Annotated in this window: 94 protein-coding genes, 3 tRNA genes and 2 pseudogenes (1 of these 99 only partly in view); 48 read left to right on the top strand and 51 right to left on the bottom strand. The window is 65.0% G+C overall.

The features are described from left to right. Positions 1 to 273: pseudogene (locus XH87_RS06355) on the top strand (IS481 family transposase); the annotation flags it as partial. A 261-nt stretch (positions 274 to 534) separates the two neighbouring features. Here XH87_RS06355 and XH87_RS06350 read toward each other — a convergent pair. Next, positions 535 to 620: transfer RNA gene (locus XH87_RS06350), tRNA-Tyr, on the bottom strand. 207 nt (positions 621 to 827) lie between these two features. On the opposite strand from XH87_RS06350, the gene rlmB reads away from it, so the two are divergent. Beyond that, positions 828 to 1661 (top strand): 23S rRNA (guanosine(2251)-2'-O)-methyltransferase RlmB, encoded by an 834-nt coding sequence (gene rlmB, locus XH87_RS06345; protein ID WP_271586556.1) that lies wholly within the window; start codon positions 828 to 830, stop codon positions 1659 to 1661. A 60-nt stretch (positions 1662 to 1721) separates the two neighbouring features. Here the strand turns inward: rlmB and XH87_RS06340 are convergent, their stop codons facing one another. Beyond that, on the bottom strand, positions 1722 to 2228 hold the full coding sequence (locus XH87_RS06340) for a hypothetical protein (protein ID WP_271586555.1): 507 nt from the start codon (positions 2226 to 2228) through the stop codon (positions 1722 to 1724). Between the two features lie 43 nt (positions 2229 to 2271). After that, entirely contained in the window at positions 2272 to 2754 is a 483-nt protein-coding gene (locus tag XH87_RS06335) for a hypothetical protein (protein ID WP_271586554.1), read from the bottom strand. A gap of 281 nt (positions 2755 to 3035) precedes the next feature. Here XH87_RS06335 and XH87_RS06330 point away from each other — a divergent pair, with 281 nt between their 5' ends. From XH87_RS06330 to XH87_RS06320, 3 genes are all read left to right on the top strand, one after another. Then, positions 3036 to 3509 carry a hypothetical protein gene (locus tag XH87_RS06330; protein WP_271586553.1) on the top strand — a complete coding sequence of 158 codons (474 nt, stop codon included), beginning with the start codon at positions 3036 to 3038 and terminating at the stop codon, positions 3507 to 3509. Between the two features lie 162 nt (positions 3510 to 3671). Continuing rightward, positions 3672 to 3746 (top strand) — tRNA-Thr (locus XH87_RS06325). A gap of 272 nt (positions 3747 to 4018) precedes the next feature. After that, the gene (locus XH87_RS06320; protein ID WP_271586552.1) at positions 4019 to 4402 is read left to right on the top strand and encodes a hypothetical protein; all 384 of its coding nucleotides are present in this window, start codon (positions 4019 to 4021) and stop codon (positions 4400 to 4402) included. A 223-nt stretch (positions 4403 to 4625) separates the two neighbouring features. On the opposite strand, the gene XH87_RS06315 is transcribed toward XH87_RS06320, so the two are convergent. Continuing rightward, the gene (locus tag XH87_RS06315; protein ID WP_271586551.1) at positions 4626 to 6458 is read right to left on the bottom strand and encodes an outer membrane protein assembly factor BamB family protein; all 1833 of its coding nucleotides are present in this window, start codon (positions 6456 to 6458) and stop codon (positions 4626 to 4628) included. A 96-nt stretch (positions 6459 to 6554) separates the two neighbouring features. Further along, positions 6555 to 7267: pseudogene (locus tag XH87_RS06310) on the bottom strand (class I SAM-dependent methyltransferase). A gap of 254 nt (positions 7268 to 7521) precedes the next feature. On the opposite strand from XH87_RS06310, the gene XH87_RS06305 reads away from it, so the two are divergent. Continuing rightward, positions 7522 to 7737: a hypothetical protein gene (locus XH87_RS06305; RefSeq protein WP_271586550.1), complete on the top strand. Its 216-nt coding sequence runs from the start codon at positions 7522 to 7524 to the stop codon at positions 7735 to 7737. Between the two features lie 3 nt (positions 7738 to 7740). On the opposite strand, the gene XH87_RS06300 is transcribed toward XH87_RS06305, so the two are convergent. Further along, positions 7741 to 7905: a hypothetical protein gene (locus XH87_RS06300; RefSeq protein WP_271586549.1), complete on the bottom strand. Its 165-nt coding sequence runs from the start codon at positions 7903 to 7905 to the stop codon at positions 7741 to 7743. Positions 7906 to 8006: 101 nt separating this feature from the next. Between XH87_RS06300 and XH87_RS06295 the strand changes: the two genes are divergently transcribed. Both XH87_RS06295 and XH87_RS06290 read left to right on the top strand, forming a co-directional pair. Further along, complete coding sequence (locus XH87_RS06295) at positions 8007 to 8381, top strand: hypothetical protein (RefSeq protein ID WP_271586548.1); 375 nt, start codon at positions 8007 to 8009, stop codon at positions 8379 to 8381. A gap of 302 nt (positions 8382 to 8683) precedes the next feature. Beyond that, the gene (locus XH87_RS06290) at positions 8684 to 8938 is read left to right on the top strand and encodes a hypothetical protein (RefSeq protein WP_035701784.1); all 255 of its coding nucleotides are present in this window, start codon (positions 8684 to 8686) and stop codon (positions 8936 to 8938) included. Positions 8939 to 8962: 24 nt separating this feature from the next. Here the strand turns inward: XH87_RS06290 and XH87_RS36595 are convergent, their stop codons facing one another. The 4 genes from XH87_RS36595 to XH87_RS06270 form a co-directional block, all read right to left on the bottom strand. Beyond that, entirely contained in the window at positions 8963 to 9205 is a 243-nt protein-coding gene (locus XH87_RS36595) for a DUF6719 family protein (RefSeq protein ID WP_035701738.1), read from the bottom strand. 249 nt (positions 9206 to 9454) lie between these two features. Continuing rightward, positions 9455 to 10162 (bottom strand): outer membrane protein, encoded by a 708-nt coding sequence (locus XH87_RS06280; protein ID WP_271586547.1) that lies wholly within the window; start codon positions 10160 to 10162, stop codon positions 9455 to 9457. Positions 10163 to 10440: 278 nt separating this feature from the next. Then, positions 10441 to 10836, bottom strand: coding sequence for a hypothetical protein (locus XH87_RS06275; protein ID WP_035701788.1), 396 nt, complete (start codon positions 10834 to 10836; stop codon positions 10441 to 10443). Between the two features lie 232 nt (positions 10837 to 11068). Continuing rightward, complete coding sequence (locus tag XH87_RS06270) at positions 11069 to 11437, bottom strand: His-rich protein BRANT (RefSeq protein ID WP_271586546.1); 369 nt, start codon at positions 11435 to 11437, stop codon at positions 11069 to 11071. Positions 11438 to 11687: 250 nt separating this feature from the next. Here XH87_RS06270 and XH87_RS06265 point away from each other — a divergent pair, with 250 nt between their 5' ends. Together XH87_RS06265 and XH87_RS06260 are read left to right on the top strand one after the other, a co-directional pair. Further along, positions 11688 to 12230 (top strand): tetratricopeptide repeat protein, encoded by a 543-nt coding sequence (locus tag XH87_RS06265; RefSeq protein WP_271586545.1) that lies wholly within the window; start codon positions 11688 to 11690, stop codon positions 12228 to 12230. 107 nt (positions 12231 to 12337) lie between these two features. Further along, positions 12338 to 13720 carry a serine hydrolase domain-containing protein gene (locus tag XH87_RS06260; RefSeq protein WP_271586544.1) on the top strand — a complete coding sequence of 461 codons (1383 nt, stop codon included), beginning with the start codon at positions 12338 to 12340 and terminating at the stop codon, positions 13718 to 13720. Between the two features lie 52 nt (positions 13721 to 13772). Here the strand turns inward: XH87_RS06260 and XH87_RS06255 are convergent, their stop codons facing one another. After that, positions 13773 to 15341: a S10 family peptidase gene (locus XH87_RS06255; protein WP_271586543.1), complete on the bottom strand. Its 1569-nt coding sequence runs from the start codon at positions 15339 to 15341 to the stop codon at positions 13773 to 13775. A 240-nt stretch (positions 15342 to 15581) separates the two neighbouring features. Between XH87_RS06255 and XH87_RS06250 the strand changes: the two genes are divergently transcribed. The 3 genes from XH87_RS06250 to XH87_RS06240 all read left to right on the top strand — a co-directional run bounded on the left by XH87_RS06250 (position 15582) and on the right by XH87_RS06240 (position 17613). Beyond that, positions 15582 to 16361: an NAD kinase gene (locus XH87_RS06250; RefSeq protein ID WP_035701753.1), complete on the top strand. Its 780-nt coding sequence runs from the start codon at positions 15582 to 15584 to the stop codon at positions 16359 to 16361. A gap of 100 nt (positions 16362 to 16461) precedes the next feature. Continuing rightward, complete coding sequence (locus XH87_RS06245) at positions 16462 to 17007, top strand: response regulator (protein ID WP_008549760.1); 546 nt, start codon at positions 16462 to 16464, stop codon at positions 17005 to 17007. 27 nt (positions 17008 to 17034) lie between these two features. Then, positions 17035 to 17613, top strand: coding sequence for an Hpt domain-containing protein (locus XH87_RS06240; RefSeq protein ID WP_271586542.1), 579 nt, complete (start codon positions 17035 to 17037; stop codon positions 17611 to 17613). 134 nt (positions 17614 to 17747) lie between these two features. On the opposite strand, the gene XH87_RS06235 is transcribed toward XH87_RS06240, so the two are convergent. From XH87_RS06235 to folE, 4 genes are all read right to left on the bottom strand, one after another. After that, positions 17748 to 18923, bottom strand: coding sequence for a DUF2336 domain-containing protein (locus XH87_RS06235; RefSeq protein WP_271586541.1), 1176 nt, complete (start codon positions 18921 to 18923; stop codon positions 17748 to 17750). Between the two features lie 287 nt (positions 18924 to 19210). Then, positions 19211 to 20278: a lytic transglycosylase domain-containing protein gene (locus tag XH87_RS06230; RefSeq protein WP_271586540.1), complete on the bottom strand. Its 1068-nt coding sequence runs from the start codon at positions 20276 to 20278 to the stop codon at positions 19211 to 19213. Between the two features lie 82 nt (positions 20279 to 20360). Continuing rightward, positions 20361 to 20783 (bottom strand): phosphoribosyl-AMP cyclohydrolase, encoded by a 423-nt coding sequence (hisI, locus tag XH87_RS06225; RefSeq protein ID WP_158670615.1) that lies wholly within the window; start codon positions 20781 to 20783, stop codon positions 20361 to 20363. Positions 20784 to 20866: 83 nt separating this feature from the next. Beyond that, on the bottom strand, positions 20867 to 21559 hold the full coding sequence (folE, locus tag XH87_RS06220; RefSeq protein ID WP_035701764.1) for a GTP cyclohydrolase I FolE: 693 nt from the start codon (positions 21557 to 21559) through the stop codon (positions 20867 to 20869). Between the two features lie 238 nt (positions 21560 to 21797). Here folE and XH87_RS06215 point away from each other — a divergent pair, with 238 nt between their 5' ends. Continuing rightward, a complete protein-coding gene (locus XH87_RS06215) occupies positions 21798 to 22265 on the top strand; it encodes an iron-sulfur cluster assembly scaffold protein (protein WP_035701767.1) in 468 nt (155 codons plus the stop codon). A 140-nt stretch (positions 22266 to 22405) separates the two neighbouring features. Here the strand turns inward: XH87_RS06215 and XH87_RS06210 are convergent, their stop codons facing one another. Continuing rightward, positions 22406 to 23305, bottom strand: coding sequence for a hypothetical protein (locus XH87_RS06210; RefSeq protein ID WP_035701770.1), 900 nt, complete (start codon positions 23303 to 23305; stop codon positions 22406 to 22408). A gap of 248 nt (positions 23306 to 23553) precedes the next feature. Between XH87_RS06210 and yidD the strand changes: the two genes are divergently transcribed. Both yidD and XH87_RS06200 read left to right on the top strand, forming a co-directional pair. Next, positions 23554 to 23892 carry a membrane protein insertion efficiency factor YidD gene (gene yidD / locus XH87_RS06205; RefSeq protein ID WP_158670613.1) on the top strand — a complete coding sequence of 113 codons (339 nt, stop codon included), beginning with the start codon at positions 23554 to 23556 and terminating at the stop codon, positions 23890 to 23892. A 92-nt stretch (positions 23893 to 23984) separates the two neighbouring features. Next, positions 23985 to 24191 carry a hypothetical protein gene (locus tag XH87_RS06200; RefSeq protein WP_035701777.1) on the top strand — a complete coding sequence of 69 codons (207 nt, stop codon included), beginning with the start codon at positions 23985 to 23987 and terminating at the stop codon, positions 24189 to 24191. Position 24192: 1 nt separating this feature from the next. On the opposite strand, the gene XH87_RS06195 is transcribed toward XH87_RS06200, so the two are convergent. From XH87_RS06195 to XH87_RS06185, 3 genes are read right to left on the bottom strand one after another with little or no spacing between them, the layout of a single operon-like run. Beyond that, positions 24193 to 25149, bottom strand: coding sequence for a PDR/VanB family oxidoreductase (locus XH87_RS06195; protein ID WP_271586539.1), 957 nt, complete (start codon positions 25147 to 25149; stop codon positions 24193 to 24195). Beyond that, a complete protein-coding gene (locus tag XH87_RS06190) occupies positions 25146 to 25667 on the bottom strand; it encodes an MOSC domain-containing protein (protein ID WP_271586538.1) in 522 nt (173 codons plus the stop codon). Before XH87_RS06190 ends, XH87_RS06195 begins: the two co-directional genes overlap by 4 nt. A 50-nt stretch (positions 25668 to 25717) precedes the next feature. Beyond that, positions 25718 to 27031 (bottom strand): MFS transporter, encoded by a 1314-nt coding sequence (locus tag XH87_RS06185; RefSeq protein WP_271586537.1) that lies wholly within the window; start codon positions 27029 to 27031, stop codon positions 25718 to 25720. Between the two features lie 354 nt (positions 27032 to 27385). On the opposite strand from XH87_RS06185, the gene XH87_RS06180 reads away from it, so the two are divergent. Beyond that, positions 27386 to 27943, top strand: coding sequence for a helix-turn-helix domain-containing protein (locus tag XH87_RS06180; RefSeq protein WP_271586536.1), 558 nt, complete (start codon positions 27386 to 27388; stop codon positions 27941 to 27943). 21 nt (positions 27944 to 27964) lie between these two features. On the opposite strand, the gene XH87_RS06175 is transcribed toward XH87_RS06180, so the two are convergent. Both XH87_RS06175 and XH87_RS06170 read right to left on the bottom strand, forming a co-directional pair. Then, positions 27965 to 29179 carry a hypothetical protein gene (locus tag XH87_RS06175; protein ID WP_271586535.1) on the bottom strand — a complete coding sequence of 405 codons (1215 nt, stop codon included), beginning with the start codon at positions 29177 to 29179 and terminating at the stop codon, positions 27965 to 27967. Between the two features lie 2 nt (positions 29180 to 29181). Then, the gene (locus XH87_RS06170; RefSeq protein WP_271586534.1) at positions 29182 to 30549 is read right to left on the bottom strand and encodes an APC family permease; all 1368 of its coding nucleotides are present in this window, start codon (positions 30547 to 30549) and stop codon (positions 29182 to 29184) included. 329 nt (positions 30550 to 30878) lie between these two features. On the opposite strand from XH87_RS06170, the gene XH87_RS06165 reads away from it, so the two are divergent. Continuing rightward, positions 30879 to 32204 carry an alpha/beta hydrolase gene (locus XH87_RS06165; protein WP_271586533.1) on the top strand — a complete coding sequence of 442 codons (1326 nt, stop codon included), beginning with the start codon at positions 30879 to 30881 and terminating at the stop codon, positions 32202 to 32204. Between the two features lie 43 nt (positions 32205 to 32247). On the opposite strand, the gene XH87_RS06160 is transcribed toward XH87_RS06165, so the two are convergent. Next, entirely contained in the window at positions 32248 to 32625 is a 378-nt protein-coding gene (locus XH87_RS06160; protein WP_271586532.1) for a hypothetical protein, read from the bottom strand. 89 nt (positions 32626 to 32714) lie between these two features. Beyond that, complete coding sequence (locus XH87_RS06155; protein ID WP_271586531.1) at positions 32715 to 33887, bottom strand: MFS transporter; 1173 nt, start codon at positions 33885 to 33887, stop codon at positions 32715 to 32717. A 186-nt stretch (positions 33888 to 34073) separates the two neighbouring features. On the opposite strand from XH87_RS06155, the gene thrS reads away from it, so the two are divergent. The 3 genes from thrS to XH87_RS06140 all read left to right on the top strand — a co-directional run bounded on the left by thrS (position 34074) and on the right by XH87_RS06140 (position 38105). Beyond that, positions 34074 to 36116 carry a threonine--tRNA ligase gene (gene thrS / locus XH87_RS06150; RefSeq protein WP_271586530.1) on the top strand — a complete coding sequence of 681 codons (2043 nt, stop codon included), beginning with the start codon at positions 34074 to 34076 and terminating at the stop codon, positions 36114 to 36116. A gap of 93 nt (positions 36117 to 36209) precedes the next feature. Further along, on the top strand, positions 36210 to 36773 hold the full coding sequence (locus XH87_RS06145) for a nitroreductase family protein (protein ID WP_271586529.1): 564 nt from the start codon (positions 36210 to 36212) through the stop codon (positions 36771 to 36773). Between the two features lie 63 nt (positions 36774 to 36836). Beyond that, the gene (locus XH87_RS06140) at positions 36837 to 38105 is read left to right on the top strand and encodes a serine hydrolase domain-containing protein (RefSeq protein ID WP_271586528.1); all 1269 of its coding nucleotides are present in this window, start codon (positions 36837 to 36839) and stop codon (positions 38103 to 38105) included. Here the strand turns inward: XH87_RS06140 and XH87_RS06135 are convergent. Together XH87_RS06135 and XH87_RS06130 are read right to left on the bottom strand one after the other, a co-directional pair. Beyond that, positions 38091 to 40553: a putative bifunctional diguanylate cyclase/phosphodiesterase gene (locus tag XH87_RS06135; RefSeq protein ID WP_271586527.1), complete on the bottom strand. Its 2463-nt coding sequence runs from the start codon at positions 40551 to 40553 to the stop codon at positions 38091 to 38093. The two genes, XH87_RS06140 and XH87_RS06135, sit on opposite strands and share 15 nt — an antisense overlap. 1185 nt (positions 40554 to 41738) lie before the next feature. Next, positions 41739 to 42599: a LysR family transcriptional regulator gene (locus tag XH87_RS06130; RefSeq protein WP_271586526.1), complete on the bottom strand. Its 861-nt coding sequence runs from the start codon at positions 42597 to 42599 to the stop codon at positions 41739 to 41741. Between the two features lie 99 nt (positions 42600 to 42698). Here XH87_RS06130 and XH87_RS06125 point away from each other — a divergent pair, with 99 nt between their 5' ends. Next, the gene (locus tag XH87_RS06125; protein WP_271586525.1) at positions 42699 to 43691 is read left to right on the top strand and encodes a zinc-dependent alcohol dehydrogenase family protein; all 993 of its coding nucleotides are present in this window, start codon (positions 42699 to 42701) and stop codon (positions 43689 to 43691) included. 16 nt (positions 43692 to 43707) lie between these two features. Here XH87_RS06125 and XH87_RS06120 read toward each other — a convergent pair whose 3' ends face one another. Next, on the bottom strand, positions 43708 to 44040 hold the full coding sequence (locus XH87_RS06120) for a hypothetical protein (protein WP_244429550.1): 333 nt from the start codon (positions 44038 to 44040) through the stop codon (positions 43708 to 43710). Positions 44041 to 44244: 204 nt separating this feature from the next. Beyond that, positions 44245 to 45318 (bottom strand): hypothetical protein, encoded by a 1074-nt coding sequence (locus tag XH87_RS06115; RefSeq protein ID WP_271586524.1) that lies wholly within the window; start codon positions 45316 to 45318, stop codon positions 44245 to 44247. A gap of 239 nt (positions 45319 to 45557) precedes the next feature. Here XH87_RS06115 and XH87_RS06110 point away from each other — a divergent pair, with 239 nt between their 5' ends. Further along, positions 45558 to 46586, top strand: a complete 1029-nt coding sequence (locus XH87_RS06110; protein WP_035701850.1) for a patatin-like phospholipase family protein — start codon at positions 45558 to 45560, stop codon at positions 46584 to 46586. Between the two features lie 18 nt (positions 46587 to 46604). Here the strand turns inward: XH87_RS06110 and XH87_RS06105 are convergent, their stop codons facing one another. Continuing rightward, positions 46605 to 47033 carry a CBS domain-containing protein gene (locus XH87_RS06105; RefSeq protein ID WP_035701853.1) on the bottom strand — a complete coding sequence of 143 codons (429 nt, stop codon included), beginning with the start codon at positions 47031 to 47033 and terminating at the stop codon, positions 46605 to 46607. Between the two features lie 191 nt (positions 47034 to 47224). Then, entirely contained in the window at positions 47225 to 48046 is an 822-nt protein-coding gene (locus XH87_RS06100) for a rhomboid family intramembrane serine protease (protein WP_035701856.1), read from the bottom strand. Positions 48047 to 48613: 567 nt separating this feature from the next. Between XH87_RS06100 and XH87_RS06095 the strand changes: the two genes are divergently transcribed. Continuing rightward, on the top strand, positions 48614 to 49168 hold the full coding sequence (locus XH87_RS06095; RefSeq protein ID WP_271586523.1) for a PAS domain-containing protein: 555 nt from the start codon (positions 48614 to 48616) through the stop codon (positions 49166 to 49168). 164 nt (positions 49169 to 49332) lie between these two features. Further along, positions 49333 to 50466, top strand: coding sequence for a DJ-1/PfpI family protein (locus XH87_RS06090; RefSeq protein WP_271586522.1), 1134 nt, complete (start codon positions 49333 to 49335; stop codon positions 50464 to 50466). Positions 50467 to 50532: 66 nt separating this feature from the next. Here XH87_RS06090 and XH87_RS06085 read toward each other — a convergent pair whose 3' ends face one another. Next, a complete protein-coding gene (locus XH87_RS06085; protein WP_271586521.1) occupies positions 50533 to 50919 on the bottom strand; it encodes a COG4315 family predicted lipoprotein in 387 nt (128 codons plus the stop codon). 147 nt (positions 50920 to 51066) lie between these two features. On the opposite strand from XH87_RS06085, the gene XH87_RS06080 reads away from it, so the two are divergent. Together XH87_RS06080 and XH87_RS06075 are read left to right on the top strand one after the other, a co-directional pair. Beyond that, positions 51067 to 51573, top strand: a complete 507-nt coding sequence (locus tag XH87_RS06080) for a GNAT family N-acetyltransferase (protein WP_271586520.1) — start codon at positions 51067 to 51069, stop codon at positions 51571 to 51573. A 127-nt stretch (positions 51574 to 51700) separates the two neighbouring features. Beyond that, positions 51701 to 51988 (top strand): hypothetical protein, encoded by a 288-nt coding sequence (locus XH87_RS06075; protein ID WP_271586519.1) that lies wholly within the window; start codon positions 51701 to 51703, stop codon positions 51986 to 51988. Positions 51989 to 52066: 78 nt separating this feature from the next. Here the strand turns inward: XH87_RS06075 and XH87_RS06070 are convergent, their stop codons facing one another. The 5 genes from XH87_RS06070 to XH87_RS06050 form a co-directional block, all read right to left on the bottom strand. Beyond that, positions 52067 to 54010 (bottom strand): DEAD/DEAH box helicase, encoded by a 1944-nt coding sequence (locus XH87_RS06070; protein ID WP_271586518.1) that lies wholly within the window; start codon positions 54008 to 54010, stop codon positions 52067 to 52069. Positions 54011 to 54432: 422 nt separating this feature from the next. Then, positions 54433 to 54816, bottom strand: coding sequence for a VOC family protein (locus XH87_RS06065; RefSeq protein WP_271586517.1), 384 nt, complete (start codon positions 54814 to 54816; stop codon positions 54433 to 54435). 13 nt (positions 54817 to 54829) lie between these two features. Continuing rightward, positions 54830 to 56569 carry a serine hydrolase gene (locus XH87_RS06060; protein WP_271586516.1) on the bottom strand — a complete coding sequence of 580 codons (1740 nt, stop codon included), beginning with the start codon at positions 56567 to 56569 and terminating at the stop codon, positions 54830 to 54832. 105 nt (positions 56570 to 56674) lie between these two features. After that, the gene (locus XH87_RS06055) at positions 56675 to 57157 is read right to left on the bottom strand and encodes a DUF5680 domain-containing protein (RefSeq protein ID WP_271586515.1); all 483 of its coding nucleotides are present in this window, start codon (positions 57155 to 57157) and stop codon (positions 56675 to 56677) included. 3 nt (positions 57158 to 57160) lie between these two features. Further along, positions 57161 to 58312, bottom strand: coding sequence for a zinc-binding dehydrogenase (locus XH87_RS06050; RefSeq protein WP_271586514.1), 1152 nt, complete (start codon positions 58310 to 58312; stop codon positions 57161 to 57163). A gap of 115 nt (positions 58313 to 58427) precedes the next feature. Between XH87_RS06050 and XH87_RS06045 the strand changes: the two genes are divergently transcribed. From XH87_RS06045 to XH87_RS06030, 4 genes are all read left to right on the top strand, one after another. Further along, positions 58428 to 58907, top strand: coding sequence for a GNAT family N-acetyltransferase (locus XH87_RS06045; protein ID WP_271586513.1), 480 nt, complete (start codon positions 58428 to 58430; stop codon positions 58905 to 58907). Between the two features lie 176 nt (positions 58908 to 59083). Beyond that, positions 59084 to 60325 (top strand): MFS transporter, encoded by a 1242-nt coding sequence (locus XH87_RS06040; RefSeq protein WP_271586512.1) that lies wholly within the window; start codon positions 59084 to 59086, stop codon positions 60323 to 60325. A gap of 135 nt (positions 60326 to 60460) precedes the next feature. Then, positions 60461 to 61072 carry a PilZ domain-containing protein gene (locus tag XH87_RS06035; protein WP_035701898.1) on the top strand — a complete coding sequence of 204 codons (612 nt, stop codon included), beginning with the start codon at positions 60461 to 60463 and terminating at the stop codon, positions 61070 to 61072. A gap of 331 nt (positions 61073 to 61403) precedes the next feature. Further along, complete coding sequence (locus XH87_RS06030; protein WP_035701900.1) at positions 61404 to 62030, top strand: transglutaminase-like cysteine peptidase; 627 nt, start codon at positions 61404 to 61406, stop codon at positions 62028 to 62030. A gap of 624 nt (positions 62031 to 62654) precedes the next feature. On the opposite strand, the gene XH87_RS06025 is transcribed toward XH87_RS06030, so the two are convergent. The 3 genes from XH87_RS06025 to XH87_RS06015 all read right to left on the bottom strand — a co-directional run bounded on the left by XH87_RS06025 (position 62655) and on the right by XH87_RS06015 (position 66427). Next, positions 62655 to 64418, bottom strand: coding sequence for a CYTH and CHAD domain-containing protein (locus XH87_RS06025; protein ID WP_271586511.1), 1764 nt, complete (start codon positions 64416 to 64418; stop codon positions 62655 to 62657). Between the two features lie 338 nt (positions 64419 to 64756). Beyond that, positions 64757 to 66097 carry a metal-dependent hydrolase family protein gene (locus tag XH87_RS06020; protein ID WP_271586510.1) on the bottom strand — a complete coding sequence of 447 codons (1341 nt, stop codon included), beginning with the start codon at positions 66095 to 66097 and terminating at the stop codon, positions 64757 to 64759. Positions 66098 to 66175: 78 nt separating this feature from the next. Next, the gene (locus XH87_RS06015) at positions 66176 to 66427 is read right to left on the bottom strand and encodes a hypothetical protein (protein ID WP_271586509.1); all 252 of its coding nucleotides are present in this window, start codon (positions 66425 to 66427) and stop codon (positions 66176 to 66178) included. A 360-nt stretch (positions 66428 to 66787) separates the two neighbouring features. Here XH87_RS06015 and XH87_RS06010 point away from each other — a divergent pair, with 360 nt between their 5' ends. After that, complete coding sequence (locus XH87_RS06010; RefSeq protein WP_199762899.1) at positions 66788 to 66997, top strand: hypothetical protein; 210 nt, start codon at positions 66788 to 66790, stop codon at positions 66995 to 66997. Positions 66998 to 67014: 17 nt separating this feature from the next. Here the strand turns inward: XH87_RS06010 and XH87_RS06005 are convergent, their stop codons facing one another. Further along, a complete protein-coding gene (locus XH87_RS06005; protein WP_271586508.1) occupies positions 67015 to 67722 on the bottom strand; it encodes a GntR family transcriptional regulator in 708 nt (235 codons plus the stop codon). Between the two features lie 258 nt (positions 67723 to 67980). Between XH87_RS06005 and XH87_RS06000 the strand changes: the two genes are divergently transcribed. The 6 genes from XH87_RS06000 (at position 67981) to XH87_RS05975 (ending at position 73586) form a co-directional block, all read left to right on the top strand. Next, the gene (locus XH87_RS06000; RefSeq protein WP_035701912.1) at positions 67981 to 68967 is read left to right on the top strand and encodes an ABC transporter ATP-binding protein; all 987 of its coding nucleotides are present in this window, start codon (positions 67981 to 67983) and stop codon (positions 68965 to 68967) included. Between the two features lie 44 nt (positions 68968 to 69011). Further along, positions 69012 to 70301, top strand: a complete 1290-nt coding sequence (locus tag XH87_RS05995) for an ABC transporter substrate-binding protein (protein ID WP_271586507.1) — start codon at positions 69012 to 69014, stop codon at positions 70299 to 70301. Continuing rightward, a complete protein-coding gene (locus XH87_RS05990) occupies positions 70301 to 71260 on the top strand; it encodes an ABC transporter permease (protein ID WP_271586590.1) in 960 nt (319 codons plus the stop codon). The genes XH87_RS05995 and XH87_RS05990 overlap by 1 nt, the downstream gene beginning before the upstream one ends. A 3-nt stretch (positions 71261 to 71263) precedes the next feature. Then, positions 71264 to 72142 (top strand): ABC transporter permease, encoded by an 879-nt coding sequence (locus tag XH87_RS05985; RefSeq protein WP_035701920.1) that lies wholly within the window; start codon positions 71264 to 71266, stop codon positions 72140 to 72142. 36 nt (positions 72143 to 72178) lie between these two features. Beyond that, positions 72179 to 72910, top strand: coding sequence for an aspartate/glutamate racemase family protein (locus XH87_RS05980; protein WP_271586589.1), 732 nt, complete (start codon positions 72179 to 72181; stop codon positions 72908 to 72910). Positions 72911 to 73088: 178 nt separating this feature from the next. Then, a complete protein-coding gene (locus XH87_RS05975; RefSeq protein WP_271586506.1) occupies positions 73089 to 73586 on the top strand; it encodes a hypothetical protein in 498 nt (165 codons plus the stop codon). A 181-nt stretch (positions 73587 to 73767) separates the two neighbouring features. On the opposite strand, the gene XH87_RS05970 is transcribed toward XH87_RS05975, so the two are convergent. Both XH87_RS05970 and XH87_RS05965 read right to left on the bottom strand, forming a co-directional pair. Then, on the bottom strand, positions 73768 to 74157 hold the full coding sequence (locus XH87_RS05970; RefSeq protein ID WP_271586505.1) for a hypothetical protein: 390 nt from the start codon (positions 74155 to 74157) through the stop codon (positions 73768 to 73770). 103 nt (positions 74158 to 74260) lie between these two features. Next, on the bottom strand, positions 74261 to 74578 hold the full coding sequence (locus XH87_RS05965) for a hypothetical protein (protein WP_271586504.1): 318 nt from the start codon (positions 74576 to 74578) through the stop codon (positions 74261 to 74263). A 96-nt stretch (positions 74579 to 74674) separates the two neighbouring features. Here XH87_RS05965 and XH87_RS05960 point away from each other — a divergent pair, with 96 nt between their 5' ends. Then, positions 74675 to 74839 (top strand): hypothetical protein, encoded by a 165-nt coding sequence (locus XH87_RS05960; RefSeq protein ID WP_271586503.1) that lies wholly within the window; start codon positions 74675 to 74677, stop codon positions 74837 to 74839. A 2-nt stretch (positions 74840 to 74841) separates the two neighbouring features. Here XH87_RS05960 and XH87_RS05955 read toward each other — a convergent pair whose 3' ends face one another. Next, positions 74842 to 75372 (bottom strand): gamma carbonic anhydrase family protein, encoded by a 531-nt coding sequence (locus XH87_RS05955; protein WP_158668332.1) that lies wholly within the window; start codon positions 75370 to 75372, stop codon positions 74842 to 74844. Between the two features lie 87 nt (positions 75373 to 75459). Beyond that, positions 75460 to 75789: a DUF6949 family protein gene (locus tag XH87_RS05950; RefSeq protein ID WP_271586502.1), complete on the bottom strand. Its 330-nt coding sequence runs from the start codon at positions 75787 to 75789 to the stop codon at positions 75460 to 75462. Positions 75790 to 76011: 222 nt separating this feature from the next. On the opposite strand from XH87_RS05950, the gene XH87_RS05945 reads away from it, so the two are divergent. Continuing rightward, positions 76012 to 76719 carry a hypothetical protein gene (locus XH87_RS05945; protein ID WP_271586588.1) on the top strand — a complete coding sequence of 236 codons (708 nt, stop codon included), beginning with the start codon at positions 76012 to 76014 and terminating at the stop codon, positions 76717 to 76719. Positions 76720 to 76763: 44 nt separating this feature from the next. On the opposite strand, the gene XH87_RS05940 is transcribed toward XH87_RS05945, so the two are convergent. From XH87_RS05940 to cysE, 3 genes are all read right to left on the bottom strand, one after another. After that, entirely contained in the window at positions 76764 to 78008 is a 1245-nt protein-coding gene (locus XH87_RS05940; protein WP_271586501.1) for an FAD-binding domain, read from the bottom strand. A 95-nt stretch (positions 78009 to 78103) separates the two neighbouring features. Then, entirely contained in the window at positions 78104 to 78322 is a 219-nt protein-coding gene (locus XH87_RS05935; RefSeq protein ID WP_007602550.1) for a DUF3126 family protein, read from the bottom strand. Between the two features lie 135 nt (positions 78323 to 78457). After that, complete coding sequence (gene cysE / locus XH87_RS05930) at positions 78458 to 79282, bottom strand: serine O-acetyltransferase (RefSeq protein WP_035701940.1); 825 nt, start codon at positions 79280 to 79282, stop codon at positions 78458 to 78460. 278 nt (positions 79283 to 79560) lie between these two features. On the opposite strand from cysE, the gene XH87_RS05925 reads away from it, so the two are divergent. Together XH87_RS05925 and XH87_RS05920 are read left to right on the top strand one after the other, a co-directional pair. After that, entirely contained in the window at positions 79561 to 80919 is a 1359-nt protein-coding gene (locus XH87_RS05925) for a hypothetical protein (RefSeq protein WP_271586500.1), read from the top strand. A 457-nt stretch (positions 80920 to 81376) separates the two neighbouring features. Continuing rightward, positions 81377 to 82222 carry an ABC transporter substrate-binding protein gene (locus tag XH87_RS05920; RefSeq protein ID WP_271586499.1) on the top strand — a complete coding sequence of 282 codons (846 nt, stop codon included), beginning with the start codon at positions 81377 to 81379 and terminating at the stop codon, positions 82220 to 82222. A 103-nt stretch (positions 82223 to 82325) separates the two neighbouring features. On the opposite strand, the gene XH87_RS05915 is transcribed toward XH87_RS05920, so the two are convergent. Then, entirely contained in the window at positions 82326 to 82739 is a 414-nt protein-coding gene (locus XH87_RS05915) for a hypothetical protein (RefSeq protein ID WP_271586498.1), read from the bottom strand. Between the two features lie 107 nt (positions 82740 to 82846). Here XH87_RS05915 and XH87_RS05910 point away from each other — a divergent pair, with 107 nt between their 5' ends. After that, positions 82847 to 83782 carry a LysR family transcriptional regulator gene (locus XH87_RS05910; RefSeq protein ID WP_271586497.1) on the top strand — a complete coding sequence of 312 codons (936 nt, stop codon included), beginning with the start codon at positions 82847 to 82849 and terminating at the stop codon, positions 83780 to 83782. 56 nt (positions 83783 to 83838) lie between these two features. On the opposite strand, the gene XH87_RS05905 is transcribed toward XH87_RS05910, so the two are convergent. Then, positions 83839 to 84594 carry an alpha/beta fold hydrolase gene (locus XH87_RS05905; protein ID WP_271586496.1) on the bottom strand — a complete coding sequence of 252 codons (756 nt, stop codon included), beginning with the start codon at positions 84592 to 84594 and terminating at the stop codon, positions 83839 to 83841. A 116-nt stretch (positions 84595 to 84710) separates the two neighbouring features. Further along, positions 84711 to 85847, bottom strand: a complete 1137-nt coding sequence (locus XH87_RS05900) for a hypothetical protein (protein WP_271586495.1) — start codon at positions 85845 to 85847, stop codon at positions 84711 to 84713. A gap of 308 nt (positions 85848 to 86155) precedes the next feature. On the opposite strand from XH87_RS05900, the gene XH87_RS05895 reads away from it, so the two are divergent. Then, the gene (locus XH87_RS05895) at positions 86156 to 86401 is read left to right on the top strand and encodes a zinc-finger domain-containing protein (RefSeq protein ID WP_007602543.1); all 246 of its coding nucleotides are present in this window, start codon (positions 86156 to 86158) and stop codon (positions 86399 to 86401) included. A 19-nt stretch (positions 86402 to 86420) separates the two neighbouring features. Further along, positions 86421 to 87623 (top strand): FAD-dependent monooxygenase, encoded by a 1203-nt coding sequence (locus XH87_RS05890; RefSeq protein WP_271586494.1) that lies wholly within the window; start codon positions 86421 to 86423, stop codon positions 87621 to 87623. 37 nt (positions 87624 to 87660) lie between these two features. Here the strand turns inward: XH87_RS05890 and XH87_RS05885 are convergent, their stop codons facing one another. Then, the gene (locus tag XH87_RS05885) at positions 87661 to 88104 is read right to left on the bottom strand and encodes a twin-arginine translocation pathway signal (RefSeq protein WP_271586493.1); all 444 of its coding nucleotides are present in this window, start codon (positions 88102 to 88104) and stop codon (positions 87661 to 87663) included. A gap of 174 nt (positions 88105 to 88278) precedes the next feature. On the opposite strand from XH87_RS05885, the gene XH87_RS05880 reads away from it, so the two are divergent. The 3 genes from XH87_RS05880 (at position 88279) to XH87_RS05870 (ending at position 90128) form a co-directional block, all read left to right on the top strand. Beyond that, a tRNA-Leu gene (locus XH87_RS05880) sits at positions 88279 to 88367 on the top strand. 313 nt (positions 88368 to 88680) lie between these two features. Then, on the top strand, positions 88681 to 89931 hold the full coding sequence (locus tag XH87_RS05875; protein WP_035701956.1) for a multidrug effflux MFS transporter: 1251 nt from the start codon (positions 88681 to 88683) through the stop codon (positions 89929 to 89931). A 53-nt stretch (positions 89932 to 89984) separates the two neighbouring features. Next, positions 89985 to 90128 carry a hypothetical protein gene (locus tag XH87_RS05870; protein ID WP_157460904.1) on the top strand — a complete coding sequence of 48 codons (144 nt, stop codon included), beginning with the start codon at positions 89985 to 89987 and terminating at the stop codon, positions 90126 to 90128. A gap of 77 nt (positions 90129 to 90205) precedes the next feature. On the opposite strand, the gene XH87_RS05865 is transcribed toward XH87_RS05870, so the two are convergent. Then, a protein-coding gene (locus XH87_RS05865; protein ID WP_271586492.1) for an ABC transporter substrate-binding protein crosses the window boundary here: on the bottom strand, positions 90206 to 90462 show its end. 1354 nt of this gene lie beyond the right edge of the window; the window shows 257 of its 1611 coding nt (coding positions 1355–1611); the start codon falls outside the window, past its right edge; it ends in the stop codon at positions 90206 to 90208.

The following is a 90462-nucleotide window of genomic DNA, read 5'->3' as shown; positions in this document are numbered from 1 at the left end:
TTGCCCGAACTGTCCTATCCCTTCCACGATCGCGACGTCATCATCACATCCTGCGGCCGCCTTTGCCTGCATCGCAAGAAAATCAACATCTCCATCGTGCTGGCCGGACAGAAGCTCGGCATCAAGGAAGTCGACGACGGCATTTGGCTCGTCAGCTTCATGCACTACGACCTGGGATACTTCGACCTGGAGCAAAAGACCTTGCAACCCCTCGACAACCCGTTCGGTCCGAGGCCTGTCACCGATGTCTCCGGTACGACATCCTCTCTCTGACTGAGATCGGCACTCTTGCTCATTCTTGGCATGGCAGCCCCTTGCTTGGCCGCGCTGAGCCGTCAACCCTCGAAGCCCCGCAGGGGGCGCGCCCCTTGGCGCGCGGGGTTGACGGCGAATGTGCGTGCCGAGCAATAATGGTCCGGCGCCATGAAGGCGTGGACTGACCTGCAAACCTCGACAACCCGTTCGGCACGAGGTTGTCACCCATGTCTCAGGTACGTTCTGTTACCCATGTGTCCGGGCTGGACAGAAGCAGGATGGTGGGGGAGGCAGGACTCGAACCTGCGAAGCCATGAGGCGGCTGATTTACAGTCAGCTCCCTTTGCCACTCGGGACACTCCCCCGCTCGACGGCAGCACAATCGGGCCGGACCTTGCCGGCGGACCGAAGACGGCCATGGAACGTGAAGGCCGCGACAGCCCGGATCGGGGCGCGACCGGGCGCGTTTATGGGCGAAGCGGTGGGGCAAAGTCAACCGAGGCAAGCAGCTAAAATCGCCCTCACAGGCACCGAAATTGCCATATTCCGGAACCCATGACAGAAGCGAGCCCATGAAGGATCGAAAATTCGGCCCCAAGGGGGCTCGCGGCGGGGCTAAGCCCTTCAACCGGCCCGGGAAATCGACCGGCCGGCCGGCTTGGCGCGACCGTGATTCGCAACCCGACGGACCCGTCATTCTCTATGGCTGGCACACCGTCACCATGGCGCTGGCCAACCCTCGGCGCCGGATCCGCAAGCTGACGCTGACCGAGAACGCCGCAAGGCGCCTCGCGGAAGAGAATATCGAGACCCGCGTGGCGCCGGAGATCGTGCGGCCCCAGGAGATCGACCGGCTGCTGTCGCCCGACGCCGTGCACCAGGGCCTCCTGGCCGAGGCCGATCCCCTGCCCTCGCTCGATATCGACACCCTGACGCAGGAAGGCATTGTGCTGGTGCTCGACCAGATCACCGATCCCCACAATGTCGGCGCCATCCTGCGCTCGGCCGCAGCGTTCGCGGTGAAGGCGATCGTCACCACAGCGCGGCACAGTCCGGAAGCGACCGGCGTGCTGGCCAAGGCCGCCTCCGGCGCGCTCGAACTGGTCCCTATGATCACGGTGCAAAACCTCGCCCGTGCGCTGACGGCGCTGAACGAGCGCGGCTTCCAGACCGTCGGGCTCGACAGCGAAGGCAGCGAGGAGATCAGCGACGTCGCGCTGCGCGAGCCGCTTGCACTCGTGCTCGGCGCGGAAGGCAAGGGCCTCAGGCAATTGACCCGCGAGACCTGCAGCGTCGTGGCACGGCTCGACATGCCCGGCGAGATCAAGAGCCTCAACGTCTCGAACGCCGCCGTGCTCGCGCTCTATATCGGTGCGAGCCGGCTCGGGTTGATGAAGCCCCAATAGAGCAAAACGCCCGTCCGCATCGCGCGGACGGGCGTCTCGTTGGCTTTGGCCGATCAGAGATCAGTAATAGCGGCGCAGCACGCGGTGACCTCCGTAGTAGTGCGGAGCGTGGCGATGGGCATAGCCGTAGCGCGGAGCATGGCCGTAGTGCACGCGCGGCAGATAGCCGTAGCGCGGGCCGTAGCCATAGCGATACGGACGGTAGTACGGACGGCGATAGGGGTAAGCGGCCGGCGGCGCGACCGCAGCGGCACGATAGCCATAGCCGTAATTGGCAGGCGCGACGACCGCGTCCTCACGGTAGGTCGGATACGGCGCGAAGGCGCCCGGACCGGTATAGGTCGGGCCCTGGTTCACGTAATAATACTGCGTGGTCGGCTCGGCGAGACGTTCATAGGCGCCATAGCCATAGCCATAGCCATACCCATAGCCGCCGCAGCCGGTGTTGCAGCCGGAATAGACCGGCGCAACCGGCGCGCACGTGCTGAAGCCGCAGGCCGCGGCGGGCGCGGTGGCGGCGAACACCACGGCAGCTGCCGCGACCAGTCCCGAAATCATCTGACGCATTACTTTCTCCTGTTGATTTTCGTTTTTTTGGTTTTCACGTTTCTCAACCCGGCGGCCTGCCGGGCATCTCTGTATGCGGCCGCGGCCGAGGGGGCCGAGGACGATCATTGATCTCGGGCGCGTAGATCACCGGCGGCGGATCGACGGGCGCATCCATCTGCGGCGGAAGCGGCGCGGACGACGCGCCCAAACTCTCATGGTAGCTCTCGGCCGGTTTGGGCAATTTGCGGTTCGCGGGCGGCTCGACCTCGAGCCGGCCGTAGCCGGGCCGCAGGCCAAGCGTTGGATAATAATGGCCGACGTCGCCGGGCTGCCGCTCGGCAATATAGCGACCGCCATAGATAGTGGGCTGCACCTGCTGGTTCTTGCCGAGGCCCCAAACGCCCTCGACCACGCTATAGGACGCGTCGATGTTGTTGATGATGATCGGCACGCCGGGCCGGCCGGGAACGACGATATCGAAGCCGCCGGCAAGAGCCGTCGCAGGCAGTCCGATCACAAAGGCGACGAGCGCCACAGCGCGCATGGAGAGACCCCGGTTATCCGACGACAACCTATCCGATCGCGACGCAGAGAGGGTTAAGGTCCCCTCACCAAATTCCGGTAAGCCTAATGTGTTAGGATTGCGCGCCGTTCAAATGCTGCTGAGCGAACTAGCGAAACGTTAACGGCGCTGGATCCGCCGCCGGAACAGCGCCGCGTGCTCACATCCGTTTGACTGTCCAGGGGTGAAAATCCCACGGTTGCATCGGAACGTCCTGCGCCCTCAGCGTTTAGCTCCCGTCAACAAAGTGGGAGCGAACAGCCATGAACATCAAGCTTCTCGGGGCCACGGCGATTGCAGCAACCATGCTGGCAGGCTCTGCCATGGCGCAGGCGGTCGTCACCAATCCCGGCCGCTGCTCGGCGCAATTTCCCAACGCCAACTGCCAGAACCTCGGCCCCGGAAACCCATACACCGATAGCGGCTATCGTCATCGCCGCATGTCCTATCGCCACACCAATGGCGACTGGAATAACGACTGGAACAGGAGCCGTACCGGCTTCTGGCCGACCGACGTCGCGGCCGGCGTCGCCGGCGCCGCGATCGGCACCGCTGGCGCGATTGCAACCGCCCCATTCCGCGGCTGGGACAATTCCTACGCCTATGACAATTCGTGGGACCGCGGCTGGAACAATCGTGGATGGGACACCCGCACCTATGCCCAGCGCAACGGCTTCGTCTGTACGCCCGGCACCTGGTTCAAGGGCGAAGACGGCCGCCGGCACATCTGCCAGTAGGTCGACGAGAGTGAGCGCGATGGATCAGGCGGCCTTAAGGCCGCCTGTTTCGTGCCTGCGACGAGCATCTCGGGTTCTGGCACTTTCCAACCAAGTCTGATATTGCGACGCGCGGGTGGACAGCGCGGCGCAATGCCGGGCCCTGCTCCGCTTTGAAGCGTCGCCGGCTTAGCTCAGCGGTAGAGCAGCGGTTTTGTAAACCGAAGGTCGGGGGTTCAATCCCCTCAGCCGGCACCAGCGATGCAAGACCTGGCTGGAACTAGTCGCGCTCGCGAACGCCCGATATTCGCTTGAGGTTGAACGCTGCGGGCCGCGCGGTCGGTGAAGTTCGGGTAAACCTGGTCTATACCGTCATTGTTGCAGCCGTGACACTGCATTGATGCGCACGGACCTCGCGCCTGTTTCCTCACGTCCGTTTGACTCCTCTGGGCCCGAAAGACCGGAAACCGCCGGAACGACACCCGCCCTCATGCTTTGGCCTACGCAAGCGAACCAAAAGGAGGATGACAATGAATCGTTTGAACCTGGCAACAGCTGCAATGGCAGGCGCCGCGGCAGTGGCGGTGGCCGCGATGGCGACCCCGGCCTCGGCAGATCAGTCGGTGGTGCAATATCCGGGCTCGTGCAAGCAGTGGCATCCGAACGCGAACTGCTTGAACCACGGTCCCGGAAACCCGCGGCGTTACTACGGATATGTTTCGCCGTCATTCTACAACTATGGCGGCGCCGGATACCCGCGGCAGAGCTACGCGTACTACCCGGCCTATCAGACCGGGTTTGCGCCGCTGGACTTCGCGGGCGATGTTGCGGGCGCCGCGATCGGCACCGCCGGTGCCATCGCCACCGCACCGTTCCGCAGCTACGCTTGGGATCATGGCCCGGCTTACTACTAGGGCTGCATTGGGTGAAGGCGTCGTGGATTACGCCGCCTTTCCGCCAAACTCTGACTGAGTCCATCGGCCCTTGCCCCGGACGCAGCGCAGCGCCTCTTGGCGGTGCGCTGCAGAGCCGGGCTCATCGTGCCGCATGCTTCCGTGCCGTTCTGGGGCCCGGCCCAGCGCAGCAACGCTAACGCGTTGCAGCGCGTCCGGGACATGAGAGCGAACGCGTTGTTGCTCACTCCGTCCCCACCTCGAAAGCCAGCAGCACGTTGCCGGCGACACCGCTCCATTGGCCGTAGCCGGAATTCGTGTAGACCATGCCGCCGGCGATGACCGGCCCGGGGCCGTCGATCGCACCGCCGTGGGCAGGGATGCCGTTTACCGCCTCGAAATCTCGCGCGGTGTCGAACTCCCACAACAGCTTGCCGTCGGTGGCGTAGGCACGCAGGAAGCCGCTGACGCCGCCGGAGAACACGACGCCCGGGATCAGGCTCACCGCAGCCGAAAGCGCGGGGCTGCATTGAAGGCGCTCGCCGCAAGCAGCCGGCGGCACCTGCATCACGACCTTCCCGGTGGCGAGGTCGAGGCCGAACAGGCCGCCGCCTTGCGTGGAATCGAGTTGCCGCGTGCCGTCGCGCGTGAAGCGCACGTCGGAATTGGCGACATAGATGCGCTCCCCGTCCGCAGCCGAACCCCATTCGCTGCCGCCGAGCGGGCCGCCCTTCCCGATCCGGGTCTGCCACAGGATCTTGCCACCGTCGTCGGGATCGAACGCGTGCACGACGCCCGACTTTTGCGCGATGGCGAGAACGCGCCTGCCGTCCCGCAAGGTGGCGAGGATAGGCGACTGGCCGAAATCGTGATCGGGCCCGGGGTCGTCGGGACAATTGGTTTTGTCCGCGGCGTAGCAGGCCACGACAAACGCATCCTTGGGCGTGGCCTGCTGCTTCCACAGCAGCTTCCCGGTTGCGAGTTCGAACGCCAGGACCGCATCGGCAGTCGCGGCCGGCGGATTCGAATAGGAATTGCTCGTCGCCACATAGACCGCAGTGCGCTGCGCATCGATCGTCGGCGCCGACCAGATCGCGGCGCCGGACGGACCGAACAGCTGCGTGCCCTTCGCGTTCTTGTTGGTCGGATGCGGTACTTCCGGGATCGTATAGGCCTGCCAGATCGTCTTGCCGGTCGCGGCGTCCAGCGCCACCACGCTGCCGCGGAAGGTACAGCATTCGTAAGAGGCTTGCGAGCCCGCGGCCTCTTCGATCGAGGATACCGGCACGTAGAGCACGCCGGAATGCAGCGTCGGCGCGCCGGTGATGCGCGCGGCTGCGTGCTCCTCCACCTTGGTCTTCCAGATCAGCGCGCCGGTCAGCGCGTTCACGGCATAGGCGTTGGCGCGCAAATCGCCGAAGAAGATCGCGAACTGGTCGGAGCCCGGAAGTGGCGCGAAGCTGATCGCGGCGCGCACCGCCGCATCAAGCGCCAAAGTCCACAGCGTGCAGCCGCTTCGCGCATCGAGCGCGTGCACCTTGCGGTCGGTGCCGCCGATGAACAGCATGCCGCCGACGATGGTGGGCGGCGCAAACGACACCGAGGCGCCGGGAAAGGCGTAGGCCCATTTCAACCGCAAATGCGGCACCTGCGCCGCGGTCAGCCCCGCCATGTCGGCCGGCTGGAAGCGGCTGTTGCGGGCATCGACACCCCACCCGTTCCAGCGCGGACCGTCGAGGGCTTGCGGAAAGCCGCTGCCCTGCTGCGTGCAGCGGCCGTCCGCGTCGGCCGCAATCCCGCCAGCCGCGGTCTTGCCCGTGACGAAGGCAGCTATCGCGCGGCGTTCCGCGTCGCTGCGGTCCTTTGCCATGGCCGCCATGCTGCCCGAGGTCAACGTTCCCAGCACATGGTCGAACGACATCGCCTGCAGGGCGCCGTGGCTCGGCACGCGGGCCTGAGCATCGCCATCGTGGCATTGCGCGCAATGCGCGGCATACAGTGCGGCACCGTCCTGCTGTGCCAGCGCCGGCGCGCTGCACCAAGTCAACAACGCGGCCAGGACAGCACATGCTCTCATCGCGGGCTCCGGCAGGCGAGTTGGCGATCACTTCACACAACCCAAAATCTATCGCCGGCGCGATCACGGATGCAATGGACATTGCGCGCTCGGCCGTCACAGATCCGTGGCCAAGCGAACGCGATTCGGCAATTGGTCCAGCCGCCAGAGCCCGAGGCTCTTGTCGCGCCAGCCGCCACCGCCCTCCTCGCAACGCTCGTTGATCAGCGCGTCCGGCGCGGGCCAGTTGAACGGCGCCTTCTCCATGTTCAGCGCCCGCCAGTCGCCGTCCTCGCAATCGCGGTTGCCGTCCCATTCGGGAAAGGTGGTGACCAGCAGGAAGCGCGCGTCGCTCATCCGAAACTGCGCGACGGCGCGATCGATGTTCGCAAAGCTCAGATGCACCAGACAGTCCCGGCAGAGAATGATGTCCGCACGCGGCAGTGCATCGCGCGTGATGTCGGCGACGAGAAACCGGCCCGGCGAGCCGCCGTCTGCGACACGCCGGCGGTTGGCTTTGATCAGTGACGGCACGATGTCGATGCCGGTGTAATCGATATCGAGCTTGAGCCGACCAATCCATCCGGCATCGCCGCAGGGCGCATCCAGCAGCGAGCGCACGCAGAGCCATTGCAGCAACGGAGGAAGCGCCTCGCGGACCGCCGTTGTCGCAGCATCCTCCGAGCCGAGGCCCGACGCCGAGTTGGCCGCGCCCCAAAGGTTGGTGCGCTCGATCCGCTCGAACCGGGCGGCGAGATCGAGGCCCGCGAAACTGTCGCGGTCGCGAGAAAACGTTCGTGGGCGAGCACGGGAGGACGATGGGAGATCATTGGACGAGCCTCGAGCCAAGTCGCGAGCCAGTGTACATCGACTCAACCAGTGTACATCGACTCAACATGAGGTAGTTTGCGCATGCGATGCGCTCCACCACGTTCAAAGAGAAGGCCAGGATCGCCGCCGGTGCGGTTACAGCCATCGTCATGATGGCCGTGCTGTTCGCAATCGCAATTGGATTTCTGCTGGCGCGATAGGTCCATGAAATGCCGGATCGGAACCAAAGACGTGCGTCACTCGTTCTCGACCCATGCTGATCAAGGAAGAAAACCGAAACATGTTTCTGCTGGCGGTGGTGACGCTGTGCTGTGGCGCCGTGGCCGGCACGTTGATGCTGTTCGAGCCTGTGCTTGGGCCGGGGCCGGAGAAACCGGCCGCCGAGAGGGTGGCGATCGACGTCACCGCCCAGACCGTGCGGGTGGTCGGCACGCCGTTCGAGCCCAACGTCAATCCGCGCGAGCGGTAGCGCTCACCGCGGCAAGACCTCCTTGCCCTCCGCGGGCCGGGCGTGGGCACGCGCCAATTCCTCGGCAAACGTGATCACCTCCGCCCGCTTGTCGGCCGGCAGCGACAGGAACGCACGGATGAGCCTCAGCCCTTCCACTTCGTCCGACCGTTCTTCGCCTGCAACCATTCGCTTAATGTCGGACGACCGGGAAAAATATGCAATCCCTTTGCGGACCTCCTTGATTCGACGCAGCCGCTTTGCTGGAATGAGCGCGGCTGAGGTGAATCATGAAATGGATCACGGAGCGCGACGCACTGATCGCGCAGACACTGGCCTTCGTCCAATCGGTGACCGGCAGGAAGGATGAGATCCTTCAGCCGGAGGCGCCCGCGGCCGGCTCGACGGTTGCGGTGGAGATCGTCGCCGTGGAGGCGGTCGCAGTCGAGATCGAACCGCCGCAAGCCCCCCTTCCGCCGCAGCCCGCACCTCTCCCGCCGCCACGGGCAAGCGGCGGTTTCCGCACCGAGATGCAGGCCCGCATCGCCAGTTTCCGCAAGCATCAGGAGCGCTTCGAGCGCGAGCGTGAGGAGTATTGTGCGGCGACCCTGACCAAATTGCGTACCGCCATCCGGGATGCATCCGGCCCACCGGCAAAAAAATGAGGCCGCCGTCAGAGGCCTACAGCCAAGACCAGACCAGCCAGAGATTGGCCGCGCAGGCGCCGAACAGCGCCAGCGTGAGCGGCAGGAGCATGTGCCCGCAGGAGGTCTTCAGGTCGCTCGTCATGGCGCAAAACATCCGCTGATTCCGGCCAACGAGTCCCAGGGATTCTTTTTCCCGGAATTCAGGACTCGTTAAGGACTCAGGGGCCCGCGGCAGCCGATCACGGCGCCGTGATCGAACTCCGGACCGGAACCCCTTGCCCGGCAAATTCGTTAACTGGCTTTCTTGGAGCGGGAAAAAAATGCCTTACGCCCTGTTCTGCAATGATGCCCGGATCAGCAAGGCCTATCCGAGCGAGTCCGACGTCTGGAAGCTCGCGCAGCGGAGTGGTCTCGTCGTGGACGTGATGGCGGACGACGAGCGGCCGGGACCCCGCCGGGTGCTCGACAATGACTACAAGATCGCGCCTTGCCAGGCAGCTCAGGGCGAGGACCCCGCCAAGAACAAGGCTGAGGCCGACCAGCAGTCAAGGATGGAGCTTGAACTGAATTCTTGAGCTCCGGCGAAACCGGACCGGAGCTCAGGGCGTGGCGGCCGCCAGCGACGCCTGCTCGCCAGGCATAGAGACGCAGGCCTTGCGGCGATGCAGCCCACGGATAGCGCCGGTGACCTTCAGCACCTTGCCCGAGGGACAGGAGGCATCCTTGACGAAGGCGACCTCATAAGGCGCCAGCATCAGAGGCTCGGATCTGAGGATTGTCTGTGCAGAGCACGGCAGGCAGAAGAAGCATGAGAGCACTACTGCCGACACCAAGATACGCATGTCCGTCGTCCCACCAGCCCGGTAATTGTCATATAACGCGTTCCGGAGCGCGAGTTCCGTAAATCGCAAGAATTATTTTTGCTTTACCCCGGCCCCATGACGCGCGTGAGAAGGCGCGCCAGCATCGTTTGCAAGCAAATGACGCGCCAGATGGTTCACGCAATGCAAACAAGGAGGAGCCGGCAAACGGAAAGCTGGCAAGACAAAGGCCGGCGGAGCCGGCCTTTCGGGTCTTGGATTGCCGGGCGGTCAGTAGCGGGAGCCCGACGGACCGCCCCAGCCGAAGCGGTAATTCACACCGACCTTGACGGTATGCTCGTCCTCCCGGCCACGAACGCCGACGATGTCGGCCGGGCCGGAGGTGAAGGTGGTGCTGCCGAAATTGTAGTACTGGTATTCGGCCTTGGCCGACCAACTCGGTGCGAACATGTATTCGAGACCGGCGCCGACGGTATAGCCGTTCTTGTTGTTGCCGGTGGTGGTGAAGGCCTGCGGTACCCCGGCGATGTTTACGCCAAGGCCGTTATTGCGCCAGGCATAACCGCCCTTGGCGTAAAGCAGCGTCGGTCCCCAGGTATAGCCGATGCGACCGGTCACCGACCCGATCTGGTCGGTGTTGGAGGTCACCTGCGTGCCCAGCGGGAAGGTGACACCGTTGTCGTTGGTCGGCAGCCAGGAGTACTGAGCCTCGACACCAACGACCCAGTTGGGCGCGAACTGGTAGTCGAAGCCGCCCTGCACACCGCCCATGAAGCGCGCGTCGCTGGACTGGAAGCTGTTGTCGCCAGCAAACGCGCCGCCGACATGGCCACCGATGTAGAAACCCGTCCAGTTGTAGATGACCTGCGGCGGCGTATAGGCCGGAGCCTTGGTGTAGGTGCGCGGTTGCATGTCCGCGGCCGCGGCCGGAGCGGCCAGCGCAAGCACAGCGGCTGCACCCAGCAAAATCGACTTCATGTTCATCCCCGTTCTTTCAACTACGACACTCAGGAAACAACGTGGCGTGAATTGGGTTGCTTCACGGCGATGCCGGAACGTTGATCGTTCGTCACTGTGACGGGGTGGCAACAACACAATTTTGTTCCGCCACACCGCCCTGACCTAACTGTTTTTGTCGCCTGCGCAAGGCCTGACGCACAATTTGTCGCAAGACGAAATCACCCCGTTCAACGCTCGCCGAAATGTGATCCAGCGCCTCCGATATCTAACATCAGGCGATGAAGGCGGGCTTTGCGCTACCGCGTCATCTTTTCCAGTTCCGGAAAGGGTGCGTAAACCGCGCCGGCGCACAGATCGCTGGTCCGGTCGACCACGCGGTCCGCCCGGCCGTTGACGAAGATCACGGCACGTTCGCGCATGATCTTGTAGCTGCCATCGGTTTCGCGCGGGGTGAAGTGCAGGCAGCTCACATAGAACTGCCGGCCGCCGACCTCGCGCTGCACCGGATCGGCCATGCTGGCGTCGCGCACGCCGACCGGATTGTTCAGATAGGTCCGCATCAGGGCCAGCGTGTCGCTCCGGAAATTGTCGGGAAACGGCTGCGGCCCGCCGGCCTGAGCCCCCCCGATCAGGGATGGACGATCACCATCGCTGCTGAAACATGCCGCAAGCGCCAGCGGCAACGCCAATATCACCGCACATCTCGCCAATCGCCCCACAGGCCCCGCTCTCCGCTCGATCCGATCAGGAGACGTTCTAGCCCCAAGCCTGCACGAAGGGAATCCGCTTGCGGCGGCGCAAACAGCGCACCGGCCCGCCCCCGGCGCCTCGGGCTTTCGCACGAGACACGGCGAACGGACCGGGCCTGAACTCCGTACGCGGCGGCGGGGCAATGCCAGGGATGCCGCCGCGCGGGATCAGTCGTCAGTTGCGCTTGTCCGACGTGGCCGGCTTGGTCGCGTCCGGCTGCGCCTTCTGCGATTTCTTGGCCGAGACCTGCTCGTGATGGTGGCGATGCTTGCGCACGGTCTTGTGCTCATCGGTGGTGACCGCGGCGTTTGCGTTCATCGCCTTCGACCTGCTGTCCGCCTTGGCATCCGCCTTGACGTCGGGAGCCTTCGTGTCGGCCTTGACGCCGGCATCCGGTTTGACGGCAGTATTCGCCGCCTTGGTCTGGCTCTGGTCCGCCTTGATCACCGGGGCGGTCGTGGTGGTCTTGCCGGCCTCGGCGGCGAAGGCAGGGGCTGCGATCACGGAAGCTGCGAACAAGGCTGCGGAAATCGTCTTCAACATGGTGGTCTCCTCTTGGAAGGATCTCCAGGCGGCGCCCTCTCGCCTACCCATCGATCGTGGGTCGGAGCCTAGGCTGGGCGTTTTGAACTCTGTCTGAAGCCCTCTGCAGGCTTTCGTTCATCTCTATGACAAGTTTGTCATCCGCGGCCGGGCGAATAGATCGTGCGAAGCGGGAATGTTTCCGTGCGGTGGGTGTTTCGGTCTTCGGGCAATCGTGTAGGATCGCCACGTTCCATACTGGAGAATTTAGATGCGCAAACTCTCAACGCTTGTTGTGCCAGGCCTGGTCGCCATGACGCTGGCGGCAGCGCCGGCACTCTCGAGCGCCTATGCCGCTGGCAGCGACGAGCCGTCCTCGCCGCCGAAGTCGGATAGCTCGTCCAAGAAGGGCAAGAAGAAGAGCTCCGCCGTCAGCGATCCCAAATTCCTCGCGGCCTATCGCACCGCCTATGCCGCGATCTACGACAATCACGATTACACGGGTGCGATCGACAAGTTGAAGTCGCTCAAGCGCGACGACGTCGCCGACGTCGCCAATCTGATCGGCTACTCCTATCGCAAACTCGGCGACTATCGGTCGTCGAAGGTCTATTACGAGTTGGCGCTGAAGGACGATCCGAACCACGTCCGCACCTGGCAGTATTACGGCCTCTGGCAGCTCGAACAGGGCAACCGCGAACAGGCGCAGTATCACCTGAACAAGATCGCCTCGCTTGCCGGCACCGATAGCTCGGAGTATCGCTCGCTTGCCGCAGCGCTCGACAAGCCGACCGGCGCGACGCTGGTCTACTGAGACATCGCATCCTTGAACGACGTCAACGGGCATGACCTTTCGGGTTGTGCCCGTTCCGCTTTCTCGGCTAGCCTCCCGCACCGAACTTCCCGGCAAATTGGTGCGCAATGGACACGTGGCTGCGATCCGCGATCGACTACATCGGCTCCTGGATCGAATTCCAGCTGACGACAATCCAGCAGCCGGGCGTCCTCGTCGCATTCGCTCACCGCGGCGAGGTCGTCGCCGAGCATGCGTTCGGCCTCGCCAATCTGGATACCGGCGAGAAGCTCACCCCGCGCCACCGCTTCCGCATCGCCTCGCACTCCAAGAGCTTCACCTCCGCCGGCATCATGAAGCTGCGCGAGCAGCGCAAGATCCGGCTCGACGACACCGTCGGCCAACATGTCGGCGGCCTGCATCCGCGCGTCGCCGAGACGACGATCGCGCAAGTGCTTTCGCACAGCGCGGGGTTGACGCGCGACGGCGCCGATTCCGGCCAGTTCATCGACAGCCGCCCCTATCTCGACACGAAAGAGTTGCTCGCGGAATTGAAGCTACCGACCGCAATCGAGCCCGGCACCCGCTTCAAATATTCCAATCACGGCTTTGGGCTGATCGGTCTCGTGATAGAAGCCGTCACCAGGGAGCCCTACCCGGTCTGGATCAAGCGCGAGATCATCGAAGCCGCGGGCTTGCGCGAAACCGAGCCGAATGCGCCGCTTGCCAGGGGCACGCCGTTCGCGTGCGGGCATACGCGCAAAGTCCCGCTGGGCGAGCGTGGCGTGATCCCCGGCGACAATCCCGCACATGCGATGGCATCCGCCGCAGGCTTCGTCGCCACCGCCGCCGACACCGCCCGCTTTTTCGCGCAGCTGGCACCCAACGCGAAGAAGAGCGTGCTGTCGGCCGCGAGCCGGCGCGAGATGACGCGACACCATTGGCGCATCCCGCAGAGCTTCGAGACCTACTATGGCCTGGGCGTCAATGCCGGCAAGACCGACGGCTGGGACTGGTTCGGCCATGGCGGCGGTTTCCAGGGCTACATCTCCCGGACCTGCTCCATTCCCGCTTGCGAGCTGGCGATCAGCATTCTCAGCAACTCCATCGACGGCGCGGCCCCGTTCTGGATGGACGGCGCGATGCAGATCCTTCGCGTCTTCCAGACCCGCGGCGCGCCCGACCGACGCGTGCGCGACTGGACCGGCCGATGGTGGACGATCTGGGGCGCGACCGATCTCGTCCCCGCAGGCAACCGCGCGCTCGTCGCCAATCCGCAGTTCAACAATCCCTTCATGGATGCCGCCGAGATCGAAGTCACCGGCCGCGACACCGGCAAGCTCGCCTGGGCCGCCGGCTATTCCAGCCACGGCGAGCCGGTGCGCCGGATCCGTGACAAGCGCGGCAAGATCAGCGACATCTGGATCGCCGGCGCGAACGTGAAGCCGGGCAAGGTCGTCGCGCGCGAGATCGCGCGGAAATACAAGCCGCGCAAACGCCGGCCTCTTTAGGCGGAGCATGATCCTATCGGAAAACCGCTCCGCACGTTTTCAGGATCAAGCTCTACTCCCTGATCATCGCCTCGACCTCGCTGCGGAACGCCTGCCGCGATCCGTCGCGCGAATAGAACATGTGGCCGCCGGGATAGACGACGAACTTCACGCGCTGCGTCACGAAGGCCGGCAGTTGGTCGAGCACCCGCTTCGTTCCGAAATAGGGCGTGGCGAGGTCGAACAGACCGTGCCCGACCAGCACGTTCAGCTTCGCATCCGTGGCGAGGATCTGACGCAGCTCGGAGACCGATTGCGGCGGGTTGATGCCACGGCCGAAGTCCCAGTGGCCTTCCACGGCGCCGTTCAGGACTTCATAGGAGCCGTCGGGCCGCCAGTTGAGCTTGCGGGTCAGGACGTCGACCGCTGCGCTCGTCAGCGGCGCCTGGAGCGAATCGCCGGAGGGATCGCCGAAGCGCGAGCTGCTGGAATCCGGATAGGGATCGAAGCCGCGCACGGAACCGTCATAGCGTCCCGTCACCTTGCCGTTCTTGCGGTCGAACTCGCGGCGGAATTCACCGACGTCGAAGCGGCCGGCGAGCCTGCGGCTCACCGCCTGGTCGATGCCGGTGAGCTCGGCGACCTTGTCGGCGAGGCGATTGGTGGCCTCCTTGTCCGCCTCGCCCTTGACGAGGTCGGCTAGAAATTCGCCGCGCGCGTAAGCCTCGACGTCGGCGAGGTCGGCGCGCTTGACCGGTCCCTTGGCCTCGCGCGCCACCGCGACATAGCTCGGCAGCGTCGCGACATATTGCAGGAGGCTGGTGCCGGCGAACTCGCGAAAATCCAGCAACGGCGACACCATGATCAGTCCCCTGACGCCGACACCGTGCTGAAGCTGCAACTGGCGCACGACCTTCGGGCCGCGAATGCCGCCATAGCTTTCGCCGGCGACGTATTTCGGCGAGGTCAGCCGATCATGTTTCTCCAGCCAGCGGCGGATCACGAGCGCGATCGAATTGACGTCACCGTCGACGGAGTAGAAGGATTTTCGTGCGTCCTCGCTGCTGGCGACAAATCGGCTGTAGCCGGTGCTGACTGGATCGATGAAGACGAGATCGGTGAAGTCGAGCCACGTCTCCGCGTTCGGCTTGACCTCGGGCGATGCCGACGGCGACAACCCTTCGCCATCGAGCGGCAACCGCCACGGCCCGGCCGCGCCGAACTGAAGCCACGCCGAGGACGCGCCGGGCCCGCCATTGAACAGGAACGTCACGGGGCGCGTGGCGCGGTCGGCACCTTCGAGTTCGTAGGACGTGTAGGCGATGTCGGCCAGCGGCTCGCCCTTGCCGTCGAACACGCGGATCGAGCCGGCGGTCGCGGCGAAATTGAGGATTCGGCCGGGCAGATCGAGCGTCTGCTTCGTGGTCGAATCCGGCGGGAGACGGCGCAGCTCGGCCGCCGATGGCGAGCCCTGCGCCACGCTTTGCACGTTACTGCTGCGGCCGCCCTTCTGTCCGGCCGGCGACGCCGCCTCGGAGCGCGGCTGCGGCGGATCATCCGCGCGCGCAAAGCCCGCAAGAGCGAAAGTCGACACTGCCAGCACCAGGCTTGCGCGGCGGAGCACCGGCAAATTCATCACCATGATCGTTCTCCCTGCCCGGCTGTGACAGCCGGTGAGGCCCAGAAGGCTAGCGCGGAATTGCGACGGTTTGGGGGATCATTGGCCTGACGGGACCTGAACAGGCCGCCCAGGGTCAAATCACCCGGAGCGACAGTCTCCGTTAGCTTTGGAGGGCGGTCCTCCTCGACAATGGAGGCCCACCTCGTATAGACGAGCCCGGCGGAACTTACTCGAGCCAGCGGCACACCTGCCTGGGAAGCCATGACCAAACCCTCGCGATACGACCGGATCGCCTTCGTCGCCAGCCCGAGCAGCGAGGCGCAGGCCGCCTTCGGCCAGCTCACCAGGGACTACGGCAATTGCGACCCGAAGGATGCCGACGTCGTCGTCGCGCTCGGCGGCGACGGGTTGATGCTCCAGACGCTGCATCAGAACATGCACACGGGAAAGCCGATCTACGGCATGCACCGCGGCACGGTCGGCTTCCTGATGAACGAATACTCCACGCACGATCTTCGCGCCCGGCTCGAAGCCGCGCATGAATCCGAGATCAATCCGCTGCTGATGCGCGCGACCGACGTCAATGACCGCGTCCATCTTCACCACGCCATCAACGAGGTCGCCCTGTTCCGGCAGACCTATCAGGCCGCGCGGCTGAGGATCCTGATCGACGAGCGCGAGCGCATGCCCGAGCTGATCGCGGACGGCATCATGGTGGCGACCCCGGCGGGCTCCACCGCCTACAATTTGTCCGCCCAGGGACCGATTCTGCCGATCAACGCCGCGCTGCTGGCGCTGACGCCGATCAGCGCCTTCCGTCCGCGCCGCTGGCGCGGCGCCCTGCTGCCCAACACCGCCTATGTCGTGATCGAGGTACTGGAGGGGGACAAGCGGCCGGTGGCAGCCGTGGCCGACCACGACGAGGTTCGCGACGTCCGCCGCGTCGAGGTGCTCTCCGACAAGACCATCTCGATGCGAATGCTGTTCGACCCCGGCCACAGCCTGGAAGAGCGTATCCTGCGCGAGCAGTTCGGCTACTGAACAACCTGCCGCGCAACGCCCCCGGAGCCCCGGCCGCAACGCTTCGTTAACTCCCGGCGCGATATGGTTAACGAAGGTTGACCGCTTTGGCCCGGGCGTCATGTTTCGCATCGACTTCAACAAGCTGCGCTTCCTCGTCTGCGACGACAATCCGCACATGCGCCGCATCCTGCGGACGCTGCTGCATTCCTTCGGCGCGCGCGAGGTCTATGAAGCCGAGGACGGCGCCACGGCGCTCGAAATGTACAGCCACTACGTGCCCGACATCGTCATCACCGACTGGGCGATGCCGATCTTCGACGGGCTCGAGCTCGCGCAGATGATTCGGCAGCCCGAATCCAAGGGCAACCCTTACGCACCGATCATCATGCTGACCGGTCATTCCGAGAAGCGCCGCGTCACGGTCGCGCGCGATGCCGGCGTCACCGAATTCCTGGCCAAGCCGATCTCGGCCAAGGGCCTCTATCAGCGCATCCTCAACGTCGTCGCCAATCCCCGCCCCTTCATCAAGACCAAGACCTATTTCGGGCCGGACCGGCGCCGCAACACCAACTCCGCCTATATGGGCCCCGAGCGCCGCGTCGGCGAAAAGCACGAGGTGCTGCAGCAGCCCTCGCTGCTCGACAAGGCCCGCTCCTCCATCTAGCGCAACGTCCCAGGCGAGGCAGGCATCATGGCGAAGAACAGCGCTAAGGACATCGAGGTCAGGGCTTTCGCCACGCACCACGTCATCACGCAGCCCAACCCGCTGCGCAAGGTGTTGCGCCGGGTCGAAGAAAAAGACATGGACGATCCGGTAGGCCGCGCCGAGCAGGCGCTCGCGGGCCTCTCCGGCGAGTTCAAGGACTGGATGGCGATCGAAGCTCAGAGACTGTCCGCCGCCTGGACTGCGGTGCAGAAGGATGGCTTCGCCAAGGAACTGCGCGACGAGCTGTTCCACGCCGCACACGACATCAAGGGCGATGCGGCGACATTCGGCTTTCCGTCGGCTGCGGGAATCGCCGAGAGCCTGTGCCGCGTCATCGAGCATGCGCCCGATCTGGAGAAGGTCCCGGCCGAGCTGTTCACGCATCACATCAACGCCATTCTCGCCATCGTGCACGAGAACACCAGGCTCGACAGCCTCAGCGTCTCCACCGAGCTCAGCCGCCGCCTGCGCAAGGTCGCCGACGACTATCTCGCCCACGTCAACCGCGACCGCCCCGAGCATCTCGAGGTGATCCTTGCCCCGAGCATCGCACCGGTGGAGTAAAGACTCTCTCCTCTCGTCATTGCGAGCGCAGCGAAGCAATCCAGAATCCCTCCGCGGGGACAATCTGGATTGCTTCGCTGCGCTCGAAATGACGGAGTTTGTGTCTTCCGGCCTGCCCTATCGCGGGCTTTGAACTATGCCGCGATCAGATCATCATGGACCGGCTCGATCGCGTCATCCGCGACGAGCTCGTCGCAGAACAGCCGTGCCTCTTCGCGCGCGGACTCGGTGGCGAAGCGGCGCAGCAGGACCATCAGCGGCTCGGTGGCGGCCCGGTCGGTCTCGCAATGGGTGAGCACGCGCTCGACCATGCGCCGGCGCAACCGCACCGCGCCGTCATCGCTATCGACGAAGCCTTGCTCGTGGCAGGCATCGAGCGCGACCTGGAACGCCGCGAACGTCGCCTCCGGAAGCCCGGCACGACGGAGCAGCGCGTGCAGGCTGTTGCCGCCGCGGTCGTGCAGCAGCGCGGAGACGCGTGCCAGCGGCAGCTCGGCGAGTTCGGCTAGGGCCGCGTCGAACAAATCGAGATTGCCCGAGAGCAGTGCGCGCAGGATCAGCCCCGCGGTAAGCTGGCCGGTGATGCGCAAATGCCCGACCAGACCTTGCATGTCCTCGCCGCGCGAGCGCGCCGCGATGTTCATGGTGGAGCGGTCGCGTGCCTCGATCGTGATGCGGTCCGCGCGGTCGGCGCTGAGCCAGTTCCGCGCGACGACGAACTGCGCCAGGGTCTCGGAGAGCTTTGCCACCAGTGCGGCGCGCGTTGCAGACGGCAGATCCTCCAGCACCAGCATCGCCTCGCGGATCGCGGCGAGATGGCCGTGGCGCTCGACGATGCGATTCCATGAGAACGGGGCGAGCTCGGCGTGGGGATTCTCGATCAGCTCCAGTGCGGCAGCCGCGCAGCCGACTTCGGCGATCGCGGCGCAGACCGATACCGGCAACGCCATGCGCCGTGCGACGGCGCATTGAACCTCCTCGGTGCCGGTCGCGACGATGTCGACGAGATCGGCGTCGATCAGCAGCGGGGAATGTTCGAGCACGGGCACCGCGACCGTCGGCTGATCCGCCGACAGCGCCCGCACGATTGCGGCCGGCGCCTCGGCGCTGCGGGCAAAGGCTTCGGCCATCGCCTGCCGCACCAGGGGCGAGGGATCGTCGAGCAGCATCAGAAGCGCGCCTTCGGCGGCGATGCGGTCATCTGTGGAAAGGTCTGAGATCAGCCAGGCCCGGGCCAACGCCCGTGTTGCCTCGGCCCGCTCGCCGGCGGGCGCCGTCCTGATCCAATTGATGAACTGCCGAACAATCATCCTGCTTCCGGCTTACACAACAAACGAAAATGATGACGGCTCGTCACCCGCAACACAAAATAAACCACGACGCTTAACAAAGCGTTCACCATAACCGACTGGTTTTATTGATGATTTGTTAAGGGAACCAAGCCGCCGGCCGCGCGTGCCCCGGACGCAGCGCAGCACGTTAGTGATGCGCTGCTGAGCCGGGGCCCAGAATCTCAGAGGTGCTGCTCGTGGCCTGGGTCCCGGCGCTGCGACGCATCGCTTTCGCGATGCGCCTTGTCCGGGACACGGGAGCTCGATCAGCTCGAGAACGTGCCGCTGCGGTCGCTGAAGAGATCGAGCGGTTGCGGCGGGCGCACGTCGGGCGTGGCCGATGCGACCGAGGCGTTATTGCCCCACAATTTCTGCACCGTGGTCGAGACCGGCTGTGTGGCGTCGCCCGGCTGATAGATCGAGCGGAAGGCCGGCGCGACTGGCGTATTGTCAGCGACCGTCGTCGATGATGTCGCGCTGACCGGCGTCACGGCATTCGTGTTGGGAAAAGTCTGGAGATAAGCGGCGTTGTCGACCATCGGCGCAGTCGGCTGCACGCCATTGGCGCTCGCGACCTCGGTCGTCGACGGCGTGCCGCCATACATCGCCATCGCGCTGCGGGTCACTTTCGAACTGGCTGCACTGGCATAGCGTGCATCGAGCACCGAATAGACCTCGGAGACACTGCGGGCGCGGCCGTCTTTGGCGTAAAAGATCGAGCGATTCGCGGACGCCGCGTTGGGAAACAATCGCGCGCCGACCGCCTGCGGATTGTCCTCGGCATTGGCGATCAGCTTGGCCGCGCCGCCGACGCCCATGAAATGCGCCATGTAGAGCTCGCTGTCGGACGGCCTGCGGCCGAGCAGGCCGGTGAGCTTGAAGCTGTTCGATTGCGTCAGCGCCGCCGCCATGCTGGAGGCGGCTTCGGGGTCGTCGCGCAGCTTCATGATCGACCGCTTCATCACGGGATCATCGACGGTATAGGTGCCAGCCGGGGTTCTGGTGATGGCATCGGCATAGCTGCCGTAGCCGAGCTGGGTGCCGGCCTCCTTCACGGTGCCGAGCCAGGTCTGGTCGATGAATTGGAAGAGCCCGTGCGCGGACGAGGTGGTGGCTCCCGCCGCCGGATCGAAATCCGATTCCATCTTGGCGGTGGTCAGCAAGTACTGGAAGCTGACGCCTGTGACGTTCGAAGCCTGCTTGATCGCACCGGCGACGCGGGCTCGCGACGGATCGAGGCCGGCCGTCTGCGTGGCACTGAAATTGTCGATCGACATGATGAAGTGCCCGGCCCGCCCGGCGTTGAACGACGCCGGCAATTCGGCGCCCGTCATCTCAACGTGGGACAGGTATGGTTAATGGGGGGTTAATTCAGCGCTCGTGCTCGTGCTTCGCACGCCCCGGAATGACGGCCGGCTACTTCTTGTAGACCGTGCTCGGATCGAACAGCCGCTCGGCATCCGTGAAGACGAGCTTCGCTCCCCGGCCCTCGGCCTCGACCTTGCGGTAAAAGCACGACCGTCGCCCGGTGTGGCAGGCCGCGCCGATCTGTTCGACGCGGATCCAGACCGCGTCCTGGTCGCAATCGGTACGCATCTCGACGACGCGTTGGGTCTGACCTGATGTCTCACCTTTTCGCCACAAGGCATTGCGCGAGCGGCTGAAGTACCAGGCCTCGCCGGTCGCGATCGTCTTGCGCAGCGCCTCATCGTTCATGTGCGCGACCATGAGCACGTCACCGGTGGCGATGTCGGTCGCGACGCAGGTCACGAGACCGCTCGCGTCGAACTTGGGCAGGAAGGCGAGACCTTCCTCGATCTCATGGGAGTGAGCGGACACGGGGCCCTCGCCGGAGCATGAGCAGGAAAAGTGTGAAGCGGTTTTCCGAAAAGACCATGCTCAAAAGATCAAGCCTTGCGAGGTCAGCGCGTCGTGCCCCGCACCAGGGACAGGAAACGGGCCTGTTCCGCGGGATTGTCGCGGAACATGCCGGTGAAGCGGCTGGTGAACGTGGAGGCGCCATGCTTGGCGACGCCGCGCACCGACATGCAGGTATGCTCGGCCTCGATCAGCACCGCAACGCCGCGAGGCTTGAGGACCTCGTCGATCGCCGCCGCGATCTGCGCCGTCAGGTGCTCCTGGGTCTGGAGCCGGCGGGCGAAGATATCGGTCAGGCGCGCGAGCTTGGACAGGCCGACGACGCGCTCCACCGGCGTGTAGGCGATGTGCGCCTTGCCGTAGAAGGGCATCATGTGATGCTCGCACTGCGAGGTGAATTCGATGTCGCGCACCAGGACGAAGTCGTCATAGCCGGCGGTCTCGCCGAAGGTGCGGTCGAGCACCTCGGCCGGGCACTGGTGGTAACCCTGATATAGTTCGTCGAAAGCTTCGACGACGCGCCGCGGCGTGTCGAGCAGGCCCTCGCGTTCGGTGTTCTCGCCGATATAGGCGAGCAGCGTCTTCACCGCAGCTTCCGCCTCTGCGCGCGCGGGGCGCGGCTGATCGGCGCGGACGGCGGCCGCGAGGAATTCGGCAGGATCAAGCTCGGCCGGGCGGCTCTCGGGCTGCCGGTCGGAGGGCTTGTTGGGACGGATGGATTTGATTGCAGCGTCCATATCGACTCCGTTCGACGGCCTCGCGGCCGGAGTGTCACCGGCAGACGGGGCGGCCAAGCCGCCGGACGCCTGAAGAGAACAGTTCTTGGCGAAAGTCCGCAAGCCCGCGCCGGAGCAACGGTTCCGGATCACCGCCGCCGCACCGCTGGACTGTTTTTCCGCCAGTTCCGCCCCTATATAGGACCGTGGCTGGCGCCCGCCAAGGCCGATCCGGCGCCGAAGTGTTGGACTCCTTCACATGCTGAACGACATTTATAACAAGCGGATCATCGAGCTGGCCGGGAATATTCCCCGCCTCGGGCGGCTGTCGGACCCCGATGCCTCCGCCACTGCCCACTCAAAGCTGTGCGGCTCGACCGTGAAGGTCGATCTCAAGATGAGCGGAGATACCGTCACCGACTTCGCGCATGACGTGAAGGCGTGCGCCTTGGGCCAAGCCTCTTCATCCATCATGGCAAGTCGGATCGTCGGCTCGACTGCGAGCGAACTCCGTGAGTTACGCGAAACTGTTCGCAAGATGCTGAAGGAGAATGGTGCGCCTCCTGAAGGCAAATGGGAGGAGATCAAATTCCTCGAGCCAGTCCGCGACTACAAGGCGCGCCATGCCTCGACGCTTTTGACCTTCGATGCCGTGGTTGATGCCATCGGCCAGATCGAGGCCAAGGCCAAGGCCGAGCCCAAGCAGCCGGCCGCGGCGCAGGGCTGAAACCCCTCTCCGTCATTCCGGGGCGATGCGCAGCATCGAACCCGGAATCCCGAGACTGCACCGCGAGATTCTCAGGTGCGCAATTGCGCACCATAGTTCGCGCTACGCGCCCCCCGGAATGACTGCCAGAATTTAAGAGCTTACTTCTGCGTTGCCGTAGCCGGCGTGGCCACGCTACCCGTCGGCACCAGGGCTTCCGCCGTCCTGGTCGATTTGGCAGGCTGCGCCTGCTCCGGTTCCGCACCGAACCTGGCCTGCGACTTCGGTGCGAGCTCCGCCATTGCCGGCGCTGAGATGTCCACATGCGGGAGCACATCAGCCACAAGGTCGGTCGTGACCAGATTGGTGAGCTTGAGTTCGCCGGCGTCGAGCTCGTGCAGGTCTTCCCAGGGTGGAACACTGAGCGCGAGGGACAGCAAATCGCCGGCGCCGCCCATGTCGAAAGTGTATTTGGCGAGACGGCCGATGTCGCGCTCCACGATCGTCAGATCCTGCGCGCTGTAGCTCGCTGCCTTGGCATCGTCGGCCCGGTCGCCCATCCAGATCTGATGGACGCGGACATGGGCGGCCTCCGGCACGTAGCGCTTCTTGCCGGCCAGCAGAAGGAACACGCACATGGATTCGCAATAGGCCTCCGGCGCGACCGCCGGGCGAGCCGACTGCCCGCCGCGCAGGCTTACGCCGACCGTGGTCAAAAGCCCGAGATTGCGGAAGCGGCGGCCGAGCGTGATTGCGTCATTGACGGAACCGCCGCTGGAATCGAGCACCACGGTGGCGCCGCCGAGCTGGCGTCCGCGCGAAAACTCTTCGAATTCCTTGGGCGTATCCGCCGTGATGATGCCGACTGCGCTGACCCAGCCGCGGCAGTTCGGCTCGCATGCGACCCAGCTGAATTTCATCGGCAGCTTGCGCTCTTCCAGTGCAGCACCTGCCCGGGCCGACGACCCGCATGTCGCGACGGCGCCAGCCAGCGCGACTCCACAGACGGCGGTTCCCACCAGCAGCCAGCCGCGAAGATTAAGCAACGTCAGAAGTTTCAAACTGGTCCCTTCCCCAAGCCCCAAGCCCCAAGCACTAAGCCAAAGCCGATCCAGGCAAGCCCCGTTTCGCGTCCGATCAGTCTACACATGGACGTCACAAAAATGGTATCCGGGCGAATACAGTTCGTCCATAGGTACTTGCTGCACTGCTCCCAAAAAGCACGCAAAATATGGCCCGAAAACAACAACTTACGGTTCCCTGCCCCGGAACCGTGCAACACCGCGCTCAAGGTCGCGACAAAGCGCACATGAAGCATTCAGCCTGCGGACATTGTTCCAGTTCAATCGAGGGTGTGCTCCGGCTGCCGCGCAGATTCGGCCGCGCGCTGATCTGGCTCTATCGCCATACGCTGTCGCCCTTGGTCGGTTACAACTGCCGGCATTTGCCGACCTGCTCCGTCTATGGCGACGAGGCGATCGAACGGTTCGGGCTCTGGGCCGGCGGCTGGATGACGCTCGCGCGCCTGCTCCGCTGCAACCCCTTCGGCACGTCCGGCATCGACAACGTGCCCCTCACCGCGCCGCAAGGCGCACGCTGGTATCTGCCCTGGCGCTACGGCCGCTGGCGCGGCGTCAATGCATCCTGACGTTTGCTGCGGTGCTTCGCACATCGCTGCCCTGATCGGAACCGGCACTTTCCGCTCGCGTTGTTTTGATGCTCCCACGGGAGGAAACAACAATGCGCTGGAAAATCAGCCCTCGCTTTCACTTCAGGCCTGGTCCGAATTTCGGTCACAGGGAACACGATCCCAGAACCATCGACCTGCTCGCCATCATCGCGCTGCTCGCACTTGTCCTCGGCTCAGGCTGGTATCTGGCGCGCAGCTTTGCGACACAGCCAAGCACGACGACGTTCATCGTGCCGAGCCAGAGCGTTCATTGGTAGTTCAGAGGTCCAGCACCAGCCGCTCGGCGTCCGAGCCCGCCACGCAAACCATGAGATAGCGCTCGCGTTCATAGGGCGACAGGACGCGGTCGCGGTGAACTGGCTTGCCTTCGATCCATCCGACCTTGCAGGCGCCGCAGATGCCGCCGCAGCAGGAGGTCGCGATCTCGATGCCTCCCTCCTGCAAAGCGGCCAGCATGGTCTGGCCGGCGCGCACTTCGATCTCGGCGCCCGAGCGCGCCAGTGACAGTGTGAAGGGTTTGGCGTCGGGATCGATGACCGGCGCAGGTGCGACGAACCGCTCGATATGGACGCTCGCCGCAGGCCACGCTGCAGTCACCCGCTCGAAATCGTCGATCATACTTTCCGGACCGCAGCAGGCGACCATCGTCTCCGATCCGCCCTCTCCGACGAGCGCTGCGAGATCGGGACGCCCGTTCCGGGACGTCCGGTGCACGATGATGCGCCCCCTATCGACCAGCGAGACGAGATGGGCGGCGAGCGGCACCTCCTCACGCACGATCAGATGCAGCGTGAAGTCGGCCTGCTTGGTTCGTTCGAGATGCCGCGCCATGGACAAGAACGGCGTCACGCCGATGCCGCCAGCCAGGAACACGTAGCGCGCGATTCGAGCCTGGGGCTCAAGTCCGCCGCGTGGCAACGTCACGCCGATGACATCGCCGATGCCGATTTCGTCGTGCAGCGCCCGCGAACCGCCGCGTCCATCAGCTTCGCGCTTGACCGCGATGACATAGCGCGCGTTATCCGCGGGCTCGTTGCACAGCGAATAGGTGCGGACCAGTCCGTTCGGCACATGCAGATCGATATGCGCGCCGGGTTTGAACGACGGCAGTTCCCACCGGTCGGGATCGGCCAGCGTGAACAGTTTGATGCCTGCCCCCGCCTCCTCGATGCCGGCAACGACCGTCTTGACCGTCGTGATCGGGCGCGCGCTCATGCCGCATTCCGCACGGTATCACCGATCCTGACGATGCCGCCTTGCAGGATCTTGCAGTTGAGGCCGGAGCGATTGATCAGGGGATCGAAGATTGCCTTGCCGGTGATCTCCTCGATGTGCCGGCACGGCACCGACAGCCGCGTCGCTTCCAGCAGGGTCTCGCCCAGCCAGAAGCGGCGGCCGACGAGATGATTCAGCGGCACGCCTTCCACCGTGACGTTACGCCGATGCTCTTCCGGGCCGAGATCAATCCCGGCGTCGCGCTTCAGCGCAACCAGCGTCTCGAGTTCGAACAGGGTGACCTGCCGGCCCTCTTCCGGCTTGTGCGAGTAAAACCCCTCTTCCTTGCCGATCATGTAGCGGTCGCCCTCGATTCCTTTCCCGGCTACGAGGGTAATGGTCTCGGCTGCGCGCATCGGCAGGAATGCGCGTGGGACGAGATGGAGGAAGCGCACGACGCCGGTCCACCCGAGCTGTGCTGCGCCCTGCGCCGCACCGGCGCTGATCGTATCAAGCATGACAAATCCTTGTGAGAAGTCGTGGCGCCGCCGGCAGCGGCGCCACGGGATCAGGTCAGTTCCTTGTTCGCCATCTCCGGCGCGAACGAGGTCGCGATCGCGGTGATGGCGGCGCAGGCGACGAGCAGCAGCGAGACCGGCCAGGTTGCGCCGCCGCTCCAGGCCATCAGAGAGGCTGCAATCAGCGGCGTCAACCCGCCGCTCAGGGCCGCACCGACCTGGAACCCGAGCGAAGCACCGCTGTAACGCAGCCGCGCAGTGAAAAGCTCGGAGTACCAGGGCGCGCCGATGCCGAACATGACCATCTGACCGAAGGTAATCGCGACCACGATGGTGCAGACGACGATGGCCGGATCGCGGGTGTCGAGCAGCCAGAACAACGGGAAGGCAAACAGCGCCGAGAACAGGCAGCTCGCATGGAACATCGTCTTGCGGCCGACCAGGTCGGACAGCCAGCCGAACAGCGGGATAGCGAGCAGCGCGACCAGCGATGCGGCGAACGCCCCATTCAGCACCACCGCGCGCGGCAGGCCGAGATTGGCGGTGGCATAGGACATCACGAACACACCACCGATGCTGGCATAGGCGATCTCGGAGATCTTCAGACCGACCGCGGTGAAGAACGGCCGGCGGTGATGCCTGAAGATCTCGAGCAGTGGCAGGCTTGCGACTTCCTTCCTGGCCTGGACCTGACGGAAGGCGGCGGTCTCCTCCATGTTGAGGCGGATGTAGAGCCCGACGCCGACCAGGAAGATCGAGACCAGGAAGGGGATGCGCCAGCCGTAAGCCATGAACTCGCTCTCCGGCAGGCTCGCCACCAGCGCGAACATGCCGATCGCGGCGAGATTGCCAATGGGATTGCCGACCTGCACCATGCTGCCGAGCAGGCCGCGGCGGCGCGTCGGGCAATTCTCGACCACCATCAGCACGGCGCCGCCCCATTCGCCGCCGAGGCCGATACCCTGGAGAAAGCGCAATCCGATCAGCAGCAGCGGCGCGGCAATGCCAATCTGCTGGTAGGTCGGAAGCAGGCCGATCAGGAAGGTGCCGATGCCCATCACCATGATCGTGATCGCGAGCATCGCCTTGCGGCCGACCCGGTCGCCGTAATGGCCAAAGATCGCAGCTCCGAGCGGCCGCGCCAGAAATCCGATGGCGTAAGTGCCGAAGGCCGCAATGGTAGCGAGCGCGGGGTTGCCGGCGGCGAAGAAGACCTTGTTGAACACCAGCGCGGTCGCCGTGCCATAGATGAGGAAGTCGTACCATTCGACCGCGGTGCCGATCACGCTCGACCACACGATCCGTCGCAAGCTCGCCGCCTCGTCCGGCGCTACGTTCAGGGTTACGTCGTCTGCTACGGTCATCGATCTCTCCAAAAGGTACCGGCGCCTGGGAAAAGCAGTTGGTTCGGTCGCGGCGCCCATCGGCAGCCGCGACGGTAAAAATCGATCATGTTTACTGTGAGAAATCAACGCCGCGGAACGCGGCAAATGCCGACGATCGCGGCACGGCGGACAATTTGCACTCAAATTCAGCGATTTTTGGCGTTATACCAATTCAACTGCTCATATTATCCGCGCCATTGCTCGAAATTTCTGCTCATAAGTTTTCCAATGGAATACGTTTGCGGGCCACCGGCGCGGGCCTTGCCGGCCGCCGGGCTGGCAGTCTGGCGCCATCTGTTGCAAAACAGCTTCAGCAGTACGGGAGACTCATGCGTGCTTGACGTCAGCAAAGCGACAGCGGTCGGGGCCAACATCCGCCAGGCGCGGATCGCCAAGGGCCTGACGCTGGACCAGCTTGCGAAGCAAAGCGACCTCACCCGCGGCTACATCTCGCTGGTCGAGCGCAACCTCAAGATTCCCTCCCTCGCAGCCCTGCTGCGGATGGCCGCCGCGCTCGAGGTCAATGTCGCCAACTTCTTCGACCCGAACGCCGAGCCGGCGCCGCGCTACACGCTGTTCCGCCGCCAGGACGGCAATGTGCCGCTGTTCCAGGACACGTTTGGCGTGGTCCCGCTGGCGACCGGTCGCACCCGCAAGATGATGGAGCCTTTTCTGCTGAGCCCGCCGCACAAGGCGGCCACGCGCGCCTCGCATGCGGGCGAGGAGCTGCTGTTCGTCATCAACGGCAGGATCGCGATCAAGCTCGATGGCGAAGAGCTCGTCCTCGGAAGGGGGGATTGCCTGTATTTTTCAGGCGAGACGCCACACGAGGTCAGGAGCCTCGGCCGGCAGAAGGCCGAAGTGCTGGTCGTCGTGGCCCAGACTTCCTGACGCCCGGCGTCGGCAAATAGCCTACCGGAACCAGAAGAAGCGTCCCTGTGACGGTGGGATCGACTCCGGCGGCCGCAGCCGCTTCGGGCGTGGCGGCCTTGGCGCCGGCTCCGCGGCCGAAGTGGTCTCCGCAGCCGGCGCGGTCTCGCTGCCCGGCACCTTCACCGACAGCAGCAAGTTCGATTCGTGCATCCGCCAGCGATAGCCGACGCCGAAATCGATCGGCTGGGCGCGCGTGAACAATTCGGCGTAGCGCTGCTGGTAGCGGCCGGGAAATTCGTCGATCGGCCCGAGATAGCGGCCGAATGGGAAGAACCGCCATTGCCGGGCACTGTAGTTTGCGAGCGGAATGCCGGAATCGTCCTGGATGATGGTGGCACTGTTGGCAAGCAGCCAGTCGCGCACGACGGAGAAATTGCCGGAGTGCAACAGATAGGAGGCACTCTTGAGCAGGCTGTTGCCGGGTCCGAGCGTCTCGCAGAACTTCAGGAAGCCTGCTGCGCGCGCGCCGGAATTGGATAGATCGGTCGAGAAATAATACAGCGTGCGCGCTTCCCCATCGCTGCCCGCAAAGGTGATGCGGACGCCGCGCGTTGCGTTTCGTCCCGGATTGTCGCCAGCCGCGTGCATCCCGCCCCTGTCGTCGAGCGCGACCGTCTCGACATTGCGGATGGTCTTGCCGGAGCGCGCGAGGAAGACATAGAGGATCGGCAAGGTGCCGTTGACCTGGTTGGTATGCAGGTCGACCTTCATCTGCTTGGTGATGAAGAAGGAGAAGCTCAGGATCGAGCCGAGCGAGCGCTCGACATTGTAGAGCGCGGCGCTCACCGAGCCGCGCGGGAGCCGTGTCAGGTCCGGCACCGCGCCGACCGGCTCGAGCGCGCCGAGCACGTAGGTGCTGGCCTTGGGATAGAAGGCGTTGGCGTAGAGGAAATCCGGGCCGCTGAACATGTAGAACATGGTCGGCCGCGGCGCGGCCAGATTGACGTCGACCCAGCTGCGGATCTTCGAGAGCTGGTGCTGCTCGAGCTGAGCGAAAGCACCGTCGAAGAATTTTGCGTGACGCTGCCAGCCCGGGTCCTTGGTGAGCGGCACCAGCGGCGAGTCCGCCGAAGGCTGCATGCCCGCAAGAAAGCGCGCAGTATCGTCGAAAGTGACCTCGGCGGCGCGCACGCACGAGACGGCCGCGGCCAGGAGGGCGAGAGCGACGGCCGCAATTCTCAGGGGTCGGAGCATGTCTATTCGCGATACGGTGAATCGGCAGCGGCGGCCGGCCGCCTGCGGAAGACGGCATAGATCAACAAGCCCGAGAGCATGACGAGCATCCCCGACAGCGACTGCACCGGCCGCTCGGTCAAGAGGTAATACATCATGAACCCTGTCACGAGCAGGAAAACGAGCGGCGTGAACGGGTATCCCCAGGCGCGATAGGGCCGCGACAGGTCGGGATCGGTGATGCGCAGCTTGATGACGCCGGCGACCGTGAAGAACGAGCAGAACAACAGCGCGAACTGGATGAAGTCGAGCACCGCCTCGAAGCTGCGCGTGAACAACAGCAGGTTGGCGATGGCGAGCTGGAGCAGGACGGCATAGGCCGGCGCGCCGCTCACCGAGCGCTTCGAAAACACGCGCAGGGCCGCAATGTCCTCGCCCATCGTCATCATCACGCGCGGCCCGATCCACATCATTGCACTGATCGAGGAGATCAGGCCGACGCAAATCATGGCGCCGACGATCCGGCCGCCGAGGTCGCCGAAGATGGCGCTGCCGGCGACGCTGGCGACGTCGAGCTGGCCGGCAAGCGAACTCACCGGCGTGGAATAGAGAAAGACCGCATTGAGGGCGACGTACAGCACGAGCACGATCAGCGTGCCCGCGAGCAGCGCACGCGGCAGGCTCTGCTGCGGCGTGCTCATCTCGCCGATAATGTAGGTCGCGGCATTCCAGCCCGAGAACGAATACATCACGAAGACGAGGCCGATCGCGAACGGCGCGCTGACGATGTGCGCGAGATCGCCCGGCTGCGGCGTGAAGGCGATCGGCTGCGGCACGCCGATGACGAAGCCGGCGACCAGGAAGGCGACGATCAGCACGACCTTCAGGATGGTCGAGATCAGCTGGAAGGTCGAGGAGTGCCGGACGCCAGTCAGTTGCACGAGCGAGACCAGCCATACTACGCCGATGGCAAGCGGGATCGGCGGCAGATCGGGCACGACCGATTTGGCGTATTCGCCGAACGCCATCGCGGCGAGCGCGACCGGTGCCGCGAAACCGACCGTGGCGGACACCCAGCCGGCGAGAAAGCCGAAGGCCGGATGATAGGCGCGGCCGAGGAAATTGTACTCGCCGCTCGAGCGCGGAAACATCGCGCCCAATTCGCTGTACGCGAACACCCCGCACAGCGCGACGATGCCGCCGACCGTCCAGAGCAGCAGGATCGAGAAGCCCGACGGGATGTCCTTGACCTGGAAGCCGAGGCTGGTGAAGACGCCGACCCCGATCATGTCGGCCACGACGATGGCGGTTGCGACCGGAACGGAGACCCCGGCCCCGCTCCCGGTCAGCCGACCAGTCCAGGCTGCGGTTCCCGCATCTGATGCCGTCATCGGGGTCCTTAACCTCAGGCGTCTCGCCTCGTGGGCCCATCGTGCAGTTTGGCCCAGTCAATTCAAGCAGGGTTAACAAGGGTTAAATGAGGCAACGAAAGCGGGGTAACGAAACACCGTCCGGGCACCCTTTTGAAGAATGACGCTGGATCTGCCCTGAATTACCGCTGCCCTTCCCCACAATCAGGACACGATTGCATGGTCCTTTTTGAGCGTTCCGGATGTGGGGAAGTTTCTCCGGACGCTTAACGTCGCCTAAACGCCAGTCGGCTCAATTGTCTTAAAGATGTGCCGACGGACTTGATGTCGTGGCTTGGGGTCATGGGTGGATGTTCGGGGCCGTTCCGAGACTGAGAGCTGACACCCGTGCCGACCGGACGCCGTCCGGTCGGCACGGTCGCGCGCTCCGGCTCGGCTTGATCTCAGCCCTGGTGCCGTTGTCGCTGACGTTGGCTCAATGCGGCGGGGCACCCGATCCGGCGACGCTCGCGGCGAACTCTCAGGCCAACGTGCAGGTCGTCGCCAAGACCAATGCACGGGTGGCAAGCGGCGACACGTTCGAGGATCGCTTCCCTGCCCCGCAATTCAGGGAGCGCTTCCCTTCGGCGAGCGAGAGCTTCCTGCAACGGCAGATGTCGGACTTCTCGCCCAAGCGCGCCGTGCAGCAGCCGCCTCAGCCGGAGCAAGCGCCCTACAAGGTGGCCTCGCTCGAGCCGCAAGTCCCCTACAAGCGGCCGCCCCGTGAGGATCTGACGACGCTCGTCAGCATGAAGTCGTCGGCCTTTCCCTATTTCGGCAACAACCCCGCCTCCGACGCCCCCTTCCTCAACATCTCCAAGGGCGACCGCCGCGGCCACCGCAGCTATTCGGGGCGCGTCTACTGGCAGGACGAGACCTACAGCGACAGCCGCGTGCTGGTGCACGTGCCCGAGCATTTCGACGTGCGCAAGCCGGGCGTGATCGTGGTGTTCTTCCACGGCAATGGCGCGACGCTCGAACGCGACGTACGCGACCGCCAGCTGGTGCCCAGGCAGATCACCGATTCCGGCGCCAATGCCGTGCTCCTTGCACCGCAAATGGCGGTCGATGCCGCCGATTCCAGCGCCGGCAAGTTCTGGCAACCGGGCGGCTTCAAGCGCTTCATGGCGGAATCGGCCGACCATCTCGCCCGCATCACCGGCGATCCCAAAAGTGCGCGCGCTTTCGCCAACATGCCGATCGTGATCGTCGGCTACAGTGGCGGCTTCCTGCCGACGGCCTGGAGCCTGGAGGTCGGCGGCATCAGCGACCGCGTCCGAGGCGTGGTGCTGCTCGACGCCGTCTACGGCGAAATGGACAAGTTCGCCTCGTGGATCGAGAGCCACCGTTCCGGCTTCTTCGTCAGCTCCTACACCCGCTACACGGCGCGGCGCGACCGCGAGCTGATGGGCATGCTGCGGGAGAAGGGCATCGGCGTCTCCGAGGACATCGACGGGCCGCTCCGTCCCGGCAGTGTGGTGTTCGTGGAGACCGGCGATGGGATCACCCATCGCGACTACGTGACACGCGCCTGGACGCGGGATCCGCTCAAGGACGTGCTGGTGAAGATGTCGGCAACGCCGTCGCTCGCCCTCACGCGCGTCGCCGCCACCAATCCATCCGCGTCGAGCCGTTAGGCCGATATTACTCAGCTCGATCGGCGACTGAGCCTGGCGGGTATCAGTTCTTGGGGAGCTTCGGAATGCTCTCGGCAAAGCCGTTGAAGCAGGCCAGCCGCTCGTCCTCTTCCTTGAAGAACCGGCAATCGGCGTAGCCCTTGGCCTTCGCCGGCTTCGGCTTCGGCGCCGGCGGGATCACGGCGTCGTAGCAGTTGAGGCGATCCTTGGTGCCGTCGTCGATCTCGAGGCAGGCCTGGAGCCGGACGGCAATCGACTGCGGCTTGCCCTTCGCCGCCGCGGCGGGCTTGGCCGCAGCCTCTTTCGCCCCCTTGGGCTTGACCTGGACCAGCGGCTTGTCCCCGACCATCGGTGGCTTCTCGGTTTGCGCAAATGCGGAGGCTGAATAGAGCACCGCGGCAACCGCCAGAATCATCCTCATCTCAGTCAACTCTCTTTGGTCCCCATGACCGGCCTTCTAGCGCCCTCGCGCGCGGTTTGCCAAGCACCTTGCGCACACCAGCGCGGGAGTCAGGCCGTAGCGGCGATCGGACGGGGTCGGGTCAGGACCACCAGGATCAGCGCCAGCACGACGAAACCGACCGCGACGAAGCCGAGGGTGCGCAGGAGCTCGCGGGCAAACAGCAGCCCGCCGACGGCGGAGCCGACCGCCTGTCCGATATAGAGGACGGACGTATTGAGTGCGACGGTCGCCGATGCCAGCGGCGGCGCAGCCGCGACCAGCCGCACCTGCTGCATCGAATTGGTCGAGGCGAAGCCAAGGCCCCAGGTCGCGACCGCGCCCGCCATCAGGACGAGCGAGCCGGCGCCGAGCGCCCAGCCGGCAATCCCGGCAAGCAGCAGGCAGGTGAACAGCAGCGAGGTGCGATAGGGCCCCGAGGCGTCGACGATGCGGGTCGCGATGACGACACCAAGGAAGCCGCAGACGCCGTAGAGCGCGAACACCATGCCGATCGCATCGGGACCGGCGCCGGTGAGCTTGTTGAGCAGCGGACCCATGTAGGTGAACACGACGAACTGCCCCGACATTTGCAGCATCGTGATCGCAAGCAGCAGCAGGATCGTCCTGCTCCGGCCGACTGCCGCCCATGTCTTCAGATCCACCGGCGCGCCCTTCAGGCCCGCCGGCAGACGCAGCAGCAACAGCAGAAAACTGACGCAGCCGAGCGCACCGATCCCGCCATAGGCCGCGCGCCAGCCATAGCGGCTGGCTATGAAGGTGATCAGCGGCAGGCCGACGGCGGCTGCCAACGACCATCCGAGGAAAATGTACGCAATGGTGCTGCCGCGCCGCTCCGCGGGCACGATCAGCGCCGCCGTGCCGGCGGCCTGCGGCGTATAGAGCGCGCCGACCGCGAGCATCACGAGGCGAATGACAAGGAGGCCGGTGTAGTCGGGCGCGAAGGCCGAGGCGAGATTGCCGGCGGCGAGCACCGCCAGCGCTGTCGCAAGCAGCGTCCGCCGCTCGATGCGGCTGGTGAGCCAGGCCGTCAGCGGCGAGCCGATACACAGTATGACGGCGCCGAAAGTGATCAGGAGGCCGGCCGCATGAATGCTGACGTCAAGCCCCGTCGCCAATTCCGGCAGCATGCCCGCCGGCGCCAGCACCGAGCAGCCAGTGACGAGATTGCCGAGCATCAGGGCAGTTGGCGCGAAACGGCCGGCGGCGGGCGGATTTTCCATGCAACTGCATCTAGAGCAGGCCTGCGGCAAGTTAAAGGGCACGAGGCCAAATAGTTCGAGCTCCGCCCCGGCTTTTGCGCGCCACTTTCTTGGATTTGCCGGATTGCGCAGGCCGAATCGCCTGATATATCGCTCGTTCCCGCTTACCTGCGCTCGTTCGCAGGAGTGAGCCTCAGGAGAAAAGCAATGACCGACCAGCCCAAATCCGAGTCCGGCTTCCAGTACAGCCTCTCCAATCTCAAGCCCGTGACCCCCGCTCCCAAAGTCACCCTCACCTTTCCCGACGGCGCCCAGCGCCAGTTCGACAAGGGCATCACCGGCCTCGATATCGCCAAGGGCATCTCGCCGTCGCTGGCCAAGCGCACGGTTGCGATGGCGCTCGACGGCGCGCTCGCCGATCTCAACGATCCGATCGAGGCCGACGCCAGGATCGAACTCGTCAATCGCGACGATCCGCGCGCGCTCGAATTGATCCGCCACGATTGCGCGCACGTGCTGGCGGAGGCCGTGCAGACGCTGTGGCCGGGCACCCAGGTCACCATCGGTCCCGTGATCGAGAACGGATTCTACTACGACTTCTTCCGCAACGAGCCGTTCACGCCGGAAGATTTTGCCGCGATCGAGAAGAAGATGCGCGAGATCATCGCGCGCGACAAACCCTTCACGAAGGAGGTTTGGGATCGCGAAAAGACCAGGCAGGTGTTCCGCGACAAGGGCGAGGCGTTCAAGGTCGAGCTGGTCGACGCCATTCCCGGCAGTGAGCCGATCAAGATCTACTACCAGGGCGACTGGTTCGATCTGTGCCGCGGCCCGCACATGACCTCGACCGGCAAGGTCGGCAATGCCTTCAAATTGATGAAGGTGGCCGGCGCCTATTGGCGCGGCGACAGCAACAACCCGATGCTGACCCGCATCTACGGCACGGCGTTCGCCAAACAAGAGGATCTGGACGCTTACCTCAAGCAGATCGAGGAAGCCGAGAAGCGCGACCACCGCAAGCTCGGGCGCGAGCTCGACCTCTTCCATTTCCAGGAGGAAGGTCCGGGCGTCGTGTTCTGGCATCCGAAGGGCTGGACCATCTTCCAGCAGCTGATCGCCTATATGCGCCGCCGGCTGACCGGCGACTACAGCGAGGTCAACGCGCCGCAGATCCTCGACAAGGTGCTGTGGGAGACCTCGGGCCATTGGGGCTGGTACCGCGAGAACATGTTCGCGGCGCAGTCGGCCGGCGACGAGGCCGAGGACAAGCGCTGGTTCGCGCTGAAGCCGATGAACTGCCCCGGTCACGTGCAGATCTTCAAGCACGGTCTGAAGAGCTATCGCGACCTGCCGCTGCGCCTCGCCGAGTTCGGCGTGGTGCATCGCTACGAGCCGTCCGGAGCCATGCACGGCCTGATGCGCGTGCGCGGCTTCACCCAGGACGACGCGCACATCTTCTGCACCGAGGACCAGCTCGCCGACGAGTGCCTGAAGATCAACGATCTCATCCTGTCGACCTATGCGGATTTCGGCTTCACCGGCGATCTCACGGTGAAGCTGTCGACCCGGCCGGAAAAACGTGTCGGCACCGATGCGATGTGGGATCACGCCGAGCGGGTGATGGCCACCGTGCTGCGCGAGATCCAGTCGCAGAACAATCACATCAAGACCGAGATCAATCCCGGCGAAGGCGCGTTCTACGGGCCGAAGTTCGAATACGTTCTGCGCGACGCCATCGGCCGCGACTGGCAGTGCGGCACCACGCAGGTGGACTTCAATTTGCCGGAGCGGTTCGGTGCGTTCTACATCGACCATGACGGCGGCAAGAAGCCGCCGGTGATGGTGCATCGCGCGATCTGCGGTTCGATGGAGCGTTATATCGGCATCCTGATCGAGCACTATGCCGGCAACTTCCCACTCTGGCTCTCGCCGGTGCAGGCGGTGGTCACGACCATCACCTCGGAAGGCGACGAATACGCCAAGGTGGTGCTGGAGCAGGCGCGGCGTGCGGGACTTCGGGTCGAGATCGACCTGCGCAACGAGAAGATCAACTACAAGGTCCGCGAGCACTCGCTGGCCAAGATCCCGGCGCTGCTCGTGGTCGGCAAGAAGGAAGCCGAGACGCATTCGGTCTCGGTTCGCCGCCTCGGCAGCGACGGCCAGAAGGTGATGACGACGGCCGAGGCGATCGCCGCCCTCGTCGACGAGGCGACCCCGCCGGATGTCCGGCGGGCGCACGGCGGCGTCTGATCCCTGAAACCGATCTAAATTCGCTTCCGGTTGCGGGCGTGCGTGCCTATCTCGGCATGGCACGCCCGCCGACCATTTGAAGAGGATATCGCAGTGCCCGACGCCATCGAACTCCTGAAGACCCGCCGCTCGGTCAAGCCGCGCGACATGACCGGGCCCGGCCCCTCGCCGGCCGAGCTCGAAACCATCCTCACCATCGGCGCGCGCGTGCCCGATCACGGCAAGCTCGCGCCCTGGCGCTTCATCGTCTTCGAGGGCGATGCCCGCCAGCGTGCCGGCGAGGTGATCGCGAGGGTCTTCGCCCGGAAGAATCCGGGCGCGCCGGCGGCCGACGTCGAGATCGAGCGCAAGCGCCTCACCGATGCGCCATTGGTGATCGGCATCGTCAGCTTCACCAGGCCGCATCCGAAGGTGCCGGCGTTCGAGCAGGAATTGTCGGCAGGCGCCAGCGCCATGAACATCGTCACGGCCGCCACCGCACTCGGCTACGGCGCCTGCTGGCTGACCGGCTGGTTCGCCTTCGATCGCGACGTGCTTGATGGGCTCGGCCTCAAGCCGGACGAAAAGCTCGCCGGCCTCATCCATGTCGGTACGCCGACCAAACCGAGCGAGGACCGACCGCGACCGTGCCTTTCGGAAATCGTGACGCGCTTTTGATCGATGTCTTGTTGACGGCTCGAACGTTGCACGGCTTAGCTCCCGGCGAGGGAGGAAGCTCGGATGCGACGGCGTGAATTTCTCGTCGGGGCCGCAATGCTCGCCAGCTCGATGGCGAAAAGCCGAGCTGCCGATATTCCGGCCCCCTCGTCCGACGGGCTCGACCGCATCACGGCGTATTTCGACAACGAGGTGACGAGCGGCCGGTTGCCGGGCGCGGTGATCCTCGTCCAGCAACACGGCAAGCCGGTCTATCTGAAGACCTTCGGCGTGCGCGACACCAGGACCGGCCTCGCCATGACGCCGGACACGATCTTCGCCATCCACTCCATGACCAAGCCGATCACGTGCCTTGGCGCGATGATGCTGATCGACGATGGCAAGCTGGCGCTGACCGACCCGGTGTCGAAATACGTCCCGCTGTTCGCCGGGACCAAGGTGGGCCGCGAGGTGACCCTGCCCGGCGGCGTGGTCGAGCTGGACCTCGACCCACCGGACCGCCCCGTCAACATCGAGGATCTGCTGCGGCATACTTCGGGCATCAGTTACGATTACATCGGCAGCGAGTGGGTCGAGCACGCCTACAGGATGGCCAACATTTTCAAGGGTCACTTCAACAACAGGCAGTTCGCCGATCGCATCGCCGAACTGCCGCTGGCGCGGCAACCTGGAACACTGTGGCGCTACGGCCATTCCACCGACGTGCTCGGCGGCATCATCGAGATCGTCTCGGGCCAGACGCTGTATCAATTCCTGAAACAACGCATCTTCGACCCGCTCGGCATGAACAGCACCAAATTCGTGCTCGCGAGCGAGGACGAGCGTGAGCGGATGGCGCGGCCGCTGCCGAACGACTTCATCCTGCTTGCCGGCGAACGCGAGCGCCTCGACCATCCCGAATGGCAATCCGGCGGCGGCGGCCTGCTCTCGACCATCACCGACTATCAACGCTTCTCGCAGATGCTGCTCAACGGCGGCGAGTTCGCCGGCAGGCGCTACCTCAGCCCGGCCGCGTTCAAGGCCATGACGACCGATCACATCGGACCGGGCTCCGGCGTCGGACGCGACTATTTCTATTTCCCGGGCGACGGCTTCGGCTATGGCTACGGCCTTGCGGTGCGGACCGATCCCGGCAACGCGAAACCGCCGCCGCCGGGCTCGCTCGGCGAATTGAAATGGGACTCCGGCAGCGGCACCTATTTCGGCGTCGATCCCAAGCTCGACATGGTCTACCTCATGATGCAGCAGACCCAGAACGAGCGCGGCCGCATCACACCCGCGTTCAAGGCGCTGGTCTATGACTGCTACCCGCCCGCACTACGCCGCCCGTGAGGCGCGCTGACCGAAATCGGCAAGCAGCTTCGCGATCTCGGCCGCGGGCCGCGCGGCGCTGAACAGAAATCCCTGCACCTCGTTGCAGCCTTCGGCGCGCAGCCAGTCGAGCTGATCCTCGGTCTCGACGCCCTCCGCGGTCGTGGTGATGTTGAGGCTGCGGCCGAGCCCGGAGATCGCGCGCACGATGGCGCCGCAGTCGGGCCGCTGCGCCAGATCCTTGACGAAGGAGCGGTCGATCTTGATCTTGTCGAAGGGAAAGCTGCGGAGATAGCTCAGGCTGGAATAGCCGGTGCCGAAATCGTCCATGGAAATGCCGACACCGAGCTCGCGCAACTGATGCAGGATCGCGAGATTGGCATCGGTCTCGGCCAGGAAGATCGACTCGGTGATTTCCAGTTCGAGCCGCTTCGGCGACAGTCCGGACTGCGCCAAGGCCGAAATCACGACCTGAACCAGATTGCGGCTGCGGAATTGCGCCGGTGACAGATTGACCGCGACCTTGACGTCGGCAGGCCATTTGACGGCCTCGGCGCAGGCTTTGCGCAGCACCCACTCCCCTAACTGGGTGATGAGGCCGATGTCCTCGGCAACAGGGATGAACTCCGCCGGAGAGATCATGCCCTTGTCCGGGTGACGCCAGCGCAGCAGCGACTCGAAGCCGGAGATGCGGTCGGAGGCGATCGTCACCAGCGGCTGGTAGTGCAGCTCGAACTCGCCATTGGCGAACGCGCGACGCAGATCGAGCTCCATGTCACGGCGCCTCTGCGCCTGGAGGTCCATCTCTCGCTCGAAGAAGTGGTGCACGCCACCGCCGTCGGACTTCGCCCGGTACAGCGCCATGTCGGCATTGCGCATCAACTCTTCAGGCGTCGTGCCGTCGCCCGGCGACAGCGCGATGCCGATGCTGGCGCCGATCACCATTTCCTGCCCATCGAGATCATACGGCGCCTTCACCATGTCGATCAGCAAGGACGCGCAGGCGCTGGCCTCGTTCGGCGAGACGTCGGCGGCCAAGATGACGGCGAACTCGTCGCCGCCGAGCCGCGCCGCGAGATTGGCGCCGCGGACCGCGGTGGTCAGGCGCTCGGCGACCTGCTTCAACAAGCGGTCGCCCACCGGATGGCCAAAGGAATCGTTGATGTTCTTGAACAGGTCGAGATCGATGTAGAGCACGCCGACCCGTTTCCCCCCGGCCTGATCCAGCGCCTGCTTCAGGCGCTCCTGGAAGTGTTCGCGGTTCGGCAGGTCGGTGAGCCCGTCATGATGCGCCATGTGGGCGATGCGGGCCTCGGCCTTGCGCCGTTCGGTGATGTCGACTACTGCCACCAGGTAGCCGTCGCGATCGTCGAAGGCGACACGGCGGCCGAAGGTGAGCACCTCGATTTCGCTGCCGTCGGCGCGCAGATGCCGCCAGTTGCGCGAGGAGTGATAGGCGTCGCCAAGGCGCTCCAGCGCCTCGGCGTGGCTGTCCCACTCGTCCTCCGGCCAGATCTCGTGCAGCTTCATGCGCAGGAAGGTGGCGCGGCTGTAGCCGTAATGCTGGACCGCGGCGTCGTTGACGCTGAGGAACGCCTTGGTCTGCGCGTCGAACACCCACATCGGCATCGGGTTATTGTCGAACAGCAGGCGGAACGAGGCATCGCGCCGCTTGAGCGCGGTGACATCGGAGATCGTCAGCGAAACCACGTCGGCGAAGGCGGTGGCGCTGAGCCTGAGGTAGCGTCCCTCGCTCTCGATCTCGAGCTGCTCGCCGCGGCCGCCCGAGACGGCCTTGAGCAGGAATTCCATCACCTCGGGCGAGGCCAGCAGCGTGCTGCCCTCGCCGATCCGCCGCCACAACAGGCTTCCGCTCGCAACCTTCAGCAGCCCGCCCGCGCTCTTGTTGTGATGCACGACCTGAAGATCGAACGGCTTGCCGCCGGCATCGCGCAGCGTTGCCAGGGAAACCACCGCGTCGTCGGTCGAGGAAAAGATTGCGTCGAGGAGATTGTATTGCGCGCCGCACTCGTTGACATAGGCGCCGACCAGCGTCGCGCCCCAACGCGAGGACGTCGGCAGCGCCAGCACGTCGTAGGTCCTGACCATGCCGTCGCGCACGCAATGCGCGCTCGCCTGGTGCGGCCGTCCGGTCGCAAGCGCGCTCGCCGCTGCTTCCGACAGCGCCATGGCACAATCGGGCGACAGCTCGGTGACGGGAATGTCCCAGCGTTCCTCGCCGAGCCATTTCTGCACGTAACGCCCGCTGCGCGACAATTCCAGCGCGCCGTCGTTCTTCAGCAGAGCGATGTGGTCGGCGAGCCGTCCGAGGCTGCCGAGCATCACGTCCTCATAGCGCGGCAGCCGCTCGCCCGGCTTCAACGCCGCACGCCACTTGCGCTGAAGCACCGGGATGTCGTCAAACATTTCCGTGGCCGGTTTTCCCGACACCCTCTTCGCGGCATTCATGGCAGTCCCCAACGCACTTCGCCGGCGCATCCAATGCAGGCGCGCTTAACGAGATGTAAAAAGCGCGCGGGCGCGGGTTCCATTCAGCGATTATGACAGTTTTAAGTCAGGTGTTGGTTAGTGGGCCTTAGAGACTATGACGATCGTGCAAAGGCGATGCTCGCGTGTCCCGGGCGCGATGCAGCGCGCAAGCGGTGCGGCGCAGAGCCGGGACCAGCGGGCCGCACAGCTCGCTGAAGCATGGGCCCCGGCTCTGCAGCGCATCGCCGAGAGGCGCTGCGCTGCGTCCGGGGCGCGAGAGGGGAATTTGCACGCAACTGTTTCAACGTTCGTCATTGCGAGCGCAGCGAAGCAATCCAGAATCCCACCGCGGAGGGACTCTGGATTGCTTCGCTGCGCGCGCAAATGACGGAGCAAGAAGCGGCGGCGTCGCTCTTTCAAATTCGCATCGTCGTCGCAGACACACTTTCACATCCTCGCGGCTCATCTCGCCCGAGCTTTGCTTCATCTCTTCACCCTCTGAAATGAAAAGGGCGCAGGGAAGACCGGATGCCGGCCGGGCACCCACGGTCCACTGTGCGAAAGGTGGCAACAAGAATCTGCACAGCGGCATACAGGTGTAGCCAAGCAATCGGCCTTCCCTGCGCAGTGGTTTTACGGCTTATGTCGTGCTCTCCCCGGGGAGCGATGCACTATTGCCCCCGTCGCCTCGCGGATCACTGATGCGCTCGCCCGGTCGGGCAACACACATCTCCGCAAGACTTGACGCACAGACCCCGGGCGTCAGGACCACACGATTTTGCCGTACGCACGTCACACCGGTCGTCCGCGCGAGGCCTTCGCTCACAGTCGCCTGCCCTGCGAAGCCCTTCGCGCCGATGTAACTAACGTCCACCGCCGTCCGGCCCGCGTGTCGTGACGATCGCGATACGCCCCTCTTCCTTGGGCCGGGTTGCCGCGACACATACGCCGATTCCGAAATTCGGTAAAGTGGAATATTTTCGGCGAGACGTCTTGACCGATGGTTTGGGCGTTTTGCCCGTCGGGCAACGCAAGGTGTTGTGGCTGCGTCGGGTGGGTTAGCGCAGCGCAACCCACTTCTCTAGTTTCCCTGGTGACAGAAGTGGTGGGTCACGCCTTTCGACTGCGCTGTGCGCAGCCGCAAGGCCAACCCACCCTACGAAGCTACGGGTGCGTGCCCGCCAACCGCTCGATCACCAGATCCAGCAGCGCGCGCAGGCGAGCCAGGCGCTTGAGGTCGCGGTGATAGCCGACGAAGGTATCGCGGCCGGGCGGCGAGGTACCGATATCAAGCGCGACGAGGCGGCGGTCGCGGTCGCCGAGCGGGCGCGGCAGCACCGCCAATCCCCCGCCGCTCGCGCAGAGCTCGGCCTGCGCCTGCCTGTTGTTGCTGCGCGAAGCCACCTCCGCGTTGGGCAGCGCGCGTTTCAGCCAGGCCGCATCGGGCATGTCGGCGAATTCGACGTTCATGGTCACGACGCGGACGCCACGCCCATCGCCGCCGCGCGGCGGCTTGCTGCCCTTCCTGCCATAGAGTGCATAGGGAATATGCAGCAGCTTCCTGGAAATAATCTCGGGCTCGCTGAACGGCTTGATGCGGAAGACGAGATCGGCTTCGCGGCGCGGCAGGCTGTAGAGGCGCGCATCGGTCAGGAGCTCGACGGTCACCCTCGGATGACGCTTGCCGAATGCGGCAATCACCGGCGACAGCATCACCGTCCCGAACCAGTCCGACGACGACAGGCGCAAAAGGCCGTCGAGTTGCGTCTCCGCACCGGAGGCGCGACGTTGAAGGGCGAGCGCCTCCTCCTCGATCCGCTCGGCGTGGCGCAGCACGGCGGTGCCCTCGTCCGTGAGCACGAATCCGTCGGCGGTGCGCTGGAACAGCGTCTGCCCCAACGCCTGTTCGAGCGCGCGAAGCCGCCGGCCCATGGTCGGCTGGGTCTGGCCGATCTTTCGCGCGGCAGCCCCAAGCGTGCCCTCGCGCGCGATCGCCAGGAAGATGCGCAGATCGCTCCAGTCCATCGAAGGCCCTCATGCAATAATGCACGACGATCGTACATTGTCGTTGCTTTCCATGCAAAAATTCATGGGCATATTGGAGGGCGACAACGGAGAACGATCATGATCAAACAATCGGCAATGCGCGCGGCCGTGCTGGAGGCGCACAACGCGCCGCTGCGGCTCTCAACCATCTCCACGCCGGCAATCGGCCCGCGCGAGGTGCTGGTCCGGGTGCGCGCGAGCGGGGTCAATCCGCTCGACACCAAGATCCATGCCGGCGCGGCGGCGCATGCGCGGCATCCGCTGCCAGCAATTCCCGGGATCGATCTCGCCGGCGTAGTCGAGCAGGCCGGGCGCGAGGTGACGCGGTTCAAGCCGGGCGACGAAGTCTATGGCATGACCGGAGGCGTCGGCGGCGTGCAGGGATCGCTGGCGGAATTCGCCGCTGTCGATGCCGACCTGCTGGCGCCGAAGCCCACCAATCTCAGCATGCGGGAAGCGGCGGCCCTGCCCCTGATCTTCATCACGGCCTGGGAAGGCCTGGTCGACCGCGCATCGCTAGGGGCCGGCCAGAAGCTGTTGATTCATGGCGGCGCCGGCGGCGTCGGCCACGTCGCGATCCAGATCGCGCGCGCCTTGGGAGCGAACGTGTTCGCAACCGGCTCGGCGACGCAGCGCGCCACGATCGAAGGTTTTGGCGCGGTGTTCATCGACCGCAACACCCCGGTCGAAACCTATGTTGCGCAGCATACCGGAGGCCGCGGCTTCGACGCCGTCTACGACACCGTCGGCGGCAAGGTGCTCGACGCCTCCTTCGAAGCGGTGCGCCGCTTCGGCCACGTGGTGAGTGCGCTCGGCTGGGGGACGCACGCGCTTGCGCCGCTGTCGTTCCGCGCCGCAACCTATTCCGGCGTGTTCACGCTGCTGCCGCTGCTGTCGGGCGAAGGGCGCGCGCATCATGGGGAGATCATGATGGAGGCGACGCGCCTCGTCGAGGCGGGCAAGTTGGTGCCGCTGCTCGATCCCAGGCGCTTTGCGCTGGAGAATGTGGGCGACGCCTATGCGCTGATCCGCGATCGCGCAGCGAAGGGCAAGCTGGTCGTCGATGTCTGAGCCGGTGTGCGCGCCGCTAGTCCTCGCTGGACGCGGCGGAGCGGTTGCGCAGATGGGCCTGGGACAACAGGAAGAACAACGCGCGCTCGCCTTGATATTTGGCAGACGGCCGGGTGCGCTCGAAGCCATCGGCAAATATCTTGCCGGACTGGTCGCACACTTGCCATCGCCAGCCAAACCGCTTGCGCCTGGTGAGGATCACTTCGAACATGCCGACGGGCTTGGTCCCCTGCTCCTTGCCGGTCTCGCAGACGCACAAGCCTGCTCCGGCCCCCATTAGACGGATGCCCGACATATAACGCAGTGCGGTGGAAAGAGAATAAAATTGATGATCGGAAATTGGTTTCATGCACCGGGTGCGATGAAGCCGCGAGCTGCGGGAATAAGCTCTCGTCAGCGGTGTTTCCTCGGGGTCAATTTGGCGCTGGCAGTCTTCCCAGCACGCAGGACAGACGCGGCGGTAACAGAGGATGCAGGTTCGTGCGCTTAATGAGAACGATCCTGCCGCCGGGGATCGCGTCAGCCGCCTGCTGCAGGCTCCGACGCCCGGGGTCTACCGCGCAACGACTTCGACTTCGCCGTCGACGCCGTTGACGACGTTGAAACCGCGCTCGTAGACCTTGCCCTCGTTCTTGGCGATGGCGCGATATTCGCCTTCGGAGAGCACGACGCGCGGGAACGCGCCGATCGATTCCTTGATGACGTCGCCGCCCGGGGTCAGCACCGACCAGGCGGTGTTGGCGAGCGCCTCTCCGCCCTTGTCGCTGACCAGCTTGAGCGTGATGACCGCGGCGCGGTGGGTAATGGTGACGTCGGTGAGCTTGCCGGCCTGGACACGAATGTCCGAGCGCACCACCGAGTTGGCGTCGCCATAGTTGGAGATGATGTAGTAGGTGCCTTCCGGTATCAGCACGACATCACCGGCGGCAACGTTCGGCACCAGCGCGGCGCGGTCGCCGGATTCGAACTGGCTGCCCTTGTAGATCGCGAACGAGATCTGGTTCTGCGGAATGCGGCTGGTGCCAACCCGACCCTCGATGCGCAGGCCGCCGGCCGGCAGCACGAAAGATTCGCGGTCGGTCTCGGCCTTCAGGCTCACGGCGCGCACCGCGCTGACGAGGCCGAAGGCCACGTGCACGACATAGTTGCCCGGCGGCAGCACGATGTTGGGCGTGGCGGTGCGGTCCTCGCGAATCAGCTTGAAGGTGCCGTTCTCGTCCGGACGGTCGGCGAACACGCGCCAGACCAGGCCGCTGGTGATCGGCGGTGTGTCCTTGCCGTATTTCGCCGTCAGCGACAGCACGCTCTGTCCGGGCGCGGCCGCACTCAGCGGGGCGGCCGGCGGCACGGTCGTGACCGCGGGCGGCGGCATGCTGGGCGTAGCGGGCTGCAGCAGCGTCGGCGGCAGGCTCGGGGGTCCCGCGCCCGGCCCGGAGGGCGGCGCCAGGCTGACGGCGCCGCCGGGGTCGGGCACCGATGCCGGCGGCACCGGCGGCGGACGATCGGAGAAAAGCTGCGCCTGGGCAGCATCTTGGCCCGAAGCCACGAGGCACGCGGCGAGGATCAGCGCCGGCAGCAGCCTGCCGCTGCGCCGCCATCCGATGATGCCGTCACCCCCGCGTGTCATGCCCCATGCTTTTCACCGAAAACGCGGCAAATTCAAGCCTCAGGAACCCCATCGAATACGGTCATTGGAACCCGGTTGACGCCTGCGTGATTAGCCCCGAAGCAACCGTCCATCGCCATACTCCTGCCCTGTGCCCTTCCCAAAGCGGCATAAACCATGCTTCGCCGCGGTTATGGCGGACTGCACGAGCGGTGCCTAATCTGGTGATTGCGGGCTGGCCTCTGGGTAGGAGAGTTTCGGTGCTGGACAGATTGAAGGGTTGGGGTGCGAACGGCTCAAACGGCGAGAAAGTTGGCTTGGGCAGCATCCGCCGGCCGGTCATCGGCCTTGCCCTCGGCGGCGGCGCGGCGCGCGGATTCGCCCATATCGGCATCATCAAGACCCTGCTCGCGAACGGCATCGTGCCTGACGTCGTGGTCGGCACCTCGATCGGCGCCGTGGTCGGCGGCCTCTATGCGGCCGGCCATCTCGACACGCTGGAAGAATGGGGCCGCAGCCTGCAAGGCATGCGCAACATCCTCGGCTATCTCGACATCCGTCTCAACGGCTCCGGCCTGATCGGCGGCGAGAAGCTCGCAACCCGGCTCGAGGAGGCCTGCGGCCAAATTCAGATCGAGGACCTTCCGATCAAGTTCGCGGCCGTGGCGACCGAAGTCCGCACAGGCCACGAGATCTGGCTGACGCGCGGCCGCGTGGTCAACGCGATGCGCGCCTCCTATGCGCTGCCTGGCATCTTCGCACCGGTGCTGATCGGCGACCGCTGGCTGGTCGACGGCGCGCTGGTCAATCCGGTGCCGGTCTCGGCCGCCCGGGCGCTCGGTGCCGAAATCGTCATCGCTGCAAACCTTTCCAGCGACATCTTCACCCATTCCACGACGATCTATTCGCATGGCGCGATGCCGGAGACGATGGCGCCCGTGGCCGAGGAGACGACGGTCAAGCGGCGCTTTCCGCGGTTGTTCTCGCCGGAGAAGACCGTCAAGCGCGAGTTCTTCGGCGGCGGCGGCCGGCCCGGCATCTCCTCGGTGATGGTCGATGCCTTCAACATCATGCAGGACCGCATCACCCGCGCCCGCCTCGCCGGCGATCCGCCTGACATGCTGATCACGCCGCGGGTCGGCCAGATCGGCTGGTTCGACTTCCACCGCGCCGACGACCTCATCGCCTTCGGCACCCGCGCCGCCGAGCGCGCGCTGGACTCGATCCAGGAGGCCATCCATGTCCTGGCGCCGACGCCCGAGGGCACCGCGCCGAAAGCGCAGGAATGAGGCCAGCCGCGAGGCCGATCAGGCGGTCTTGATGTAGTCGCGCAGGGCTTCCTGCTCGGACTCGTATTCTTGGACCCGACGCTTGACGACGTCGCCGATCGAGATCAGGCCGACCACCTTGCCGTTGTCGATCACGGGCAGATGGCGGAACTTGCCCGACGTCATCATCTCCATGAGCTCGGCCACGGTGTCGGTCTCCTTGCAGGTCACGACCTTGCGGGTCATGACCTCCGAGACCGGCGCCTCCAGCACGCCGGCGCCGCGCTCGCCGAGCACGCGCACAATGTCGCGCTCCGACAGGATGCCCTCGAGGCGGCTCTGGTTCATCACCAGCACCGCGCCGATCTTCTTCTCACCGAGCAGTTCGATCGTGGCGGCCAGCTTGGCGTCGGGCTCGACGCTCACGATCTGGTGCCCCTTGGTGTTCAGAATGGAACGTACCGTCATTGTAGCCTCCCTGAATCGGAGCCGTCCGCCGTTGAGGCGATCCGAACTTGTTCTTCGAGTCTTCAACTAACAGTTTTGGCGCCGGTTTCACGTTCAGGCGCGTTGCGAAGCATCGCCGCCAGCAGCTTGCGGCTTCGGAACATTCTTCCCGCGGATGATGGATGAATTCGGGCCGCGCCGCAAGCGCCGCTTCAAATACGGTTCGAAATGTCCTGTGATGACGCATCCGCAGCATCGCTTCGGACGCGCGGCACGGGATCGAACAGGGCGAACAGCAACAGGCCGGCAAAGAAGCCGCCGATATGCGCCTGCCAGGCGACGCTCGTGGTTTCGGAATCGACCCCGATCGCGCCGACGCCGAAGATGATGTTGACGCCGAACCAGACGCTGAGGAAGCCGACCACCCGCCCGTCGCGCAGCGCGCGCGACAGCGGCAGCGCCGGAACTTTTGCGGCGGTATCGGCGTCCGAACGGCTGAACGACAGGAAGCTGCCGCGGACGAAGGCGAAGCGGATTGCGGCCGCCATCGCGCCCGACACCGAGGCCGAGGCACCGATCATCGGCGCCACCGCGTGCTCATGGGTGATGAGATGGGCGAGCGCGCCGGCCGCCGCCGTCACGGCCATGAAGATGAAGAACCTGACCGTGCCGAAGCGCCGCGCCAGCGCGCTGCCGAAGGGCAGCAGCCACAGCACGTTGAAGCCGAGATGGGTCAGATTGGCGTGCAGCAGCGAATAGGTGACGAAGGTCCAGACTTTTGCGCCGGCACCACCGGGGATCTCCAGATTGAGCAGCGAGGAATCGTAGCGCTTCGGGATGAAGCCGAACACGTCGATGGTCCAGTTCTCGAGCTCCGGCGGCAGCAGCACCCGCAGATGGATCACCGCCAAAAGGAGGATATAGGCGGTCAGCGCCGCGGGCAGCGTCAGGATCGGCTCGCGCGGAGCCTCCTCGACGACGGCCGGCAGGTCCGGCTGAGGACCTTGCGGTGACGAATCTTGCGGGGAATCCAAGGCAGCTTCGCTTTCAGGCGCAATCGGAGCGACAGGCTTGGAGATAGTCGCCTTTAGCGTCCCTGCGCAAGTGCACAAAAGGAAATCGTGCGGGATGTCGATTTTGGCCCGGGCAGGTGCTGGGCCCCGGCTCTGCAGCGCATCACTGAAGAAGTGCTGCGCTGCGTCCGGGGCACGAGAGATGCTGTGAAAAAGGAAAAGGCAGGGCCCTGGGAAAGCCCTGCCTGTCCGTGTCGGCCTTCCGGTGGCCGGAGAGATAAGGTGTATCCCCACCCCTCCCGCGGCCCGTGACCAAACTGTTTGACGCCCTGTGTACGGGCCCCGCCGAGAACCTGGAGAAAGCGGCGAGGCTTGCGACCGCGGTCACCATAGCAGGCGCGCGGCCGGCACGAAGCGCATAGTTAATTTAACGTTAACGGCGCAAAGGCAGGCGCAAGAGGCCTGAAAACAGGCCCGCGGCATGGACGCTGCAACTCCCCTCCTGCACAACACCAGAAGGGATCGCGGGTGCACTGAAGCGGGACAGAATTGTCCCGTGAGGTCGCGCCCCGGAACGAGCGTTCAGCCATGAAACATCCGTCGAGCCGCGCGTTCTTCGCGTATTGGAACGAGAAGCGCGGCACTGCGCGGGCCCCCGACCGGGCCGACATCGACCCGGCCGCGGTCCGCGGCCTGCTCGGCGACATCTTCGTGCTGTCCTGCGAGCCGAACCTCGGCTTCCCGTTTCGCGTCGCCGGCACGCGCGTCTGCGCGCTCGCAGGAACGGACCTCAAGGACCAGAGCTTCGCGGCGCTGTTCACTGATGCGAGCCGCAGCGAGATCGAGGAGATCACGACCATCGTCGCCGACGAGGCGCTCGGCGCGATCGCCGGCGTCACCGCGGCGCGCCAGGACGGCAGCAAGGCGCATCTCGAACTGCTGCTGCTCCCCTTCAACGCCCGTCCGCACACGCCGGTGAGCGTGACCGGCGTGCTGGCGCCGTTCGACCACGAATGCGGCACGCTTTCCGCCTTCGCCCTCACCTCCTGGCGCTATCTGCACCAGCCGGAGAAACTCCTGCCGCGCGCCATCCGCAAATTGCAGATCGCGCGCGGGCTGATGGTGTATGAGGGGCTGAGATAGTCTCGCCGCCCGACGCGCGGCATCGCGTGCAAGGAGAACCCGCCGCGCGACAAATCAACACGCATGCGGATGGCCGTTTTTGCCGGATCTGCGTCATTCCTGATGTCGTTGCCAGCGGTTAGCTTCCGCTTCGCGTGAAGCAACGAGGATCGGGTGACATCATCATGATATGGCGCATTCTGGCGTTGAGCGGCGTCGGCTGCGTGGCACTGCTGGCGGTGATCGGCGGAACCTGGTTGTTCCTGCTGCCCGGCTCGCCGGCTCGGGGAACCGCGCCTGCGATATCCAGGGACGAGACCGAGGCGACGCTTGCGGCGCTGAAGCCGCCGAAGCGCAAACGCCCCCTGATCGCCATCGTCGGCATCAACGACATGAGCGAGACGACCGACTATCTGATGCCATACGGCATCCTTGCGCGCGCTGACGTCGCCGACGTCCTCACATTGGCGACGCAGCCTGGCCCCGTCGCCCTCTATCCCGCGCTGAAAGTGCAGCCGCACGCGACCATCACGGAGTTCGATGCTGCGCATCCCGACGGCGCCGATTACGTCATCGTGCCCGCGATGAGTCGCGAAGACGATGCCCTGGCCCTGCAGTGGATCAGAACCCAGGCCAGCAAGGGCGCGATCGTGATCGGCGTCTGCGTCGGCGCCAAGGTCGTCGCCAACGCCGGGCTGCTCGACGGCCGGCAGGCCACCACGCACTGGTATTCCGTGCGCGATCTGCAAAGGCATTCCGCGATCCGCTATGTCGCGGACCGCAGGCTGGTGGTCGACCGCGGCGTCGCGACAACGACCGGCATCACCGCATCCATGCCGATGGCCCTGACCCTGGTCGAGGCCATCGCCGGCCGCGCCAGGGCGGAGGCGGTCGCCCGCGACATCGGACTTGCGCACTGGGATGCGCGCCACCGCAGCGAGGCGTTCCGGTTCACACGCCCCTTCGCGGTGACGGCGATCGCCAACACGCTCGCATTCTGGAGCCGCGAGCAGCTCGGGATCGCGCTGACCTCAGGCATCGACGAGGTGTCGCTTGCGCTTGTCGCCGATGCGTGGTCGCGCACCTATCGCTCGCGCGCGCTCACCTTCGCGGCCACGGCAGAGGCGCAGACGAGCCGCGGCGGTCTTCGCATCCTGCCGGACAGGGTTGCGGCCGACTGGCCGGAAAGGCTGACGCCGCCGGCCGCCGTCGACCTGCCGCCGGCGCGAGCGCTGGACCAGACATTGCACGCCATCGATGCGCGCTACGGGCCGCGCACGGCCGACTTCGTCGCGATGCAGCTCGAATATCCGAGATAGCGACACGGTCGCGCGCGGACCGTCGCCTGCGACAGCCGGCGCGCGCCGTATCCGCGTACGGGGCCGCTACGGCATCGCCAGATGCCAGGCGCCGTTCAGGAAGCCGTCGCCGGTGATGTCACCGGGCTTCTGGTCCTTGGCGAAGGTGTAGAGCGGCTTGCCCTTGTAGGCCCATTGTTTGGAGCCGTCGTCGCGCGTGATGATGGTGTAGCCGTCGCCTGCGGCGTCGCTCGCCTCTGCCTTCAACACCGGCCAGTTCGTCGCACATGGACCGTTGCAGGCCGACTTGCCGTCCGTGTCCTTGTCGAAGGTGTAGAGCGTCATGCCCTTGGCATCGGTGAGCACGTTGCCCTTGTCGGTCTTGCCCGTCTTGGTCGGCGGTGCGGCGAAGGCGGCGGGAACGATCGCGAGCGACATTGCCAGCGTGAGCGCGAGGCGGATCGAGGACGTCATGATGTCTCCTGTCATGCAAATTGGCTTGCATGGATAGGACGCCGGGCGCGACCCGGTATTCCCGAGACGGCGGCAAGGATATTTTTCGCTGCGCGCATCGACGCAGCGGAATAAACTGGACCAACCGAGACGGAACGACGGAAAGACATGAGCAAGCCGCATTGGCGTCCCGCGCACGCATCCGACCTGCCCGCGATCGGCGCCATCGCGGCGCGGATTCATCCTGACCTTCCCGAAAGCCCGGAGGTGTTCGCCGAGAAGATGCGGCTCTATCCGGGCGGATGCCGTGTGCTTGTCGCCGGCGACGAGATCGCCGGCTACGGGCTTTCGCATCCCTGGAAGCAGCACCGGATTCCGCCGCTCGACGCTCTGCTCGCACGATTGCCTGATGATGCGGACTGCCTCTACGTCCACGACGTCGCCGTGCTGCCCGATTTTCGCGGCGGCGTTCTGCGCACCTATGTCGCAGCCATCGAGGAGCTGGCGCGCGCTTCACAGATCGCGACGCTCGCGCTGGTCTCGGTCTACGCCACGCGACCGCTGTGGGAGCGTCTCGGGTTTCGGACCGTCACGATGGACGCGGAGCTGCGTGCAAAGCTCGAGTCATACGGCGAAGGCGCGACGTACATGCTGCGCGATCTTGCCGCGACGTAACGCCTCTTCCCGGGCGCCCCGGCTCACGCGGGCGTGAAGCCGCTCCCTCGAACCGGGTCAGATCAGCCTCCGTCGAAGCTGTGTGCGAGCCGTTCCGGTCTCGCCGAACCGAGGCTGGAGAATGTCCATGAAGCTCACCTTGTCGAAAATTACCTTGATTGCATGCGTTGCGGCGAGCGCACTCGCCGCAACCAGCGCCAATGCGACGCAGTATCGGACCTATGGCTGCGACACCGCCTTCTTCGAAGGCTGTGGCATCCTGATCGAGACGCCGAACCTGGGCAGAAAACCCACCAGCGTCATCAATCGCGACACCTCGCCCACCTACATGAAGCAGACCGATCCCCGCTACAGCTCGTCGATGCGTGATGCCGGCGGTGGCGGTGGTGGTGGTGGCGGCGGCGGCGGCCGCTGACCTCCCACCCGACGTTTCAGATGATGCCGCCGGCGCAATCCGGCGGCATCATTGCTGTCTGCGCCATACGGGAGAAGCTCAACCGCGACGCTTCTTCTTCGTCTTCTTTCCCGGCGCACCCTTCACGGGCCAGGGCGTGACCGACGGCGCCTCGGCGTGGCCCGGCCGATGCTTCTTTTTCTTTCCGAACGAGGGAGCATCCTCGAATTTCGGCGCGCGCTCGCCGTAAGCTTTGCCGCGTGGCTTGAATCCACTTGCCTCGTGCGGGCGATCGTCGCGCCGCTCACGATATTCGCCCCTCTCGCGCCGAGGCAACGGGGGCCGCTCTTCCGAAGGCTCCTGCCGCTGCGGCGCGTCCGCCATCGGCTCGATGCGGATGCTGTCCTCCTTGTCCGGCCGCTTGACCTTGGCGGCGAACGACTCCGCGACCCGCTCGGAAATCTCGAACTCGGTGGTGGTGTCCATGATCTTGATGGCGCCGATGTCGCGCTTGTCGATGCCGCCGCGGCGGCAGATCATCGGCAGCAGCCAGCGCGCCTCCGCATTCTTGCGCCGTCCGATCGCGGCGCGGAACCAGACGCTGCCGTCCGCCATGGCGTGCTTCGACGAAGCTTTTCCGGATTTCGATCGAGGTCTCGCCGCGCGATCGTCGCCGCCTTCTCCATCGGATCTGTCACGACCGCGCTCACCGCGCGGCGGCTTGGCGCCTCGCTCGCCGGGATCGATGATGTCCTCGGGCGACGGCAGCCGCGCGCGATAGAGCCGCGCCAGCGCCGCGGCGATATCCTCGGCCGAGCGCTCGGCCAGGAGCGCCTGCGCCAGCACCAGATCGTCGGCGGTGGTCTCCTCAGTGAACAGCACGTCCTTCATGCGCTCATGATCGAGCTTGCGGATCTCGTCCGCCTGCGGCGCAGTGCCCCAGACCGCGTCGATCCCTGAAAGATTGAGCAGCAGCTCCGCGCGCCGCCGGCGGGCGGGCGGCACCAGCAGGACGCTCGTCCCTTTTCGTCCCGCGCGCCCGGTGCGGCCCGAGCGGTGCTGCATGACCTCGGCGTCGTTGGGCAGGTCGGCATGAATGACGAGGTCGAGGCTCGGCAGGTCGATGCCGCGGGCGGCGACGTCGGTCGCCACGCACACCCGCGCACGCCCGTCCCGCAGCGACTGCAGCGCCAGGGTGCGTTCGTTCTGCGTCAATTCGCCTGACAGCGCGACGACGGCAAAGCCGCGCTCCAGGAGCGCCGCCTGCAGGTGCCTGACCGCGTCGCGCGTGCTGCAAAACACCAGCGCGCTCGGCGCCTCGTAGAAGCGCAGCACGTTGACGACGGCGTGCTCGACGTCGGCAGGCGCGATGCGGATCGCGCGATATTCGATATCGGCGTGACCGCCCTCGTCGCCGGCGACCTCGATCCGGAAGGCGTCGCGCTGATATTGCCTCGCCAGCGCGACGATGCCGCGTGGAAACGTCGCCGAGAACAGCAGGGTGCGGCGCGTCTCCGGCGTGGTCTCGAGAATGAATTCCATGTCCTCGCGAAAGCCGAGATTGAGCATCTCGTCGGCCTCGTCGAGCACGACCGCGGCGAGCTCGGAGATGTCGAGACGGCCGCGCCGCAGATGATCGCAGAGCCGCCCCGGCGTGCCGACCACGATGTGCGCGCCTGCCGCGAGCTCGCGCTGCTCGCGCCGCGGATCCATGCCACCGACACAGGAGACGACTCGCCCGCCGGCATGCCCGTAGAGCCAGGCCAGCTCGCGCTGGACCTGAAGTGCGAGCTCGCGGGTCGGCGCCACGATCAGGGCAAGCGGGGCTGCCGCGGGTCGGAACTGCTCGGCATCCTCAAGAAGATTTTTCGCGATCGCCAATCCGTAGGCGACAGTCTTGCCTGAGCCGGTCTGGGCCGACACCAGGAGGTCACGGCCGGTGGCTTCATGGGCAAGCACGGCGAGTTGGACGGGGGTCAGTGAATCATAGTTCCGCTCGGCCAAAGCGCGGGCGAGCGGCGGGGTCAGGGCCGGAAGGGACACGGGATGGGAAACCTTGGTTAATTCTGGCGCGGCACAGCGAGCCGAAGCGCCCGAAGCTGACGTGCGCGGCAACGGCCCGGCCGCACGCTGGATTTGATCTGGGCGCTCTTTACGCCAAGCGCTTGGAAATGACCATGCCCATGATGCATGGCTTCGCAAGGAGAGCCGCGCCCAAAGGTTGCAGCGGACTTTTGCGGCCACCTCGATTAACCTCGGCGCGACCAGTTCGGCCGGGAACAACCGCGTGACATCCTCTACCAAGCGCACCTGCGGCGACTGCACGCTCTGCTGCAAGGTGATGGCCATCGAGGCGCTGGACAAGCCGGCCGGCAGTTGGTGCCGGCATTGCAAGCCCGGTCTTGGCTGCGCGATCTACGCCGAGCGACCGGCCGAATGCAAGGCCTTCGCCTGCCTGTGGCTGGTCAACGATCATCGCGGAAGAACAGCGTGCGGTGACCGAAGGGCTGGTTCGTCGGCGCCGACAGCAGCGCCACGCCCTGCCGCACGAGCTCGTCGGCGCACGCGTCGACCTCGGCGGCCGAGACCTTGAAGGCGAGTTGCAGCGAGGCGCTGCCCGCCGGAATTGGCGCATCAGCGGCGGTACGGCTCGGCCGTGCCAATGCCAGCGTGTTGCTGCCGATACCGTACTCGATCCAATTCGGCGAAAGCTCTCGCAGCACGGACAAGGCGAGCACGTGCTCGTAGAAGCGGCGCATCGCGGCCATGTCGCGCACGAAAATGACGGTGTAGTCGATCGCGCGGATGGCGTTGAAGGGGGAACGGGGCTGGTTCGACTTCGGTGCCATCGGCGATTTCCCCCTACCCCACGACACGGTTGGCGACGAAGACACCGTTCGGCTGGTGAAAGACGATCCGATCAATTTCGTTGTCTTCCCCTCGAAACTCGACGGCAAAACCGTCAAGTTCGACGATGCGAAAGCGGCGGTCCTGCTGCGGCTCGAGACGATAGGCCGGTTGAAAATCGGTCTTGAGAATCAAACGGCCGTCCGCATCGAGGGTCACGTGGTGGTTCACACCACCGCTCGCGAAATGCCCGGCGCAGCGCTCACGAAACGCAGGATTCATACAATCGCCGGCGGCGCGACGCTCGAATACGATGTCCTTCACCATCGGCTCCAGCGGCGCCGACAGGTGCACAATATTGCCGTCCCGGTCGGTCTGGAAGGTGATCGGGAGATTGTCCGGATGGAGCTTGTCGATGATCTCCGGCGTCACGAATGTCTCGAAATGCCGGTGCGACAGCGGCGCGCTCATGCCGCGCCACGACCAGTGCAACGCGCCGTTCTGCTCGCGGATCGATATCACGCCGTAGGCGGGATGAGCGTAGTCGCCGGCATAGGCTGACAGCGCATGCACGGGCTGCGTATGCTTGTGACGTGCCTTCTCCCTCGCCTCCTTGTCGGCCGGAATATGCGCGACGAAGTCGTCACGAACCTTGTGGAAGCGCGCGAACCAGTCAACGGGCTCACGTCCGCGCAACCGGTCGACAATGTACCATGTCAAGATCTGCGGCACTGCGCTCGGACTACGATTGGTGAGCACGGCAACCCCGATGCCGGCGTCACGCACCAGCGTCATCAATGACCCCCAGCCGTTCCAGCCGCCGCCATGCCACAGCAGGCGATCGCCATGATAAGTGTTGGACTGAAAGCCCAGTGCATAATGACCGTGACCGAACTCGGAGAATTCCGACTTCCCGACGTGCGCCAACGGCGTATGCAATTGCTCCACCAGCGGTGCCGGCAACAGCCGTTCGCCATCAAACTCCCCCAGGCCAAGATGCAGGCGCATCCAGTTCGCCAGATCCGTCGCCGACGTATTGATCGCGCCTGCGGCGGTGACCCGGATCGGCAACCGTAGTCCCGGCAGCCGAGTGTCGACGTGAATCATGTACGGCCGTGCCGCCTCGGCCGCAGCTTCGAGTTTGTCCAGCGAGAAGCCAACCGCCATGCCGAGCCGATCCGTGAGGCGCTCCCGCACAAAAGCCTCAAAACTCCGCCCGCTCAACCGCTCGATCAGGAGACCGGCAGCGTTGTAGCAGAGATTGTTGTATTGCCAGGCGGCTCGGACGTCGCGGCTCAATTCGAGGTGCCGCATCAGCGGCAGCATCTCGGCTGGCGCAAGATCGCCAGGCAAGTGAATCCAGTCGTGCCGCGGCAGTCCCGACTGATGGCTGAGCAGGTCACGAATAGTGACGCGCTCGGTGGCGACCGCATCGGAAAGACGAAACTCCGGCAAGTGGTCGCGGACCGGTTTGCTCCAGTCGAGCACGCCCTCATTGTGCAGCAACGCGATAGCGGTGGCGGTGAACGACTTGGTGATCGAACAGATCACGAAATGCGTGTGCGGTGTAACCGGCAGATCGGCCTCGACATCGCGCTGGCCATAGGCGCGCGTGAGCACGACCTCGCCGCCCTGCACGATGGCGAGCGCGACGCCCGGCACCTTCCAGACCGCCATCGCTTCCGCGGCGAGCCGATCGACATCGGGAATGAGGGACGCGAGCGTAGAATTTGGGATGTCGGCAGATGTGTTCATTGGCACACGGGAATACTTGCGAGATGCGCAGTATAGATGTGTCAACTCCAGATGGAAACAAGCCGCGAATGTTTTCGCGGAAGCCGGATCGCGAAGGCGGAAGGCCTATCGCAGCATGCCGCCACCATAGCGCAGCTCGTACAGCAAAGTGCCGTCCTGCCGCGCAATCGTCTCCACCCCATGAAAACGATCGAGCGCGCCGTCGATCTCGTTGCGATAGATCATGCCTGCCTGGTCGAACAGGCGCGGTCCGCGATACGGCTCCTCGACCTGCACCCCCAGCAACGCCTGCCGCAGGAATTTGTAGATTGCGAGAAACGTGTCCCGATCCCTGATCTCTTCACGGACGCCGCCACTGTAGCTCATCGACCAGACCACGCGGTCGTCCCGCGAGACGGTCTCCTGCCCGACGAAATACCCCATCCCGAAATAGATATCGCGATAGGCATAGGGCGGGGCGCGATGCTCGAGCTGCTTCGAGCCTGACAGCAGCGGCGTCGCCACGGTCGCATCGTCGTCGAGGCCGGCATAGGTGCGCCGCTTGGCCTCGACCAGGAACGCCGCGAGATCGGGTGGAATGGACGGCATTGTTTATTCCACCAGCTCCGGCCACGGCACGATGGTCGACTTCACCGTCTTCATTGCCATCGCGTCCTTCACCGCCTGCGCGACGCCCGCTTCCGTGAACGGATAGATCGTCTGCATCTTCAGCCATGGATATTTGTCACGCGTGCGATAGAGCATGTCGACGCCGAGCGGCAGGTCGTTGCCGGTGAAGCCCCAGGATCCCAGCACGTTGAGATCCTTGGTGCAGATGCGGTGCCATGACGTGTCGATCGACCCGGCGTCGGTGAACTGGCCCATCTCGACATAGGTGCCGCCGTCGCGCAGCATCTCGATGCCTTCAGGGCCGGCGCTCGGATGGCCCGAGCAGTCCATCACGAGATCGGCGCCGAAGCCGCCGACGATTTTCCGCACGCGATCGATGCGCTGCTGCGGCGATTTCAGCTCCTCGATGTTCACGGTCGCCTCCGCGCCGAACTCGCGCGCGAGCTTGAGCCGCGGCTCCTCCGGCGCGCCGACGCAGATCACGCGCCCTGCCCCCATCTCCCTGGCGGCTGCGACCGCCAGAATGCCGATCGGGCCCGAGCCCTGGATCACCACGGTGTCGCCCCAGCTGAAGCCGCCGGCGCGGGTCGCGCGATTGAAGGCGCGGATGCAGGAGGTCAGCGGCTCCGACAGCGCGCCGAGCCGCAATGACATGTCGTCGGGCAGCTTGTAGATCTTGGTGCCCGGCAGCATGTCGAGATCGACATAGACATATTCGGCCCAGCCGCCCCACAAATGCGGCGCCTTGTCGAAGCCGAGATAGCGGCCGTAATAGACAGGCGTCAGGCACTTGTTGGCCGTTTGCGGATAATGGATGCAGTAATAGCAGCGGCCGCACGGCATCAGCGGCGGAATCATCACCTTCGAGCCGACGGAAAGCGGCTTGCTCATGAAGTCCTCGGAGAACTCGTCGCCGCATTCGACGATGACGCCACCGAGCTCGTGGCCCAGCGTGAACGGCCAGGGCAGCGGCTTCGGCCAATGTCCCTTGAGGATATGCAGGTCGGTGCCGCAGACGCCGCAGGCGCCGACCTTGATCAGCGCGGCCTTGCGGCCGACCTTCGGCCACGGCACGGTGCGGATGGCGGGTTCGCTGCCCGGTCCTGCGTGGGTGCAGACGCGAATGGATTCCATGGTGTCCTCGCTGCCCGCTTGTTATGATTTGTGGTGCGGGCTGACGACAATCGTATGTGAGATGCGCGCGCGTGCCAAGCGGACAGTCTCGCACCCGCGACGGAGCACAATGCCGATGCTGCGCAACTATCAGCCAGCCGATGCCGAAGCGATCGTGCGGGTCGCACAGGCCGCGTTTGCAGAGTTCGAGCAGGACTATTCCGACTGGCCGCTGTTCACGGCCAACGTCGCGAAAATGCCGGGGCTTGCCGAAACCGGCGAGCTCATCGTGGCCGAGGACGAGGGCGAGATCGTGGGTGCCGTCGCCTATGTCGGTCCGCAAGCCCCGAAACCGGCCTTCTTCGATCCGGCCTGGCCGATCATCCGCATGCTGGTGGTCGATCCGGCGGCGCGCGGCAAAGGCGTCGGCCGGCAACTGACCGAAGAGTGCCTGCGCCGCGCCGAGCGCGACCGTTCACCGGTCATCGCCCTGCATACGGCGCCGATCATGACGGTCGCGCTGCCGATGTACCTGCGCATGGGCTTTGTGAGGGTGCAGGATGCGCCTGATATTCTGGGGGTACCGTACGCGGTGTACGTCAAGTCGCTCGGTTAGTCTCGCAGACTGAATGACGCCAAGCGGAAGGCGGGACAGACTCCGGATTGCGCTTCGCTGCATCCGGGCTACGAGAGCTGCCACAAACCACATGGCTGCCGTTCAAGCACACCAATTGTCTTGAGTGCCCATGAGCGAACGTGTATGGCGCCGAGAGTCTCACCTCAGGTCATCCCTTGAACCCCCTTCCCCAAAATCCCGTGGTCGCGTCCGGCTCGTTCGCGGCCATGAAGTCGGTGCCCTACCGTCTCCAGTTCGCCTCCTACGTGCTGGCGATGATGGCCGACAACATCGAGCACGTGATCAGCTATTGGGTGGTGTTCCAGAAATTCCATTCGCCGGCGCTGGCGGGCTTTGCGGTGCTGTCGCACTGGTTGCCGTTCCTGCTGTTCTCCGTCGCGGTCGGCGGGCTCGCCGACCGGATCGATCCGCGCCGCATCATCCAGTGCGGCATGCTGCTGTTCATCGTCGCCTCCGCCGGATGGGGCTTCTTCTTCATCACCGACACCATCCAGACGTGGCACGCGATGCTGCTGCTGGTGATCCATGGCTGCGCCGGCGTGCTCTGGCAGACGCCGAACCAGCTCCTGCTCTACGACCTCGTCGGGCCCGCCGACCTGCCGAGCGCGGTGCGGCTCAACGCGATGGCGCGCTATCTCGGCATCCTGGTCGGGCCGGCCGTCGGCGGGATCATCATGCTAACGCTGGGCACCTCTCACGGCATCATCTTCAACACGCTGTTCTATCTGCCGATGCTGCTGTGGCTGTTCTGGGCGCCGATGCGCGACAAGAGCGTGGCGGCGCGGCGCTTCGCCGTGCGCGGCCTCGCCGACATCGTGCTGACCATCCGCGCCATCGGCACCCAGCCGGTGCTGACGGCGATGACCTGGCTTGCCGGCCTCACCTCCTTCATGATCGGCAATGCCTACCACGCCCAGATGCCGGGATTTGCCGGCGACCTCGGCCATGGCGATCCCGGAGTCTCCTACAGCGTGTTGCTCGCGGCCGACGCGGCCGGCGCTCTGCTCGCCGGCATTGCGCTGGAATCCTGGGGACGTCTCAAGGGCACGCCGCGCACTGCGGTCATGCTCGCGATGCTCTGGAGCGTGGCGCTGCTCGGCTTCGCCGCGGTTCGGATCTATCCGGTCGCGATCGTTCTGTTGTTCTGCGCCGGCTTCTTCGAACTGTCGTTCAACACGATGGCGCAGGCGCTGGTGCAGCTGAACGCGCCGCATGACATTCGCGGCCGGGTCGTCGGTCTCTATAATATGGCCGGCCTCGGCATGCGGGCCTTCAGCGGCATCACGGTCGGGCTGTCTGGCGCGGCGATCGGCATACATTGGTCGCTCGGGCTGTCGGCCGCGCTGCTGCTGGCGCTGCTGGCCCTGTTGCAGCGGCGGGCGACGACGCCGGCTTGAGCCGGCCTGGAGGTGTGGCTTTTCGAACGCATTGTGTCTGTCCGTGACCGCCGCATCCCATCCTAACGCGGCATTAACCCTATGCACCTTAGGGTCGTCCCGGACTCCGCCCGGGCGGGGGGTCGGGTGTTGAAAATGGCGTTGGCGAACAAAAAATTTCTTCCGGCCGCCGAGGAGCGCAGGCGCTTCCAGCGGGTGAAGGTGCATCTGCTCGGCCGCTACATGCTGCCGGACCGCCGGGAATTCCCTTGCCAGGTGATCAACATGTCGCCGGGCGGCCTCGCCTTGCTCGCCCCCGGCATCGGCAATGTCGGCGACCGCGTGGTCGCCTATCTCGATCATATCGGCCGCGTCGAGGGCAAGATCACCCGTATCATCGACAATGGCTTCGCCATGACGATCGGTGCGACGCCCAGGAAGCGCGACAAGCTCGCGGCCCAGCTGACCTGGCTCGCCAATCGCGACATCCTCAATCTGCCGGAGGACCGCCGCCACGACCGTATCGTGCCGCGCAACCCCATCGCCGTGCTGACGCTCGAGGACGGCACCAAGATGACCTGCCGCATCATCGACCTCTCGCTGTCGGGCGCCGCAATCGCCGCGGAGAACCGGCCGCCGCTGAGATCGATCGTTCTGCTCGGCCGGGTCCAGGGCCGCGTGGTCCGAAACCTCGAGGACGGCTTCGCTCTGGAGTTCATGCACGAGCAGCCGCCCGAGACACTCGAAGAGAGCGTTACCGCGCGGTAAAGCGCGAGAACGCGAAAGCCTCGATATTTCCAGCCTCGAAGGCGGCCTCCGCGATGCGGACGCCGCCTTTTTCGTGCCCCGCGGCAAGCCGCGTTGCGGTTAACGCCGGGGTTGCAGATGCACGCAAACAACGCTTCTGCCGGCGTTTCCGCGTTAATCGATAAAATTTGAATCAATTGCAGTCATATCGAATTTTATTCGAATTCGATTCAAGTATAGATCGAATTCGCCGTGCCTTTTACTTGCATTCGTCTCGACTTGACTTGGCTGACTTAGCGGCAACTCAAAAGCTCCATGCGAAATGTGGTCCCAACAAGAAACGGGGGCCGCGATGTTTGACTTCAGGGGACAGGGGAAGAGGCTGGCGCTGGTCGCCATGCTCTTCGGGATCAGCGCGGCAGCGCAGGCCGGCGAAAGCCGCCTGCTCTACGCGAGCCTCGGCGACACCACGCGTGCGCCGATCGGCTGGGTCGAGTTCTGCGCCGACAATGCTGCCCAGTGCCAGGGCGCACCGATGCAGCCGCGCGACATCGTGATGTCGCAAGCCGCTTGGCGCGACCTCGTCAAGGTCAATCGCTGGGTCAACGAGACCGTCAAGCCTTTGACCGACCAGGAGCACTGGGGCGTGATCGAGAAATGGTCGCTGCCATCGGACGGCTACGGCGACTGCGAAGACTACGTGCTGTTGAAGCGCAAGATGCTGATCGACGCCGGATGGCCGCGCCAGGCCCTGCTGATCACCGTCGTGCGCGACAAGAAGGGCGAAGGCCACGCGGTGCTGACGGTGAAGACCGACAAGGGCGAATTCGTTCTCGACAATCAGAACGAGAACGTCGTTGCCTGGACGGAGACCGGCTACCGCTTCGTCAAGCGCCAGTCGCAGAGCGATCCCAACATCTGGGTCTCGCTGGGCGATACCAAGCCGGCGGTCTCCACCGCCAGCGCGAAGGATCAGTAGCAACGAGACAACGAGTTACGCGGCCCGGTCACATCCCCACCCCTCCCCGTCCCAGACCGGTTCGCGTGCGCCCAGCCATCCCCCAATGGCTGGGCGCAACTTTTTCAGGGACAACCGCTCCGCGCAGTGCCATCAGCAGCGAACGGCGCCCCCGACACGGGCAATTCCCGCGCGGATCCAAAGCGCGATGCGAATGCAAATGCACGTTCCGGTCCGTTCGGTAGGAACCTTTGCCGTGCTCGCGCTTGAACCGGCATGAAAACCCCATCACCCGGAATGCGCAGGGCGCTTCGCCAGGCTCAATTGTACGGGCACCTGCTCGTCCGCAATGACAGGCTGTATTACCCGGGAGGCAGTCATCCGATCTGCTCGATACAGCTTGCACGAGAGATGGTCAGGTCAGGATGGATGACCAAGCAGGACGGCGAATACGAGATCACGCCGGACGGACAACTTGCCGCCGAAAGTGAACTCAACCACTAATGCGGTCCCGCAGGTCCAGCCGCGACTTCTCTCGGCGCCGCTCAGACGCCGCGCACATCCGCACCCCTCCCCGTCCCAGACCGGTTCGCGCCCGACCAGGCTTCCTCCAAAGCCTGGCCGCAACTTTTTTGGGATGCGCGATCAGCCCTGCGGGGTCTGGTGCGCCCAGGGCACGCGCGCGGCGACGAAATCCCGCCACGTGCCTTGCAAGACAGGCCGGATGCCGACCGAAGCGCGCGCCTGCCAGCCGACGATTGCGGCTGCGGCAATGACGCTGCCGGGCTCGGCATCGAGCCCATCGAGCAATGAGGCCGTGACCGCCATGTCGTTGAAGGCGCCGAGTTCCTCCTGCAAGCCGGCGAGCCTGCGGGCGAATTTTCGCACGGAGTTGCGATCGGCAAACAGCGGCAGCAGAAACTCGCCGAGATAGCGCAGGCGCTTGGTCGCGAGCCGCACCCGGTGCACCTCGTCGACCGTGAGCGATTTGAAGCGGCGGCCGCGCTTGAGCACCTTGGCGTGCTGCTCCGACAGGACGCGCCGCGCGAAGTTGACGGCGGGCTCGGCGAGCCGGCCGAGATCTTCGGGCGCGACGTCGTTGCGCCAGCCGCGCGTCTCGATCCAGCCTCCGAGACCGATCAGGAACACGGCGCAGCGGCGATCATCGAGCGCTTGGTGGGCCGTGCGATAGGCTTCCGACTGACGCTGCGCCGCGATCCGCTCCAGCGCATCGAATCCGGCGACCGAAGGACAGGCCCTTGTGATCGTCGGCAAGGTGTCGCGCCGGAACACATCCCAGTCGCGCGCGGCGGAGAGGCCCTGCGCCAGCCATTTGGCTTCCGACCGCAGCGCGTCGAGATTGCTGAGCGCACCGACCGATCGCATCAGGTCGAGCGCCGAGCGAATCCGGCGCAGCGCCACACGAAGCTGATGCACGCCTTCCGGATTGCGGCCGTCCTCGGCCGGCGGCAGCGATTGCAGCAGATGCAGGAAGCACGAGCGCAGGATCGTCGCAAAGGCTTCGTCGAGCGTCACTGACGGATCGAGCCGAAGCTTGCGGGGCCGGCGCGCCGATGGCGGCTTGTCCGCGGCGAGGTCGAAGCCGCGCGCCGACTTGGTGCGGATGGACGGCTTCACCGCCCCCTGCTCCGCAAGGCGCAGCGCAATCTCGTAGATCGCGCTCGCACTCCCGCTCTTCAGTTCGAGTTCGATCTCGCTCACCGGCACCGACCGATCACCGGCCGTCAGCACGCCCTGGTCGAAGGCTATCTCGACCGTCCCGGCCGGCAGATCAATCATCCGCACGAGACGATGGACGTCGGCGGTGAAGACGGCTTCGAGCGGCCGGGTTTCGAGATGGCCGCGAAGCTTCTCCGGAATGAAGGGCATCGCCAGAGCGCGATCGGGCGCAAGCGAGGCCACGCTCGCCTCCCACTCGCCACGGCGCAGCGGATCGTCCGCAGCATCGGTCTTCACGGTCTGCACGAAACGCGCGCCGCTCCGGCGAACGCGCAGGCTGAGGCCGTTGCGCCGAAGCGTCCGTTCGGGCGTGTCGTAGTAGACGGACTTGAGATGTTTTCGCGAGCCCTTGTTGCGCGCATTGGCCGCGATCACCGGCGCGGCGCTGAAATGCGCCATGCGGTCGGCATCGACGAGAAGCTTGAGCTCGATTTCGCCGGCGGGAGGCGCAGCGGCGTTCCGCTGGCCTGGTTCCTGCACGGCCGCGGTGTCTTGTGACGGCGTCGTCTGATCAACGACATCACGCTCGAAGAGCGTTGGTTCCAGGGCGAGCTCGCGCTGCCTGAGGAAGCCGGCGACGACTTGCTTCCTCTTGTTGTCATTCGAGACAGGAGTCCCGTCCAGCGCGCTCGCGATCTTGCGCGTTGGTACGGCGTCTGATTTCAGCATTTCCGGTGACATGACAGTTCAATGACAGAACGCCAGCATATAGCCGGTTCAACCCGCGAGGAACAGTCACGTTGCGTCGGAGCGCATCCTGGTCCACATGCACGTATCGAGATGAGCGCGTCAGCGAACTTTACTTATATACCAGCCGAGAAATTCCTTGTGATTCTGGAGACACTTGGAAGCCACGTTGCCGATACCGCCCCGAAATTGTGACAAATCGCGCGCCGACGCCGCCGCCCGCGACGTCGGGAATCGAGCCGAGGCCGTGGCGCAGGAAGCCTGTCAAGGATCCGCGGGAAGGGGTTCGACGTCGCAGGCGTCGGCTGCCCAAGCGCGCCTCAGCGCGCGAGGCTGTTCTTATAAATCTTGCCGCCCTTCATGATCACCACAAAGTTCTTCGAGGGATCTTCGACGAGGGCGATGTTGTCGAGCGGATTGCCGTCGACCAGCAGGAGATCGGCGAGCGCGCCCTCCTCAACCACGCCGAGCTTGCCTGGATAGGGATTGCGCAGGCCCGACAGGTTCAGAAGTTCGGCATTGGTCGACGTCGCCATGGTCAGTGCTTCGGCCGGCGTATACCAGCGTGTCAACGCGGCCAGCATCGAGCCCTGCCTGTCTGCCAATGCCTTCGAGAACAGGACGTCAGTGCCGAACGCGGTCTTGATCTTGTACTTCTTCGCCAGCGCGTAGACGCGGTCGGTGCCGGCAACCACCTGCCGCATCTTGTCCTGTTCCGACGGTCCCAGCGTCGCGGCGCCTGACAGATCCAGAAATGGCTGCGTGCTGAGCCAGACGCCCTTGTCAGCGATCAGCTTCGCGCTTGCCTCGTCCATGAGATGACCGTGCTCGATGCATCGGACGCCAGCCGCAATCGAACGCTGAATCGCGACCGGCGTATAGGCATGCGTCGCGACATAGGTGCCCCAATTGTCGGCGGCCTCGACGGCCGCGCGCAGTTCGGGTTCGGTGAAAGTGGAGACATCGAGCGGGCTGAAGGGCGATGCGACGCCGCCGCCCGCGGTGAGCTTGACCTGCGAGGCGCCCTGCATGAGTTGCTCGCGTGCGCGCACGCGCACTTCGTCAGGACTGTCGGCGATCATGCTGCCGCCGATCCGCTCCACGCGGCTGAGCATGCCGCCGATGGTGCGCGGCAGCTCGGAGAGCTGCCGGAAGTCACCATGACCGCTGGTAATGGTGATGATCGCGCCGGATGGGTAGATGCGGGGGCCGGCGACGAGGTCCTCGTCGATCGCCTGCTTGAGCCCGAAGGTCGGCCCGCCCATGTCGCGCACGGTGGTGAAGCCGCGCATCAATGTCGCGGTCGCCTCGCTCGCGGCGAGAAGATTGTTGTAGCCGACATCGCCCGCGAGCGCGGCTATCGGCGTTGGGCGCACCAGCATCGCGTGCCAATGCGCATCGATCAGTCCCGGCATCAGCACGCGCCCGCCGCCGTCGATCAATTGTCCGGCGGCAGCGATGTCCGCGGTCGCGATCTTCTCGATCTTCCCGTCCCTGACGAGGACGTTGGACGCGGCCGAGAGAGCCCCGTTCTTTCCGTCGAAGATCTTGACGTTGCGGAACAGGACAGAGGAGCCCTGCTGGGCTGCCGCCGGCCATGCGCCGCAAACCAGCACTGCAAGCAGCACCGCGAACCCGGCCGGCGCCTTCAATCCCGACATCATCAACCTCCGCCCTGCTACGCCGCACCGGCCCGATGGTCTCGCAGACCAGCGCGAACAGGAACGCCTTTGACACGCTCAATGGAGAATTCGTAGTCGATCTCGCCGGCGCCGCAGACCAGCCCGCTGGTCCCGACGACGCAGACGCCGAACAGCGCGCTCGACACCCGCGCCAGCGCGGGATGGACTGCGAGTTGGTTCCATCGCGATTTGACTGAAGCGTCGCTGCGCCTCGTTCACCAGCGACTGCACCGTTTTTTCCGCATCAGCCAAATGGCCGGTGGAGACATACGCCGACTCCCGCTCCTCGACGACCGAACGCAACGCCATCGCACAACTCCACAGAACGGATTAGCTTATGCCAATCCCACTCCAGCACTTGATCGCGCGACAACAGTTGATGTCTCTGATCATGAAGAGTCAATTTACAACTAAAGGGCGATTCTGCAACTCAGCCATACGACTCCGACGCAGACGCGATGCGGCGCAGTTTCTCGCGGCAATCAGGCATTTCGGTAAGTGGACCTGCCTTACTTGCATTCAACTCAAATCAGTCGCAGGCGCCGAGAGATTTCGACTAACAATGCAAGATTGTAAATTGCGCGTCCGGGAGTACGATCGTACGCGAGCCGTTCGACGGGGAGACGAGGGCGGCGAACGAAGGCGCGACATCAAGTGACGAGGCGGAACATGGTGGCACAAGCGAGTGACGGACACGTCCTGCTGATCAAGAAGCTCGGCGGGCTCATTGCAATCATCATCGGATGCCTGCTGACCGCGGTCGGCGTGACCTTCGAATACGGCGGCACGACTTTCGCCGGCGTGTTGCTCCTGATCGTGGGCGCAATTCTGCTCGTGCTGAAGATCGTCAGGCGCAACGAAGGATCTTCGCTGCCGTAGCCAAACGACGCGGTTCGTCACGCACCCAGCACGTCCGCGAGCCGCAGCTCGTCGGCGGCGGGATCCTTCAAGAACAGCTCGGCCTCGATCTCGGTCAGATGCGACAGCATCTGCGCGCGCGCGGCCTCTCTGTCGCGCTTGCGGATCGCGGCAACGATGCCGGCATGATGATCGTTGCCACAGGCCGGCGTGTCGTGGCGACGATAAAGCAGGATGATCAGCGACGAGCGCGCGATCAGCTCCTTGAGGAATCCGAGATAGATGCTGTGGCCGCTCATCTCGGCGACGAGGCGGTGAAAATCTCCGGAAAGACGGACCGAAGCGCGCACATCGCCGCGCAGCTCGGCCTCGCGTTCCTCGGCAAGATGGTGCTGGAGGCGATCGATCCAGTCCGGCGACACCGCATCGATGGCGTGATCGACGATGCTGGGCTCGATCAGGCGGCGCGCCTCGAACACTTCGCGGGCGTTGGCCGGCGTCGGGCGCGCGACGAAGGCGCCGCGGTTCTTCTCGATGTTGACGATGCCCTCATGCGCAAGCTGCTGCAGCGCGGTGCGCACCAGCGTGCGGCTCGCGCCGTAGATATCGCCGATCTCGTCCTCGCCGAGCTTCGTGCCCGGCAGCAGGCGATGTTCGAGGATCGCGGCGGTCACGCCCTCCCGGATACGGCCGACGCGATCGCTCGCATCTGGCGCATCGGATTTCCGGCGGGTCTTGGCGGCCATGGGCGTGAAGGCTCAATCGACAGACGTTCGGCCTAGAATGTTAGTCGACCTGCTGTATCCAATCACAGGCGAAACTTTATACAATCTTCGCCCGCTTTGTGTGCAGATGACTGCGCTGGCGGCGGCCAGCCAAACCGGGCGGGAATTGACCTAACGATCTGACTCCGCTGCACAGTTTTCGAGATTCGGTGGGGCGCGGACTGTTGGCACGGACCTTGCGGAGAGAGGCGGGATGCATCGCCCCTCCTCGGACACGCCATGGCCACTCCCGCCGCTCTCGAACTGGTTGCCGTCACCAAGCGCTACGACACCACGCTGGCGGTCGACAACGTCAATCTGAAGATTCCGGCCGGCACCTATTGCTGCCTGCTCGGCCCCTCCGGCTGCGGCAAGACCTCGACCCTGCGCATGATCGCGGGCCATGAGGCGGTCAGCGAGGGCGACATCATCCTGGGCGCGCAGAATGTCACCGACCTCGAGCCGGCCAAGCGCGGCACCGCGATGATGTTCCAGTCCTACGCGCTGTTTCCGCATCTCTCCGTGCTGGACAACGTCGCGTTTGCGCTGAAGATGCGCGGCGTCGACAGGCCGACGCGCCACAAGCGCGCCGGCGAGCTGCTCGAGCTGGTCGCGATGAGCCAATATGCGGGCCGTCTCCCGGCTCAGCTCTCCGGCGGCCAGCAGCAGCGCGTCGCGCTCGCCCGCGCGCTGATCACCGAGCCGCAGATCCTCCTGCTCGACGAGCCGCTCTCAGCGCTCGATCCGTTCCTGCGCGTCAAGATGCGCGGCGAGCTGAAGCGGCTGCAGCGCGAGCTCGGCATCAGCTTCATCCAGGTCACCCACGGCCAGGAAGAGGCGATGGCGCTCGCCGACCACATCGTGGTGATGAACCAGGGCCGGATCGAGCAGCAAGGCGCGGCCCGCGACATCTTCCACCACCCCCGCACCGAATTCGTGGCGCGCTTCATCGGCGGCCACAACGTTCTCAGCGACGCCGGCAGCCTCATCGCCGTCCGCGCCGATCAGCTCGGCATCGTGCCGTTCGCCGACGGCGCCTTCGGCGCGCCGGCGCTGCTGACCCAGACCGAGTACCAGGGCTCCTACATCGCCGTCTCGCTCACGCTCGACGACGGCACCGCCCTGTTTTCCCACGTTCCCGAAGCCACCTTCGACGTCCACCCGCTCCGTCCGGGCGACCGCGTGCTGGCGACCTGGGATCCCGCCAAGGCGCAACGCCTGCAATAGCGCCCTTCACGACAGAAAACGCGCAACACAGAGGAGTGAGCGAAATGACCGAGACGACCAGGAAGACCGGCGTCAGCCGCCGCACGCTACTGAAGGGCACCGCGGGTCTCGCCGGCCTCGCCGCCGGCTCCGGCGCCATCACCGGCTTTCCTTACGTGAAGTCGGCCGATGCCAAGGTGCTGCGCTATCTCGGCACCGCCGTGAACGAGGGCGACGACATCTCCAAGCAGTGCTTCAAGGACACCGGCATCAAGATCGAATACATCACCGCGACCACCGACGACGTCAGCAAGCGCGTGATGACCCAGCCGAACTCCTTCGACGTGCTGGACACCGAATATTTCTCGCTGAGGAAGCTCGTGCCGTCGGGCAACATCCTTGCCCTCGATGCCAGGAAGATCAAGGAGTTCGGCAACATCACGCCCGTTTTCACCAAGGGCGAGACCCCCGGCGGCAAGAAGATCGGCGGCCAGGGCACCGCGCCCTGGAAGGTGCTCTATCTCGAAGGCAAGGACTCCAGGAAATTCGCGACGTCGGCGACCGAATTCGTGACGCTGATCCCGACCGTCTACAATGCCGACACGCTCGGCATCCGCCCCGACCTGATCAAGCGTCCGATCAGCTCGTGGTCCGAGCTGCTCAACCCCGAATTCAAGGGCAAGGCCTCGATCCTCAACATCCCCTCGATCGGCATCATGGACGCCGCAATGGTCGTGGAAGCCACCGGCAAGCACAAATATGCCGACAAGGGCAACATGACCCGGGACGAGATCGATCTCACCATGAAGGTGATGACCGAAGCCAAGAAGGCCGGCCAGTTCCGCGCGTTCTGGAAGGATTTCAACGAGAGCGTCAACCTGATGGCCTCGGGCGAGACCGTCATCCAGTCGATGTGGTCGCCGGCGGTGACGAAGGTGCGCTCGATGGGGATCCCCTGCACCTTCCAGCCGCTCAAGGAAGGCTATCGCTCCTGGGCCTCTGGCTTCTGCGTCTCCAAGGGCGTCTCGGGCGCCAAGCTCGAATGGGCCTACGAGTTCGTCAACTGGTTCCTGTCCGGCTATGCCGGGGCCTATCTCAACCGCCAGGGCTACTACTCCGCCGTGCTCTCCACCGCGAAGGCGCACATGGAGCCCTACGAGTGGGCCTATTGGATGGAAGGCAAGCCGGCCGAGAAGGACATCAAGGCGCCCGACGGCTCGCTGCTGGAGAAGGCCGGCGCCGTGCGCGATGGCGGCTCCTACGAGGACCGCATGGGCGCCGTCGCCTGCTGGAACGCCGTGATGGACGAGAACGACTACATGGTCCGCAAGTGGAACGAGTTCATCGCCGCGTGATGGACACCTCGGAGGACATCCTGCAACAGGCCTCCCCGGACCTGATCCGGGGATCAGACACCGCGCGCGCCGCAAAGGCGGCGCGGCTGTCGCCGTCTTTCATCTCCTGGCTCCAGGCCGGGCCGATGATGCTGGTGTTTCTCGCCTTCTTTCTCATTCCGCTGGTATTCGTCGTCATCGTCTCCTTCTGGGACTACAACGAATACCAGTTGCTGCCGGCCTTCTCGGGCCGAGGCTACACCGACACGTTCGAAGGCTGCATCGCGCAGCTCCCCGATCTCTGCACGATCGGCAGGACATATTTGAAGACGCTGAAGCTATGCTTCCTGGTCTGGGCGATCACGCTCTTCATCGGCTTCTGGGTCGCCTACTTCCTCGCCTTCCATGTGAAATCCAAGACCTGGCAGATGGGATTGTCGCTGCTCTGCACGATCCCGTTCTGGACCTCCAACGTGATCCGCATGATCGCCTGGATCCCGCTGCTCGGGCGCAACGGGCTCGTGAACTCCGGCCTGATGAAGACAGGGCTGATCAACCACCCCGTGGAATGGCTGCTGTTCTCCGAATTCTCCGTGGTGCTGGCGCTGGTGCACCTCTTCACCTTCTTCATGGTGGTGCCGATCTTCAACTCGATGGTACGCATCGACAAATCCCTGATCGAGGCGGCCTATGATGCCGGCGCCACCGGCTTCCAGACGCTCGTCAACGTCATCATCCCGCTGGCGAAGCCCGGCATCGTGATCGGCTCGATCTTCGTCATCACCATCGTGATGGGCGACTTCATCACCATCGGCGTGATGGGCGGCCAGCAGATCGCCGCCGCCGGCAAGATCATCGAGACGCGGGTCAACGCGCTGCAGTTTCCGGCCGCGGCCGCGAATGCCGTGATCCTGCTCGCGATCACCTTCCTGATCATCACCATGATGTCGCGCATCGTCGACATCAAGAAGGAGCTCTAGAGCATGAAGGAGGGACGCCCGCGCTCTTTCTATGTGCTTGCGATCTTCTTCGCGGCCTATGTGCTGTTTCTCTACGGGCCGATGATCGCGATCTACGTGCTGTCGTTCCAGGGACCGCAGGGCGGGCTCACCTTTCCGATGAACGGCGTCTCGACCTTCTGGATCGCAAAACTGTTCCAGGGCACCGGCATCGTCGATCTCGGAGCGGCCTTCCGCCGCTCGCTGCTGCTTGGCATCATCGTGATGATCGTCACCGTCGTGCTGTCGGTCGCCGCCGGCATGGCCTTCCGCAGGAAGTTCAAGGCACAGAGCATATTGTTCTATTCGGCGATCGCGAGCCTGATCGTTCCTTCGATCATCACCTCGCTCGGCATTTCGCTGGAATTCCGCATCATCGACGATCTCGTCAAGGCGCACTGGAACGAGAATTTCGAGACCTCGATGGGCCTGCTCACCTCCGGGCTCGGCGCGCATTTGACCTGGACGCTGCCGTTCGGGCTTCTCATCATGTTCGCGATCTTCAACCGCTTCGACCCGCGCCTCGAGGAGGCCGCGCGCGATCTCGGCGCGACGCCGTGGCAGACCTTCCGTCACGTCGTGCTGCCGATCATCCTGCCCTCCGTGATCGGCATCGGCCTGTTCGGCTTCACGCTGTCCTGGGACGAGCTCGCCCGCTCCAGCCAGGCCATCGGCGCCGTGAATACATTGCCGCTCGATCTCCAGGGCCTCACCACCACCGTGACCAACCCCGACATCTATGCGCTCGGCACCGTGATATCGGCGGTCTCGTTCACGGTGATCGCGCTTGCGCTCGGCACAATCCACGTGCTCAACAAGCGGCAGGCGGCCAAGGGCTCGGACGCCGGCAAGGGACTTGTCTAAAAAGGGACTTGTCTGAGAAGGGGCTTGTCTGATCCGATGCGGCTTCACGTCGTCAACCCCAACACAACGGCGTCCATGACGGCGAAGATCGCCGCTGCGGCGCGCAGCGTTGCCCTGCCCGACACCGTGATCGATGCGCGCCAGCCGGCGATGGGCCCGGTCTCCATCGAAGGCTTTTACGACGAGGCTTTCGCGGTGCCCGGCATGCTCGGCTGCATCCGCGAGGCCGACCGCGACGGTGCGGATGTGCACGTCATCGCCTGCTTCGACGACACCGGCTTAGATGCCGCGCGCGCCGCCGCAAAGGCGCCGGTGATCGGCATCGGCGAAGCCGGCTTCCACATGGCGAGCCTGATCGCGGCGCGCTTCGCCGTGGTGACGACGCTCGGTGTCTCGATCGTGCCGATCGAGCACAATCTGAAGAAGTACGGCCTTGCCGAACGCTGCGCCCGGGTCCGCGCCGCCGAGGTCCCGGTGCTCGCGCTCGAGCAACGCCACACTGATGCGCTCGGCAAGATCTCGGCGGAGATCACCGCCGCGATCCGTGACGACCGCGCGGAGGCCATCGTGCTCGGCTGCGCCGGCATGGCCGATCTCGCCGCTGAACTCGCCGCCAGCCACGGCCTGCCCGTGGTCGACGGCGTCGCCGCGGCGGTGACGCTGGCGGAATCACTGGCGCGGCTGGGATTGAAGACGTCGCGGCTTGGCCCTTACGCGGAACCGCGATCGAAGGGCTATTCCGGGCCATTTTCGCAATTTCAGCCTTGATCCTGCCCCTCACGGGGCCCTCGGATCCAGCAAGGCACGCTGTTTGCTGGTTTTTTTGCCCTTAGCCTCTTTTTGGTCCCATTCCTTGCTGAAACCTAGCGCTTTCGGGACGCCCCGGTGACCCCCTGGGTTGCCGGTCTTCGCCACGCACCAAGTTTGCATTTGGGTTTTGTCAGCGATGATCGATCTCGCCCAGGACACACCGTCCAACCCCCTCCTTCGCCTTGGCGCGCAGCCGATCGCGCTGACCGCCGCGGCGCTCCTGCTTCTGATCGCAGGAGTAACCTCGATCGCGATCTGGCGTGCCTATACCGGCGCCGCCCCCGAGACCGACCGGGTGGTGGCATCGCGGCAGCTCCAGGCCCGCGCGGCCCAGGCGTCCGAGCAGCTCGTCGAGAAGACCAAGGGGCTGGAGGCGACACAGCAGGAATCGATCGACCAGCTCCAAGTGGTGCAGGACCAGCTCCAGACCATGAGGCGGCTCATGGCGGCGCAACAGGCCGACACCAAGCGCCTGTCCGAGCAGGTCGCGAGCCTGAACGAGTCCATCGACGGCCTGCGGCAGTCCTTTGCCAGTGCACGGGCGACCGAGGCCGACGCGCCGTCGGTTACCCGCAGGAAACCGGCGCGGCACCGCGTCCATGCCAGCGGCCCGCGCAAGCGCACGCGCGGCTAGCCGTTTTCGGCGCGGCGGGAACTTTATTTTGGCCACTTGTGAACTGGATCACATTCGCCCGTAAGATTCCGCGCGATGCTTGCCATTACCGGATGGCGTGAGCCGATTTCAATATCCGGGGCTGGCAAGGTCGTTGACGGTATACTGCGTCAACGACCTTGTTTTTTAACGGGGCATTCGCTCACTCGCAGACGTCGACCCGACGGTACCGCCATCCCGACGGCGTCTTGATGCGCTTTCGCACGACGTAGCAGCCGCCGTAACCGTCATCGTAGCCGGTACCATAATAATAGGGATCACCGTAGTAGGGATAACCGTAGCCGTAGTAGCCGCCATAGTAGCCGGCACCGACGCCGACGAGACCCGCCCCAATTGCGACTCCCGGCCAGAAGCCGCCGCCGTGCCAATGGTGGTGCCCCCAGCCGCCCCCACCGTGGAAGCCCCCACCATGGAAGCCTCCGCCATGGAATCCTCCGCCATGTCCGAAACCGCCGCGCGCCTCGGCCGCCTGCGGCGCCGACAGCCCGACCGCCACCACAGCCAGTACCGTCATGATCATCTTGCGTAACATCACTCGATCCTCCGCGTGGACACGCTCCACGCTTCAAAGCAGGACCAAGCTAACGTCAGTTGGGAACTCGTGACAGCCACGCTGTCTCACTTCCGCGCGAGCGTCAGCAGCCGCGGCAGATGCTCTTGATTTTGCCGTCGAGCTGCCGGTTCTCGGCTTTGACGGCGGCATCAGCCGCCTCGCCTCCGCCGATGCCGGTGGTGGCTCCGGAGCCCGGGCCGGAGGATTGAGCCGTACCCAGGCTGTTGGTCCCGCGCGGCGGAACGGGCGAGTTGCCAACTCCTCCGGTCGAGCCCACCGAGCCTCCGCTCGATCCTGCAGAGCCGCCGCTCGTTTGCGCGAACGATATCGCCGGCATCGCTGCAAGTGTGAGGATCATGATTGCGGTCTTGATTGACCCGGTTGCGGACAATCTGTCCATCGGAAATTCTCCTTTGTCGGTCAACGGCCGCCATGAAGAGCTGTTCCGGAACAAATGCCGTCACATCAGCTTGAAAGCGAGGGAGGCAAAATCACGATGACCGATCCTGACCCCTTTGCAGAAGGCGAACGCGCCGCGCGCGAGAACGTCCCGGCGGAGGCCAATCCTTACCTCGACGGCAGCGACCAGCACGCGTTATGGGCCGCCGGCCACGAGAAGGTGGCAGGCGCGATTGAAGCTCGCCAATCCGAACGTGGCTGAGCTCAACCGATCCGCTTCAGGCCCTTCTTGAAGCGCGGACCGTTGGCGACATAGAACCTGGCCGCACTCCCCATCTTCTGGACCTGCGTGTCGTCGAGCGTGCGCATCACGCGCGCCGGCGAGCCGATGATCAGGGAACGTTCGGGAAATTCCTTGCCCTCGGTGATGACGGAGCCGGCACCGACGATGCTGTTGCGGCCGATCCTGGCGCCGTTCATCACGATCGAGCCCATGCCGACAAGTGCGCCCTCCTCGATGGTGCAGCCGTGCAGGATGACGTTGTGGCCGACCGTGCAGTTCCTGCCGATGCGAAGCGGAAAGCCGAGATCGGTGTGGCAGGTCGAACCGTCCTGCACGTTGGCCCCCTCGCCGATCTCGATCCACTCGTTGTCACCGCGCAGCACGGCGCCGAACCAGACGCTCGCACCCGGCTTCAGGCGCACGCGGCCGATCACGGTTGCGGTCTCCGCGATGAAATAATTGCCGTCGGCGGGAAGGTCGGGCGCCTGCCCGTCGAGCTCGTAGATCGCCATCAAGGTCTCCTGTCACGTCGACCTCAGCCATAGCGAAACGGCGGCGAAGAGGCAAAGGGCCGCGCGCGCCGAGCGATCGGGCGAGCGTCAGCCCAGAACGCCGGCGGCACGCAGCGTCATCAGGAAGAAGGTGCCGCTCATCATGCTCCAGAAGCCGGCGATGAGGGTCGCCATCATCACGAACTCGGCGCGGCGGCTTTCCACCCGCATGCCGCGCAGCGTGTTGCGCATGATGATGAAGGGCGCGGCGAATACCAGGAACGGAACCGCCGCGAAGGTTTTCGGCGCCACGCCGTCCTGCAACAGGCCGAAGCCGGCGGGCCGACGGGCGAGCGCCTGGTATCCGTTCACGAGGGCGCCCGCGAGCGCGAAACCGATGCAGATCGAGAAGAAGGTGTTGAGAGCTTCAGGTGTCATCGGAACAGTCCGCATTTACGCAACGCCGGAGCCTACCTGTGACAAAGAGTGCGGGTTAACGCTACATTATCCTTAAGGGAAGGTTAACGCGGCCGACCACCCCGCGCAGGGCCGTCCCCATCCTCCGCAGCCGGCAACGCTCCGCGAGAGCGCCCTCACGTGGCATATTCGCTGCTGATTCGTCGGCCATCGGCCGACTTCCGGCTCGACTTGCGCAAGCTCATGACGGTGTTTTCGGCAGTTCCCCTCAAGTCTCCCCGCACGCGCGCACGCCCGCATGTCGTCCCGGTCGTGCTCGGCGGCACCGCCGCGGCATGCGCGGTCGCGCTCGTCGCCTATTTGTTGTGGCCGACCTGGGGTACCAGCGGCGCGAACGCCCCGGACAAGCTGCCGGTCAGCATCGGCGGCACGCTGTTCAACCTGCCGGTCAACGCGATTCGCATGAAGATCCAGCGGCACTCCGGGCCGCAGGAGCGCATCGATCTCGACTTCCTCTATCCCTCGCTCGAGCCGCCCGGCGCGCCGAAGCACGTCACCGCCGAGACGGTGGAACCGGCAGTGCAATCGATCGACCGCATCTTCCTGTCGATCGCGGCCCATCACGATGCGCTCTCGCCCGAGCAGCGCATGGCCACGATCTATCCGCGCTATCTCGACCAGTCCGCGGCGACGCCCGCGGACGGCCTCACGATGCGGATGTTCCGCGCGGACACGCCGTACGGCAGCGAGGATCTCTATTCCGCCGCAAGCCCGGCGCTGACCGCGCGCTGCACCCGCGATGCAGCGACGCCTGGCATGTGCCTGTCCGAGCGCCGCGTCGGCGGCGCCGACCTCACCTTCCGCTTCCCGCGCAGCTGGCTGTCGCACTGGCACGACGTGGCAGAGGCGATGGACAGGCTGACCGCGCAGCTGCGCGGGTTGAAGGGGTGAGCAAGGCCGTTCGGCCGCCGACGCCACTGCGCGGCTGCGTGGTCTCAGGAAGAAATAGCGCTCGAGGCCGCGGGCAATTCAAGCGCCGAGCCGATCCCCTTGCGGTCATCCCAGGGATAGCTCGGCAGATCCAGCTTGTCGGCAATGTCCCGGCCGATGGCTAGTCTCGCCACGCCCGGCAACGCGAACGCCCTCACGATCTGATTGCGAAACCACAATCCCCATGGCGTCCGCGGTGCAAAGGCCGCGGCGAAGCGCTCCGCTCCGCGCTGCTTGGCGCCGATATAGCTGCGAAGGCGGGTCTCATAGGCGCTGAACGCTTCCTGGTGACGCCCCTCGGCGCGTGCGAGCTCGCCCGCAAGCACATAGGCTGAGATCATGGCCAGAGCCGAGCCCTGCCCGGCGAGCAGCGACACGCAGAAGGCCGCATCGCCGATCAGGGCAACGCGGCCGCGCGACCAGTTGTCCATCCGGATCTGGCTGACGCGATCGAAATACAGCTCATCGGCACGATCGAGTTCGTTCCGGATGGCCGGCCACTCCCAATGCGCGCAACGGTAGACCTCGCACAGCTTCTTTTTCTGATCGGCAGTCGTGGCGGGCCATCGATCGGCGTGGTCGGCAAAGATGAACACGAACAACGTTCGATCGTCATGCAGGGCAAAGCGCCCGATCATGCGCCCCGGCTGCCCGTACATGAGATACGTGTTCTCGTCGCGCGCATCGTAGCCGTGGGCTTCGAACGTGGCGACGGTGTAGCCGAGATGCCGTTCGAAAGCCCGTTGCGGCCCGAACGCAATGCGCCGCACCGATGAATGCAACCCGTCGGCACCGATCACGAGATCAAAGCGGCGCTCACCGGCCTGTCGCAGCTGAACCCTGACCTCGTCGGCGCGTTCGTCGAGTGCAACGATCTCGTCATCGAAGACGATCTCCGTGGAGTCGCCGATCGTCCCGTACAGCAGATGCGAGAGATCGCTTCGTGCCAGCGTGACGTAGCGTCCGCCCGTCAGCTCGTCGAATACGCGCGTGCCGAAACCGGCAACGCGCCGGCCGCAATCATCGACGATCCCCATCTGCTGCACATGGTAGCCGGCACGATTGATCGCCGGCAGCAGCCCCATCCGTTCGGCGATGTCGTAACCCAGTCCCCAGAAATCGATGACATAGCCGCCGCGACGAAGCGCAGGCGCACGCTCGACCAGCGTCGGCGCGTAGCCAGCCGCCTTCAGCCAATAGGCAATCGTCGGCCCTGCGATCCCCGCCCCGGAGACGAGCACTGTTCGCATGGACGAAATATGGGAAGAGCGGCGGCCGATTGCACGGCCGCGTCAGACACCAAATGGTGAAGGGCGGGAAGTTCCGCGGCACCCGTCGGGTCGCATTACTCCTGATCGACGAGATCGTCCTCGAGGATCGCCATCTGGAACTGGAACGAACGATCGTCGTCCTCGTCGTCGACGAAGAGCACGCCGATGAATTCCTCGCCGATATAGACTTCGGCGGAATCGTCCTTCTTCGGCCGCGGCACGACGCGGATCTTGGGATTGCCGAATACGCGCTTCAGATACGCGTCGAGCTTCCTGACTTCCTTGACGTCCACGGCAAGTCTCCAATCGAAATCTAACGTGGCGGGGTTTTAGGACGAGACGCAACGAACCGCCAGCATGAATTGCCAAAGAATTTGGGGACGAGAAGGGCCGGAGAATCCGGCCCTTCGCGACGTCAAGGCCCGCTCTCAGAGTCCCATGGCGTTGATCATCTGATCCATGGTGCGCGACGGCTCGGCGCAGCCGGCTTCGCCGACGATCTTGGCGGGCACGCCTGCAACCGTGACATTGTGCGGCACGGGCTTGACCACCACCGAGCCGGCGGCGATGCGGGCGCAATGGCCGATCTCGATGTTGCCGAGGATCTTCGCGCCGGCGCCGATCAGCACGCCATGGCGGATCTTCGGATGACGATCCTCGTTCTCCTTGCCGGTGCCGCCGAGCGTGACGCCGTGCAGGATCGAGACGTCGTCCTCGATCACCGCCGTTTCACCGCAGACGAAACCGGTGGCGTGGTCGAGGAAGATGCCGCGGCCGATGCGAGCGGCGGGATTGATGTCGGTCTGGAACACGGCGGAGGCGCGGCTCTGGAGATAATACGCAAAATCCTTGCGGCCCTTCAGATAGAGCCAATGCGCCAGGCGATGGGTCTGGATGGCGTGAAAGCCCTTGAAGTAGAGCAAGGGATCGATGAAGCGCGAGGTCGCGGGATCGCGGTCGTAGACGGCAACGAGATCGGCGCGGAAGGCGTTGCCGAGATCGGGATCGTCGCGCAGCGCCTCGTCATAGGTCTGGCGCACGAGGTCGCCCGACATCGAGGAGTGATCGAGCCGATCGGCGACGCGGTGGACCACCGAATCTTCCAGGCGGCTGTGGTGCAGCACGGTCGAATAGATGAAGGTCGCAAGCTCGGGCTCGCGATGGACGATGTCCTCCGCTTCGCCCCGGATCCGGTCCCAGATCGGATCGAGCGATGCGAGCTTTCCTCCCGGATTGACCTGATGCACTGCCATGGGATTTGTTCTCTCGAATTGGCTTTGTTTTCCCCGCTGTATAGCACAGTCTAGGCGATAAAGTCCTGACGGGCTTGCCTGAGAGTGAACAGCACCTTGCCCCGCGGAGCACGCCAAGACTTTGAAACACAACGGTTTCTTCTGACGCCCCCAAGCGGCAAGCCGGTTCAAGGTGGTCAGAGTTTTGCCAAATTCAAGCGGGTCGGCATCAAACTATTGGTGAATTCTCTCCGAGCGGCTATTGCAGGCAAGGTCCGAACGAGGGGCGCGGAGCCGATTTGAGCATCACCACCGACCAATTGCGCGCGCGCGCCGCTGATACGTTTTGGCTGCGGCTCGCGGCGGCGACCCTGCCTCTGCTGATGATCGCGCCGGCGTTCTGGAACGGCTATCCGCTGCTGCAATGGGATACCGGCGGCTATCTGGCGCGCTGGTACGAGGGTTATCTCGTCCCCAGCCGCTCCACGGTGTTCGGCCTCTATCTGCACTATGGCGAGAGTTTCGGGTTCTGGACCAACCTCGCCGTCCAGTCGCTGGCGACGCTGTGGCTGCTGCAGCTCACCCTTCGTATCCTCGGATTGATGCAGACCTTCCGCTTCGTCGCGATCAGCCTCTGCCTGATCCTGTCGACCGCGCTGCCCTGGCTCGCGAGCATGCTGCTGACCGACATCTTTGCAGGCCTCTCGGTGCTGTCGCTGTTCCTCCTGGTCGTCGGCGCAAGCCGCATCTCGGCGCTCGAGAAAATATTGCTGTTCGCCTTCACCGCCTTTGCCGCCGCAACCCACAGCGCCACGCTCGGCGTGCTGTTCGGTCTTTGCGCCGCGGGCTGGATGGTACGTCCGTTTCTCGGCGCGCGCCTTCCGCTGGCCGGCTTGACCCAGGCGAGCCTCACCATCGTTGCGGGCGGCCTGATGCTGGTCTCGGCAAACTACGCGCTGTCCGGCAAGCTGGCCTGGACGCCCGGCGGCTATGGCGTCGCTTTCGGCCGCATGATGCAGGACGGCATCGTCGCCCGCTATCTCAACGACCGTTGTCCGCGCGAACGTTACAAGCTCTGCCCCTATCGCAACGAGCTGCCGGCAACCGCCGACGAGTTCCTGTGGGGCAAGAGCATGTTCAACACGCTCGGCCGCTTCGATGGGCTGAACCAGGAGATGGGCTACATCGTCGTGCATTCGCTTGCGGACTATCCGGCCTGGCAGGCCGGCGCGGCATTGCGCGCGATGGGACAGCAATTGCTGCATGTGGCGACCGGCGAAGGCACCACGGTCTGGATTCCGCATACCTACGGCATCATCGAGCGTTACATCCCCTCGCAGGTCGCGCCGATGCGCGCGGCGCGCCAGCAGCACTGGGAGCTCGGCTTCGACGCCATCAACCGGCTGCACGTTCCCGTCGCCCTGATCTCGATGCTGGGGCTGGTCGGCCTGCTCGCGCGGGCGCTGGCAACCCGCCGGCTGGACGACCTGACGCTGCTGGCGGCGACGGTGACGCTGGCGCTGCTCGGCAATGCCTTCATCTGCGGCGTGATCTCAGGACCCCACGACCGCTACGGCGCGCGGATGGTGTGGGTTGCGACTTTCGTGGTGCTGATGGCGCTGGCGCGGCGGTTTGGCGAGGACAGCAAAGCGGGATGAGACTTGGATGAAGCGTCAGCGCGCTTGGTTTCGTCCGAGCCGCGATCGCTTTCATCGAAAAGGAACAGCCAGAACTGACTTGGCGTTCAACAGCCTATCCAGGGCCCGATAGCAGCCCTTGGCGGACTCCAAGCGCTCTCGAGCGGCCCGCTTGCACGTTTGCTCGTGACCCATCTCGACCATCCTCCGGCGAATGCCGCTTGGGCAACAAGCTCGCTAAATTGCCGCACAGACTGCCGCAACGTGCTAACATCAGCAGCCAATAGCGTGGCCCGTACGGGAGGGACACATGCGACGGCGGGAGTTCATCGGATATCTCAGCGTTTTTGGTGCCGCAGCTGGATCGACATTGTTTGGGCAAGGCTCAAGGGCGCAGCCCGTGCGAAAACGTCCGCTCATCGCATGGGCGGGAGCTCCGCCTCCAGGCGTAAAGTTCCCCCAATTCATGGTAGACTTGGTGTTCGGCAATTTCGTCAAGGGGCTCTCGGAGTTCGGCTACGAGCAAGGCCGTAACATCGATATCATTCGGCGAACGGACATCCTCGGGGACCGGGTACCATCGATTGAGGAGATGGTGGCTCTGCTCAAACCCGATATCATCGCTGTGCCAGCAACCCTGGAAGCCGTCGCTGCCCGAAAGGCAACGTCAACGATACCGATTGTCTGCCCCGCGCTCGCCGATGCGGTCCATCTCGGCTTGATCGCCAGCGAAGCTCGCCCAGGAGGAAACGTAACGGGCATTGCACCCTACATTGCCGGTTTGCCGAGCAAGCAAATTGAACTCGCGCGAGAAGTCGTGCCGAAGGCAAGTCGCGTCGGACTGCTGATCAACATGAGCGATCCCAAGGGTCCGCCTCAAGTCGGGGATTTGAGGGCAGCTTGTGCGGTTTTGAGCCTCAGCGTCGTCGAAGCCGAAGCTAGCACGGCGCAGGACATTCCGACTACGCTTACTACGCTGGCGAACGAAGGAGTCGATGTGGCCGTTGTTCTTCAGACCAACCTGCTGCTCAACATGAGCGAACAGATCGGAGCTATCGCCCTTGAAAAGCGGCTGCCGACCGTCTTCGGATATCGCGAGCATGTTACCCATGGCGGACTCGTGAGTTATGGCGTTGACTTGCGCTGGTGCTACCGTCGCGCCGGCTATTATGTGGACAAGATCCTCAGGGGGGTACGCCCGGGCGATCTTCCCATCGAATTTCCAAGCAAGCTGTGGTTGGCAGTCAACCTCAAGACGGCAAAGGCTCTCGGCGTGGCTGTGCCGGCAGGGCTCCTCGCCCGCGCCGACGAAGCAATCGAGTGAGGCTTACTTCTGCTGATGGCTCGTGCCCGCATTACGGGGACTAATCTCCGCATATCTGGGGCTCTGGTCAGGGCAAATTATTGTGCATTGTCGCCGCAATTGTTCACATCTCCTTGGCGAGCGCGAACAGCCGGAAATCCTCGAGCGCCGCGTGGCGATGCGGGGCGACTTCGCGACGGTACTCCTCCGTTTCGACGATCGCGCGGAAGGTGGCGAAATCGCCGTATTCGTTGATCGCCGCTTCGTCCCAGCGTTCGCCTGGCGAGCCGACGATGTTCGCCAGGACCGGAACGGAAAACACCCGCACGAGTGGCTTGCCGGCCGCCAGACGCCGAAATGCCGGCCTGTAGCGTTCATTGAAGGCTTCGCGGCCCGAGCAGGGCGCGGCGTCGAATCCGTCCTCGTAACGCGCCTGCGCGCGGTAGCGCAGCAGATTGAGCATGTAGACCGGCTGGCCGGATGGAATGGCCCGCTCGGCGGCGTCGAGGGCTTGCAGAGTGATTTCGATGGGGTTCATCGGACTTCCCGCGTTTCCAGCGCCGCAGAATGCGGGCTGACGCTTCCTGTCTAGCCGTTCGGGAACGGCTCTTGTAGTGACCGCCTAGCCATGACTATGTGGACTACATGTCCACAACGACCTTGCCTCCTGATCTCTCGCGTCTCCTCGCCTTCGTCCGCGTCGTCGAGGCGGGCTCCTTCGCCGAAGCCGCGCGGCGGGCGGGGACGACCACCTCGGCGATGTCCAAGGCGGTCGCCCGCTTCGAAAAGGCTCACGGCTTGCGGCTCTTGCATCGCTCCACCCACTCGTTGGCGCTGACCGACGAGGGCGACAGGCTGATGACGGCGGGACGCGCGTTGGCCGAAAGTCTCGCCCGTGTCCAATCGGCGCTCGGCGAAGTCGCGCACGACGATGGCGGACGGGTGCGCGTGACCGCCCCCGCCTCGTTCGCGCGCGCCTGCATCCTGCCGCAACTGCCCGCGTTCCTGCGGGAACGGCCGGAAATCGAGATCGAGGTCAAATTCCGCAACGAGATTCTCGATCTCGCGGCGGAAGGCGTCGACATCGCGATCCGCTCAGGGCCCCTCGACCGCGCGCCCGGCCATCAGGCGCGGCGGCTTTGCACGTTCTCCTGGATCGCCTGCGCCTCGCCTGCCTATCTGAAGGCGCGCGGCGCCCCGACGACTCCGTACGAGCTTTCCGCGCACGACCATGTCGGCTTCCGGAATCCCGCGAGCGGTCAGATCCTGACCTGGCGCTTCGCCGACCCGCGCGGCAAAGCACCTGTTCGCGTCACGCCCAAGCCCAAGCACATTTGCGACGACGCACACGCTTCGCTTGCTTTGATCGCGAATGGGTTCGGGATCGGCTGGGGGCCAGCATGGCTCGTTGGCGAAGACATTCGCGCCGGCCGGCTGGTCGAGGTGCTGGCGCCCTGGCGCGCGCCTGCGGAACCCCTGTGGATGCTGCGCAGCTCGGGCCGCCGCCCGCCGCTGCGCACACAGCGCGTCATGTCGTTCCTCACCACGCTTCCCGCCGCGTTCAGCGACAAGGCGGTGTGAAGCAACGGCGTCACCGAAATTGAGGCGCCAGGAAACCCTCTCGGTCCTTTGCCGACTCAGCCGCGGCGTGAGAGGAAGTCGAGCACGCCGGTCTTGTAGACCTTGTCGCCGACCGCACGCATGTGGTCGCGGTTGGGAATATCGAGCACTTCCGAGCCGGGGATGATCGCGCCGAGCGCACTCGCAGAGCCTGCGACATCGTCGGCGCTGCCGACCGCGATCAGCACGGGCACGTCGATCTGCGCGGCCTCGTCCTTCGTCATGAGATCGCGCGTGCCGCGGAGGCACGCGGCGAGCGCGCGGCGGTCGGAGCGGGTCTGATCGGCAAACGCGCGGAAGGTGCGGCCGACGGGATCGGTGACGTCCTCCAGCGAAGGCGCCTCCAGCGCTTTTGCCACGTTCTCGCCGGGTCCGGTGCCCTCGATCAGGCCGCCGATGCCGATGCCGCCGAGGATCGCCGAGCGCAGGCGTTGCGGCTCGTTGAGCGACAGCCACGCCGTCATCCGTCCACCCATGGAATAACCCATGATGTCGGCCTGCGGGATGGCGAGATGATCCATCAGCGCGAGCACGTCGCCGGCCATGACGGGAATCGAATATTGCGCGGGCTCGTAGAGCTTTTCGCTTTCGCCATGGCCGCGATTGTCGAGCGCGATCACGCGGCGGCCGTTCTTGCGCAGCTCCGAAACCCAGGTCGGATAGACCCAGTTCACGTTCTTGCTGGAGGCAAAGCCGTGCACCAGGATGATCGGATCGCCCTCGCCTTCGTCGAGATAGGCAATTTCAACGGCGCCGTTGTGAAAGCTCGGCATCATCAGTTCCAGAGGTCTTGAGGGGGATGGGTCGATCTTAGAGCATGATCCGGAAAACTGTGCAGCGGTTTTCCGGCAACATCATGCTCAAACAATAGCCTGAAGCGCGTCGCACTTCAGGCCGTGGTGCCCGCGCTGGCCAGAGCGGCCTCGGCTGCCATCTGCGCGCGGCGGAGTCGCCGCGCCCGCCTGCGATCGCACCAGGCCTGGGTCAGGCGCTCGGTCGTCGCCTTGATGGAGGACAGAAGGCCGAACAGCGTCAGCGCCGCACTGAGCAGCCAGAACGCCAGATCGAACGCGCCGCCGATGAGCAGCAGCGCGCCCCGGCCCAGGAGCTTCATGATCGCGCGCGTCTTGCCGCCCTGTGCTTCCGCAAGCCGCGCCGCGCGCGCCACATCCTTGGGACCCTCGGCGATGCGCAAGGTCTCCATCGCCCCGCGCGTGCCGGTCCTTTCGGCGACGCGCGTGACGTCCTTGCCGAGCCGGACCAGCGCACCGGCCTTTTCGGCCCGGAACGCGGCCTTGATCGCGCTCACGGTCTGGCCCGGCCGCAGCACCGAGCCTGATACCACCGCGTTCCGGAGCATCGGCGTGTCGACGACCTCGCGCGCCGAGCGGCCGGCCCATGCGGCAAGCCCCTCGCCGAGCCGCCCGACTTTCCGCGCATCCTTCACCAGCGTCAGTCCGGCGCGCACCGGCGCCGCACCGCCGACGGACACGTAGGTTGCCGCCGTCACCGCAAGTCCCGCGGCCGCAAGCCCGAGCACGAGGCGGTCGGTGTCCTCGCCCATGGCGAGATGCTTGCCCTCGCGCACCACGTCCCTGATGTCGCCGAACACGAAGAGATCACCGGCCACCGTTCCCGACAGGCTCGCGACATCGTCCGCGTTGCCGGTGACGAGACCGGTGGCGAACCGTTTCGCGAAATGCGAGGTGGAATTCTCCACCTTGACGGCGTCACTGACACGGCTCAGCAGGTCGTCGGGAAGCGCGATGTTGCGGTCACGCGCCAGCGCAACGAAACTATCGGCGAGATCGGCATCATCAGCAGCGAGCGCGGCCTCGATATTGTCCTGAACCACGCGGTCGTTCTGCCGCAGCAGTGCATCGAGCTTCAGCTCGGAGAGCGCAGCCGGGTCGTCCTGGGCAACGAGGATCGCGCCGGCCTCACGGGCATGCGGCGCGACCTGCGCGAGCATGAAGCTGCACGCCGCGATACCGGTCAACGCTGTGCTGATTCGCAGCCACTTCATGCGGAAAGCCTGGATGTCCCTCGGATCACTTGCGCCTGACGATGCGTCTTTCGTCGCAAGTTGCACTCGTCCACAGAGATAGTTTGCCAAAATTGCGACACAACGTCCCCGACGAAAGAAGGGCTTCTCTCAGGCCTCAAGATTGTGTCGAATTTGCATGAGCAAATGAGCATGGGGCAATTGCGAACCTTTCGGTTCCGCTGGACTAGCAATCATCTGTACCCGCAAGTATGGTCCGCGGCGCCTCAAAGATGCCGCGTCAGTTTTTGATTGTGTCTGCCGCCATTGCCACTCCAGGATGAGTTCCGATGTCCGACCATGTCGTCCCGCACTTCCATAACGATGCCGGTGTCCCCGTCATCGAGATCGGCTCGCAAGAGTTCATGTGCGTGGGCGCCAACCCTCCGTTCGACCATCCGCACGTCTTCCTCGACCTCGGCAACGACAACGAGATCATCTGCCCCTATTGTTCGACGCTGTACCGCTTCGCGGCCGACCTGAAGGCGGGCGAAGCCCGCCCGCCGGAATGCGTCCTGAAGGACAAGGTAGCCTGACCGCTTCCATCGGTCAGGAGTGGCGCTCTCCCGAACGATTGTCATCGCCGGCGCGGGCATAGGTGGCCTGACGGCCGCTCTTGCGCTCGCGGCCCGCGGCTTCCGCATCGTCGTGCTGGAAAAGGCAGAGCGCCTCGAAGAAGTCGGCGCCGGCCTGCAGCTCTCCCCCAATGCCAGCCGCGTGCTGGTCGAGCTCGGCCTGACCGAACGCCTCAAGGCGCGCGCGGTGACCCCGGAGGCGGTCTCGATCATGAGCGCGCGCGCGGGCGGCGAGCTCCTGCGCATGCCGCTGGGCGAAGCAGCTTCCGCGCGCGCCGGCGCCCCGTATTGGGTGGTGCATCGCGCCGACCTGCAATCGGCGCTGGCCGGCGCTGGCGCCGATCATCCCGACATCGACCTGAAGCTGGGTGCAACCTTCGAGGACGTCGCGCCCCACGCCAAGGGCCTGACCGTCGTCCATCGCAGCGGCACGATCCGCCGCAGCGATCTCGCCAGCGCATTGATCGGCGCCGACGGCATCTGGTCGACGGTACGTCAGCATCTGTTTCCCGAGGTGCAGCCGCGCTTCTCCGGGTTGATCGCCTGGCGCGGCACGCTCGATGCCACGCAACTGCCGAAGGACTATACCGCGCGCCGGGTGCAGCTCTGGATGGGCCCGAACGCCCATCTCGTCGCCTATCCGATCGCGGGCGGACGCCAGATCAACGTGGTCGCCGTGCTGCCCGGAACATGGAACAGGCCAGGCTGGAGCACGCCCGGCGATCCCCTCGAGGTCATGGAGGCCTTTGCCGCGCCACGCTGGCCGGCGCCGGCGCGGCTGATGCTCGCCACGGTCGACAGCTGGCGGAAATGGGCCTTGTTCGGCGTGCCCGACGGCTGCCCCTGGAGCAAGGGTCCGGTGGCGCTGCTCGGCGACGCCGTGCATGCCATGCTGCCTTTTGCAGCCCAAGGCGCCGGCATGGCGATCGAGGATGCCGCCGTGCTCGCCCGGCATTTGAGCCTCGAGGCCGCCGAGAGCACCACGGGCATCGCCGCTGCGCTGACGCAATACGGCCGCGCGCGCCAGGCGCGAGTCCTTCGGGTGCAGCAAACCGCGCGGCGGCAGGGCCGCATCTATCATCTCGGCGGGCCGCTCGCGATCGCACGCGATCTTGCGATCCGTGCGCTCGGCCCGGAGCGCATGTTGGCGCGGCAGGACTGGATCTACGGCTGGCGGCCCTGATGCGAGCGCCGCCGGCGCGGCGGCTTGAAGCGCATGATTAGCGCATTGCTCTGCCGGATGCCGACGCGGGCTTGGTCGAGGCGGGCTTCGTACTGGCCGCAGGCGATGGCGATGCGGCAGGCGATGCCGCCTCCGGCGGCGTCTCCCGACACCTGTTGCGGCGCCAGGCCTCGTCTGCCAATTGCGCCTGCCCGCGCACCGCAATGTAATCATTGCGATAGGCAAGCTCGGACACGACCGCGCCACCTGCCCCGGTCTCGGCCTTCTCCATCAACTTCTGCAATTCGTCGGTGCGCTTGGCGAGCAGCTTGCGCTCACCCTCCAGTTGCTTGCAGTCGTACAATTCGTATTTGGCGGGATCGGCAAAGGCCGGCGCGATCGTCTCGCTCATGCCGGCGCAGCCGGACAGCGCGGCGCCGGCCGCAAGCAGCGCGAGAAGTGCGCCAAAGCCGCGCAGCGAAGAGGAGAACAAAGCCGCCATGCCGGATGAATAGCCCCCGTGGATTGAGAATGCCTAAAGCAACAACAGATGTCCGGATTGAGGCTTTGCCTTGTACGCCCGGCTCGCTTAAGGAAGAACCGTCCCTCCGGGTACGCGACGCGCCAATTCCAGACGGCCGGGGATGGACTTAAGTGTTTGATCTCGTTGGATCAAGCGGGCATGGCGGAATTGGTAGACGCAAGGGACTTAAAATCCCTCGGTGCGCAAGCGCTGTGCCGGTTCGACCCCGGCTGCCCGCACCAATGGAGCTGAGGGCAAACCGTGCTCGGCCCGGAGACGACCGCGTCATGGATCCGTGGCGCCCGGCCAGGCGTGCCTCCGGCGCCATGATCGAAGGCCGGCGTCACCAAGAAGACCCTCTATTATATTATCACTTCACTGGCACGGACGAGATCGAGCGGCCCGCAGCACCCGCTGACCTCGTCTGCGTCTCCGCTCCGACGGCTCTCACCAAGTCCTGTCCGGCCCTGCTCCGCCTGCCAGCCATCCCGAAACATGGGTTGTGCAACGCAGCATGCACGGAGATAAAGTCGCTCGATTTCAGGGGTAATCTTCTTGTCCGACGTCAATGCCGACGATTGGGTGTCCGCGGGACACCGCCCGATGGGTTTTCCGGAATTCGTCATCGTGATCGCGTCCATCATGGCGCTGAATCCGCTTGCGATGGACATGATGCTGCCGGCGCTGCCCAACATCGGGTCGGCTTTCCAGATTCCCGTCGCCAATCATCTCCAGCTGGTGCTGTCGACGTTCCTGCTCGGCTTCGGCGCCGGCCAGTTCGTCATGGGCCCCCTGTCGGACCGCTTCGGCCGCCGACCGGTGCTGCTCGGCGGCATGGCGGTCTATGCGGTCGCAAGCGTGCTGGCGGTCGCAGCGCCCTCGTTCGAGACGCTGCTGCTGGCGCGCGCGTTGCAAGGGCTCGGCACCGCGGCGACGCGCGTGATCGCGACGTCGATCGTGCGCGACTGCTATGTCGGCCGCCGCATGGCGAGCGTGATGTCGCTTGCCATGATGGTGTTCATCGCGGTGCCCGTGGTCGCCCCCTCGTTCGGACAGGCGGTGCTGCTGGTGACGGCGTGGCGCGGCATCTTCGTGGTGCTGATGCTGTATGGCCTGCTCGCGCTCGCATGGTGCGTGTTGCGGCTGCCTGAGACCCTTCCCGAGTCCGAGCGCCGGTCGTTGGCGCCCGCCGACGTGCTCTCCGCGTTCCGGCAGACCGTGACCCATCGCCAGACCATCGGCTATGCCACGGCCGCCGGCAGCGTGATGGGCGCACTGTTCGCCTATGTCTTCTGCGCCCAGCAGATCTTCACCGGCATCTATCGCCTCGGCCATTACTTTCCGCTCGCTTTCGCGGCGATCGCGGCCGGCGTCGCCATTGCCGGCTTCCTCAATGCAAGACTGGTCGGGCGGCTCGGCATGCGCGTGATCTCGCACGGAGCGCTGACGCTCTACACCGTCGTGGCCGGCGTTATGCTGCTGACGGAAAGTCTCGGCGTGCTGCCGCTCGCCTTGTTCATGGTGCTCTCCGCCCTAATGATGTTCTCGTTCGGCATGATGGTCGCCAACTTCACTGCGCTCGCGATGGAGCCGCAGGGACATATCGCTGGCACCGCCTCTTCGCTTTACGGCTCGATCACGACGCTGATCGGGATCGTGGTCGGCATGGCGATCGGGCAGAGCTTCGACGGCACGCTGCTGCCCTTCTCGATCGGCTTCTTCCTGTCGACCCTCGCCGCGCTCGCGATCTTGCTGGTGGTGGAGAAGGGGCGGCTGTTCAAGCCGCATCATCGCCCTGTGGCGTGAGGAACCTCCCTGCCCGCTCGATGTTGTACTGCAGCAATCGAGAGGATCGCGAGATGGAACAGGAGAGCAAACCGGATCAGGCCGCGTCGGGAATCGAGCGGCCCACCCCGCGGGAACAGTTCTCGGAAGAGCGGCCACATAGAAGCCTGCCCTTCGCAAGTGAGGGGCTGGAGCCGCTGCGCGACAGCCACTGCTAGAATAGATCGAGCAGGTACCGCTCCATAGAAAACGGCGCCGGGACACCCACGGCGCCGTTCGCATTTCAGACGTAAGACTACTCCGACTTGGTGATGTTCCAGAACACCGGCGTCGCCGGGCCGTCGAGCACACCCGTGAGCGACTTCTGCCAGGCGCTCGGGGCCTGGTACTGGCCGAGCGGAATGTAGATCACCTGCTCAAAAGCTTCCTTTTGGATGTCGGCGGCGATCTTCTTCTGCGCATCGGGCGAGGGCGCGCGAACGAAGGCGTCCTTGAGCTCTTCGATCTTGGCATCTTCCGCCCAGCCGAACCAGCCGCCGTTCTTGCCGCGTC

The organism is Bradyrhizobium sp. CCBAU 53415, from assembly GCF_028128735.1.
Taxonomy (GTDB): Bacteria; Pseudomonadota; Alphaproteobacteria; order Rhizobiales; family Xanthobacteraceae; genus Bradyrhizobium.
Note: the sequence above shows the minus strand (reverse complement) of the source record. Positions and strands in the feature narration are given on the sequence as shown.

Excerpts from the sequence above, each read along its gene's own strand:
- XH87_RS05870 (WP_157460904.1), top strand. The coding sequence starts at position 89,985 with ATGGAACAGGAGAGCAAACCGGATCAGGCCGCGTCGGGAATCGAGCGG.
- XH87_RS06140 (WP_271586528.1), top strand. The coding sequence starts at position 36,837 with ATGCGACGGCGTGAATTTCTCGTCGGGGCCGCAATGCTCGCCAGCTCG.
- XH87_RS06295 (WP_271586548.1), top strand. The coding sequence starts at position 8,007 with ATGAAATGGATCACGGAGCGCGACGCACTGATCGCGCAGACACTGGCC.
- XH87_RS05955 (WP_158668332.1), bottom strand. The coding sequence starts at position 75,372 with ATGGCGATCTACGAGCTCGACGGGCAGGCGCCCGACCTTCCCGCCGAC.
- XH87_RS06050 (WP_271586514.1), bottom strand. The coding sequence starts at position 58,312 with ATGGAATCCATTCGCGTCTGCACCCACGCAGGACCGGGCAGCGAACCC.
- XH87_RS06160 (WP_271586532.1), bottom strand. The coding sequence starts at position 32,625 with ATGAGGATGATTCTGGCGGTTGCCGCGGTGCTCTATTCAGCCTCCGCA.
- XH87_RS05980 (WP_271586589.1), top strand. The coding sequence starts at position 72,179 with ATGCGGCTTCACGTCGTCAACCCCAACACAACGGCGTCCATGACGGCG.
- XH87_RS06330 (WP_271586553.1), top strand. The coding sequence starts at position 3,036 with ATGAACATCAAGCTTCTCGGGGCCACGGCGATTGCAGCAACCATGCTG.
- XH87_RS05945 (WP_271586588.1), top strand. The coding sequence starts at position 76,012 with ATGACGGTGTTTTCGGCAGTTCCCCTCAAGTCTCCCCGCACGCGCGCA.
- XH87_RS06290 (WP_035701784.1), top strand. The coding sequence starts at position 8,684 with ATGCCTTACGCCCTGTTCTGCAATGATGCCCGGATCAGCAAGGCCTAT.
- XH87_RS06215 (WP_035701767.1), top strand. The coding sequence starts at position 21,798 with ATGCTGAACGACATTTATAACAAGCGGATCATCGAGCTGGCCGGGAAT.
- XH87_RS06320 (WP_271586552.1), top strand. The coding sequence starts at position 4,019 with ATGAATCGTTTGAACCTGGCAACAGCTGCAATGGCAGGCGCCGCGGCA.
- XH87_RS05995 (WP_271586507.1), top strand. The coding sequence starts at position 69,012 with ATGACCGAGACGACCAGGAAGACCGGCGTCAGCCGCCGCACGCTACTG.
- XH87_RS06005 (WP_271586508.1), bottom strand. The coding sequence starts at position 67,722 with ATGGCCGCCAAGACCCGCCGGAAATCCGATGCGCCAGATGCGAGCGAT.
- XH87_RS06305 (WP_271586550.1), top strand. The coding sequence starts at position 7,522 with ATGCTGATCAAGGAAGAAAACCGAAACATGTTTCTGCTGGCGGTGGTG.
- XH87_RS06190 (WP_271586538.1), bottom strand. The coding sequence starts at position 25,667 with ATGCTTGATACGATCAGCGCCGGTGCGGCGCAGGGCGCAGCACAGCTC.
- cysE (WP_035701940.1), bottom strand. The coding sequence starts at position 79,282 with ATGGCAGTGCATCAGGTCAATCCGGGAGGAAAGCTCGCATCGCTCGAT.
- XH87_RS06300 (WP_271586549.1), bottom strand. The coding sequence starts at position 7,905 with ATGGTTGCAGGCGAAGAACGGTCGGACGAAGTGGAAGGGCTGAGGCTC.
- XH87_RS06170 (WP_271586534.1), bottom strand. The coding sequence starts at position 30,549 with ATGACGGCATCAGATGCGGGAACCGCAGCCTGGACTGGTCGGCTGACC.
- XH87_RS06335 (WP_271586554.1), bottom strand. The coding sequence starts at position 2,754 with ATGCGCGCTGTGGCGCTCGTCGCCTTTGTGATCGGACTGCCTGCGACG.
- XH87_RS06080 (WP_271586520.1), top strand. The coding sequence starts at position 51,067 with ATGAGCAAGCCGCATTGGCGTCCCGCGCACGCATCCGACCTGCCCGCG.
- XH87_RS06185 (WP_271586537.1), bottom strand. The coding sequence starts at position 27,031 with ATGACCGTAGCAGACGACGTAACCCTGAACGTAGCGCCGGACGAGGCG.
- XH87_RS05905 (WP_271586496.1), bottom strand. The coding sequence starts at position 84,594 with ATGCCGAGCTTTCACAACGGCGCCGTTGAAATTGCCTATCTCGACGAA.
- XH87_RS05970 (WP_271586505.1), bottom strand. The coding sequence starts at position 74,157 with ATGTTACGCAAGATGATCATGACGGTACTGGCTGTGGTGGCGGTCGGG.
- XH87_RS06025 (WP_271586511.1), bottom strand. The coding sequence starts at position 64,418 with ATGCTGAAATCAGACGCCGTACCAACGCGCAAGATCGCGAGCGCGCTG.
- XH87_RS06055 (WP_271586515.1), bottom strand. The coding sequence starts at position 57,157 with ATGCCGTCCATTCCACCCGATCTCGCGGCGTTCCTGGTCGAGGCCAAG.
- XH87_RS05985 (WP_035701920.1), top strand. The coding sequence starts at position 71,264 with ATGAAGGAGGGACGCCCGCGCTCTTTCTATGTGCTTGCGATCTTCTTC.
- XH87_RS05965 (WP_271586504.1), bottom strand. The coding sequence starts at position 74,578 with ATGGACAGATTGTCCGCAACCGGGTCAATCAAGACCGCAATCATGATC.
- XH87_RS06030 (WP_035701900.1), top strand. The coding sequence starts at position 61,404 with ATGTTTGACTTCAGGGGACAGGGGAAGAGGCTGGCGCTGGTCGCCATG.
- XH87_RS06105 (WP_035701853.1), bottom strand. The coding sequence starts at position 47,033 with ATGACGGTACGTTCCATTCTGAACACCAAGGGGCACCAGATCGTGAGC.
- XH87_RS06315 (WP_271586551.1), bottom strand. The coding sequence starts at position 6,458 with ATGAGAGCATGTGCTGTCCTGGCCGCGTTGTTGACTTGGTGCAGCGCG.
- XH87_RS06130 (WP_271586526.1), bottom strand. The coding sequence starts at position 42,599 with ATGGACTGGAGCGATCTGCGCATCTTCCTGGCGATCGCGCGCGAGGGC.
- XH87_RS06045 (WP_271586513.1), top strand. The coding sequence starts at position 58,428 with ATGCTGCGCAACTATCAGCCAGCCGATGCCGAAGCGATCGTGCGGGTC.
- XH87_RS06085 (WP_271586521.1), bottom strand. The coding sequence starts at position 50,919 with ATGACGTCCTCGATCCGCCTCGCGCTCACGCTGGCAATGTCGCTCGCG.
- XH87_RS06135 (WP_271586527.1), bottom strand. The coding sequence starts at position 40,553 with ATGAATGCCGCGAAGAGGGTGTCGGGAAAACCGGCCACGGAAATGTTT.
- XH87_RS05900 (WP_271586495.1), bottom strand. The coding sequence starts at position 85,847 with ATGAAGTGGCTGCGAATCAGCACAGCGTTGACCGGTATCGCGGCGTGC.
- XH87_RS06010 (WP_199762899.1), top strand. The coding sequence starts at position 66,788 with ATGGTGGCACAAGCGAGTGACGGACACGTCCTGCTGATCAAGAAGCTC.
- XH87_RS06270 (WP_271586546.1), bottom strand. The coding sequence starts at position 11,437 with ATGTTGAAGACGATTTCCGCAGCCTTGTTCGCAGCTTCCGTGATCGCA.
- XH87_RS06115 (WP_271586524.1), bottom strand. The coding sequence starts at position 45,318 with ATGACACGCGGGGGTGACGGCATCATCGGATGGCGGCGCAGCGGCAGG.
- XH87_RS06165 (WP_271586533.1), top strand. The coding sequence starts at position 30,879 with ATGTTCGGGGCCGTTCCGAGACTGAGAGCTGACACCCGTGCCGACCGG.
- XH87_RS06200 (WP_035701777.1), top strand. The coding sequence starts at position 23,985 with ATGCGCTGGAAAATCAGCCCTCGCTTTCACTTCAGGCCTGGTCCGAAT.
- XH87_RS06175 (WP_271586535.1), bottom strand. The coding sequence starts at position 29,179 with ATGCTCCGACCCCTGAGAATTGCGGCCGTCGCTCTCGCCCTCCTGGCC.
- XH87_RS06155 (WP_271586531.1), bottom strand. The coding sequence starts at position 33,887 with ATGGAAAATCCGCCCGCCGCCGGCCGTTTCGCGCCAACTGCCCTGATG.
- XH87_RS05990 (WP_271586590.1), top strand. The coding sequence starts at position 70,301 with ATGGACACCTCGGAGGACATCCTGCAACAGGCCTCCCCGGACCTGATC.
- rlmB (WP_271586556.1), top strand. The coding sequence starts at position 828 with ATGAAGGATCGAAAATTCGGCCCCAAGGGGGCTCGCGGCGGGGCTAAG.
- XH87_RS06280 (WP_271586547.1), bottom strand. The coding sequence starts at position 10,162 with ATGAAGTCGATTTTGCTGGGTGCAGCCGCTGTGCTTGCGCTGGCCGCT.
- XH87_RS05915 (WP_271586498.1), bottom strand. The coding sequence starts at position 82,739 with ATGAACCCCATCGAAATCACTCTGCAAGCCCTCGACGCCGCCGAGCGG.
- XH87_RS06265 (WP_271586545.1), top strand. The coding sequence starts at position 11,688 with ATGCGCAAACTCTCAACGCTTGTTGTGCCAGGCCTGGTCGCCATGACG.
- XH87_RS06090 (WP_271586522.1), top strand. The coding sequence starts at position 49,333 with ATGATATGGCGCATTCTGGCGTTGAGCGGCGTCGGCTGCGTGGCACTG.
- XH87_RS06000 (WP_035701912.1), top strand. The coding sequence starts at position 67,981 with ATGGCCACTCCCGCCGCTCTCGAACTGGTTGCCGTCACCAAGCGCTAC.
- XH87_RS06065 (WP_271586517.1), bottom strand. The coding sequence starts at position 54,816 with ATGGCACCGAAGTCGAACCAGCCCCGTTCCCCCTTCAACGCCATCCGC.
- XH87_RS06245 (WP_008549760.1), top strand. The coding sequence starts at position 16,462 with ATGTTTCGCATCGACTTCAACAAGCTGCGCTTCCTCGTCTGCGACGAC.
- XH87_RS05885 (WP_271586493.1), bottom strand. The coding sequence starts at position 88,104 with ATGGCGGCTTTGTTCTCCTCTTCGCTGCGCGGCTTTGGCGCACTTCTC.
- XH87_RS06260 (WP_271586544.1), top strand. The coding sequence starts at position 12,338 with ATGGACACGTGGCTGCGATCCGCGATCGACTACATCGGCTCCTGGATC.
- thrS (WP_271586530.1), top strand. The coding sequence starts at position 34,074 with ATGACCGACCAGCCCAAATCCGAGTCCGGCTTCCAGTACAGCCTCTCC.
- XH87_RS05950 (WP_271586502.1), bottom strand. The coding sequence starts at position 75,789 with ATGACACCTGAAGCTCTCAACACCTTCTTCTCGATCTGCATCGGTTTC.
- XH87_RS05960 (WP_271586503.1), top strand. The coding sequence starts at position 74,675 with ATGACCGATCCTGACCCCTTTGCAGAAGGCGAACGCGCCGCGCGCGAG.
- XH87_RS06120 (WP_244429550.1), bottom strand. The coding sequence starts at position 44,040 with ATGAAACCAATTTCCGATCATCAATTTTATTCTCTTTCCACCGCACTG.
- XH87_RS36595 (WP_035701738.1), bottom strand. The coding sequence starts at position 9,205 with ATGCGTATCTTGGTGTCGGCAGTAGTGCTCTCATGCTTCTTCTGCCTG.
- XH87_RS06095 (WP_271586523.1), top strand. The coding sequence starts at position 48,614 with ATGAAACATCCGTCGAGCCGCGCGTTCTTCGCGTATTGGAACGAGAAG.
- XH87_RS06015 (WP_271586509.1), bottom strand. The coding sequence starts at position 66,427 with ATGGCGTTGCGTTCGGTCGTCGAGGAGCGGGAGTCGGCGTATGTCTCC.
- XH87_RS06035 (WP_035701898.1), top strand. The coding sequence starts at position 60,461 with ATGGCGTTGGCGAACAAAAAATTTCTTCCGGCCGCCGAGGAGCGCAGG.
- yidD (WP_158670613.1), top strand. The coding sequence starts at position 23,554 with ATGAAGCATTCAGCCTGCGGACATTGTTCCAGTTCAATCGAGGGTGTG.
- XH87_RS06255 (WP_271586543.1), bottom strand. The coding sequence starts at position 15,341 with ATGGTGATGAATTTGCCGGTGCTCCGCCGCGCAAGCCTGGTGCTGGCA.
- XH87_RS05895 (WP_007602543.1), top strand. The coding sequence starts at position 86,156 with ATGTCCGACCATGTCGTCCCGCACTTCCATAACGATGCCGGTGTCCCC.
- XH87_RS06125 (WP_271586525.1), top strand. The coding sequence starts at position 42,699 with ATGATCAAACAATCGGCAATGCGCGCGGCCGTGCTGGAGGCGCACAAC.
- XH87_RS06020 (WP_271586510.1), bottom strand. The coding sequence starts at position 66,097 with ATGTCGGGATTGAAGGCGCCGGCCGGGTTCGCGGTGCTGCTTGCAGTG.
- XH87_RS06075 (WP_271586519.1), top strand. The coding sequence starts at position 51,701 with ATGAAGCTCACCTTGTCGAAAATTACCTTGATTGCATGCGTTGCGGCG.
- XH87_RS05940 (WP_271586501.1), bottom strand. The coding sequence starts at position 78,008 with ATGCGAACAGTGCTCGTCTCCGGGGCGGGGATCGCAGGGCCGACGATT.
- XH87_RS06250 (WP_035701753.1), top strand. The coding sequence starts at position 15,582 with ATGACCAAACCCTCGCGATACGACCGGATCGCCTTCGTCGCCAGCCCG.
- XH87_RS06235 (WP_271586541.1), bottom strand. The coding sequence starts at position 18,923 with ATGATTGTTCGGCAGTTCATCAATTGGATCAGGACGGCGCCCGCCGGC.
- XH87_RS06340 (WP_271586555.1), bottom strand. The coding sequence starts at position 2,228 with ATGCGTCAGATGATTTCGGGACTGGTCGCGGCAGCTGCCGTGGTGTTC.
- XH87_RS06195 (WP_271586539.1), bottom strand. The coding sequence starts at position 25,149 with ATGAGCGCGCGCCCGATCACGACGGTCAAGACGGTCGTTGCCGGCATC.
- XH87_RS06060 (WP_271586516.1), bottom strand. The coding sequence starts at position 56,569 with ATGAACACATCTGCCGACATCCCAAATTCTACGCTCGCGTCCCTCATT.
- folE (WP_035701764.1), bottom strand. The coding sequence starts at position 21,559 with ATGGACGCTGCAATCAAATCCATCCGTCCCAACAAGCCCTCCGACCGG.
- XH87_RS06230 (WP_271586540.1), bottom strand. The coding sequence starts at position 20,278 with ATGACGGGCGCCGAATTGCCGGCGTCGTTCAACGCCGGGCGGGCCGGG.
- XH87_RS06240 (WP_271586542.1), top strand. The coding sequence starts at position 17,035 with ATGGCGAAGAACAGCGCTAAGGACATCGAGGTCAGGGCTTTCGCCACG.
- XH87_RS05975 (WP_271586506.1), top strand. The coding sequence starts at position 73,089 with ATGATCGATCTCGCCCAGGACACACCGTCCAACCCCCTCCTTCGCCTT.
- XH87_RS05910 (WP_271586497.1), top strand. The coding sequence starts at position 82,847 with ATGTCCACAACGACCTTGCCTCCTGATCTCTCGCGTCTCCTCGCCTTC.